Source organism: Fulvivirga maritima, assembly GCF_021389955.1.
Taxonomy (GTDB): Bacteria; Bacteroidota; Bacteroidia; order Cytophagales; family Cyclobacteriaceae; genus Fulvivirga; species Fulvivirga maritima.
Map to the genome: position 1 here is coordinate 5,567,050 of NZ_CP089980.1, position 115,343 is coordinate 5,682,392.

Genomic DNA, 115,343 nt, shown 5'->3' on the forward strand with positions numbered 1-115,343 from the left:
TTCCTTTTTCCATGGTTAATATGCTTGTTAATCCAGTAGGTCTTTAAAGCAAAATTTTGAAGCTGTTTAATCATAGTTTTTTGTTTGAGTTTGTGATGTCAATAAACTGCCTAAGCATTTCATAGCCATCAACAGAATCGATAATATCTATTCCATTTAGAGTTTTTAGTTTTATTATTTCATTCGAATTTTTGATTCTCTTGATCATAGGAACAATGCTTCTAAGAAGACGATTATAGTATCTTACAAGGTCGCTCTTTTTGTTTGGTAATTTATAACCATATTCTCCCTCCATACTAACGATAAGGATACCTTGATCTCTTAAGAATCCAATTCTATGTCTTAACTGTTGTTCTGAATAGTTTGGGTTTATTCTTTTTGCAATGGTCAAGAGATCGTTGGTGCTAACAACCTTATTTTTGTTAGATCTAAAAATCATTAAAAGAAATCGAATGATTTCTTTATCCTCTTCCTTCACGTCACCATTACTGGTTTCAAGAAAATTAAGGGCAACTTCGATGGCAATTTCTGTTACCGCAGCGTTTTCCTCGTCATTTTCATCAATTTCTTTTCCTAAATAGTTCTCTTTGGCGTAAGGGAAGAATTCTAAGAAAATACGACTGCTTAACTTCTCAAATATCGAGGAGCTTCTTTCATCATAATGACTAGTTGAGTAAATCTTACCTAAGCATCCAGCGATAAAGTCTGCGAATTGAATCAAAGGTTCTTCAGATTGATCATCAGCCAGCTTATAAAGTCTATCTGGATTAAATAGGTCTCTCTGAATACTATTCTTGTAAATGTGGTCTGATAAACTTGATTGAAAGTGTGCGTCACCAATTTTATCTGCATATATCTCAAATTGATTGAAGTTATTGGAGAGCTTTTGAGTAAATATTCGCTGGAAGAATTTGTAGAATACTTTCTTTTTCTTTGAGTCCCACACTGTCAATTTTTGACTTATCAACTACAAGTGTGAAAATATAGAAGTTTAATTTGAGTAATTCTTCAATTACTTGTAATCTCTTTTCAAATCCTTTTTTGTTGTTTCCAACACTACTTGATTTAATAGTTCTTCCTTGGAAATATTTTGTGCTGATTAGGTCTCTCATTTCACGTGCATGGTCAATGTTTTCTTCACTTATCCCAATTGCACAATAGACAAAATGAGAGGTGGTTCCTTGTTTTTCAATGTTCAAGGAGTTAGTGCCAAATTCATCAATAAAAAAGTACCCTTTGGTCATCGCATAAAAGTATTTTCCCATAACACCCGTATCAGGGATACAAACATATCCTTTCACTCTATTATAAAATTAAGTTAAGGATAAATATTATTTAACAAATACTATTTTTAAAAAATCGATTTGATTGTCTTCAATTTATTCCTTCAGTAAGTCTTAACTAGACGAATATTATACACTTAATATTCTTTTTAGGAAGTGAAATACGGTCAGTACTAGTTATATAAACAACCACAACCTAAGCAGCGGTAATTCTACTTACGCTAACCACCTATTGCTCCAAAACATATTCAAAACCCTCTTTTTCAGGTACTTGTAACATTTTTCGCTCACTAAGAATGACAGTTGTGTGAAAGTATTATCAAATAGCACGTATATAAAAAAGTCAAAAAGATTGAGATCCAGTTAAATCATAAATCAGTACCGATCGTCTGACACTTCGACACGGCTCAGTGTGACTCGGCTGTGGTTTCATCTTGCTGTACCGTTGTGAGGTGAAAGAGGTTTGAAAAATAGGCTACAGGTCCCGCCATGCCCTACATGGTGACACTGCTCCATATCATTAAACTTAAGACCAACATTCCCTTACCACCAACATAGGCACTAGCCGGAGTTATAAAATAATGATGGAGCTTTTTTTTCCTTTTTTAGGGCATTTTCAAAACCTTGGTTCTGAGTTTGATGATAAGGGCATTACAAATGCCCGTGAAGATATCAATCGCAATATAATTGAGATTGAGCTGATGAGCACGCGTATTGCTTCGCTAAGCGCGCTAGATGAGACCAATCTTCGAGTTTTTGAGATTTCAGTTAAATAAATTACGCTTTAATATTGGCGAGCTCATTATCGAGGCTATAACGGATAGAATCAATTGCTTCTTGCTGTTTCTCATGGCAAGAGAAGACTGCCTGTACAAAATTGAATATGCTTTTTTATTATTCTTTGTATTCAATTTATTACTAAATATAACCGCAAAAGGCGCAATTACAACATCTACTCGCAATTGGAAAGTGCTTATTTTAGTCCAACATCACATTAACCACTGGAGCCTGATTTCTGAGGGAATGAAGAAAGGGAATAAATAAAAAAAGCCACTTACAACTTGATGTTATAAGCGGCTTTTAAGTGATCCCGCAGGGACTCGAACCCCGAACCTACTGCTTAGAAGGCAGTTGCTCTATCCAGTTGAGCTACGGAACCATTATCTTAAAAAAGGGCCTTTTTAAAGCATCCAGGCTGCTTTTAGCCTTTTTGCCTGTCCCTATTGTTTAAGGTGGTGCAAATATAAAACTCAGGATTAAAAACACAAACTATCCTGCAGTAATTTTTAATTTTATTTAATCTTTTTCTATTTCAGGATCTTAATTGTGATGTCATGCGGTGCTGTTTCATCACCTCCAAAATATGGAAAAAGTAAGTAATTGACCGTCTCAGTGCAGTTTCCTCCTCTTACCATTTCTACTTCTGTCTTTCCGTTTACGGTGAAAAAATATTTTTCTCCATCTGAAAGAATTTTGAACTCATTACTTTCATTAAGCTCCACGGCAGTGATGAACTCAGAGTTTTCTCACGCCATCCACATAACAATAAGCAAACACTTGCAGCTCATCATTATACCATCGCCAGCCAAACCTGGCACTATTCTCATGGTGGTGAGCTCCGCAATCAGAAAACCCCATCAACTTATTGATATCGGCCTGATTGGCTTCAGCTTCCGTTTTATAAACCGCCGAACTATCAAACAGGGCAGTAAACACCAGTTCATCATCAGAAAAGCCTTCCGGCATAGGGTTAGAACTATGACTACCGGCCCTTATGGTATACCATTCATTGGCATTTCTTTCTAAAGGATTATCAATCTCCACTTCACAAGCAGCTAATGAAAATACGCACATTAGCCCCCAACACACTCTTTTGATCATAACTATCTCAGGTATCTAAAATTTGTTTTTTTCAAGCCGAAGCGCACTCCGAGGTTAAATGAATACAAGCGTCCTGTTTTGGTGTCAGTAAAGGCAGCGCCATCTACTGATGACATAAAACTCAAATCACCGGTGGCCTCGGCAAAAAAATGTATGAACTCCAGCTCTGATTGCAGCTGATATTCTACGCCAAGGCCAAGAGATAAACTCATACTCTTCAGCTTGCCTAAGTAAGGCTCAGCCCCTTTCCTATCTCCTTCGTCTCCTCTACCCTCTTCATCTACATATGCCCCATAAAACTTGTATCTCTGCCTGCTTACGCCTGAGATTACATAGGGAGCAATACCCAGAGGTTTTATCCCAAATGCTCTTAAAAAATATAGGTGATTTGTAATTCCAAATTCAAATAAGTCTATGGTCTTCTGGCTTTGGTTGGACGCATAATACCAGCCAGCTGCATTAATACTTATTTGATCAAAATCATTACCTAAAACTAAAGAGGCTTTTCCGCCCTCTTGGATAGCATGGTAATCATTCAATTGGTCGATATTACTATTAAAAACAAGGCTCTTAACACCAAAAGACACGCCTATTCCACTGTATTTTAAAAATGATTTGTCAGCCGGATTATATTTTTTCTCCCAATAAATATCCTGCTGGCCGTATCCCTGATAGCAAAACAATAGGTTGAAACCCATGAAAAAAATGATGCATAGAATAGGATATCGAGTGTTTTTAGCCATAATTAGTATTAATATCTGGTACAAAGATGATGATCAGTGTGCCGCTTTCTTTCAGGGTTTACCCCGATTAATAAAAATCAGAAATACAACCAGAAGAACGACTAATTAAAGCCAACAGAGAGTATTTAGATGGTAGAACGACAATAACTAGAAATTCGTTTATTCAAATTGACTTAATACCCTAATCCGTTTAAGGGATAGTCTTTATGCACTAATCGCTTATAGTCATAAAAAAAGCCCTAAGTGGCAGTACTTAGAGCTTTTCTCATGTATTAATGTTAGATCGATTTATTCGTCTTTCAGGCTATTGACAGGGTTTACTACCGCCGCTTTAAATGACTTATACCCCACGGTAACTACCGCTATAAAAAGGGTGGCTAAAAAAGCAACTATAAAGAACAATGGCCCTATTTCTACTCTGTAATTGAAATTCTCAAGCCAGGAATCCATCACATACCAAGCCACCGGCGCAGCGATTATAAAAGAAATACCTATAAGCTTGAAAAAAGACCATGAAAAGATGCCTACAATGTTAGCCACTGAAGCGCCTAACACTTTACGAACCCCTATTTCCTTCACCTTCTGGTTAACCATAAAAGAAGCTAATGCAAACAGCCCCAAGCAGCCAATCAGTATGGCTACACCTGAGAAGAAACTAAAGATTTTAGCCATCTTCTGCTCCTCTTCGTAGAAGCCTGCAATGTAATCATCCACAAAATTATAATCGTAATCAAACTCAGGATAGAGCTTTTGCCATATGGCTTTTATCTGATCATTGGTGTCACTAAAATTAGAAAGGTTCACCTTAACCGTAAGCTGCCTGTAACTATTAATTGAACTCATAAACATGACCGGAGTGACTTTATCATGCAAGTCAACAGAATTAAAATCATCCATCACCCCCACAATAGGCACATGGATACCATGCACTTTAATCATCTCTCCCAAAATCTCATCCTCTTTACCTTTGTAGCCTATGTATTCCAGCAGATTTTTAGTGATTAACACTTCATTTACGGTATCAGATGGATTTACATTTCTACCCTTTAAGAGCTTAATTTGGTAAATATCGAGATAATCATTATCACCATATTTCATTGATGTATAATACTCCTCAGCATCATCAGATACATTAAAGTTACTCACTGACACTGAAGAAGAACTTGGATTAGTGTATACTAAGCTCGCTTGCTCTATGTTCGCTAATTTCTCCACCTCAGCCTTCAATACTTTTTTCTTATCAGGATCTCTCTCCGGTATTCTGATATTTACCAGCGCATCTGTAGTAAAGCCAAGATCCACGCTATTGAGCAAGTTCATTTGGCTAATGATCACTATGGTACCCACAATAAATACCTGAGAGATGAAAAACTGGAAAACTACCAACCCTTGCCTTAAGGAAAAAGCTCCGCTGTGCTTAGTGGTAATCAGGTTTTTCAGCGCAAGCGCAGGTTTAAAATTAGAAAGCACCAAAGCAGGATAAAAACCTGCTAACAAGGTGATAAGCAGCGAACCTGCCAGCACCTGAACTATAAATAGCGGCTCTCCCCACGGGATATCTAATGCTACCTGCATAAAAGGATTTACGTACAGAATCATGAGCTCGGCAAGGCTTAGCCCAATAATTACAGCCACCAATACTACGGCCAGTGATTCGGCTAAAAACTGAAGCACTAACTGCGTTCTGGTACCTCCCAGCACCTTCCTCACCCCTACTTCGCGCGACCGGCGAACAGCTACTGCTGTAGATAGGTTAACAAAATTAATACAAGCCGTTAATAGTAGAAATATAGCGATAAACACCATAACCAGTATCTCATTTTTACTGGTAGTATAAAATCTATAGTTGCTATAATTATCATTAAAATGCAGGTCTGACATAGGCTGGAGGTCATAACGCTCGTTACCATTATCTTCACCGAAATTTTTGATTACAAATTCATCTAAACGAGCACGGTACCTATCCGGATTATCATTTTCTGACAATAAAATATAGCACTGATCATCACTATCTACACTGCCCCACCCGTGAGCTAACACTTCTTTTTTAATAGTAGCATACGAAATGAAAATTTCAAAAGGCATATCACTATGCGGAGAAGGATCGGCCATTATGCCAGTAATCTTCAATTGTGAATCTTTGTTATATACAATGGTTTTACCGAGTGCATCTCCATCAGGAAAAAACTTTTTAGCTACCGATTCTGAAAGAACCACTTTATCAGGCCCTTCCAGGGCTGATGTCATATCTCCTTGCTTCCAAGCTACCGTAAACAAATCGAAATAGCCTGGTTCTGTAAAAGCCAAACGCTCCTGCTTCAGCTCAAAGTAGGTAGGCCTATCAGAATCAGCATTTACAGTAACTAGCTTGGTGCCATACATATTTCTCACAAAGATCACTTTCTCAAATTCTGAAAAATCTTCTTTAATGGCATCGGGTAATGGCCCTGGTACTCCCGGTGTATAGTCACGCTCTCCCCCTGCTCCATCAGAAGAATTGACTAGTCGGTAGATTCTATCCTTGTTAACCTGAAAATCATCAAACGTATTAGAATACTGAGCTAACATTAAGAGCACTACACTACAGGCAATGCCCAACGACAGCCCCAGCACATTCACCACAGTGTACAGCTTATTTCGCGATAGATTCCGGAGTGCGGTTTTAATATAATTTTTGACCATTGAAGTTGTTATTTGAGTTTTACTGTTGTTGTTATTCGTTTTTCAAGATGTCTATAGGGTTGTAAGGAATTATATTTTTAAAGTTAAATAGGTCCTACTCCTCCTTCAAGCTCTTCACAGGATCTACCACTGCTGCTTTTATAGACTGGTAACTTACCGTAAGCCAAGCGATAGATATGGCACAAAAGCCGGAGATAGCATATATTTCCCAGCCAATATCGATTCTGATCACAAACTGCTCTAACCACTTACTCATCAACCACCATACTACTGGTATAGAAATAAAAAGAGAGATTATAATAAGCTTAGAAAAGTTGCTATTCAGCAAAATCACTATTTGTGCTACTGAAGCCCCCAACACTTTTCTAACTCCTATTTCCTTATTTCTCTGAGCTGCCATAAAAGAAGCCAGTCCGAACAACCCTAAACAGGCTATCAATAATGCCAGAGTAGCAAAAACACTGAATAATGAGCCTAGTTTTTGCTCGTTTTGGTACTGTTCCGCAAAGCTTTCATCTAAAAAGACATAATCAAGCGGAACTGATTCGGAAAGCACTTTCCAATTAGTCTCTAACGAAGCTATCACCTCCTGCAGCCTTTGTGGGTCATATTTTACGGCCAGCAGCCTATTGTCATTGAAGAGATTAGCTTCAGTATGAAATATGGCTAAAGGCGGAATTTGAAATTTCACAGAAATCATATTAAAGTCAGACACCACACCGATAACATGAAATTCCACAGACTCAAAGTACTCAACTTTCTGCCCAAGTACATCGTCCAAGCTCCAGCCAAAAGCCTTCATAGCACGTTCATTTATGATTATGGCTGACTTATCCGAAGGGTTAGATTTCACAAAATTTCTCCCTGCCAGCAGTTTCATATCCAGCAAAGGCACATAATCTTCATCGCCTTTTACTGTAGCTAATGATATTTTTTTCTCTGGCTGACCTTCTTTGTAGAAAAGATCCTCAAGGGCGTTTGAAGTATTCCCTCCCATAACACTGCCTAATGCTGCGGCATGAACTCCTGAAACCTTATTCATCTCTTGCTTAAAGGCATTCATTTGATCATGCAGCTTATCTACCTCTTTCACTACTAACACATGATCTTTATTCATGCCCAAATCTGTAGTCTCACAGTATTTAAGTTGCTTATAAATCACAAAAGTACTTGCGACCAAAATAATGGCTATGCTAAACTGAAATACCACCAAAACATTTCTTAAACTGGCGCTTTTAGCTCCACTGGCTACGTTTCCCTTCAAAACCCTGGCAGGCTGAAAAGAGGTGAGATAAAATGCAGGATATAAGCCCGCTAATACGCCTAAAAATAATGGCAATACCATCACTGCACCCAAAATGCGAGCATCCGACATAATACCAGTACTTAAATTAAGATCTAAGTAATCTACCATAGAAAACCTTAGCAGCTCAGCAAAGCCCAGCCCTATTAGCGTGGCTATAGAACTCAGCATAACCGATTCCAATAAAAACTGACGTATAAGGTGCGCCCTGCCTGAACCTAAAACCTTCTTCACGCCTATTTCTTTAGCTCTATTAGCGGCTCTGGCCGTGGTTAAATTCACAAAGTTGATACCTGCCAATAGCATAATGAATATCGCGACTGTGCCAAATATATAGATGTAAGTCATGTCATTAACCGGTTCCAGATTACCTCCTACTGACGCATTAAGATGAATATCTTCTACTGGTTGCAATTCAAAATCCAGTTTTCCTTTCTGGCTTTCAAAATCTACCATAGATATCCCTAATCTTTTAAATGCATCTAAGGCATATTTGTGAGCCAGTCCATGCATGCCTTCTTCTACCTTTTCTACGCCATCTTTCAACCTGACGTAAGTGTACATTTGTGTCCAAATCCAACTCCATTCAAAACGCTTCACATGAGGATTGGTGGGCATAGATAACAGTAAATCGAAGTGGATATGGGCATTAGTAGGCTGCTTTTCTGCTACACCCGTTACCTCCACAGGGGTTTTATCATCTCCTAACAATATGGTTTTACCCAAGGCAGAGTCATCTCCAAAAAATCTGCCTGCCGCTTCTTCTGAAAGCACCACGGCATTCATCTGACTCAAAGCTTTATCAGGGCTACCTTCCTGAAGTTTGAAACCAAAAAAATCGAAGAAATTAGAATCAACTGCCAATATGCTGCTTTCCCTGAAGGAATTATAAGTGCCGCCATGCTCTATATTAACAATGGCAGCATTCGGAGTATTTATTCTTACGGTGGCTTCTACTTCCGGAAACTCTGCCGCCATAGCATCAGCCACTGGCGGCGGTGTACGGCTCATCCAGCCCCCTTCCGGGTCCCAGATATTAGTTTGATTTACCCGGTATATCTCACTTCCATTTACATGAAAATTATCATAACTTAACTCATGCAATAAGTAAACACTAATAAGCAGAGATACTGCCACGCCTACGGATAACCCTAGGATATTCAGTCCAGCATAAAACTTATTCCTCAAGAAATTCCTAATCGCTATTTTGAAGTAATTTTTAATCATGCTATGTAAGTGAAGTTAATTGTAATTACTTATTACTTGCCAAAAGAAATGCCATCCCCTTTAATACGTAAATTGACCACATTTTGCCAGTAAGATGTATCAGATACATGACAACCAACTGTATTAAAATTGATACACTTTTAATCTTCTTTCAAGCTGTGAACAGGGTTGGTAAGTGCTACTTCTTGTATCCTCTGGATAGCTCGGATCGCAGACAAATTAATAAAGTTAACAGCGTTTCATATTAAGATAAAATGCTAATAGAAATGCCACATCAATTTTCTTGTTCTAAACAGTATTTACAGATAATTACTGCATCAAAAGCATGACAAATGAGTGCATTAGAAATAATACAAGTTAATATAAAAAACAAAAGGCTACTTTTTCAAGTAGCCTTTTGTTTTTTATCACCAGATTCTATTAGTATAAGTCGATACTTAAATATTCATCTTCACCTGTTATTAATTGTTCATTTCCCGATATTTTAATATAATTCTCTTCGTTCTCATACCAATAAACTGAGAAATAAACACTTTCGGGCAAATCTATATTAGCTCTACCATTTTCATCTGTAGTAACTGTTATTCCTTGCTCTAGCTTTTCAGGAAAATCATAAATCAATTCATTGACTTCATTATTCTGATAAATCAATATTTTCTGATTAGGAACAGAAGCATTTTCATCACTATTAAGTGTGTAGAATTCCATATTCACGGTAAAATCTTCGGTATCCCAAACTAGATCTTTATTTTGATCAGCAATTACTTGAACTACTCTTTTGAATTCATACTTCAGCCGCTCTTCTTCTAAATAAGTCTCAGCTGAAACCCAGTAATCTCCTTCCTTTAGCTGCTCAAAATCGATGACACCTTTTTCATCAGTAATACCTTCTTTAATGATAAGATCATTTGCCTTCGAAATAACTTTAAAATAAATTCCAGACAAAGGAGTCCCCTTTTGCGTTAATGTTAAAGTCAGATTAGCACTATCTTTAATTGTAACTTTTACTTCATTATCGTCTTTACACCCAAACATAAAAACACTTACAAATAAAAGTATATATAATTTCCTCATTGATTAATTCAGTTAACTGTTATTTCATACTCAACTTCTCTCACATCTCCAGGTGATACATTTTGTCTCCCTAGGTAATTATTACTTTCTCCATCTAAATAATAGATATAGAATCTTTCAGCAGTTGGTAACTTTAAAGAAACTTGTCCCTCTCCATTAGTAGTGGTTTGCATGCCTCTTTTCATAATATCTTCAAAGGGCATATCTAAATCAAACCCAAATGCATCCTGAACTATTAATAACTGAGCTCCATTTACCAGCTCCTCGGTATCAGCGTTAATTATTGTAATTTCTAATGTTCCTAAATGAATATCACTTTCAATATTAATTTGTTTTTCAACTGCTTCTCCGGCCAATACCTGAACTCCAAGATAAGTTCCTGGAGTGTATAATAGACCATTATGATTAACATACCAATCAATTAAATACTCACCTGATCGAAGGGTTCCCAAATCAACATTACCGGCTTCATCAGACTCTAAAACTTCCAATAAGCTTTCAGCTGATCCTGGTAAATGTAACATTAGCTGACCATCTGCAACTGGTGCACCTTCTCCATCGACTAACTTAACCAGTAAATTACCGCTGGAATTAAGAACTACATCATAGTCCTCATCGTCATTACAACCCCATACCAAAATGGCTAAGGTGAATAACATAAAAAATCTCTTCATCATATGTTTTTAAGTTATCTAGTAAAATTGATCGCAATTTTATATTTTTTTACATGAAGACAAAATAATTATTTTCATGTTTTATATAAATCTTTTAACTTACCTCTAAAAACATATGAATACTTATCAAAATACAAACAAGCTAAGAATTAGGATCTTATACTTTATCAATAATTGAATTTTCATCAATTACTTTATCAACATCACAACACTTATTAATAATTAAGTCACACCTGACTAATCATCCTTCAAAGAATCTACCGGATTAGCCATAGCAGCACGAATAGATTGAAAACCTACTGTAGCAATGGCTATTACGATATTGATAAACACCCCTGCTAATAAAAATAACGGAGTAAATGATATTCTGTAAGCAAATGAAGTCAACCACTGCTGCATGGCCCACCAGCTTATAGGGGCCGCTATGATGAAGGCTATGAATACCAGCTTAATATATCCTCTTCCAAAAAGCATAAATATGCTGCCAACCGAAGCTCCCAGCACTTTTCGCACTCCTATTTCTTTCGATTTTTGTGATACCAAAAAGGAAACCAATCCTACTAAGCCTAAACAACCGATAGAAATGGCTATAGCTGACATAATTTTGAACAGACTAAAAACCGTTTGCTCTGACTCGTAATTTTTAGCCAGTTCTTCATCTAAAAACTGATATTCAAACACATAACCTGGAAATAACTCATTCCAAACTGCCTCAATATCAGCAATTGTTTCAGGCATCTGATGTCCATTTATTTTTACTCCTAATTCAAAATAAAAAGGTTTGTACTGAAAAAGAACCAGAGGATCAATTTCAGACTGTAGGCTGGTCATGTGAAAATCCTTAACCACTCCTACAATAGGAGCGTTTATACCTTCTATACCAAACTTAATTCTTTTACCAAGAGCATCTTCAGGGTTACTAAACCCTATCTTACGCACCATGCTTTCATTAACTACCAGTTCATAGTTTTCCAATCCTTTTTGCTCATGAGTGAACCAGTTGCCTGCCAATAATTGTATATCGTAAGTATCTTTATAATCTATATCCACAGCCTTAAGCTGAGTATTCATACTCTCTTTTATTCCTTCTGCAAAAAAGTTAGACTCCAGATTATTATCAGAGGTAGGTGCCCCTAAAGCAAGTGATGCTTCTTGTACATCTTTCTGCGCAGTCACTCTCTTTTTAAATGCTTCTAGTTTGTTAATATCATTGCCTGAAAAGAATGGGATCATAAGCTTATGCTCCTTGCCAAAACCTAGCGGCTTGTTTTTAAAATAATCCATCTGGGTGGCTATTACCAGAGTAGCTATTATTAGCACTTGCGATACCATAAATTGAAAAGTCACTAACCCCTTTCTCAAGAATAGAGAAGTACTGTTAACATCAGTTATTTTAGTCTTTAAGGCTCTGGCAGGGTTATAACTTGACAAAATCAGAGCCGGATATAGGCCAGAAAGTAACATAACCACTATGATTAGCAATGTAAAGAAGATAATAAAGGTAGGATCAATAACCATAGCCATTGACAACTGCACACCCATTAAATAATTAATAAATGGCATTGAACGTTCTACCACGCCTAAAGAGAATAATGCTGACAAAAAAGTGATAATGAAGGCTTCACTCAGGTACTGAATAATTAGCTGTTTTCTATTAGCTCCAAGCACTTTTCTCATCCCCACTTCTTTAGCTCTTTTCACCGCCAAGGCAGTGGATAAATTAATAAAATTAACACAGGCTATGACCATAATAAAAATGCCAATGCAAGCCAAAACATAGATGTATGTCATATCCATGGTATATTCAAAATTACCTTCCGAATAGGCCTGATCAAAATGCACTTCAGAAAGCGGCTGCAGGAAATACCTTTTCTTCTTACCATTTTCAGAATCAGGATCATATTTTTTCTGAATAGTCAATAAATCAGCATCCACACTCTCTCTGGTTACTTGCTCAGGAAGCTTTACATAGTTATGGATACCACCAATAAATTCCCAACTAAAAATATCAAAACCTATGAACTTAGCCGAAAGAGTAGGATAAGAAGCGATCACACTGAATTGAATGTGAGAATTGGCTGGCGGATCTTGCAGTATACCTACCACTTCCACATCTTCCATATGGTTAAGCCGAAAAACCGCTCCAATGGCGTTATCACCAAAATGCTTTTTCGCTACTGACTCCGTTATTAATACCTGGTTAGGCCCCGTTAATGGCTTTACTGCACCTTTCTCTACTAACGGATAATTGAATACTTCCAGAAACATAGAATCAGCAAACATGACATCATCCTGAGTCCATTTTTCACCCTCATAAGCCACCTGATAGTCTGTAGGCTCATACACCCTGGTTACGGCCTCCAGCTGAGGCAAGTCATTACGCAGCACCTCTGCCATAGGTGAAGGCACGGCGCTTTCGTATGACGTACCTGAAGCATTAATTCCCTCTGTAACTACTCTGTAGATTCTATCATAATTAGGATTGAATTTATCAAAGCTGAGTTCATTATTTATAAAAAGAAATATCACCACACAGGTGCTTATTCCTATAGTAAGACCTAGCAGATTGATTATAGTGGATACCCTGTTCTTAATCAGGTTTCTAAAAGTTAGCTTAAGATAATTTTTTATCATTTCCTGTAGATAAATAGTTTGTGACCTTTTTACTCATCAGGAGTTATTCAATCAAAATACCATTATTTTAAATAACTGAAAATCAAATTTTTACAAAAAACACATACTGAAAGTGTATTGTAATCGTTACACTTCATTGTTTGTTTCTGATACACTTTAGTAAGTTTACCTTACCAATACTATATTATGAAGACACAAGGTAACATTTTGATAGTAGATGATGACATTGATATCCTGGAAACTGCTCGAATGTTTCTTAAACAGGAGTGTGCATCAGTAGACATAGAGTCTCAGCCAGAAAAGATCGCGGGTCACTTTGAAAGGAAAGATTATGATGTGGTGCTGCTAGACATGAATTTCAAAAAAGGGATGAATGATGGCGAAGAAGGTTTTTATTGGCTCAATGAGATTTTAAAAATGGATAATGATGCCAGTGTTATACTCATCACCGCTTATGGAGAAGTAGACCTGGCAGTGCAAGCCATGAAGCAAGGAGCTACAGATTTTGTACTTAAACCATGGAAAAACCAGAAGCTGCTCGGCACTATCAATTCCGCTTTAAAACTCCGTGAATCTCGCAAGGAAGTTGAAAGGCTTAAGGCCTCTCAAAAAAGCAGCCCTTCTAATAGTAATTCCTTTAAAAATCTCATTGGAGAATCTGATGCCTTAAAAAGGGTAAAAGACCTAATCAGAAAAGTAGCAGACACAGCGGCAGATGTGTTAATTCTCGGAGAAAACGGCACCGGAAAAGAAGTGGTAGCCCGTAATATTCATCACCTTTCTGCAAGAAAAGAGGAAGTTTTTATTCATGTAGACCTTGGTGCCATTAGCGAAACGCTTTTTGAAAGTGAGCTTTTCGGGCATGTAAAAGGAGCCTTTACTGATGCCAAGCAAGATAAACCCGGAAGGTTTGAAATAGCGCAAAAAGGAACCATTTTTTTAGATGAAATAGGCAATTTATCTCTACCGCTACAAGCCAAACTGCTTACCGTGCTTCAAAGCCGCAAAGTAAGAAGAGTGGGATCTAATAAAGATATAGACTTAGACGTACGGCTCATTTGCGCTACTAACATGCCTATCAATGAAATGGTGGCAGAACAGACCTTTAGGCAAGATTTGCTCTATAGAATAAACACTGTTGAAATTAGATTACCTTCACTCCGAGAGCGAAAAAGAAGACATACCTATACTTACAGATCATTTCTTGAAAATTTTTGCTTACAAGTATCATAAACGTAATATACAAATTGCTGAAAGCACCTTAACCAAGTTAAAAACTTACCCCTGGCCTGGCAATATCAGAGAACTACAGCATGCAGTAGAAAGAGCGGTAATTTTAAGCGAAACCGATACTATTAGCAGTGTGGAATCCTTTGTGTCTACCCCTCACCGACCTACGGCTATTCTTAATGAAGAGAAAACACTGGATGAAATGGAAAGGGACTTTATTCTGCAAACGCTGGAGCGGAACAATGGCAATGTAACCAAAACAGCCAAAGTGTTAGGCCTTACCCGAACCGCTCTCTATCGCAGAATGCACAAACATGGTATTTAAGGCATAAACTTAAGACATACCGGTGTAGGAATCTCCGACTCCACTCCTATATCAATAAGCTCTCCTGTAACATCATCAATTTCGTAAGTAATTACATTATTAGTGTTCTGATTTGCCACTAACAAAAACTTACCAGAAGGATCAATAACAAAGTTTCTTGGGCCATCACCTTTAGTAGTCTGGTGGCCTAAAAGAGCAAGTTCACCACTCTCTTGGTCTACTCTAAACATGGCCAAATTATTGAATTTACCTCGATTGGTCACGTATAAGAACCTGCCATTAGGAGTAATGTGAATATCAGCTGATCCTGCATCTGTTACAGTGGTATCTTCTACCGCAGACAAAGTTTGAAAAGGCCTTAATTCTCCATTATCTAAGATATCCAACGACGTTACTGTTCCTTTAAGCTCATTGACCACATAAGCGATTTTCTTAGAAGGATGAAAAGCTAAATGTCTGGGTCCCGAACCTGGTTGCAGCTCAGTGTCACGACCGGTAGACTCTAGAGTATCTTTGCCTTCATCTAGTCTATACGGAATGATCTTATCTATACCCAAATCTACAGCATAAACATAGCCGCTCTTAGTAGGCCATACACTGTGAGCATGAGCAGACTCTTGCCTGCTGGTAAGACCTCTACCAGTATGCTTCACATGCATCTTTTCTGATAATGCACCTTCATCATCTATAGAAAGTAAAGTAATAACACCATCAGCATAATTGGCCACCAATGCATAGTTTCCTGAAGGGTCTATGGATATAAAACAAGGAGCTCCTCCCTCTGAAGGAACATGGTTAATTTCTCTCAAGGTACTATCAGAAGTAAACTCATAGGCATACACATCTCCTTGAGGCAAGCTATCTGTTCCCATAGTTTCACTTACAGCGTAAACATACTTTCCATTACTATGAACAGTTAGATAAGATGGATTCTTAATACCTCTATTAATTGAAACCTGGCTTAACTTACCAGTACTTTTATCCATAGTATAAACATATATACCTTCTCCTTTTCCATCAACATGGTCTTCTTTCTCTGTATAGGTACCTACAAACAATAATCTTTTATCACTCTCTGGTATCATGGCAGTAGAATCTTCATTACCTGTTTCCTTTACACTTTTTGATTGCTGACACGACAGACTTACTACCCCTAACAAGGATAGTATAATAATTGATCTTAGCATTTTATAATTCATAGTTAAGATTGATGCTTAAATATAACCATTCCTATTAGAAATCCGCCCAATTCTAAAAGTTGAAACAATTATTATCTTTGAAAAGGTATACAAATCAGGAATTTATGTAGTTCTTTTAAAAACTGATATGAAGTTTTATAAAAAATTCAGCTTTAAGGTTATCATTAGGATCGTATTCATCCTGATAGTTATGATTGCTTTTGCCCGGATATTTGGTGATCCGAGGTTATTTTTCAATCATATCATTTTATCGATTGTACTTATTGTGCAAGTATGGGAGCTGCTGCGGTTTATTAACATGACCAATAGAGAGCTGGCCAAATTCCTTCTTTCCATCAAACACAAAGATTTTACGGTCAACTTCAATAAATCTCCTGTAAGTGAGTCTTTTAAAGAACTCAACCAGTCTTTTAACGAAATTATAACCAGTTACAAACAAGCACAAATAGCAAACGAAGGCCAATTTCACTATCTGCAAATGGTAGTGAATCATATAAATGTGGGCATCATGTCCTTAGAAAATGACATAGATATAGTGCTTATGAACCAAACGGCAGAAAACTTACTACAAGCCAAAGGCATTAAAAATTGGAATATTCTTAAAGGAAAACACGCCTCTTTTGTTTATGAAATTAACCAGCTACAGAATAGTGGCAGAAAGCTGGTGAGCATAGAAAGTGGCAGTAACCGAACGCTTTCTGTGGAGGTAAACTCTATGCAGTTACTTGGCAAAACCTATAAACTGATCACTTTTCAGGATATTAAAGATGAAATAGAGCAAACAGAGTTAGAGGCATGGCATAAGCTCATTCGTATACTTACCCATGAAATTATGAATAGTGCCACCCCTATTTCATCCCTTACGGAAACTATGCAGGGCATGCTTAGCAAAAATGGTGAGCAGATACCACTTTCGGACTTAAATGAAGAAATCATAGAAGATCTGCGCTTTTCATTGAAGACCATACAAAAGAGAAGTGATGGCATGCTGGCTTTTATAGATGATTATCGTAAACTAACCAAAATTGCCAACCCTAAGCTGGAGATGGTACAGGTAATGGAGTTATTTGCTGACATCAAACTACTCATGAAAAAGCAGCTAGATGAGCATGACATATCTCTGACTATTGACACCAGCATTTCTGATATTCTTTTAGATAGGCATTTGTTAGAACAAGTCCTTATCAACCTGATTACCAACAGCATTCATGCCTTACATGGCAGACCATCGCCTTTTATAGAGCTACGTGCAGAAAAAAGAGAGCAGCGCGCAGTAATCAGTATTAAAGACAACGGACAAGGTATCCCCAAAAAAGAAATGAGTCAGGTTTTCGTGCCCTTTTACTCCACTAAAAAACAAGGATCAGGCATAGGCCTTAGCCTCACTAAACAAATCATGTATTTACATGGCGGATATATAAAAATCGAATCTGAAGAAGGTGAAGGAACTGAGATTAAACTGGTCTTCAGAAACCAATGAAACGTATGAATCAGCATAAAAAAAGCCGGCGTATTAGGCCAGCTTTTGTATGCTATCTTCAGTTTTTAATTAATAATCACCATCTCCTCCATAATCACCGCCACCACGGTCTTCTTTAGGCCTGCTTCTTTGATTAAGTCGATAAGTAAAGTGAGTAAAAATTGTCTTGATCTCCATTGAAATTCAGATTCCTGATAGAAGTTAGAACCAAAAGTTTCTCCTCTGTATTTACGAGAGTTGAGTAAATCTCTCACATTAAGAGCAAGCGTTCCTTTGCTATCAAGTATCTCTTTACTAAGGCCAGCATCAATAGTATAAAAGGCCTTTCTCCTACCTTGGGTACTCCTCTCCGGAAGCTCTGTACCTGCCGCTCAGCTGAAAATCAAAGGCATCAAACAAGGTCATTTTTGAAGTAACTCTGGCTGACATTGTGTAGGTATCACTAGACAAGTCCTGTCCCTCATAATCTCCATCTGTAGCCTGGTGGTAAAAATTAGCATTACCATTTAACTTCCACCAATCTCCCACATCTTGAGAAACTGTAAACTCCACTCCATACGAATTCCTTTGACTCAGGTTTTGAGGCATAGAAAAGATCACAGTGTCACCGTTTACCTGATCCTGATAGCTAACTCTATCTATAACATCTGTGGTATAACGATAATACACGCTACTATATACCGAGCCTGAGCTCCATGTTTTTAAATATCCTATCTCATAAGCATCAGTATATTCAGGGTCCAGATCCGTATTCCCTGAGCGAATACTCCTTGGGTCAGTATAACTAAAGAATGGGTTAAGATTCCAAAAATTAGGTCTGTCTAACCTTCGGCTATAACTGGCCTGTATGGAGTTTTCATTAGCCAACTCATAAGTAATATGGGCGCTTGGGAAAAATCCAATGTAATCTTTATCAGCACGTTCGCCTGTAGTTACTAACTGAGTAGTGATGTCAGTAAGCTCAGAACGTACACCTACCTGATAAGAGAAGTTGTTTATTTTATTACCGTAGATAAAATAGGCTGCATAAATATTTTCATCATATTTGAAGTTATTACTGAAGTCTGATAATTGCTCAAACTGCCCTTGCTCATTCTGTTCCTCTACCTGATAGCTGTTATCTATGCTTCTGATATTGGCTCTTAAGCCCGCTTCCATCTTACCATTTTCTGAAAATGGATAAACATAATCAGTCTGAAAAAGAATGTTTCTTTCAAACTCTTCATTATACGATCTTTGGAAAAGGTTAGGATTAAAATCTTCACCTGAACTTGGTCTGGCACCTTGACGCTGCTCTGAGTCTTCTACTTCATCACTTTCTCTATATTGTAAATCAGCAGTAAGCTTATGGCCTTTATCATTAAACTCTCTGGTATAATTAAGAGCAAAATCCATATTATCCTCATCTTCCTTCTCATTATCCGTACGCAATGAATCCGCCAAAAGCACTCTATTGCGATCATAATTTCTATAGGTAAGATCCGTAGTATTGTCTTCATCTGAAAAACGGTACAGACCTGATGCTGTTAAGGTACTCTTATCATCCAGATAAAAATCTGCTCCCGCCCTTATGTTATGAGAAAAACCTTCTCTATTTCTGTCTCTGTCTGTAGTTCTATAAGTGCTATAACCATCATTAAAAAACTCCTGTCTATCATAACCAGAGCCTGGGCTGTTTCTGTAATTAGTACCATAATTAAAGAACATGTTTACCCATTTCTTTCTGTAATTAACATTAGCAGAAACTCCAAAATCAGCAGGATAACCTCCATTTACAGTAAATGAACCATTTATTCCCTGATTCTCATCCTTTTTAAGTATTATATTGATGATTCCCGCATTACCTTCTGCCTGGTATCTTGCAGATGGGTTAGTTACCACTTCTATACGCTCTATAAGATTACCTTGCAACTGTCTTAATGCGTCAGTACTGCTAATTCCTATTAATCCGGAAGGCTTACCATTAACCAGAATCTTAACATTAGAGCTACCTCTTAGGCTCACATTACCTTCAATATCTACATTTACAGAAGGCACATTATCTAATACATCTGCTGCACTAGCTCCTATGTTACTTAAATCTTGACCTACATTAAACACACGTTTGTCGAGCTCCATTACCATCTGGCTCTTTTCGCCTTTTACTACTACCTCCTCCAATGTTTCAGCATCCGGATTCAAGGTGATAGACCCTAAATTAGCTACCTTTTTGCCAGCCCCTAACTCCACAGAGTAGTATTTAGGGTTATAGGAGATGAACTCCGCTCTTACTACATATTTGCCTTTATTTTTAATAGGAATGGAAAAATTGCCCTGCCCATCAGTCACTCCACCAGTAACCAGACTGCTGTCAGAAGCTTGCAATACACTCACTGATGCATATTCAAGTGGCTTACCACTGTCGCCATCCATAAGCTTTCCCTCCACTCGAAAGCCCGATTGTGCATAGGCTGAACCTAAAGCTGTAAAAAATAAAATAATAGGTAATAAAATTCTCATACGCATATCTCATCTCAATTTATAGATGCAAATGTAAGACAGTCATCTGATCTAAATCTGAATAAATTTTGAAGAAAATCTGAAGTTTGAAATTGCTGGACTTTCCTTCTATAAAAGGTTAATATTTTGTGTAAGCGCTATGCAAGGAGAACAGTAAAATAGCATACATGTTTACTTAAATTTCACTGAAACAATATGTCGCCCCCCTTCCTGTGTATATTTCACAGAAAAATAATTGATCTCACAGATTTTACTGACAATGGCTAGACCTAATCCAATAGAATCTTTACTTTGATTATTCTTACGAAAGCGCTCAAACATATGCTCAGCAGGCATAGTAAGTGGCTCTCCCGAATTACTTATAACTAGCTCATTATTGGTAAGGTTGACTTTAATAAACCCATTAACATAGTTATGTCTGATAGCATTTTGAAAGAGGTTATTCACCAGAACAGCCGCCAAGGTAGGATCCATATACACTTTCACTCCTTCGGCAAGATCAGCGGATATCTCTATAGACTTTAACTCCATCAATTCTTTAAAATCAAAAATGAGCTGACTTATGAGCACCTGCAGGTTTACCTGCTCTTTATTCTCAAATTCCTTGTTTTCAATTTTAGTAAGTAAAGAAAGTGCTTTATTGAGTTTAGATAATCGCTGCACAGAGCTTTGCGCAGAACTTAGCAGTTCTACTTGCTCATCCGTAAGATTTTCTGATCCTAACAACAACTCTAGCTTACCATTAGCGATGGCCAATGGCGTTTGCATTTCATGAGATGCATTCTCAGAAAATTCCTTCAAGGCTTCATAATCATCTACTACTTTTTGAGTCATCTCACTCACAAATTTATTCAGGTTATCAAACTCGCGCGTGTTAGATTTTTCATAACCTATAGCCTGATGACTTTTTAAGTTAAATCCTCTGATTTTTGATAAGGCAGAATTAAATGGTTTAAAAATGTAATAAGATGCCGCACTCCCCAAAACCAGCACTACTATAGCGAGGATTATAAACACTTTAATTAACGATTCTTGAACACCCTCAGCAATATCATCTTCCTCCACAATGAGATCATAAATTGATATTTTATAGAATCTGCCATCTACTTCACGTACTACATCTAGTTTTATATGAGGCTCCATCCTTAGCAAAGCCACATGCATTACCAGAGTATCAGAATACACTATTTTGGTTTCCTGAGCTTCTCCTTCTATCGGATCTATAATTATTTTATCATGATGAAAGGGCTTGGATAAATGCCTGTGAGCAATCATTTTCTCTGCCCAGCGAAGCCTTTCTCTCAAAAACCTTTGTTGTTCCTTATCTATCTCCCTTTTGATTACCTGAAAAGTAATAGCACCACCTGCCACAAAAACCATCAGCGAAATAGAAAGGTATAAAAGTGTTATTTTTAAAAATAACCTCATGCCACTCTCGTATTGAATTTATAACCTGAACCATACATGGTCTGTATGTAATCATTGCCTCCTGCATTTGTTATTTTCTTCCTAAGATTTTTGATATGCTGATAGACAAAATCAAAAAGAATCAACTGTATCCATATAATCGCCCCACAAGTGCTCTGCAATAGACTGCTTGGTAAGTACTCTGTTTTTATTGACAAGCATATACAGTAACATCTCATACTCCTTCCGGGTAAGCTCCAGTGATTTATTGTTTACCATTACCTCCATAGTATCAGTATTTACCGCTATTTCATTAAAGACTATTTCGTGGGCTCCTGATAGGTTTTTTCGTCTAAAGATGGCCTTTATACGCGCATTAAGTTCAGAAAGGTGAAAAGGTTTAGGCAAATAATCATCTGCTCCCAGGTCAAGACCTTCTATTCTGTCATCTAAAGCATTCTTAGCTGATAAAATCAAAACCCCACTGTCTATTCCCTCTTTCTTAACATATCTTAAAATATCGAGACCATTACCATCTGGCAGCATTAGATCCAGCAAAAGCATATCATAATTATAAGCTGTGAATTTTTCAATGGCCTTTTGGTAGGTAGTGACCCACTCACACACATAGCCTTCCTTATCCATATAGGCCATAATATTTTGAGCCAGCTCTTCCTGATCTTCTACGATAAGAATCTTCATAGAGCTAAGTTATTAATAGTTTTTGAAGATAATCTGAAGCAATATCATAAAGCTTATCTATTTTATTTAAAATTAATCTAAATAGTCTTGTCTTAAAATCCGCATTGCTATAAGTTTGTCACTTATTTTAAATCAGTCTAAATTAACACTAGTATAAAATGACTAAACTTTTACTGACACTTTGTGCCATGGCGCTGGCTTCCGTGTCTGTTTTTGCTCAAACAGGAACCTTAAAAGGAACCATAAACACATCAGACAACAAAGCTGCTGCTTTTGTAAATGTCTATTTGAAAGGGACAAACAAAGGAACTTCTACTGATAAAGGTGGAAATTATACTTTGAGAAATGTAAATCCTGGTGACTACGTACTTGTAGCTTCTTACATTGGCCTTAAGAAAAAGGAAATTGAAGTTTCTGTATCACCCAATGAGATTACTCAAATTCCGGTTATAATGCTGGAAGTAGATTCTGAAGAACTTAATGAAGTAATCATTCAAGGTGACAGAACTACAAACAAGTTTGCAGAACCAGAAAGTGAATTTGTGGCTAAAATGCCTTTGGAAAACATAGAAAACCCTCAGGTTTATAACACCATTGATAGCCGCTTATTAAAAGAACAAGTGATCACTAACTTCAATGATGCACTGAAAAATGCTCCTGGTATTACTCGTCTTTGGGAATCTACCGGACGTGGTGGAGACGGAGCCGGATATTACTCAATGAGAGGATTTTCTGTACAACCCACTATGATGAATGGTCTGCCTGCACTTACTAATGGAGCCCTTGATCCTGTTAATATGGAGAAAATTGAAGTAATAAAAGGACCATCAGGAACCTTATTCGGTAGTAGTTTAATCTCTTACGGAGGTCTTATCAACGTAGTAACTAAGAGACCTTATGAAGAATTTGGTGGTGAGATCAACTATATTACTGGTAGCTATGGGTTAAACAGAATTACTGCTGACATTAATACCCCTCTAAACGAAGATAAAAGTGTGCTTTTCCGAGTAAACACTGCTTATCACTCAGAAAATAGCTTTCAAGATGCTGGCTTTAAAAAATCTTTCTACATAGCTCCTTCATTAACTTACAAGGCTAATGATAAATTAACCTTTTTGGTAAATGCTGAAATATTGAATGCCGAAGCAGCTAATGCTCCTATGATATTCTTAACCAGAACCGAACCTTTAAGAATGCATAATATGGATGACTTCAAAGCTTTGGGATATGATAATGAAAGATCATATACGGGTAATGACCTTACTATGAGAACACCAACCTTCAGCTTACAAGGACAGGCCATTTATAAAATTTCTGAAAACTGGACATCACAAACTGCAGTATCATCAAGCTCTGCTAAGTCTGATGGTTATTACTCTTACTTAGGATCTGTTCCTTCTGATGAAGATGCTATTCAAGGACTTGATGGAGAATTTTTCATCAGACAAATCAGTAGACAAAACTCTACCACTTTAGGTACAGACATACAACAGAATTTCATAGGTGACTTTGAAATTGGATCACTAAGAAACAGATTGGTAGCAGGTATTGATTTCTTAAGTAGACGAGTAACCAATAACAGTACAGGGTACGCAGCTAATGGTATCGTATATTTTGGGCCAGAATCTGTAGCTACTATCAATCAATATATATATGGCATTGCAGACCCTGATGAATATATCACGGATTTTGATAACGGAATTTTATCTCAGCCGGGTGCTGATGCTGTTTTAGCTAACTCCGCTATCAGCAATAATCAAACAGAACAACAAGTACTTAGTGCTTACGTTTCAGACGTACTTAACATCACTCCTAACTTAACTGCTATGGCCAGCTTAAGAGTAGATAGATTTATGGACAAAGATGACAGCGACAATGACCAAACTGCCCTTTCGCCTAAATTTGGATTAGTTTATCAATTAATACCTAATCAGTTATCTGTATTTGGTAACTATATGGATGGTTTCCAAAATACTACACCTAGAATTCAGGGAGACCAAACTATTGAGAATTTTGATCCTGAGCACGCTAACCAGTGGGAAGTAGGAGCAAAAGTGAATATGTTCAACGAAAGACTTTCTGCCACCATCAGTTACTATGATATTCAGGTTTCTGATATAGTAAGAACTGACCTTGACCGTTCTACTGCTGAAGCCAATTTCTATATTCAGGATGGCGAAACTTTCAGTAAGGGAATTGAAGTTAGCATTATAGCGAACCCTATTCAAGGCTTGAACATTGTAACAGGTTACAGCTATAACGAAGCAGAAACCAAAAACACTACTCCTAATACCGATGGAAGAAGATCTACTAATGCAGGACCTGAGTCTTTATTTAACTTCTGGGCTAGTTATTCATTAACTCAAGGATCTTTACAAGGTTTAGGCGCAGGCATTGGTGCTAACTATGCAAGCGAATTTGCTACTACTAACACTCTGGTTACAGGCAAATTCACTTTACCTTCATACACTGTTTTTAATGCTTCACTTTTCTACAACACTGACAAGTATAGATTAGCATTGAAATTAGATAACCTTACTGATGAAGAATATTATACTGGTTGGAGTACTATCAGTCCTCAAAGACCAAGAAGCTTAAGCGCTAGTTTTGCTTATAGGTTCTAAGTATTCAAAAATATAGTGAAAATGAAAAGAGGCCGTCTTGTTCAGACGGCCTCTTTTCATTTTATTTGGTTTCTTCTATTTTCTATTCGTACTTCAAGGTATCAGCAGGGTTAGTAAAAGCGCTCTTGATTCCATGGTAACTGACGGTGATCAAAGCCACTAACAGGCCTGACAGCATACTGAATACAAACATCTGCCAACCTAATTCTATTGAGAATTCAAATTTCTCAAGCCATTGACTCATAATATACCAAGCCACAGGAGCTGCCAATAGAAAAGATATAATAGCCAACCACACGAACTGCCTGTTCAGCAATATAAAAATATTAAACACCTCTGCTCCAAATACTTTTCTTATGCCTATTTCCTTAGTTTTATTCAAAGCATTGATACCAGAAAGGCCGAATAAGCCTAAACAAGAGATAATAATAGCAAAACCTGTAGCTAAGCCCATTATATTCATCCATTTATTAAATGCGTCATATTGCCGCGCTACATCATCATCTAAAAATGAATAACTAAAAGGTTTATCAGGTGACACTTTAGACCATTCATCTTCTATAAGCGCTATAGTTTCTGGTATGTTATCAGGCTCTATTTTTATAAGTAGGTAATTAAGAAAGGCATCTTTCTCTTTTAAGAATAACGGCTCCACATTCCGCTGAAGCGAAAGAAAATTATAATCCTTCATTACGCCAATTACTCTTGCACCCTCTGAGGCTTCGTCTTCCTCCCAGTTCAAATGTTCTGAAAGCGGATCCGTCCAGCCCATATCCTTTACTAAAGCTTCATTAACTATTACGGCATTGGAGTCCGAAGGCATGTCAGGGTCAAAATTTCTTCCTTTTAAGATCTCTATATCCAGCAAAGGGATGTAATAAGGATCTACATCATAGACATAAGACATCTTATTTTTGCCATCTTCAGTATACCCCATCATATTCCATCCTCCGCCGAAAGATGAATTACTACCTGAAACAAGCTTCACATCAGGAACACCCTGAAGCGCCACACGCATTTTTTCCACCAGGCCGTTATTTCTCAAAGCATACCCTCTGTGCGTGTTAACTACTAAAACCAGCTCATTATTATAACCCAAGTCTTTAGTAGTGATAAACTCCATTTGCTTATACATTATCAAAGAGCTAATGATCAGAAAAGATGACAAGGCAAACTGTAAGACTACTAAAGGCTTAGTAAATCCGGCTTTTAATTTAGAAATATTACTACCCTTAAGCACCAAAGACGTTTTAAAAGAAGAAAGAAATAAGGATGGGTAGCTACCCGCTAATACTCCGATAAATAGAGCTAATAGAAAAATCAGGCCTACCAACTCAAAACTATTGCCCCAGGTAATATGAATCTGCTTTGAGGTAAAATCATTAAAATAAGGCAGTAAAACAAAGACCAGGGCAAAGCCAAAAATCATAGAAATAACTGCTAATGCTATTGACTCAATGGTAAATTGACTAATCAGCTGATTTCTATGTGCACCTATAGCTTTCCTTACCCCCACTTCCTTACGTCTTACGCCCGAGGCACTTAATGAAAGAGAGACATAATTAATACAAGCTATAACTAAAATCAATAATGCAATACCCGCCAAAATATATGAATACTGAGGGTCGCTGGAGTTATCCCAGGCCAGTTTAGTATTCATGTGCATCCCCTCAATATTATTAAGATGATAAGACAGCAACTTGATATCTGCCGCTATGTTTAGTTCTTTTCTCTCTTGATCCTGATCGTCCTTTACGAATTTCTCTACGGCCTGCTCCATCTTCTTTGCCACCAAAGCAGTATCTGCGCCATGCTCCAGCTGTATAAAGGTGGGTGTACTAAAACTACGCCAACCATTCTGCATTTGCCATTCATAAGAAGGATGGTTTTCCATAGGTATGAGTATATTGAATTGCAAACTAGAATTAGACGGAGGCACATCCACCAGGCCGGAGATAGTAAAGAGCCGCTTTTCACCCCCAAAGTCAAACTCTACCGCTTTACCCACAGGATCTTCATTTCCAAAATAGCGCTCTGCCACTCGCGTGGTGATCACCATCTCATCAGGATTTTTAAATATACTTTTGATGTCTCCCGACAACAGAGGAAATGAAAACATTTTAAAAAAGGCACTATCCGTAAAACCAAAGCTTTCCTCAAAGCTTTTATTATTGAAATTGAGCACCCCTGTATAACCAGATTTAAATCGTGCTATTCGTTTCACTTCAGGCACTTCTTGCTGCAGCTGGGGGCCTAATACCAGCTGCTGATAAAGAGAATGCTCATAAGTGGGCTCTCCGCCCCAGGCATCATAAGAAGTTCTTGCCACTACAAACAGGTCCGACTTATTTTTGTGGAACTGATCAAAGCTCCTTTCGTCTTTAATAAAAAGATAAATAAGCACACAAAAGGCGATAGCTATACTTAAACCAAAGGCATTGATAAAAGAATACAACTTCCGCTTTCTTATGTTGCGCAAGGCTATTTTGAAATAATTATTAAACATAATGTTGTCGATTATTTTGAGTTTAAAATTGTTTCGAAGTAATATTCCCGGCCTAAAAAATGAAATAACATTCCAAATAAACCTTGCTCTGGCCTTGCGCTCTCCCAACTGTTCTACATCATCATCAAACTCCTCCAGCAAATCACCCAGTACACTTTCAAAAAGCAGGTAAGGACAAAACCATTCTAAAAATCGAACTGCCCATTGTGGTGGTTGAGGTAATGATTTCATACGCCAAATTTCAATTGAGGTAATAGCTCCCACAGCTGCATTCTCTGCTGCTTGAGATCGCGTAATAAACTAAGGCCGGCATTTGAAATCTTAAAAATCCGTTTCCGTCTTCCGCCGCGGGTAGCGGTAGCACCTCCCATATCAGAAGTAACAAGCCCCTTATCTTCCAACCGATATAAAGTAACATGCACAGCGCTTAAGTTCACCTTGCGGTCCAGTCGCTGTTTTATCTCCTCTACTATAGCATTACCATACGCCTCCTCCCCTAATATGCCTACCATGGTAAGTACCAATTCTTCAAATTCTCCTAAATAAGTTTTACCCATTTCTATACATTTTGTAAAACAAATATAGACATCATTTTCATTTCTATATAAATTGTAAAACAAATATTTCATAAAAAAAGTCTTTCCAATAACTCTCGTCACCAAAAAGACTTTAATTTGATAGTTTTCAAACTCAATTATACTATCATAATTGCTAATGAAGGCTGTTGAGTGGTCTTCACCACCCAACAGCATCAATTTAACAATCCAACCTTAAAAGAACCTGCCAAATAATGCCGAAACATCACTCGACAGGCAAATAGCAACCTTACGTTTGCTATAAAAGAAACTACTCATGTATTATCGTTTTTCTCTGAGTACACATAGCTGTATCTCGGAGATTGTCTACGTCTAAAAACAAATTTCACTACAGTTATTCGGTAATAATCATACAGAAGCACTAGTAACAAAAAGCCGCAGGTGATATAAAACACATTATAAGCTACTGTATTATAAATTAAACCTGCTGCCACGCCACCTGTAACATACGCCAGCATGATAGACACCTGTATTTTAGCTTTCTCTACCAGTTGTTTTTTCTTTCTAAACCTCCTTTGGGTAAACATAGAAAGCAACATTCCTAAATCAGTAGTAAGCCCAGTCAGGTGTGTAGTTTTAACCGCTGAGTTAGAAATACTCGCTGTTAATCCATTTTGAAGTCCCATAGCAAAAAGCATGAGGCCCACCAAAAATTCTGTTTCCACTAGCGTTTCGTGGTAATAAAACTGTATGTAACTTCCTGTTATGATCAGGCACACCATTTCTAAAAGTATGGGGATGCCGTGTGTTAGGTATGAATTTCGTCTCCCTAAATTGATAATGATTAGGTTAGAAATAAAGCCACCAAAGCAAAAAAGCATTATCCATACAGCCACTACTCCCGCCTGGTACCAGTTTCCTTTGCTCAGTTCCTCTGCCAGCACGGCATAGTGCCCGGTCACATTAGATGTGAAAGCAAAAAATATGATTACGGAAATTACGTTCACCATTCCAGCACAATAGGCTGTGAGAACCCCTAACTTTATATTATCTTTTAATGATCTACTACTGCTATATTTTCTTAACATCCGTTATTTATTAAACCTTTACAAAGGTCATTTTTACAATACCTCTCACTTGCAGATCAGTATTGAAGTGGATTTCCATTTTATTATCATCTAACTTCTGGATTTGGTAATGCTCTACCTCGGCATCAGTCTTCTCCAGTTTTAGTATATTTCCGTGCCCTTTTATGCGCCATTCCAGTTGTGAAAGCAAGCCTGTCTGATTGTATAGCTCCAGCTCACCAGTAGGAAGAAAGTGCCACGTCTCAGCCTCATGAAAAACCAACCCCTGAGAAATTTCATATTTCTGCTGTTCATTGATATCCCAATTCTCCTCTCCTACTTCTCTTTTCTTATCTATCTTTTCATACTCCCATGAAACCTCTTGCCAGCGCCCTAACACCTTATCTTCAGCACTCTGATCATTTGATAGCATGATGAGCACCAAGGCACAAGGCACCATGAAAATGCCTACATATATCATTAATATCTTTATGCGATCCTTACTCATTCATTATTATGATTTAGTAAAAAATAATGCATTTATCTCATGCCCCTTACCTCTGTCAGGAGCAAACATGAGGTCGTCAAAATGCACTACTGAGCACGGAATCTCACATTTTTCTATGAAAGGCATAAGGCTGAAGCAGTTTTTATCAAAAGCAGCAGAATCATTCTTATCAAAATGATAGATGGCATCTACCTTATTGGCTTCTAAATAATTATTAAATGACCTCTGATTTACCCCGGAGAAAGTATCTATAATTATGCTCTGCAACTGAGACCGAAAAGTATTCTCTATAAACTGCGCAGCATTTCTAAAATCTTCAGAAAGCATTCCTTCCAACCTCTTCTTAGAACTTTCAAAAATAAGATCTGTAAAGGAAGAGGATCGGGTCATTCCGTGAGCCAAAAGAATGTTTAATTCAGTGGGCTTATGATCTCTTAAGGCAGTAATAACCAAATTTAATGATCTTACTGACAGATCTGTGGGTATTAAGACTGTCTTCATCCTACTTAGGGTATTAATCAATTATAAACCCAAATCTATGATCCGCCTATTAAAACGGATTAAGGATGACATTAAGATGAGATTAGAATTCTAATTTATTGAGCAACATTGAGCCTGATATGGGCCGTAGTCCCTTCATTTATCGCAGATTCTATGATCAACTCTCCTTGGTGCATTTTGATAATATTCTGCGTAAGTGGCAAGCCTATGCCAAAACCTTTATGATCATTAGAGTTAGAAGCTCTGAAATATGGCTCAAAAATAAACTGAAGCTCCTCCTCCGGTATGCCAATGCCATTGTCTCTAATCACGATAGAAATTTTCCTATCGGCCACTCCTATGGCTATATAAACGGTATGATCATGAGAGTATTTACAACCATTAAGCACAATATTAGACAGTGCCAGGTGAAGCAACTCTTCATTAGCCTTGGTATTAAGCAAGGAAGGGTCTTCTGGCAGCAAACTAAAATCGAATACTATTTTGTTACTGGCATTCATCTCTTCAGCTGTTTTCTTCACGTCCATCAGCAGCTGATCTACCCGCACCACATTCTCCTTTTGCACCTTACCATTATATCCGGTTCTGGCGAGCAACAATAAGGCCTTAGTCTTTCTTTCCAGCTTACCCGCCTCGGTAAGTACCGTTTCTAAAGCTTTTACATATTCTTCTTTAGGCCGCTCTTTACTTAGCGTTACTTCTGTTCTGCCAATAATGTTAGTTAATGGCGTATTAAGCTCATGCGAGGCATTGCTTACAAAATTCTTTTGCGTTTCAAAAGAGGTCTCCAGGCGGTTGAGCATATCATTAAAAGTATTAGTAAGATCACTAATAGTATCTCCATCTTGCGTTGCTCTGGGCTCTAACCGTAAATGAAGACTCTGCAGACTGATCTCTTTTACTTTACTGATTATTTCGTGAATAGGCTGAATAATTTTCCTTGAAAACAAAAAAGGAAATAAAGAATATAATAATAAAGCCTATCACTAAAGAAGTGATAAGCAAGTTGCGCAAATATATTATATGATGAGAAATGAAGTAGTTTTCTGCAGATGCTACTACCAGATACTTTTCCTGATTAGCCGTTTCATATAATGTACCGTAGTAATACCGTTTGTCATCATAATACTGCCCTATACCCTGTTCTAAAACATTGTCAATAAAAAACTTCTTATACCTTTTATTCAATGAGTCAGTTCTCCAGGCCGCATTATTGGTTATTTTATAGAGATAAATCTCCTCTTCCTGAAGCTTTTCCAGATATTCATGTCTCAAATCTCTGATTACATCTACTTCACTGGCCTCCTCCAATTGATACTTAGCTGTAGTAATAGCTCTGATTTCCAATCGCTTATAAAAATCAGTAAAAGCATAATTAGAAATAGAATAGTAAATGAAGCCACTAAATATCAATGTATAGCTTACAAAAATGACCAGAAGGAGGTATATGATCTTGTTTTGTATCTTCATTACTCGTCTTTTAGTACATAGCCCATACCTATCACGGTATGTATTAATCGGCTTTGTCCATCGTTCTCAAGCTTTTTCCGCAGGTAGTTAACATATACGTCTACCACATTAGTACCCATATCAAAATGTACTCCCCATACTTCTTCCAAAATATCAACTCTGGAAAGCACTCTTCTGGGGTTTTTCATAAACATAAGCATCAGTCTATATTCAGTGGATGTGAGGGTAATCTCTACCCCTGCTCTGGTTACGGTTTTAGTAGTATCATCAAGCACCACGTTGGTAAATGTGTAAACATCATCTGCTGCGGCATTTTGAATGTAACTCTTACGCCTGAGAAGTGTGCGTATGCGAGCCAGTAATTCTATAAATTTAAACGGCTTAGCCAGGTAATCATCTGCGCCGGAATCCAATCCCAAAACTATATTCTCTGTACTTCCTAAAGCAGTAAGAAACAAAATAGGGACTTGCTTTATCTTACGAATGGCTCTACAAATTTCAAGTCCATTAATGCCAGGAAGCATAATATCCAGGATCAATAAATCATAATCATGCTGTTCTGCCAGCTGCAGACCCAGCGTACCATCCATGGCTATGGTTATTTCGTACCCTTCTTCACTGAGTCCTTTATTGATAAAGGAACAGACCTCAGTATCATCTTCTACAAGCAAAATTTTTGTCATTGCCAGTAAAATTATGAAAAAGTAAAAGAAAGATAATCAGGAGTAAAATAATGTTTACACAATAACAGTCAAGACCTACTCTCGTTCTGTAGAGTCATTTACAGCGTATCCTTCAGCAGGCTGCTGCACCTTAAGCCTTATCTGAGCCGTGCCAGACTCCATCATGCCTAGCCTTTTGGCTGCCGCTCTGGATAAATCTAACACTCTGTCATTAGCATAAGGACCACGATCATTCACTTTTACAGTTACCGTGCTATCATTATCCAGGTTTTTAACTTGTATAATAGTACCTAAAGGCAAATGATTATGCGCGGCAGTTAGGCTATCATTATGATATGATTCACCACTGGCTGTGGGGCTACCTTCCAGGCTAGCCGCATAATATGAAGCAGTACCTTCCTGAACGTAAGGCTTAGGACCAGAGGTTGATTTATCAGGATTACTACAAGCTATTACGATAAAAATGAGAGGTAGGAGCTTTTTCATGATTGGAAATTTTAAATTACAAAATCTAAAAAATAACTACAACCTCCTCTTATTCTCCACAGTAATTTGGGAGCCTTTGGCCAGCATAACGGACTTGGGTTGCATCTCGCTAAGCTCTTTAAATTCTTCTCCATACAAGGCTGCGAAATTCACATCTATATTATATTCTTGCACTGGGTACGCTTCCCATCTGGGGTGAGTCACCTCATATTCATAAGTGGTTTTTCCTTTCGCCTGCGTATACCCCCAATAGTGCTCTGTGATAAATTCTGTTTCTGAGTCAGCAGGGATCTGTTCGGGTTGTAAATTTGCTTTTACAGAAAAAACATTGTTCTCCTTTCTATATTTCCAGGCGTAAGTTACCTCTCTATACTCTTGATGCTCTTGCCACTGGTGGCTCATGGGCACAGTTTGGTAATGCTCTTGGTAAACAGTGTTAGCCACAAAGGTAAGTGCAGGTTTTGGCACTAACTCTTTAATAAAAACCACCCCTCTTCTCCACTCTCCTTTGTACTTGGTTTTTACATAAAACCTCAGGTTCACTTCTTCAAAATTAATATGAAAAGGCACCGGCACGCCCAAGAGCTTGGTGTTTAAAAACATGAATCCTACCAGGCTCACATAGCAGGTATTGTTCCATAAATCCAGCTCAGTGCCATGGGGCAAATGCTTTTCCAGAATTTTAGGATCTACAGCATAATTAGCCAGAGCTAACTTTCTCCATTCGGCATTTAAAAAACTCATAATTCAATTCTTATTTCCACTTCCATTTTTGCTGATCTAAATAGGCTGCATTGGCAAAATCAGAAATAAAGGTTAGCTTATTTTTAAGTTGCTCAGGATCATTTACCCGTTCTTTGGGAATTATTAGTGCCACCCCGCTTTTTACTTTAATCAAAAAATGCTTTGGCAGTTCGGTAATATGATCCACCGTTCTATAGGCAAACTTAGACTGAGTATCGTCTTCATCTTTTGAAATCAATTGATCATCATAGAGCTCCAAAGTGATGGTTTTGCCAAATTTATCAGAAAATTTATCCTTTATATATCTTCTATAATGCCGCTGATAAAGCCACTTTAGATATAGCGGATAAAGAATAAGCACGATAACACCTATGATGGCAAAATATATAGTTAACCACATATTGCCTTTTTGGTAGAAGAAAAAAGAAAAAAGAAACATGATTCCTGTCATTAAAAACCACCTCACTTTTCTGCGGTTAGCTGCCGACTTAGACTGCGAAGCCGTGTATAGCTGATGAGTAAGGTAATCATCTTCCTCTAGAGTAAACTGATATTTTTCAACTGACATTAATTACTATTTTCAATTTAAGTACTATTCGAACTATTCATTAAACGGCTAAATATACAGGTTAAGCGAAACAAATGCCTGTAAAGCTCTAATTATTAACAACTCTAAGACGAACGCCAATAACCTTAGCTGTAGCAGCTTGTTATTAGCAAAGTAATAAATGAAGTTGAAAATAAACTTATGAATAATACTAACCACACCATATACCCTAACGTGCTTGCCTCGATTGGCAATACACCCATGGTACAGCTAATGAACCTTTGCCCTGAGTTTAACTTGAATATTTATGGCAAAATGGAAGCATTCAACCCCGGCGGAAGCATTAAAGACCGCACAGCCAAGAACATTCTGATGGATGCTATTAAAAAAGGGCAGATCAACAAAGACACTACTATTGTAGAGTCAAGCTCTGGCAATATGGCCGTAGGACTAGCCCAAACCTGCCTTATGTATGGCTTAAAGCTTATAGTAGTGGTAGACCCACTAATCAATCAGCATACCTTAAAAATATTAAAGGCCTATGGCGCTAAAATAGAAAAGGTTACCACTCAAGAAAATGGAAGCTACCTCAATGCCCGCTTAAACAAAGTGGACCATCTATTAAAAACAGTAGAAAATAGCTTTTGGCCTAACCAATATGCTAACCATGCCAATCCGGAAGCTCATTATAGTACTATGAGGGAAATAACAGAGGCATTAGACAATCAAGTAGATTATTTATTTGCTGCTACCAGCACCTGTGGCACCATTATGGGCTGTGCCGAATATGTGAAACAGCACTCTCTAAACACAAAAATAGTAGCGGTAGATGCCATGGGCAGTGTTATCTTCGATCAGGCGCCAGGTAAAAGACTCATTCCTGGTCATGGAGCAGGCCGACCTTCTCAATTAATTGACAAGAGCTGTATAGATGAGGTGATGCATATTACAGATAAAGAATGCGTAGAGGGCTGTCATCAATTATTACAGAGAGAAGCAATACTGGCTGGAGGCTCATCCGGAGCTGTGGTTTCTGCCTTACAAAAGCTGGCTCCTACCCTGCCAACCAATGCTAACTGCGCACTTATTCTATGTGACAGAGGAGAAAGATACTTGGATACGATTTATTCACCAGAGTGGCTAAATCAGCATTTTCCTGAATCTAGTGAACTAACAAAACCACAAACATTATCATATCAATGGGCCTAGAACTTATTAAAGACACCCAAGAAACCACTGATAAACAATTAGACGGCACCGTCTATATTGCCATTATTGGAGGTGGTCCTAAAGGCATGTATGGTCTGGAGCGTTTAATAGCGGAGCTTAATAGTGAGCCTCCTACTTCGCCAGTAGAAATACATATGTACAACCGCACTCGTCATTTCGGTTCTGGCGATGTTTACCGCACTGACCAGCCTTCATTTTTAAAAATGAATGTACCTAACCGAGCCATAGACATTTGGCTGAGAGAAAACCCTCCCTGCCCTGTTAAGGACACTTCTACTTTTACAGAATGGGCAAACCAAAACCCGAATATCAATGAAGACCTCGCTTCTGACGACTACTCTTCAAGAACTACGGTAGGTCAATACCTGGAAGATGGATTACAAAAAATACTAGCTCGCCTACCTGATCAAGTAATTGTAAAACTTATACAAGGCAGTGTTACAGATCTTAAAAGAATTGGGGAGCAGTATCAGCTTAAAACAGAAAGCACTAACCACAGTGAATGGCAACCTCATAATTACGCACACATACTTCTGGCTACCGGGCATCCGTCCAAATCACTTACTAATGAGGAGCAAGAATGGTCAGAATTTAGCCAGGAGCATAATAACGTAGGTTACATCCCTTTTATTTATCCTGTACAGCAGGTCATGACCAATATTAAGCCTAATTCTACCGTAGGCTTAAAAAGGAATGGGATTAACTTTTGTAGATGCGGTTCTGGCACTTACTGAAGGCAGAGGTGGCAAGTTCATTATTAATGATTCAAAACTGAAATACGTATCATCGGGCAATGAGCCTGCTAAAATATATCCTTTTTCCAGAACAGGAATACCTATGATAGCGCGTGGCCCTGAGATAGATGAAAGCCACAGCTTGAAGTTTTTCATACCAGAAAACATCGAAAAAGATAAAAGGCCTGATTTTGAAAAAGATCTTTTGCCTTTAATCAAGTGGGAAATGAAATACACCTACTACCGCGTTCTTTTTCAACAACATCAATTCGATTTTGATGATACTGAAGTGAGCATCGAAGAACTCAAAAAGGCTATTCAAATATTTCATAAGTTGCATCCTGAAATCTCAGTTTTTGATGTAGACGCATATTTAAATCCCTTGGAAAATGAGGATATCTCATCTGGATCAGACTTTCATCATTTTACATTAGAATACCTAAAAAAAGGCAATTGTGAAGCTGAAAAAGGAACCAGAAAAAGTCCCTTTGCAGCAGTATCACAGGTATGGAGTCTCATTACCCCAGCCTTTATAGATATATTCAAATTTGGAGGCTTGCTACCTCATTCACATGAAACTTTCATTAAAAATTACTCGGGCCTCCTTAATAGAATTACTTATGGCCCACCAGTAGAAAATATGAAGAAAATGGTGGCTTTAGCGGAACATGGGTTGCTGAGTTTTCGTATTGGCCCTTGTAGCTACATAGTACTTAACCAGGAAAAAGTGTCTTTTGAAATACAATCTAAAATAAATAATGAAACCACTGAAGTGAATTATTTAGTAGATGCACGTATTCCTAAAGTAGCTATAGATAAGGCTAATCATGGACTTTATTATAATCTGCTTAAAAGAGGCGAAATCACACTATTTCAAAACGAATGTGAGGAAACTCAGCAGGTTTATAAACCAGGCTGTATGACCATAGAACCGTCAGGTTATATTGTAGATGCTCATAACAGGGTTAATAAAGCTATAGCGGCTACCGGAGCGCCCACAGAAGGTGTTACATATGATAATGACGCTTTATCACCTCACCGTAACAACTTTGTGAGTAAGTGGGCCAGAAATGTGAAAAATGAATTAAAAACTACTGCTCGTTAAATATGGAAACCGAAACATCACTCTATCCACCACTAACCCCAAAAATGCACACATGGATGAATGATTTCATCAGCGATCCTGATCGTGTTAAAAATGTTATTAAACAATTTGGGTCACCGGTAAATTTACATTCTACCACTCCTTTTATTGAAAATTATGAAAGCTATAAAAGGATTCTTGATAAATATGAACTTAACCACCTGATATGCTTTGCCCGAAAGGCCAATAAAAGTAAGACTTTTGTAAAAGCTGCCTCTGACCATGGCTTCGGGGTGGATACTGCCAGCTACCGAGAACTGGTCCAGTGCCTTGAAGAAGGCATGGATAAGGACAAGCTAATTCTTACTGCGGCCATTAAAAATAAAGAATTACTAGAGCTGGCAATCCAAAATCAGGTGCTCATAGTAATTGATAACCTGGATGAACTAAAGCTCACCAAAACACTAGCCGAAGAAATGGGCGTCAAGGCGCAAATTGGCCTTCGTGTAGGCGGATTTCACTATAATGGACGCAAGTTATATACGCGCTTTGGAGTGGATATAGAAGAAGCCAAAGACTTCATTCTGGATCATATTAAATCAGCAAATGAAGTGCATTTCAGAGGATTTCATTTTCACCTGAATGGTTATAGTATAGATGAACGAGCCAAAGCCATAGCAGAGACTATTTCATTGGTAGATGAGATCAGCAAGTATGAAATTTCAACCGAATTTATTGATATGGGGGGCGGTTTTCTCATTAATTACCTGGAAGACCAAGAAGAATGGAATGAGTTTGAAGAGGAATTAAAAATGGCAGTTCAGGGAGTGAGAGAGCCTATAACCTTTCAAAATAATGGTTTAGGTTATTCTATGAATGATGGTGAACTGACTGGCAAATTGGCCACTTACCCATATTACAATGAAGTTCATAAAGAAGATTTTCTAGAAGCCGTACTCACCTACCCTACAGGCAAAGGCGAAATAGCCACGCTCATCAAAGACAGAAACATTACTTTAAGAATGGAACCTGGCCGTTCGTTACTAGATCAGTCAGGAATGACCCTAGCCGAAGTAGTCTTTAGAAAATATGATAGCCAGGGTAATTTACTTATAGGTCTACATATGAATAAAACACAGCTTTTTAGCTCCAGCGCAGATTTTCTGCTTGACCCTGTTGTACTAAACTATGAAAACCATGCTGATGATGAACCTACAAGCGGTTATTTTGTAGGTGCTTACTGCCTGGAACAAGACGTGATACTGAAACAAAAATCAACCTTTCAAAAGTACCTGACATTGGTGACATAGTGTGTTTCCCTAATACGGCTGGTTATATGATGCATTTTTATGAAACCGAAGCACATCTATTCAACCTTTCTACCAATCTATTCCTCAAAGAGAATGGAGAGGTAGAGCAAGATTAGACGTTATGTTTTTTATTAAGATCTACGCCTATATAAAAGGCTAGGTCTTTGTCTTTTAGCATCTTAGTCCAAAATATAATCTGCCCGGTATGGTGTGAGAAGTGCTCTACAGCATGAACTATTATCCCTACACCACTATAATTATATGCCTGAACGTGCTTCAAGTCCGTCAAATCTTTATCTGAGCAATGAGCAATCACGTCTATGGCTTCATTTACCGTTTCATATAGCAAAGACTTTAGGGCTTCTTTATCTAATTCATCGGTTGTTTCAAATTCTGAATCTCGTTGCCTTGCATCTTCCTTTTGCCCCAGCGTGGTAATGATATATTGCCTCAAATTGCCACACAAGTGAAGTACCAAATGCCCCATGCTGTTAGATGAACTATTAGGTTTACGCCATATTTCTTCATGACTAAGTTCATCTAAACATTTGATGTCCCTGTCCAAAAATCCACTCAATCGGTGGATTGCATGCTCTTTGAGCTCATCGCCAATATTTAATGATGCCATAGTATCTAATTCTAATCATTGAAATAATTGAACTTAAGATATACATATTTTCTTAAAAAAATCAAAAATCCTCTATTTATGAAATCAAATTATCAGACACAAAAAAAGGCGATTCAAGATTTTGAATCGCCTTTTAGTATAATTTATATCATTCTTTTACCAGAACATGGCATATAAGAATGTAAGAATAATCAATATAATGAAAGCTGATATATTAAAAGCAGGCGATGTTTTAAACAAGCCTTTTTCTATTACGATACCTTTAGGATCTACCATTCCCTTACCTTCAGAATAACTAACAATAGCCATTATAACCATTGTAAGTAAAAGAGTGATTCCCATTTGGTTCATAAACGGTATTACTACAAACAGCGGTGAATCTATCCAGCCGCTTGGTCCTACTTTGAAGTATAATGCGATAGGAATAGAAGCTAATACACCGATTATAGCAGCGTTATTAGTAGTCTTTCTCCAGAATAACCCTAAAAGGAATACTGCCAAAATACCAGGGCTAACTACACCTGTATATTCTTGTATAAACTGGAAAGCCTGACCTAAGTTACCTAAAGCAGGAGCTATTAAAGCTGCAATAACCAAAGAAACAAAAGCAGTAAGTCTACCAATGTTTACAGTCTGCTTATCATTCGCGTTTTTGTTAATATATGGCTTGTAGATATCCATAGTAAATATGGTAGCAGTAGAGTTAAGCATAGAAGCTAAAGAAGATACAATAGCAGCAGCGAGTGCAGCCAATACTAATCCTTTAATACCAGAAGGCACAAGGTTTTTAATCAACCAAGGGTAAGCGTTATCATTAGCAATACCACCATCAGCAGCCAAGAATCCTGGAGATACCGACTCAGGAGTAAGGTTACCAGCGGCATCAGCGTTAAGCACATAAGCTACAATACCAGGAATAACTACGATCAAAGGAATGATCAGCTTAAGGAATCCTGCAAAAGCAATACCTTTTTGAGATTCTTTCAAGCTTTTTGCAGCTAATGTTCTCTGAATGATATACTGGTTAAAACCCCAGTAATATAAGTTAGCAACCCAAAGACCACCTACTAGTACGGCTATACCGGGTAAATCCCACCAGGCATCTTTTCCGTTAGGAGTTATGACCTCTCCTTTTTCTAAAATCATAGAAAACTTAGCTGGCACTTCATTATACATGTATTTTAAACCGGCAATAATACCGCCATCAGGCACAAGCTGATCTATGGCAATATAAGCAGTAATAAGACCACCTATTACCAGTAGCACTACTTGCAAAACGTCTGTCCAGGCTACAGCAGAAAGCCCTCCCCAAAGAGAGTAAGCAGCAGCAAATACAGCCAGACCAATAATGCTCACCATCATATAGCTACCGTCTCCAGTTCCTATAATGGTATCTAATGCTTTTGCTCCTAGTAAAGAACAGAAGAAAGGTTTACAAACACATATAAGGCCAACCAGAAGATAGCCAAAATGGTTTTTAAGTTAGTACTATACCTTTTCTCTATAAATTCAGGAATAGTATACAGTCCCTTCTCTATGAAAATAGGCAAGAAAAACTTACCTACAATGAGTAGAGTAAGGGCAGCCATCCACTCATAAGAGGCTATGGCCAAACCCACGGCAAAACCGGAACCCGTCATACCTATAAACTGCTCAGCAGAAATGTTAGCAGCAATAAGTGAAGCTCCAATGGCCCACCAAGGCAATGACTTACTCGCGAGGAAATAATCCTCCGCATTTTTTTGGTGTCCCTTTTTGTCGCGAGACACATACAAACCTATTCCGAGAATTAACGCGCAATAGGCCGTAAAAATCACGATGTCTATAGTATCAAAATTCATTGAGGCGAAATGCTTTTATTTAATTGTAAGGGTTTAATAATAATTTATAATTATCACTTATCAATGCAGGTTCTCACATTGACGTGGCTAATTTGGCCCAAATAAGCAGCACTTCAAAGTAATAAACTAACTTTCTTACTAATCTTTTACAATCGGCAAATCGTTTGAAATAGAGACTAATAGCATAAAATAGGGTCAAAAAGCGCCAATTCTGAGAAAATTTAATGCTAAATGATTTTTAGCAGAAGAATTACTGCCTAATGTTAGCTTTAATATGAAAGCCATGGAATATTTTTGTTATTAAGAAAAAAACTTGCCTATCAAGTAATCTTAATGGCCTTATAATCGTTTAAGAACAAAAGCGTGTGCCCATGGAAAAGATCATACTAACGTACTATAGAAGAAAAGAGGAATATTTAAATGTTATTACCCATTTTGTAGGCTTTCTGTTAAGTGTAGCCGCTTTAGCGCTGCTCGTCACCTACTCAGCCTTAGAAGGTACAGTATGGCATATTGTTAGTTTTTCTATTTACGGCAGTAGTATGGCTGTTTTATACCTGGCTTCTACCCTATACCACGCTGCTAAGAAGAAGAAGACCAGGAGGAAGTTAAACATCCTGGATCATGCCGCTATTTATTTACTCATAGCCGGCACCTATACCCCTTTCTGCCTTATAGCTTTAAGAGGGCCACTGGGCTGGACTTTTTTAGGAATCACCTGGGGCATTGCTTTGATAGGTATAGTTTTGAAATTTTTCTTTACAGGAAGGTTCAATAAAGTATCCACCATTAGCTATGTACTATTGGGCTGGATTGCCGTATTCGCCACCAAGCCATTAATAGAAAACATGCCTACCGCCGGACTTATATACTTATTACTAGGAGGCGTTTGCTATACTATCGGAGCCATATTTTATTCCATTCATAAAATACCTTATAACCACGCTATTTTCCACTTTTGGGTGTTGGGCGGCTCAGTAATGCACTTTATTGCTGTTTTCTTTTATCTGCTGTAGCATCAGCCAACATAGGATTATACATCATAATCGCATGATTTTCGGTTATTAGCTCATCAGTTAGGGGTTGGTTATTGTTATCAAAAACCTTTCTTCTTAAGGAGTTATGTCTGGTATACCCACCCCACATTTCCTGCTGAAAAAAGTGATAATCTTCATATACTTTATAGGTAAAAGAAAGCTTGTGCTCTGACAATAATTCTCCATGCAACCTATCTTCTGTAAGCCATAGTTTTAACTGAAATGCATGTTTTGTGTCATTTCTAAATTGAAAGTCGACATAATTATAAGATAAGGTGGCTCCGCTACCAAAGGGTAACTTCCTGTTGACATCAGGAAATACATCATAACTATGACGCCACCTTTCTGTAACAGTCAGTGGCGAATGCAAAATCATCCAATAAAGTAAATTACCTAACTGACACAAGCCACCACCATAATCATAGCCTATAGCACCATTGCTCAGCACTAACCCCTTTAAATACCCTCTGTTTTTTGATGGATTACCAACCAAATACCAAAGAGAAAATGTCTGTCCTGGCTTGATTATTACCGAGTTCAAACAACTTATGGCCAATTTAAGATTAGTAATTTTATTATGCTGATACTGCATATCCACGTCCTTTAACGGACGAAGTAACATACTGCTATGCTTCTTTACTTGATGCTCAAAATAAGCATCTGACTTTTGCTTAGCATAAACAGCATTCCCTGTAAGCCATTTCCACTTTCTTTTTAAGTAAAATACTTTTTACCAAGCTTCTTACGCAGCCTTCCTCTAGTTACAGGTTTTTCTACTCCCTTTTTACCTATCACGTTTCGAATTAATTCAAAAGGTTATAAATTGAGCCGGATTTACAAATACTAATCTTTAATTAATGAATAAAATCGGCCTTCTTCTTTGCTTTTCCTTAGTATTTAACTTACAGCTTCAAGCACAAAATAATGAAGCGACACTTGATGGAATCTATGCCACTTCTACGGCTCTTCCATTTAGCAAATATAGTGTCACAAATATTTTTGACAATAATAACTCCACCTATTGGCGCACTATCTCCGGTGCGGGCCCTGATGAAGGAATAATGATCTATTTCAGCAAACCTACCTACATTAACCGGGTTAACCCTGTTTTTTATAGCGGAGATAACTTAGATGCTGAACCCTCTTTCGAAGTTTACGGTAATGGCACTACGCTTTGGCGTGGTAAGTCGATTGAAAGAGAATTATCATCTTTATACATCAGAATCACATCCTCAAAGCATAGTAAAAACATCTCAGGATCTTATAAAGATGCCAAATACTATCGACACGCATTTGATCAGGATTTCTCTATAGCCATCTCTGAATTAGAGATCTTCGGAAAAGACGATAAGCCTCTAAAAATAATTACCCCTGAATATATCAATGGCGTCATTTCTACCAGCTCTACGCTTAACCCAGACATTGCTTACGGGCCTGATAATTTAATGGATTGCAAAAAAGAGTTTGGCTGGGCCGAAGGAAGTAAAGGAAACGGCATTGGAGACGAAATCAAATTTCATACAAACCATCCCATCACTATTAATAAGTTGAAAATCTGGAATGGGTATCAAAGGTCTCAAAAGCACTTTAAGAGCAATGCTCGACTAAAAACCTTTCAATTTGGTGTAGCAGGATCGTCTCTTGAAACGTATACACTTGCAGATATGGAAGGGGATCAGACAATTCCACTAAAACAAACCCTATCAGGAAGAGATTTTGTTCTTATTATAAATGATGCTTATGCAGGCTCCGCTTACCAAGATCTGGTCATCAGCGAAATTCACTTTCTAAGAAATGATAAAACCACGCTAATTCGCTCTAATAATAGAGAAAAGAATATAGATAAGTTAAAATCAAATGCTCCGGAAATTCTTCGAAATTATCTTGACAAAAACATATCTGTATCTCTTTCAAAAAGGAATGAGTTTGAAAATGAGTCTGAATACTACTACGAAACCAACTCACTCATTATCAGATCAAACCAGTCTTTTGTGCTATACCAAATGCAAACCTCCTCAATAGAAGGGATGGACGAAGAGGATGATTATTATGCATCAGAAGATACCAATGAAATTATTGCTGATGGAAACTGGGAACTGATTGAAACAGGAGAAGGCTTTGTGAAAATTAGGATATTTGGGAAAATCTACTCTCCAACCACTCTGACCGAGTTATATCAAGGTGAAGTAACATCGGATAATGTCAGAATTTTTCAGGATCAACTCACTCTTACAAAAGAACTTATTTCAGGCCAAAAGTTTGTAGAAGATATAGCCATTCAAAATTAATCTGATGATAATTAAACCTGCCTTTTTAGTAATAATGCTAATATCTATCCTGCCATGCTACGCTCAGGAAAACGATGACTTTATCAGAGTTAAAGACCTTAGTGCAGATTTCATCTATGACATGAGATACGCCACTGCTAATAATTTCTTGAAAGAAAAGGTATATGAATGCGCTGATTGTGTACTCCGAAAAGAAGTTGGGGAGGCACTTGTTAAAGCTAATAGTTACTTCTTAAAGAAAGGCTATAAAATCAAATTCTTTGATTGTTACCGACCGCTAGATGTGCAGAAAGCCATGTGGAAAGTTCTGCCTGATGGCAGGTATGTAGCTAACCCAAACTCAGGTTCTATACACAACCGGGGTGGTGCAGTAGATATTACCCTAACCGACCTGCAAGGCAACGAATTAGATATGGGTACTGACTTTGACTATTTTGGAGAAAAGGCTCATTTTGACTACTCAGATTTACCTGAACAAATTATAAGCAATCGAAAACTTCTTAAAACAGGCTTAGAGCTCTTTGGTTTTCAGGGAATAAGAACAGAGTGGTGGCACTACAACTATAGCAAAGCCAGGCAATATTCTTTATCTAACTTCAAAACTAACTGTGATTGATGATTTCAATCTATTCAAAGCGATCAATATTTTGGTTCTCCTCTGCTTTATTCCTGCTTTCTTTTATCATCAGATTTTATCTGTTCAATCTTACTTCCTTCGCTAATGGCTGGGATAGTTATTTCTATATCATCCAAATAAAATCATTTATTGAAGAAGGCAGTATGCACTCTTCCAGACTCTCTTTATTTTACCCTATTCTTCTGATAACTCAATACTTGGTAAATGATTATGAATTAAGCTATAAAATTGTTTCAGCTCTGGCAAGCGCAGCCTTTAGCCTTGCGTTTTTCAGACTGTCAATTACACTTAGCAAAAATTCCGCTATCGCATGGTTATTAGCTACTTATACCCTGGTAAGCACACACCTCACCTACTTTGCTGCTCAATACCCTAAAAATCTACTGGGAATAGTATCTCTTATTTTGCTTATAGACTTTTTAATAAGGAGGAAATATATTTACAGCGGTTTGGCGTTTTCATGCACCATCTTTCTGCATAAAATGACTGCCGGACTGGCTCTTGTAGTAATTATTATTTACTTCATTTTTATAAATACCACAGACAAAAAAAGAGGTATTTGGACTATTATTGGCTTGCTTATCAGCCCAATAATTTTATTTCTCCCTCAATTACTAAAAATCAACTTTATTACTGACAGAGGTTTAGTGCTTGATTTTCATACCCCTTGGCCTACTCTTTCATTTTTAAATACATTTCAAGGTTTATTAACTTATGAGTGGTACTTCAACTTAGCCATTGCCAACATATCAATTGTAGTGGTTATATTCCATTTAATTAGAAGAAAAGGTGTTTCTATAGAATGGTTATTACTTATTCCTATTGTTCTTTTACTCACTTTTCCTTTTTTACAATGGTCTGTTTTAGACATTTCATTTCGTTTTTTTATGGCCTTTGTCTTAGTGGCTCCTCTTCTTTTAAATTGTCTCTCTTTAAAAATAACTTCCAATAGGCTTTGGCTATCATGCTTATTTATTGGTCTTTTAAGTATTCCTTCATTAGCAGCTTATAGCCCTAAAAAATATGATCCTCCCTACAGCATTTACCGGTTAATTTCCAGCAAAATAAATATGGCAAACAACTCTCTGAATTTTGACTTAATAATTGCCCATAAGTCTTTAGCAGAATACATCACATTTCAAACGGGTATTGATGTATTACCATGGATTCCTGAATATAATGTTAATAAAGATGGTCTTTGGAGAATAGCTACCGGGCTCAATAAAAAGAGGATAAATTACTATGCTGGAGACATAAAAAAAGATCAATTAAAGAGGTTAACCCCTAACTATTTTCTAATAAGAGAAGATGTTTGGCAAAAAGCTTTAAAGAATATACAAGAAGATGACCTCACACTCTATGAGGAACTACATAGCTGGAAAAATCCTTCAGAAATAAGACCAGATTATTTATTAAAAAAATAACCACTACTTATCATCTATAACCCTCGTTTTGGGTAGTGAGTCATGCCAGCCGATGGTTTTATGTCCTCCAAAGAAAGAGAAGACTTCGAACGGAATAAACCTGGAGATAGACCTGCCCATGATTTGAAGTAAGGTAGGCCGTGTGCCGTCTATCGCTACAACTTTGGTCTTAGTTAGGTACTTGCCAACTGTTTTACCACAACTAGCCTCCATGGCCACATAGTAGCAAAAGCAAAGTAAGTAAGCTAATAGATTAAAGTTAAATTCACTAAGAGAAATAGATCCGAAGATCCCGATCAATACGCCAAAAAGGAAGGCTAAAATGTAGCATGCCACAAAGTCTATGAGTACATTGGCTAATCTTTTACCTGCACTGGCTATATTTATTTTTACGTAATCTTCACCTCTTGTTTCATTAACAAAATCTAATATTTCTTCCATCTTTATTTACATTAATTAAAACCAAGCTCTAATTAATAATAATTATATTTAATTCCATAGACATTTTATTATTTTTTATATATTTAATAATATTATTCAGCTTAATTAATGTATGCTCACTCACTTCTGTATAAGAGTTTTTCTATCCTTCTTGCTCTTCCACCTCCTGCAAATGGTTGATTTCCTCATCAGTAAACAACCTAGATCTGATGATGAAACGTACCCCTAAAGGAATTTCTAATGAAAAACTAGAGCCTCTGCCCGGAGTTACATCTAAGGTGAGGTGAGTATGTTTCCAATACTCATATTGATCTCTTGACATATAGAAAGGACAGTCTTCCACCTCTCCCAACTTCACATCACTTCCACCAATCTTAAATTCGCCATTTTCAAAACACATGGGAGAAGATCCATCACAGCAGCCTCCACTCTGATGAAACATAAGCGCTCCATACTGAGCTTTTAGCTTTTGAATTACTTCAATGGCCTCCTCGGTTATATCTACTCTACTTACTTTATTTCCACTCATATCAGTAATAATTAAAATACCGGTAAAAAATTCACATATAAAATATGATCTATTCTTTACCGGTATAACCTTAACAAAAGATTACAGGACTCGAACAATCCCGAAAATCAACCTATCTACTAAAAGAAACCTAACCTATTCTTATCATAAGAGATAAGCATGTTCTTCGTATTTCTATAATGATCTAGCATCATTTTATGGTTTTCTCTACCGAAACCAGACTTTTTATATCCGCCAAACGGAGCATGAGCAGGATAAGCATGGTAGCAGTTTACCCAAACTCTACCGGCTTTAATGGCTCGCGGCATTTGGTATATTTCATGAGCATCTCTTGTCCACAGACCTGCCCCCAGACCGTAAAGGGTATCATTAGCGATCTCAAGGGCTTCATCTACATCTTTGAACGTGGTTACGGAAGTAACTGGCCCAAAAATCTCCTCTTGGAAAACTCGCATCTTATTATGCCCTTTGAAAATGGTAGGTTTAATATAATAACCTTTTTCTAAACCGGAGTTTAGGTTAGCAGCATCTCCTCCACATAATACTTCAGCTCCTTCTTCTTTCCTATATCCAGATAAGACAATATTTTCTGAAACTGATCATTAGAAGCCTGAGCTCCCATCATGGTATCTTCTGCCAGCGGGTGTCCCATCTTTATGGCATTAGTTCTATCCACTACCCTTTCCATGAACCTGTCATAAATAGACTCATGCACCAGCACTCTGGAAGGACAAGTACAAACCTCTCCCTGGTTGAGAGCAAACATCACTGCACCTTCTACACATTTATCAAAGAAAGCATCATCAGCTTCAGCTATACTCGGCATAAATATGTTAGGTGATTTACCTCCCAGCTCCATGGTTACAGGAATCAGGTTTTCTGAGGCATATTGCATGATTAGTCTACCTGTGGTGGTTCTCTCCGGTAAATGCCACTTTAGCAATACGAGAAGAAGTAGCCAGCGGCTTACCTGCTTCAGGACCATAACCAGTAACAATGTTTAATACACCTGGCGGCACTACCTCCTGTATCAGCTCCATGAGCACCATAATACTGGTAGGAGTCTGTTCCGCCGGCTTTACCACTGTGCAGCAGCCTGCAGCTAGTGCTGGAGCTATCTTCCATGTGGCCATTAGCAGTGGAAAATTCCATGGAATAATCTGCCCTACCACACCTAGAGGTTCTTGTAAATTGATGCTTACAGTATTGGCATCATGCTCAGACATGGTGCTTTCATCTGCTCTAATAGCACCCGCAAAATATCGGAAATGATCTACACACAAAGGCAAATCAGCGGCCAGAGTCTCTCTTAAGGCTTTACCGTTATCTACAGTTTCTACCCTGGCTAAATAATCTAAGTTTTCTTCAATAATATCAGCGATTTTAAGCAGTACCCTGCTTCGCTCAGCTGCGGCAGTAGTAGACCATTTTGGAAATGCCTTATGTGCTGCTGTAATCGCCTTTTCTATATCTTCCTTATTACCTCTTGCCGCTCTGGTAAAAGGCTGACCGTCTATAGGACTAATATTGTCAAAATATTCACCACTGCTGGGAGCTTCCCACTTACCTCCTATAAAATGATCATAGTGAGGTTTAAACTCAGGCCTTTTTACGGCTTTTTCTTCTTTAGTTAATGTTTCCATAGTAGCGTTTTTTTGTTATGTCTACTAATGTGATAAAAACAGCGACTAAAATCTTTGCAAATGATCTAAATCTATTTGCTTAGCGTATAAAAAATCGCTTTTTTACTCAGAAAACGTTTTAAATATTCAATTTGATAATAAATAAGCCTTTATAAATCGTTATCTTTATTTAAAAACATCACTATGAAGAAATACATGATCAGCTCGTCCCCCACCAGAAAAGAGCGTTCTCTTTTCACTCTGGTAGAAAATAAAAGTGCTTATACTTTTGATCGCGGTGAACTGAATTTCTTTGAAACCCATCAAAATGCAGAAAATGTAAATCTGGTTTTCGATAATTTTGTACTTACCAGCATGCTCAAAGGCAAAAAAGTAATGACCCTACCCCATCAGCCCTCCTTTGATTATTTGCCTGGTGAATCAGTAATTTTACCACCTGGTGAGCTCATGAAAATTGATTTTCCTGAAGCCGATCTAGACAACCCTACCCAGTGTCTGGCACTTTCCATTTCTGATGATTTGATAAAAAAAACAGTAGATAACCTCTGCGAATACTTTCCTAAAGCCGAAACCTGGGGCCAGTGGCAAATAGACTATTCTACCTTCCACCTTACCAATACACAAGAACTTGCAGACACTATTAACAGGATAGTAAGCATCACTAAAAAAGAAAAAAGGTAAAATTAAGGAAATGATGGTGGAGCTCACATTGCAAGAAATGCTGGTAAGGCTCATGCAAACACAGGCTCGCATGCTATTTGAGTACTCTTTTCAGAAGCTCTCTTCCGCCAATTCTTTGGCAGCGGCGGTAGAATATATAAAGCTTAACATCAGAGATAAAATAAAACTAGACAAGGTAGCAGAAAAAGCCTGCATGAGCAGAGCTAGTTTCTTCAAGAAGTTTAAAGAAACTATGGGAGAAACACCCAATCATTTTATTTTAAAAGAAAGGATAAAACTAGCCAAAGCAGCTTTAAAAAACTCCGACAAGAACATCACAGAAATATGCTATGCCAGCGGATTTGAAAACTTATCTCACTTCATTCGCACATTTAAGCAAGAAGTAGGCAGTTCCCCGAAACACTGGCAAACCTCCTATCTAGACGCCAACGCTTAAAAAAATAAAGGCCAAAGTATATACCTCGGCCTTTACTAAAATTACAACATAGGTCTAATCGTTTCTTATTACATCTGCAGGGTTCTTCACTGCGGCATTCACAGTTTGTGTACTAATAGTTAATAATGAGATTACCACTAGCAACAAGCCAGAGAAAAAGAATACTTCCCATGACATGTCAATATGATAAGCGAACTCACTCAACCATTTATCCATCACATACCATGACAATGGAATAGCCACAGCATAAGCTAACAATATCAACTTCACAAAATCAGCAGAAAGCAGGCTTACTATCTGACTAAGTGAAGCTCCCAGCACTTTCCTGATGCCTATTTCTTTCATTCTATGGCTGATAGCCAGCGCAGATAGCCCCAGCAAACCTAAACAGCCAAGAAATATTGCCAGAGAAGTAAAAAACAAGAACAGCTCACCCAACTTCTGCTCGCTGGAATATAAATCATTATATTCATCATCGAGGAAGGTAGGGCTATAAGGAGAATCGGGCAATATTTCATTCCAGCTTTCACTTATTCCTGCTAATGTTTGAGCCATATTATTTCCGCTTACCCTCACCATCATTTCATGATAGCCACCATCCAGAAACAGAATAAGTGGACCTACTTTTTCATGTAATGGTGTAAAGTGAAAGTCATCCATCACTCCTATGATCACTGTATTATCAGATTTATAATCGATCCTTTTACCTACCGCTTCTTCAGGACTCCACCCTAAGGCACTTGCCGTTTCTTTATTAATGATTACGGGCATCTCCATAGTATTTAAAGAGTCATTATTAATAGCTTTCACTCTTTTCTGATCTTGTTCGGTAAAATCTTCTCCCGGCGAGCAGTTTAATTTTTAAGGTACTCAAGTAATTATATTCTACCGGATTAGCCGCGGTCATAACACTCATACCTTCATTATTAATAAAGCTATCGCCCCAATCAATTTTAGTAGGTGTTTCATAAGCCATAGTAATACTTTCTACAGAAGAAAGCTGTTCCAAAGAAGCCTTTATAACATCATATTTTTCAACTGCATCACTATTTACAGGCAAGACTACTATATGATCTCTGGAATAGCCCAAATCCGTCTCTTGTATAAAATTAAGCTGCTTATAAATCACTAATGAGCAAATGATAAGACCTGCAGAAACCATAAACTGAAACACCATTAATCCTTTTCTTAGTCGCACCCCGGCCGTAGATGTTTTTACTGCTCCTTTTAGTGTTTTAGAAGGCAAAAATCTGGTAAGAACAATAGCTGGATACATACCCGCCATGAAAGAGATGAGCACCAATATGGCACCTATTAGAGTTATCGGCGTAATATCAAACAACAAAGCGATTGCGTAATTTTTATCTAAAGTAATATTGAAAAAAGGCATTACTGCCGAAGCCAGCGCAATAGCCAGTAGTGCTGCCACAAAAACACAAATAAAGGCCTCACTGATATACTGCATGAAAAGTTGAGTACGGCTAGCGCCCATCACCTTTCTCACACCCACCTCTGTGCCTCTTTCTACCGCTCTGGCCGTAGATAAATTGATATAATTAATGCAGGCAATTACAAGTATTAGAACTGCTACTATGCTGAAAAGATAAATGTAAGTGATATTAACATTGGGTACTATACCCGATAATTTAGAATGCAGATGAACATCCGTTAAATGTTCTAAATTAAAAGTAAGGTACTCATCATTATTAAGGCCTAATGATGTCCTTTGACTGACCATATAATCTGTAATTTTTTGCTGTAGTGGGGCAAAGTCATCTTTATCCTTCATTAGTAGGTAAGTGAAATAATTAGCCGTAGACCATAATTCGTTTTTATAAGCGGATAGTGATGAGAATGACCCTACAAAGTCATATTTAATTTGTGAATTATCAGGTGCTTCTTCCACCACTCCAGTCACTTCATAATCCTTTTTATTCACTCTGATAGATTTGCCCATAGGGTTTTCATCACCAAAATACTTATGCACCATAGCTGGAGTAAGCACTACTTTATTGGGTGAGTTAAGCGCAGTGGCCGGGTTTCCCTTTAGCAGATGAAAAGAAAACATATCAAAAAAAAGTAGAGTCAGCATGTAGAAAAGCGCTTTCTTCAAAAATCCTATCTTCATGTTTTACCGTTTTGGGGTAATAGTCAAACCGAATGGCAGACTGCACTTCAGGAAACTCTCTATAAAAGGTGGGCGCCACTATAGAACCTGTAACAGCATGATGGCTATGCTCCCCGGCATAGACATACTCCATGGTAACACGGACCAGCCTGTCCTTCTTTTCATGAAACTGATCATATTGTGACTCTTGCCATACAAATAGCATCAAAAGCATGCTACAAGCAAAGCCTGACGGCCAGCCCCACTATATTTAGAAATGTAAAACGTTTATGACGTAGAAAATAACGAACTGCTGAGATGAAGTAATTCCGAATCATAGAGTTAAGTTTAGTTACTACGGCTTTCGCAAAGTAAGTGCCACCGCTCTAAATTACTGATAATGGCTATCTCCACAGTTTTCACCCAAATAATGCCCTATCTTGAACACTAAACCCTCCGATATCGGACGGTATAACAAAAAAAATCCCGCGACCATAATGGCCCGGGATCCTATTCTCCAGCAAAAAATCAGTCATCTAACTTAAACTACTATTCTTCTTCAACCATGGGAATCTTACCGGTTAGTTGATTTGCCTATATGAAAATTTTGATCTCCATCAATATCAGCTATTCGCTCATCTATGGAGAGTACTTTAAATTCTGTTCTTCTGTTTTGTTGATGCTCAAATTCAGAGCACTCGATGCCATCACCACAGTTATTTAACAACTGCGACTCACCATATCCTGTAGCACGCATACGGTATGGAACAATGCCTTTGGTAGTTAAATAATCTACCACTGCCTGCGCCCTCAAAGCAGAAAGCTTCATGTTAAACTCAGCGGTTGCTCTGCTATCAGTATGAGAACGAAGCTCTATTCTCATATCAGGATATTTCTGCATTAATTCAGCTAACTTATCCAACTCCTGAGCTGCCTGAGCCGTAATTTCTGCTTTATTCACCTCGTAGTATATGTTTTGAACCTGTACTATATCACCTGTACACAGAATAGAAAGATCTTGATTAAATTCTTGTGATTTTGTAAAACCTACGGTACTAATAAATATTCTGTTAGTACCACATCCGCTTTTTGACGCAGTGAGCAGATACTCTGTTTCCGCTTCCAATTCAAAATTATATTTATAGTTGTCCGCTGTAGTGGTAAACTCCTTCACCAATGCTCCTTCAGTCTGATTGAGTAGTTCAATCTTTACCCCTTCAAGCGCTTCACCTGTGGCATTACTTAAAATCTTACCATTAACAGAAAAATTGAGTGGAGTCATCATCACACTAATAAATGACTCTTTGCTATTGATATTCTGCGGGGCAAAACCCTTTTTGGAGATATTAAAGAAATTAGAGCCTTCATCTACACATAACCGAACCTTACCTTTATAATCAGTAACGTGCGTTTCAATATCATTGACCGTAACTGTGGCCTGCTCTAACAGGTTATTCTTTCCTTCATTATAGACCGTTAGCTCTACAGAATGACACTGTTTTTCAAAATGATAGAGATCATCATCAGTAAGTCCTCTTTTTCGGTTAGAACTAAAATAACCATGGGTAGAACTCAGAAATACGATGCCAAAATCATCATTAGAAGAGTTGATAGGTGCTCCTATATTTTTGAAATTCGAAATTTCTTCACCTTCTTCAACAGTTACCACAAACACATCTAATCCACCAAGGCCGGGGTGGCCGTCAGAAGAGAAGTACAGATCTCCATTACCTCTCACAAACGGGAAAGACTCATCTCCAGCAGTATTTATGGCCTTCATATTTACTGGCTCTGACCAGACCCCTTCATTATAATCTACGTAATAAATATCGGTACCCCCTTTTCCTCCTGGCATATCAGAAGTAAAATAAAGTCTATTACCATTTGGGCTCATACTGGGGTGACCTATTGAATAATCCTCACTATTAAAAGGCAATTCCTTCTCACCTACAATTGAGTGCTCTTTTACTTTGGCCGTATATAATTTAAGCCTTTTAATCTTAGAATTTCCAGACTCATTGGCTGTAAAAATCAGTTTCCCCAGTTTTTCTGAATAGCAAGCCGGCCCAACGTGTAGTTTATTAAAACTATGATTCAACTTCACCAAGTCAGCTTTTGCCCTCACATTGTAACGTATACTATCATTCAAAAAAGTATCACCATAAGTAGCGATTATATCGGAGTCTACACTATTTTTGGCCGTATACATGGCATTTTTTTCGTTTTCAGGGTCAACTGTGTATTGAGCACTCTGCAGCCCTGCATATATATCATCATGCAGTGCACTGGTGTCTGGCACAAAGTACCAATCTACCAATGGGGTTTGATCATAGCCATATACCTTTCTTATTCCTACTTCTTGCTTGCGCGATGAGCAAAAGGCTAAGCCTTTATTTAACAGGAAGGGACTAAAATCTCCCTGCCATGAGTTTAATCCATGCAAATAGGTTACAGTATATATCACACTATCTTCAAAATACCCATCCACTTTTTCATATGCAGTCGAAAATTTCCTACCTCTATCATCTGTAGGCACCATTTTATAATACCTCTTAAACCAACTATCAGCCGTTTTGTAATCCTTTTCTTCAACTAAAAGCATGGCATATTTCCACACGTTACCTGGATCCGGATCTCCCTGATTTACCAATTCACTATATAAAGCGAGTGCCTTTTTATTCTGATTAGTAGCCTTATAACATTCTGCTAATTTTACTATTACTTCTTGGTCATCAGGTTTACTATCCAGAATATCCTCATATATTTTGGCGGCTTCAGCGTAGCTCTTATCAGCAAACTTTTTGTTGGCTACCTTCTTAGCTATAGACTGCGATTTACCAATGGTCACTATGCACACTAGTAAAATAATTAGCGCCGATTTTAAATAATTTTTCATAACCTTAACTGTTTTGAACCCTGTGCATTAAAAAAACCTTGGTGATACCAAATCCTTCTTAGAGTACCCAAACTCATACCTCAACATAATCTCATGCGTACTATGCCGACCTAACTCTGAAAGAGTAAGGTCATAAGCATAGCCTATTCTTAGCTGTGGTATCAGTTGAAGCTCCAGCATCCCGACTACCACTTCGCTAGATCTGTATGAAACACCCACGGCAGCCAAGTTCATTAGCCACACCGTGGTACCTATATCATAATGCAGAGGCGCTCCATTTACCGCCCTCAACAAGAATGACGGCTTTAGATCTATATCAGGACTTATATCAAACACATAGCCTCCGGTAAGAAACCAGTGATTACTCTGCTCATAAATATTCTGACTGCTTTCCGCTACTTCTACCCTGCCTTGCCCTGTAAGGTGTGGCACTGAAAAGCCTACATAAAAGCGATCTGTATTGTAAAATAGGCCTGCGCCAAAATTCACCCTAAACTCATTTTGATTATCCATAAAAGCAGGGTCATTGTAATCATAAAGCTGCAGCTGATTATAGTTAGCTTTGAACTTAACTGCTCCTGCTTGTATACCGAAGTTAAGCACGCCTTTATTCAGTCTGATTTTATAAGAATACATAGCATAAAAACCAGTATTTCTAATAATCTCCACATTGTCATTAAAGACTTGCAGACCCAGGCCTACCTTTTTATTCTTTAAGCCCACATCAGCGGTAAATAGCTGAGTATTCATTCCTCCTTCAATGTTTCGCCATTGAGACCGGTAAATAGAAGTGACACTAAGCACCTCCCTATTTCCTGCATAAGCCGGGTTAATAGTGAGCATATTAAACATGTATTGTGAATACACAGGATCTTGCTGTGCCTTAGCTTCCATTCTTACAAGAAATAGCGATCCTACTATTATGAATATATATGTGATGTTTTTATACATGATTCTTATCGGTTAATAACTACAAAACTTTTGATCACCTGTCCGTTACTAATCTTAAGCGTATAGTAATAGACGCCATTAGGAAGCGTATCACCTATTAGTGATCCTTTACTTGTTTCTCCTTTCCAATCATTATTATAAGATCCACTATGGTAGACGGTGTCTCCCCATCGGTTAAATACATCTAACTCGGCAGTAAGCCCACACCCTAATGTCAGATCAAAAGTATCCTGAATGCCATCGCCATTCGGTGAGAATCCTTCTGGAATAAACTGTTCAGGAGCTTCAATCATAATTGTAGTTGGAGCCCTTTCTGCTGGTACTCCTTCAAAGTCATCTCCTGCATAATCAAATGATGCGGTAGTAAGCGTTTCTCCTAAATACATAGCTGAGGCATTGATTTGAGTAGTATACTCACCAAAGCTACCTTCAGGTGAAAGTGCTATTATATATTCAATGGTTACTTCGCCACCACTCTCCAGATCAAATTCTCTGGTTAAAAAGGTATTAGTTTCGCCATCAAATTCAGGATTAATGTTCACGCCCTGAGAGGCTTCTATTGATACCACCTCAAAAGTTATAGGAGAAGGAAATATACTGCTTAGATCATATTCTAAAACAATATCCTCAATAGTATCTATTCCAAAATTCTTAATCCTGACTTCACCCTGAAACTCGATATTACAAGGGTTTAACCAATTATAATCACTAGCAGATGTACCAATTCCCAGTATATTATTGGGCTCTACTCTTATGGTAGTAGGATCATTTTCATCAGGTCTTCCATCACCGTTAGGGTCAGCATCAAGACCTTCCTGAGATAAGTCCGAAGTAAAACTTAATGATTGTGCACCTACTCCTGTGGCTTGCACCTGGCTATAATACACTCCTATGCCTCCGCCTTCACTTACCTTTATGCTAAAGGTCACGGTCTCCACTTCACCCACTTCCAGCTGACCATCATCTATTAACTGTGTTTCAGTAACTCCATCAAAAGCGCTGTTTACAACAAGATTAGAAGGTACTGATGGTGCTGTTGTTATTTCTACTTCTGCATTAGCTGAAAAGGCCGTGCGTAAATCTGAAGTTAATCGCACATCAGATAAGGCCTCATTACCAAAATTCTCCACCGTAACAGTAAAATCTACTATATACGAACCGTCACTTTGTAACTCTGGCGTTTCCACATGATTAGCTACACCTATTACTGGTACCAAACTCAAGAATATGGGTGTATGATTATCCTCATCCGGATCATTAGGCAAGCCATTACCATTAGGATCAGGATCTAACCCATTAACAGAAATATCAGTAAAGGTGAGTGACTCATCCTGATTATAAGCAGAAACAATGGCTATATTGTTAAAAGGCCCAATGCGGTCTCCATTATCAACCTCTAGACTTAGCATGATCATAGCAGTAGCACCTATTGCTAATGTACTTTGAGCAGGGTCAATCATATTAATATCCAGATCCCCGTCATAATCTTCATTTACCACTAAGCCATTAGTTGCCGAAAGACTAAGTATTGTATAAGGCATATCAGCCGGGAAAACGAATGACGATAGTACATCTAATACAGAGATTCTATATAGAGGCACGCTGCCCAGGTTTTCTACTACCAATACATAATTTACTTCATAATTACCATTCTCCAGAAGTGTTGGAGTGGCCGCTGACATGGCCAGCCCTACAATAGGCACCCTATCGATGGTGGTTGATGTCCCTCCATCTTCACCAGGATCACCTGGAAACCCGTTTCCATTAGGATCAGGATCTGTTCCCGGAGCTGAATCATCGCTAGTGTTACCTGTACCTCCCACACCTGTAGCGCTACCGGTAGCAGAGTTCATAAATGGCCCTACTGCGCCATTAAGCCTTACGGAAAGTGTAAGACGAATAGTTTCTACCTCTCCCACAGGCAAAGTGCTGCCCGATGCCAGTAGGTTTAAATCACTTACTCCATCAAAATTAGAATTAGAAACCAAAGAACCAGTAGTTACCATTTCCACTACTGAAAACTGGACTGGAGCAGGAAATGTATTTCTCAAATGATCCGTCACCTGTACATTTTGGAGATTCACATTTCCTAGGTTCTCTACGGTAAACAGATAACTTAATGTATAACTTCCATCTTCCTGAAAGATAGATACACCCGCACTTTTAGCTACACCAATCTGAGGTGTAAAATCTAAGTTTACAGGAGTAGGATCATTCTCTCCGGCTTCTGTAGGATCTCCATTTCCATTAGGATCAGGATTGTTTCCATTATGAGAAATATCTGAAAAGAAAGCACCTCCCTGTCCTTCTACCTCCACCGTAGCTGAGTTGGCATAGCTAGTAGCTTCTCCTTGAGAATTAGCCACTACCGTTAGCACAATAGTGCGAGACTCTCCTATATTAAGTATACTTCCTGTTGCCAACAAATTCTTATCAGAATCCCCCGTTATAATTGGGGTTACTCATGAGCATTCCGGTAGTAGCCACAGAAGACACCTCATAAGTAGCTGGTGCAGGGAAAGCAGCCGTCAGATCATCTAGCACTCTTATATTATCAAGCGTGGTGTTTCCAAAGTTTTCTAAAGTAATTGTAAAAACTACTCTAAACTGGCCGCCTGACAAAGGTTGAGGCACACTGGCGAGCTTAGCAATACCTACGGTTATGTTCGTAATTACCGGTTCATCTATCACCAGCGTAATGCTTCCGCTAGAGGTCCCCCCCTGCTCATCAGTAGTTTCAACAGTTACACTGTAAGTTCCTTCTTCAAGCAAGCCGGGATCATCTACCAGCACGGTACCATCTGATTGTAGAATAACTCCCGGAGGCAAATCTCCAGAGGTTACTACGGCACTGACTATGTCTCCATCAGGATCTGACACTTCGGCTAAAACGTCATTCTCACTATAATCGTTAGCAGGTTTTGAGGGAAAAACCGTATAAACAGATTCATTATCTGTATCCGCAATGGGTTTAAATACAATAGTGAAATTGCTAACGCTTACACCTCCATGTACATCAGTGGTAGTAACCTGAACTGGAAATGAACCCACTGTAAGCAGAGCCGAATTAGTAACTGACACCGTACCATTGGCCTCAATAGCTGTACCTGCTGGCAATACACCAGAAGTAACTACTGCATTAACAATAGCTCCATTGGCATCAGTAACAGTAGCTATCACCTCTGCATTAGCATATTGATCTATCTCTTTAGCCGGAGCTAAAGTATATACCGCCTCTATATCGGCAGCATGAATCATTATTAAAAGATTACTTAAAGTAGTTCCATTGATCACATCTTTGGTGAGAACAGTAATGTTATAAACCCCACCAACTAGCTGATCATCAGAAATAACTCTGATTGTTCCATCAGATTCCAGCACTGTTCCTGGCGGCAATGAACCCGTGATTAGATCAGCTGAGACGATAGCTCCATTAGCATCAGTAACAGTAGCTAACAAATCATCATCTTCATAATCATTGGCTGGCTTAGCGGCCATCACATCATACACCGCTTCTATATCTGCGTTATTAAAAGTTAAAGAGATGTTACTGGTAGTCTGCCCACCCCCTACATCAGTAGTTGTGACCTGAAACGAATAACTTCCTACTATCAACCCTGCTGCATTGGAAACTACCAGTGAACCATCTGCTTGCAATGTTACCCCTGCCGGCAAGCTTCCTCCACTCACGGCAGCATTTACAATAGGTCCATTAGCATCAGTAACTGTTGCTATTATTTCTGCATCCACATAGTCGTTTACCGGCTTAGGTGGATCTATATCATATATTGCTTCTACATCAGCTTCATTAAAATCTAAAGTGATTGTAGTAGTAGTAATGCCACCGCCTTCATCTTCCGTCGTCACTTCAAAGCTATATTCACCGGGCACCAGATCACCGGGATTAGTGATGGTCACTGTACCGTCAGAAGCCAAGGCAACACCAGGAGGAAGAGCACCATCTGTAACCGTAGCGGAAACAATGGCTCCGTTAGGATCAGTTACTGACGCGATTACTTCTCCGTTTGTATAGTCATTGACTGGCTTGGCTGGTTCTATAACGTACACTGCCTCCCCGTCTGAAGGATTAAACTCTAAAGTGATGCTCGTTGAGGTTTGCCCCCCGTTAACATCAGTAGTAGTTACTTCAAAAGTATAGCTGCCTACTACAAGAGCTGATGCATCTGGCACCGAGATAGTACCATCAGTAGCCAACACTACACCTGGAGGCAAGGCTCCACTACTCACCACGGCTGACACTATTGGGCCATTGGCATCTGTTACAGTAGCTAAGGCTTCACTATCAGCATAATCATTTATAGGCTTAGCAGGGTTAACCACGTAAACCGCCTCCACATCTGCTTCATTAAATTCTAGCGTAATAGTAGTAGTTGTGATCCCACCACCCTCATCTTCGGTAGTCACTTCAAAGGTATATTCACCGGGCACTAGGTCGCCGGGATTAGTGATGGTCACTGTACCGTCAGAAGCTAAAGCAACACCAGGAGGAAGGGTACCATCTGTAACCGTAGCGGAAACAATAGCTCCGTTAGGATCCGTCACTGACGCGATTACTTCTCCGTTTGTATAGTCATTGACCGGCTTGGCTGGTTCTATAACGTACACTGCCTCCCCGTCTGAAGGATTAAACTCTAAAGTGATGCTCGTTGAGGTTTGGCCCCCGTTAACATCAGTAGTAGTTACTTCAAAAGTATAGCTTCCTACTACAAGTGCTGATGCATCTGGCACCGAGATATTACCATCGGTAGCCAACACTACACCTGGAGGCAAGGCTCCATTACTCACCACGGCTGATACTATTGGGCCATTGGCATCATTTACCGTAGCTAAGGCTTCATTATCAGCATAATCATTTATAGGCTTAGCAGGGTTAACCACGTAAACCGCCTCCACATCTGCTTCATTAAATTCTAGCGTAATGGTAGTAGTTGTTATACCACCGCCTTCATCTTCGGTAGTCACTTCAAAGGTATATTCTCCGGGCACCAGGTCGCCGGGATTAGTGATGGTCACTGTACCGTCAGAAGCTAAAGCAACACCAGAAGGAAGGGCACCATCTGTAACCGTAGCGGAAACAATAGCTCCGTTAGGATCAGTTACTGACGCGATTACTTCTCCGTTTGTATAGTCATTGACTGGCTTGGCCGGTTCTATAACGTACACTGCCTCCCCGTCTGAAGGATTAAACTCTAAAGTGATGCTCGTTGAGGTTTGGCCCCCGTTAACATCAGTAGTAGTTACTTCAAAAGTATAGCTGCCTACTACAAGTGCTGATGTATCTGGCACCGAGATGGTACCATCAGTAGCCAACACTACACCTGGAGGCAAGGCTCCACTACTCACCACGGCTGACACTATTGGGCCATTGGCATCTGTTACGGTAGCTAAGGCTTCATTATCAGCATAATCATTTATAGGTTTGGCAGGGTTAACCACGTAAACCGCCTCCACATCTGCCGGATTGATAACTATGGTAAGCTCAGTAGCTGTAGTTCCTGAAAATTCATCCGTAGTAGTTACTGTGAAAGTATAACTTCCAACTACCAATTGCGTCGTGTTATTTACTGTAATAGTACCATCACTAGCTAGCGCTAAACCCGTTGGTAAACTTCCCGCTGTCACTTGGGCTGAAGCAATTTCGCCATCCGGATCAACAGCCGAAGCTATTACCTCTGCATTAGTATAATCATTAATAGGCTTAGCTGGCTGTACTGTGTATACTGCTTCTTGATCAGTATGCGCTGTGATATCATAGATTCTTAAATCATGGGCTAATAACCCTAGCGAAAGCAAGTCCCCAGAAATAATTCTGATTCGTCGAGTAGCTGGGTTAGTATTTAAGATATGAATTCTAAAACGGTTTGAGGAGGCATCCAGCACCTCCAAATTCAGATTTAGTAAAGCATTGTTATCATAAGTAATTAACACATTACCAGCCGCATCCATTAAATCTATTTGCAACCTTTCAAAAAGATCCAAAGTGATTAATGAAATAGGTGACCCATCAAACTGCATTTCTAAAGTGATAATCTCATTGTCAGGCAATGCATTAGGAAATCCATACGTTACCTGTCCAAATCCTGCAACACCCAATACACCGAAGTGAATTGAAGCGAAGCTGGAAACATTAGCATCCCACGCTCTATCTGGATTGTCCACAGAACAAAACAGACAAATTCCACCTATTCCCGTACTAATTGTAGCGTTTGGCCGAGTCTGACCATTGACAGAATTTAAGCTCAAAATAAACAACACCAAAAAAATTGTGTGTTTAAAAAAATTGTTAATCATTGAAAGTTTGGCTCTCATATTTGAGGTGATTTTAAGTAAATCTATAATCAGAGCTACACCTTTTCAATGCAAAATTGTACGTATTTAAGTTGTACGAATATCTACTTAGCTTTAAGAATAAGTACGTAGTAAAAGTCCTTTTAAATAAAATCAAAGGGGTTTCACTTCGCCCAAATAATTTTGAGCGCGCTACTCTTCAACTCATGCATTTTTAAAGAAAAATAAAAAAGAAATGACCTGTGCGGAAAAAGTAAACCGGAGGTTTACCGCATCTTACTATTGTTTTTACTTTTACGGGAATCTGTTACCATATACTTTCGCTTTTGATTCGGTATTTCCATGGTAATCCAAGAGCCCACTCCTATTTGGGATCCTATATTTAGTTTGCCATCAAGATTATCTAAGGCTTCCTTCACTATAAACAAACCAAGGCCCGAGCCTGATGACACTGCTGATGCTTTGTAGAATAAATTACAAACCAGTTTAATATGCTTATCTTCTATACCCAAACCATTATCAAATACTGTAATGACCACATTATCATTTTGCTCCATGACAGTAATTTCTATTATAGATTGAGCTTTAGTTGAATCTCTAAAGGCAACAGCATTTTTAATGAGCTGATCCAGTATAATTTCAATCTTCTCTTCATCTGAATAAAAGTAAAAGCTCTCATCTACTTCCACTTTCCAATCTATGGCTTTACTTTCAGGATCTCGAGTATATTCACTAATCATATTCCAGATGAGTCTTTGCATATCTATCCTTTCATAGTTAGACTCATAATAATTTATTCTGGTAAGATAGGCTATGTTTTTGATTACCGTATCAAGACCAAAGGCCGTCTGCTCTATAAGATTTACATATTTCTCTACGGTATCATTTTGCACCTCCCCTTTTATGAGATTTACCAGCCCCATAATAGAGGTAAGCGGAGATCGCAAATCATGAGAGGTACTGTATAAAAACTGCTCGAGCTGAAAACTGACCCTTTTTAACTGAGTGTTGGTGGTCTTAAGGTATTTTTCATATTCTGTATACTGTGTAAGATCAAGCACCACCCAGTTATAAATATACTCTCCATGCCTGTTTCTATGTATGCTGATATTGGCCAGACCACGAATAAGACCACCATTGTTTTTCCTGAGCCATACCTGCTCGGTAATCAGATTAGATTCTGAGGCATTAAGCTCATCTTTAATTCGCAAAAAGTCTCCGCTTAGTATCTCATTAACTCCTTTTTTTCGTGCGGCTAGTAATGATGGGTAGTCTAGCGTTTTAGCAAAAAGCTTGTTAAAGTATACCAGCTTACCATCTTCGGTACACATAAAAATAAGCTCAAACGTACTGCTGGCTATAAGTTTTGAAAATGCCAATGACTCCCTTACCAAGTTAGATATGGGGTAGTTATCGGAGACTTGCTCTACCTTAGCTATGAAGTATTTTAACTCATCATACTTAAAACAGCTAAGACTTAGCTTTACATACTCACTTTTAGTAAATATGCTAAAACTACGAGACCGGTTGTGCTCACAGGTGTTTAAAAAACTAAATACCTGTTCTTCCAGATCGTTTTGTCCGGGATAATTCAGAATATCATCTAAGCATCCAACTTCTCCAAAAATCTCTCTAAATAATTCATTGTACTCAAGAATTTTTTTCTCACTATTGATGATAGCCACTCCATTATTCCCCTGCAACAAATGATCAAACACCCCAGTAAGCGTGCTATTTTTAAAATCACTATTGGGTGAAAGTTCCATATAAGAAGGCTTTAATAATATCATGTATAAAGGTAGTTCCATCCTCAGCCATCTTCAATCGCAAATTGATTGTATATTAGTATACGTATAATGAATGATTTGCCTCTACGAGTAACTACTTATACCAGATCCAATTCTGTAGCTTTGTTAATGAGTTCGACCACATTTTTGACTCCTAGCTTTCGCATAATGTTGGTTCTATGCGTTTCCACCGTTCTAATGCTAATAAATAGTTTTTCTGCAATAGCATTGCTGGTTAACCCCTGTGCAATAAGGATGAGTATTTGCAGCTCTCTTTTAGTAATGTGAGGTTGCTCCAGAGGAGTTTGTTTATGGGACCGATACTGTTTTAAACGGCTGAGTACAATATCTTGTGCAAAATGACTAAAGTAGCTGTTACCCTGCAATACCAACTCTATAGTATGCCTAAGCTCCATACCACTCTCACTTTTAATCACGTAGCCTTTTACACCAGCATCAAGACACCTGCCTATATATTCCTCATCATCATGCATTGATAGTATTATTATTTTTGCCTGAGGGTCAATTTTTAAAATCTCCTTGGTAGCTTCAATACCATTGATATCAGGCATAGAAATATCCATGATTACGGCATCAGGCTTCACCTCTTTATAAAGCTTCACTACGTGCTTACCTCTTTTCACCTCTCCGGCTAATATGACGTTATTCATCTTTTTAAGTAGGGTTTTAATGCCCTCTCTAAATAAGTCATGATCATCTGCTACCAGAACTTTATATTTTTGCATATTAGTTTATTTGGGAATTTCTGAAATGATTAAAGTTCCCAACCCCTTGTTGGACTCAATAATCAGAAAGCCATTCATTATTTTAGTTCTTTCTCTCATATTAGCCATACCATGATGAAAAGATCTTGTTTTCATATCTCCTTTTTCCAGATTATCATGATCTATACCACGGCCGTTATCTTCTACAGATAGCCTTATAATTTCATCATCCTCTATTAGAGAAACAGAAATTTGAGATGCTCCTGAATGCTTCAGAGCATTATTTATAGCCTCTTGCGCTATTCTGTATAAATTAATTTTTTTATTATCTACTATTTTATTGTTTATAGAGGAGTAAAAGGAAATTTTAAGATTATAAATAGTATTGAGTTGCTTCACCAGAGCATTAAGTGCCGTAGCCAGGTCAAAGTCTCTAAGCTTAGCAGGAATAAGGTTTTCAGACATTCTGGTGGCTTCTTGAATAGTATCATCAATCAGATGCAATAGTTCATCATCAGAGTGTTGAATGCTCATATAGAGTTTCATTTTAATAAGGTTAAGCATCTGCCCAAGTCCATCATGCAACTCTTTAGCTATGCGACTTCTTTCTCCTTCCTGCCCCTCTATCATAGCCGCCATTCTTCTCACCTCCATGTCTGCCTCCAGCTTTGTTCTGGCTACTCTATCAGATATATCTTTAAAGAATATTACTATTCCTGCATAATTTTCATTAGAATCTAACATTTCTGTTAGGCTGCTTTCTACTGGTATTTTCTTGCCAGACTTTGATAATATATAAATTTCATTTTTCAGCACATCATTATCTTCATCCAATCGGCATTGTAAAGGGTTTATCATTTCATCATCATCAGCGGCGAAAGAAAAATGGAGCACATCATAAAAGAGTTTCCCCTGTACTTCATTTAGCTTATAACCAATCATGCGCTCCGCACTTGGGTTGATATATGATATTTTGAAACTTTTATCTATGGTGGCCACTCCATCATTAATGGACTTAACAGTGGAGAAATATAGCTGCTCTTGCTCTCTAAGGGTTTCTTTAGTTTGCCTCAATTCAGTAAAGTCAATAGAAACCCTACCTACCATAGCCACCTGCCCCACCGAATTTTCCACCGGAAATTTCAAGGTAAGAAAACTCCGCACCTCTCCTCTTATTACTAAATTTTGCTCAAGAACTATTTTCTGATTAGTAGTTAAGACTTTATACTCTACAGGACTGAGTTTTCTGGGCACCAAGGCTTCATTCTCTACATTGCCTTGCATAAAGTCATTAAGAAATGCCTGATTATAAAACATAAAGCGTCCCTGGGCATCTTTCACCGAAACATGAAATGGCACAGTGTCTAGTACGGTTCTTAATATAGCCTTGGCGTTGAGCATCTCGCCGATTACCATCTTCACGTTAGACACATTATTCTGAATAGACATATAGCCAATGACCTTATCAGCTTTATTTTTTAAAGGAATGATATCCACTTCAACCCAATATTCCTTACCACTTTTCGTGTAATTGATTACATCTACCTTAAAGCGTACGGCATCTTTTATATTCTTACTCATAAAAGATATGGTCTCCGTATTAGTAAGTGGACCTTGCAAAACATCACCAGGTTTACGCCCGATCACTTCATTAAGCGAATATTCTGTAGCTCGTTCAAAGGTTTTATTTACCCACATAATCAGCCCATAAGCATCCGTAAACACTATGAAATTTGTAGTGTGATCAGCTATCAGCTTTGCACGCTCCAACTCATCAGTTATATATGAGGCATCCACTAACATATTCTATTGATTATCAATCATTTAAAAACTTAGTGACTTCAAACTACTTAATAACCCCTAAGTAGATCTTATTATAAATTATAAAAATATATTAGCAAAATCCACACAATTAAAATATATATTAAATAACGTATGATTTTAAAAAGCAATTATCATATTATGTTTATATAAAATTAACTAACTTGATTTAAAACCAGTGAACGACTCTAAGCCAAATGAAATTTAGAACAGTATCCTTTTCGGGGTGGCTGGTGCTTATTTTATGCACCTTAGTATTATTAGGCTGGTGGCTACAAATCACATTTTTTGTAAGTATAAGTGATGATTTTCCCGCTACTACGCTTACCACTACTTTTATGCTTTCTTCATTAGGCATAATACTAATCAGAACGACCGGAGGAACAGCTGATAAACTTTCCTTTATCCTCAGCTACACCCTCATCATCATGTCTATATGGATTTTACTGGAATATAAGCTACAATTACCACGACTTGAGACCTTATTCACAAGCGCTACCTCGTATGAAATTGATATTAGCCAACGTCCTTCCCCAAGAACCTTAATTTCAGTATTAATAGCCGCCATAGCCCTATTATTCACTTCTTTTAAAAACAATAAATACTATACCTATGCTAACATTCTAAGCTTTACCGGTATAAGCATACCTTGGGCAGCTATTTACGGGCACCTATCTATTGTAAGTAATTTTTATACCAGCCTGCCTAGTTCAGGCATAGGTATGTCTCCCATTACGGCCATGTGCATGATTATTGTCTTTATCGGCATCTTTAATATAGATCCGAAAATTGGCTTAGCAGGCCTGTTTTTAGGACCATCATTAGGGGGTAAAATCATGCGGATTGTACTGCCAGTAGTGGTTATTTTGCCTCTACTATTTAGCTGGTATATTGGCCATAGTTTCCTTAATAGTAATCTTGATACTGAACTGAGAGTAATCCTTAGTTTGGCATTACTTAGTCTTATAACTACACTTATTGTTATTTATGCGGCTTACATCATCACCCAAAAAGATGAAGAGAAAAACCAACTAGTACGTTCTCTAACAGAATCAGAACAGCGCTACAGACAGGTAGTAAATGAAATATCAGATTACTCTATTATCAGTTTAGACCTGGCCGGAAATGTTGATCTCTGGAATAAAGGAGCTACCAGAATTACGGGGTATAGCAGCCAGGAGATTTTACATAAGCCATTTTCTAACCTATACCCCAAAAGCTATAATGGCAAACCTCACAAACTACTTGAATCAGCCCTAGCTTATGGTAAAGCGTCTGACTCTGGCTGGCGAGAAAGAAAAGACGGTTCTAACTATTGGGTTAACACGGTCATTTCTCCCCTTTACGATGCTGACCATAGCCCTACCGGGTTTGTAGAAGTCACTCAGGATCTTACACAAAGGAAAAAAACAGAAGAAAAGTTAATAGCCTCTGAAAAAAAATTCAAAAATCTACTCCATAGCACGCCAGATGCTATGGTAATAGTAAACCAAAATGGAATAATCACTTACTGCAATCAACTGGCTTCCAAAATGTTTGGATACACTCAGAAGCAATTCTTAGGCGAGCCCATAGAACTCCTCATTCCTCATAGATACCACAAAAGTCATAAGCAATACCGATCAGAATATGTGAAGGATCCTAAAACGCGAATGATGAATAATGACTTAAATTTAACGGGGATTACTAAATCGGGAGAAGAATTTCCCGTAGAAGTGTCGCTCTCTCCCATTTACTCAGAAGAAAATGAAGTACAAATAGCCGCTTCTATACGCGATATCAGCGAAAGAATTAAAAAAGAAAATGAGAGAAAAGAATACCTCAAAAATATGGAGATCTCTCAAAAACTAGGGAAAATGGGCTATTACGAGATAGATCTCAGTACTGAACAAGCCCTATTATCTGATAATTACATTAACCTCTTTGGCTTCACTAATAAGCATACATCAATAGCAGGCATGTCAGCACATGTATATTCTGAAGATTACCTGGCAGTCAATAAACAATTTCATGATTCCATACTTCTTCACGAATTTTTCCAGGCTGATTACAGGGTCAAAAATGCTATTTCAGGCAAGATCCAACACGTGAGAAACAACTGCTACTTCACTTATAACGATGATAAACCCATAAAGGCTATAGGTTTAAAGCAAGACATTACAGAACTGAAACAAAAAGAGGAAAAGATTCAAAAGCTAAACAACGACCTTATAAAAACTAATAAGGAATTAGAAGCCTTTAGCTATTCGGTATCTCATGACTTAAGAGCACCCCTCCGCGCCATAACCGGCTTTAGTAATAAACTACTGAATAAGCAAGGTCACCAACTCAATGCAGAAGGCAAGCGCTTACTAGACGTCATAGTAAAAAACACTGTACAAATGGATAGGCTTATTGATGATATATTGGCCTTTTCAAGAATATCGAGAGAAAATATCTCTTTATCTAAAATAGATGTGGTTTTACTCTTTAACAGAGCTTATGAAGAACTCAAGGCACTGGAAAGCGAAGATCGTAAAATAGATTTTATTGTAAATCCGCTACCAGAAATTGTAGGTGATGCTGTTATGCTACAACAAGTGCTCAATAATCTCATATCAAACGCTATTAAGTATAGCAGACCTAAAGAGGAAACCATCATTGAGGTGGGGCAAAATATTATCAATGGTGAAAACACATTTTGTAAAAGATAACGGAGTAGGTTTTGATATGAGGCATAAAAACAAGCTTTTCGGCGTATTCCAAAGGCTACATAGTGATAAAGATTTTGAAGGTACTGGCGTAGGCCTGGCCATCTCCCAACTGATCATTCATAAGCATGGTGGTGAAATTTGGGGCGAGAGCGAACCTGGCAAAGGAGCTACTTTTTATTTTACCATAAAAACCAAACAAACGTGATAACACAAGAATACATAGAAGTTATATATATAGAAGATAACATGGCCGATGCTGAGCTAGCCATAGATTCTTTTCAGGAGCATCGCATGGCTAATAGAATCCATTTACTGGAAGATGGCCAGGAAGCTCTCGATTTCTTATTTGGAGATCGATTCAAAGAACTTAGTGCACTGCCAAAACTTATCTTATTAGACCTTAAACTGCCTAAAGTAAGCGGCCTGGAGGTGCTTACTGAACTTAAAAAGTCACCCATTTTTAGAGAAATACCCGTGGTCATTCTTACCTCTTCTAATGAAGACAATGACATACGCAAAGCCTATCAGCTAGGAGCCAATAGCTATATTGTTAAACCAGTAAACTTTACAAAATTTACTGACACAATAAAACAGCTGGGCCTCTACTGGCTACTTTTAAATAAACCGAAAAAATGTTGATAAATGAGACTGAACGCATTTGATAAATTCAAAAACATGAGGGTGCTCATCTTAGAAGATTCACCTGAAGACGCTGAACTTATGCTTGATGAGTTGGAAAAAACCGGTTTAACCATCGAAGCTGAAGTTACCATGACCAGAAATGATTTTACCCATAACCTGAGGCATTTTAGCCCAGATATAATATTAGCAGACTACAGCCTACCAGAAATGACGGGCTTAGAAGCGCTTAGTATTACTTCTACTGAGTACCCTGATATTCCATTCATATTTGTGACTGGTACCATTGGCGAAGAAATAGCTGCTGAAACTATTCTTAGTGGTGCATCAGGATTAGTGCTGAAATCTAACTTAAATAAACTTAACGATGTAATAAAAGACGTATTGGATGAAAAGGGCCGATGGTACAGCAAAAGGCTGGAGTGGGTAAGCAAAAGAATACACAAACGAATAGAGAAAAATATTGATGCATTAAACCGAATAGAAGAGTTTATGCATAGTCAGAATCCTCCAATTGACATTTCAATAGAACTGAATAAAACACTGACCGATCTACGTCAATTGCAAGAAGATTTCAGCAAAAATGAAGACGATTCAAACAGCCAAAATTAAAGAATGATGTCTCAGCAAAGTAAAGAAAACTCCCAACCAACTAAAGCCACTGAAAATAATCAAGGGGAAATAAAAGCAAAGAAAAAGCACTCCTAAAAAACCAGCTAAACTTAATGTAGTTTGCATTGGTGCTTCAGCTGGAGGTTTAGAAGCCATCAATGCTTTTTTTGATAAGGTGCCTGATAATCCGGGCTTAAGTTTTGTACTGGTGCAGCACCTATCTCCTGATTATAAATCTATGATGCCTGAACTATTGGCTAAACATACCAAAATAAAAATAGCCAAGGTTACTAATGATATGGCGGTAGAGAAAAACTGCATCTATACCTTACCACCAGATAACAATATATTCATTAATAATGGCAGACTGTATCTGGAGGCTCGGGGAAACCCAAAATCACTCAACCTGCCTATTAACAACTTCCTAAAATCACTTGCTGAAGATCAAAAAGAAAGAGCCATTGGGGTTATACTTTCGGGTACGGGTAGTGATGGCACCCTGGGTATAGAATCAGTCAAAGAAAACGGCGGTATGGTCATGGTACAAGATCCCAATACGGCTGCCTTTGATAACATGCCCAAAAGTGCCATAGCTACAGGCCTGGTAGATTTCATCATGCACCCGAGCCGCATGCCAGATGCTATCATTCAATACGTAAAGCATCCGTATATACAAGAGCTTAAACACTTGAGTATCGATCATGAAAATGAAAAGGGTGACATCCTCAATCAAATACTCACCCTGCTCCATCAAAAAACCAGACTTGATTTCAGACTTTATAAAAAAGCCACTGTCATTCGCCGTGTAGAACGCAGGATGAGCATAAGAAACATCCTAAGCAAAGAACTATACCTTAAATACCTCAATGACTACCCGGAAGAAATTGATTTATTGGGAAATGATATTCTGATTGGCGTTACTGGCTTCTTCAGAGATAATAAAGCCTTTGAAGAGTTAGATAAAAATGTTCTTTACCAATTAGTAAAAGATGTTAAAGATAAGGAGATCAGAATATGGGTAGTTGGCTGCTCCACCGGTCAGGAAGTATACTCCTTAGCTATGCTCATTAAAGAGCAGTTTCATAAGCAGCTCAAAACACCTGCTATAAAAATATTCGCTACTGATATTGATCAAAGAGCGATAGATAAGGCCAGTAAAGGTGTATACCCTGAAACCATTATTGAGGAAATCCCCAAGCATTTACTTCTTAAGTATTTCACTAAGGTAAATGACACTTACCATGTTAAGAAAGAGCTAAGGCAAATGGTTATTTTCGCGCGCCATGATATCTCAAAAGACCCTCCTTTCAATAATATAGACCTGGCTTGCTGTAGAAACCTACTTATTTATATTGAGCCCCCTTTACAGGAAAAAATCCTTACTTACATCCACTTTTCTCTTAATGCCAATAGCTTCCTTTTTCTTGGCAGTAGTGAAACTCCCGGCATGCTTTCTAATGCCTTTGAAGAGGTAAGCAAGAAGTATAAAATTTATAAAAACTGCATGACTACGCGCATTATAGATGTGCATAGGCTCAACCCATTTGAAAAAAGCAAAAAGCCTAATTTGGAGCCTTCTAAGAGTGCTTTACCCAGAACTTTTAATGAAAGTAAAATAGTATCTAATTTCAAAGATGCACTGCTAGAAGATATGGTACCTCCTACTGTTTTCATTAATGAAAACCTGGATGTAGTACATGTGGCGGGTGACATAGATCGTTATATAAAACTACCTAAAAAACAGCTCACTCTTAATGTATTAAAAATGGTAGATGAGCAAATCTATGTAAGCATCAGTAATGCCATTTCTAAAGTGAAATCACAAAAGAAAAAGTTTATCTCTCCACTGATAGAGTTTAATGTTAATGATGAAAAACGGTCAATTAAAATAATAGCTAAGCCCTATATTGAGCCTAATAGTAAAAATACTTATATCATCATTTGCTTTCAGGAGCTGCTTGAAAGTAATGTTGCACCTATACCTACATCAGGACAGCATCTTAAAACAGATCTTTCTAAAGAAAAAGACGCTCACATACGCAGGCTTGAAGAGGAACTAAAAGAGACCAAAGAGTACTTACAATCTACCATAGAAGAGCTAGAAACGTCCAACGAAGAACTACAGGCCACTAATGAAGAGCTCATGGCAGCTAATGAAGAGCTCCAAAGTAGTAATGAGGAACTCCAAAGTGTAAACGAAGAGCTTTATACAGTTAATAATGAGTTTGAGAATAAACTTATTGAAATGACCGAGCTCAACGATGACTTGAAAAACTTTCTACAAAGTACCCAAATCGCCACACTTTTCTTAGATAATGATTTAAATATCAAGCGATTTACTAATGCCATTACCGACTTGGTAAAGCTGAATAATAGTGATATTGGCCGATTTGTTGGCGACTTCAGTAATGATTTTGATGAGTTTAACCTGGTAGGAGCAGCTAATGACATACTTACCAATTTCACCGCTAAAGAAGAGGAAGTAATAACTAAAAGCGGTGAAGTTTACCTGATGCAAGCCCTGCCCTATGTTACTTCTAAAAAGGAAATCAAAGGTGTTGTATTCACTTTTGTAGATGTCAATGAGCTTAAGAAAATCGAAAATCAGCTTAAATACAAAGCCCAGGAGCTTGAAAGAAGTAATATAGAACTAGAACAGTTTGCCTACCTGGCATCGCATGACCTCAAGGCGCCTATTACTAACCTTGACTCACTCATTAACATTCTGGAAGAAGAAGAATGTGTAACTAAAAATGGCGTGGATGTTTTCACAAAGTTAAAAAATGCGGTGAGCCGCATGAAAAAAACCATCTCTACACTTAATGAGGTAATTGCTGTAAAGAAAAACCTTAACCTTCAAAAAGAAGAAGTAGTACTAGAAGATCTACTAAAAGAAGTAACGCAAGATATAGAAGAAGAAATTAAGGCTAATAATGCAAAAGTAAAAATTGATACCCGTGCTTGCAAAACCGTATACTTCCCATCAGTACACTTGCATAATATATGTCAAAATCTGATTACTAATGCCATAAAATATAGTAAACCAGGTGTAGCTCCCAAAATTGAGGTGACCAGTAGCTTAGAAGATAACTATTGCTGTATTACAGTGAGCGATAATGGCCGTGGAATAGACCTTAAAAACTATGGCAACAAATTATTCGGTCTGTTTCAACGCTTCCATTTAGATGTAGAAGGCAAAGGTATAGGACTGCATATCACCAAGTCAATCATAGAAAAATACGGAGGAAAAATAGATGTATCAAGTGAAGAAGGCAAAGGAACTAAATTTAAAATATATTTAAATAAAAAATAAATAAAATACCAGTTATACGTATTAATTCTAAATATAGAATTACGTATTTATGTGTATAGTAAAATATAAAAATTATTGTTTTCTTGTATAGAATTATAAATGTGGAGAACCAATAGGGAGACTATGATGGATTATAATAATATTTTGATTATTGATGACGATGATACCAGTAATTATGTAGCCAGTCAAGCTATAAAAGCACATCGAAAAGATGTTAATATTACTGCTGTGGCCAATGGTATGGAAGCTATTGACTATTTAAAAAAGAATACTAATAAAATGCCTAAGTACGTGCTGCTAGACATTAACATGCCACTAATGAACGGATTTGAATTCCTTAGCTGGTATGATAGCAGCATTTTTAAAGGCACCACTAAAATAATGATGTTTACCACCTCTATTAGAAAAAGGAAAGAGACAGAGCTGGTAAATTTCCTGACGTAATCGCTTATATAGAAAAGCCTCTTTCAAGGCACATCATTTCTGAGTATTTCAACTTTGAAAACTTTGATTGATCGTCTTCAAAACCAGCTTTTAGACTTAATTACCATTACTGATTTACCTTCCAGCCTGAACTATTCTCAGTTCTAGCCTTGGTAGTGGTGTGCCTTATTATAACCGATACTATGGATGAATTTCAATACAGAATAAAGAAATCATTAAGAAGAGATTACAAGTAAAGCAGAAGATACATTAGTCAGAAGATTTATCCCTTACAAGACATTCGTAATCTACTGTTTTCAACTAAGTATTAGCCAATAACTAAACTGATTATAAATTATTACCTTCTTAAAATCAGTATCTTCTGCCATGAAGTTGATGAAAAGAAAACTTCATTTTACCTAAACATGATGCGAAAAAGCAAAGCGCTCAGCCACCCTCTTTATCCTCTTTTGCGTCACTGATCATTACTTAAAACTAAACATTCCTTTGTTCCTATATTAAATAAAGAGAGTGAGCTGATTTGCCTTGTTTCTCAAAACCAATTTAACAACTGTTGCATTCACACAACAAGATCAAACTAAAACATATCTTTACAACTAAGATAGCCCTTTGGAAGCCAATCATTTTTGTTTCCTTGAGCATGGTGTAATGTTACGCTTTCAGAGAATCTGGCAAAAATAAGTAGTGTTAAAAAATGTTATAATTCCTGAAGAAATGTAAATAAAGGTCACTTTGGAGCGATTTATCTTCAAAAATCACAATTTTGATCTAGCAATTGCTGAGCTTCATCTAATCCTAAATCAGCGGCCTTTTTAAAATCCTGGCACGCAGCAAACCGATCATTTTGAAGCTTATAAAGCTTGCCGCGCTCCACATATACTCCCGGAGCTTCAGCATAATATTCTAAACTAGAAGTCAGGCTTCCTATAGCCTCCTGATATTTGTACAAACCAGAATACGCAAAGGCCAGGTTAGAATAATAGCTGGGATTCCTTTTATTAATTTCTATGGCTTTGTTATAACAAGCTACTGCCTGATCATAATCTTCCATATAGTAATAACATAACCCCATATTATTGATCAATTCATCATCCTCAGCATTAAGCTTTTGAGCTATCTTAAACTGTTTTAATCCTTGATCATACTCTCCTTTATAGAAAAATGAATTGGCCAGGTTTTTCTGATATTGAAAATTCTTAGGGTCATCTTGCAGTGCCTGCTCAAAATAATGCCCTGCAGAATCATAGGCATCCATCTGAAAGTAAGCAACTCCCAGTTTATTTTTTAATGCAGCATGATCTTCATATCCTAAGTTTAAGGCCATCATATAATTATTAATAGCTTCTGTGCTTTCATTTTTCTGAAGCATTAAAACAGCCCTGTCATGGTAGTAATTAGGATTTTCCGGATTATACTCTATCGCCTTATTCAAGTTAAACAATGCACTGTCACTCTGCCTTAAAGAGAACTGAGTATAGGCCCTGTTGTAATAAGCTCGAGCAAAGGTGCTGTCTAGTTCGGTGGCGTATTTAAAATCTTCATTAGCCTGATTATAATCTCCAAGTGCGTATTTACACAAGCCACGATAGTTAAGATAATCTGCCTCATCAGGATTAAGCTCTATTGCACGCTCCAGATCACCGATAGCAGGATAATATTTGCCAAGGTTATAACGACACACCCCTCGCTGATAATACAAAAAGTCATCATAAGAATTGAACTCTATGGCTTTACTATATAACTCAATAGCTCTTTCATAATTTCCAGCTTCAAACTCCTGATTTGCTAAATTAGTTGGAGATAGCTCTTCCACTCCTTCTATGATCTTACCGTCAAAATCCTCTGGTATATAAAACAACTCCATGTTAACTTCAGGATCTTTTTCCATAGTTTCTAACACCAATGTTCTGGTATCTTCTATAGCACTGTAATCTATACTATGAGTACACATGGGCACACCGCCAAACACCTTATGCTCAAGATAAACGGTTAAGCCAAAACCTTTCTCCTCTCTTATAAGATAAAAGGTATCCTTATCAAAGTAATAAACCTGCACATCCTTACCATCAGGGCTTACCAACTTAATTCTATATGCCGCCTTCCCATCCAAATCAGCATCTTTTAAAGCACCTGCCTTATATCCATTATCAAGGCAATCTAGAAAAGCATTTTGTATTAAACCCATGTTGTTACTTGCCTCTCCTAACAATACTGTATCTACTGGGTGCTTAATTATTTCCTTATCAGAAGAATCAAATGTCCAGGAATAATCAGGATTTTGAGCATTTATTAATTTCATACCCTGAAAAGTCATCTCCATATAAGAATAGCCCCCTGGCACAAAATAAGATACCATGGGTAAATCTACCTTTCCATAACTGATAGTACCGGTGTATTTAGATGAAAACCCAACCTCAATAGTACTCATAAATTCCTGCTGCTTTTCAACTATTTCAGCTAAAGAGATATCTGCATTATCTCCTATAGTGGCTACGCCATATTTCTCTTTATTAGCCTGGCACCTTCGTTCAAATGAAGCCAGCTGACTGGCACTGAGCGCCGCTGCTCTAATAATCTTAAAAGATGCTATTTCTTCCTCATCATGATATGAAGTGCCTATTATAGTATCTCCTGGCTGTATTTTAAACCTATAAGAATTAGTGCTAATGCTTAGGTACCTACCCTGCTCTATTCTATCTTCTTTTATGATCAAATACCCCTCATCCACAGATCCTGAAAACACCGTTTTGGTATTATAATAGTCTGACCACAAAAATTCACCTTTCACTTCACACCCTTTAGTTTCAGTAATGCTCATGCGCATAAGTAAAGAGGGACCGGTGTAATTACTAAACTCTCCGTACCAATCGCCTTCTAAATATTTTAATTTACATTTTTCCTTGCCTGCATAAGAAAATGAAAAATTAATGCACAGTGCTAAAAAGCTCAGAATGATGATTCGCATGTTGAAAAAAGTTACTATACCAGCTATTATTTAATCTTAGATTAATCTTAAAAGACACAGCTATGTAACCCGCTATTCTCTTCTAAATAATCTAGTTGAGAGCTAGTTAAGCAATTTTAAATTTTAATTAAAGACAAATTCATTTTTCAGCAAAAGAGATAGATGCTGGTGCAAAGGAGATTGCTAAAAAATGTCACCTCACTTTATATTATTATAAGAAGACAGAATAATAATCAAAGAATAGCGCCATAATTCTATTACATTTTCATATTCAACAAAAGTTACCACCTACAACATTTATGGATATATAGCTGATCATAATATTGAAATAACAGATCTAATTGTAAACCAATCATTTATCAAAATTTAGTACATTCAACCTAAAAAACCATGTCAATATATTCTAAAAGAGAGTATAAACTACCAATAATATTTTTGTAACTTAATTTATGTCTTTAACATATGATGTCGATGAAAATGAAAGGCAATTTTTTATTTATCTTATTCTTTGTTCTATTCTCGTCTGTGGCTTTCTCTCAACAAATTAACACTAATTGGAATTCCGATTTAGAAGAGGCACTTACGGCCTTTCGCGATTGTGAAAATCAAAGCAATGACTGCCATCAGTATATAGGCCAGTCATTAACTACCGTATACAAGGTAAATGATTTTTACAGCAAAGCGAACAGTGAGTATATGCCCGTTTCTGAAATCCATGATTTTTTAAGCAATAACAGCTCATGGAGTGAACTGGGACCTGCCTACAGCCAAGATGCCTTGCAAAAGGCACAAGACAAGGCTAATGATAAAAAAGCGGTAGTAGCGGTTTACCTTAGTAGTAATGGCTTAGGACATGTAGCTCTGATTCTTCCTGGTACTCTTCAGCCTTCTGGCTCTTGGGGATTACAGGTTCCGAATTCGGCCTCATTTTTTGCTAATGAGCCATCTCGTTCATTTATTAATAAAGGCTTATCTTATGCTTTCAGCAAGAGCATTATTAAAGATGTAAAACTATACAGTAGGAACTATTGATGAAACAATAATACCTGAAACAAGGAAGCAGGCTCTGAGAAATTCATTTTCCGGAGCCTTTTTTAATGCTCAACATTTAAGCTGCAATATCAATAGTTTAATCACAGCCCTGTTTTGTAATGAAAAACACAACAATACAGCCTTATAATTGCTAATTACTTGACTTTTTTTAAACAAAACTTAAGAATTTATTTAATAATGGATAGCATTGAATGAATAAAGGTTATATTTTTGTTTCAAAAAATTGAATACGTATGAGATTGATGCAGCTCGCACGCCAGCTGGGTAAATCACAGCAGGAGATTGTAGATTTTCTTTTATCGCAAAATATAGAAATGAAGCTTCATGGTAATTCCAAAGTACCTGATGAAGCCTTACCGCTCATCCATGAGCATTGGGCCCCAACTGCTGAAGAAAACTCCGATCAACCTAAAGAAGATTTACCTGCTGTAACTAATACCGAAACCCCAGAAGTAGAAGAGGAAATATTACCCACCACCACTCCTCAAGAAAGTGAAGCATCAGAACCTAATAACATCGAAGAACCTCTAGCAGTAACTCAAGATACACCTACCCCACCTTCTCAGGTTATTGAAGACTCGGAAACAGAAGCTGAGAAGCCCGAAGTAACGGTTATCAGAGCTAAAAAAGTAAAACTAGAAGGCATTAAAGTACTAGGTAAAATAGATCTACCAGAGCCAAAACCTAAAAAAAGAAGAAACCCCAACCGACGAAAAAGAAACTCAGGAAAGAGAAAAAACACATAGAAGACCTTATAAAAGCAATAACAGAAAAGGCAAAAGACGGAAGCAACCAGAAAGCTATGAGCAAAAACAAAAACGGCAGGAACGAGAAGAGCTAAGAAAGAAGAAGTTTAAGGAAAAAAAACTGAAGGAGAAAAAGAAAAAATACTACGAAGAAAATATAAAGAACAAGCTTTCTCAATCTTCCACAAAAAAGAAATCAACCAAAACTAGCTCTGCAGCTTCACGCAAAAAGAAAACAGTGGAAAAACACTCCAATCCTATAAAAAGATTCTGGGCCTGGCTTAATGGTGCATATGACCATTAAGAGATAATATTCCTCATGTATTGAATAAAACACCCCAGTCTTTTAACCAAAAACAAGGTTAAAAACATAATTATAGCCTGAGCCCTTCTTTCATCATTTTTGTGTTTTATAAGTTATGTTAAACTAACCAACTAACTTATGAAACCATATAAATTTATATTAAGCACTCTATTATACATCGGTATTCTTTCCTCTGCATGGGCTCAGACTAATAACCCTATACAAGAGAAGCAAAACAACAGAATGCGTTCATCTATCAACTCCAGATACAGAGGAGTAGATTATGATAACATAGATTGGCAATCTACAACCGATGGATACTATCAAGGTAGTTTTGATTACCAGGGGAAGAGAACTCACCACTCAGTTTGATAATAACGGCCAGTGGGTTCAAACTTCAGAAACTATTACTATGGAGAACATACCCTCTGCATTAAAGAGCAACCTTTCAGACTATAAAAGGTCAAGCGTTAAAAGTGTAAACAGAATAGAGACCGCTGACAATGCCACCTACTATGATGTAGATGTTACAGGAAGAGAACCTATGAGATTCGATAAAGCAGGTAATCCGATCAAAAATGATTAAAATACCTTAAAAACTATGAAAAAGCCTGGATTTACTTCAGGCTTTTTTTGTAATATCTGAATTTATTGGCCGTTAATAGGTCTAATATATTTAGATTCTCCATATTGGCAGTATGAAAAAAATAATCATAGCAATTATTCTGCTCATAGTAGCAGGTTCATTATTCTATTATCTTTATTGGTCTCCCGTTTACAGGCTAAAAGCCATGAATGTTATTCCTTCTAACGCAGCCTTTGTTATGGCTAGCGATCAGCCCGTAAACAGCTGGAATGACATTAGCAGCAGCCAGGTTTGGTCACACCTGAAGACCAACCCAGAATTTGCCCTAATTACAGATTATGCCAATTATATGGACTCATTAGTACAAGAAAACGACTGGCTTGATTATGTGGGCAATAAAGAACTACTCATTGCAGCTCTGCCTGTACAGAATACTTATGATTATGCTTACGTAATGGATCTTTCACGGGTATCACGCCTAAAAAGTGTGCAGTTTTACCTCCAACAGATATTAGATGACAGCTATAAAGTAACCTACAGAAAGTACAAAGGCACAGATGTTACTCAAATTTATGATAGCTATTATAAGCAAACTATTCACATTTGCTTTTTAGAAAACCTTTTGGTGATGAGTATGGGCTCTAACCCTATCGAGCAAATCATCAATCAATATGTAGAGCCACAGCCGGAAGATATATACCTGAGCGAAGTAACCAATGAAGTGGGTTATGGCGGTATGATCAGAGTATACATCAATTATAGAAGCTTTATGGATTATCTGGGGCAGTTTGCTTTAGAAAATGCTGGTATGGACATGCTAAAGCAATCTCTCAGGTACAGCGGTTTTAAAGGCAATGTCAAAAACAATGGTATTTCTTTTAAAGGATATACTAATGTAAATGATACCGTAAACTCATACCTAAAAGCCTTATACACCTCTGGTAATGGCTCACATGATTTTCTTAAAATAGTGCCTACTGCTTCTCCTTATTTTGTATCTCTAGGCTTTAAAGGTTTTCCTGAGTTTGTAGAAAATCTTGAAGGAGCCCTTAACAGCAATCCGGAACAAAAGGAAAGCTACACTGAAAATAAAGACCTGACTGAAAAATTTCTAAAAATCGATCTCAATGAGACTTTTGTTAACTGGGTAGATAATGAGGTGGTCATGCTACAAACAGCACCGAGCAGCAAGATAGGATTTCAGGAATACGCTATGCTCATAAAAACGAAAGATCCTGAAGAAGCCGGTAAAGGTCTTAATACCATCAGAGAACAAATTAAAAAAAGAACACCTATAAAAATAAGAAGCATAAATTATAAAGGATACTCCATAAGGTATATGGCTATGAAAGGATTCTTTAAAGTGTTTCTGGGCAAGCTGTTTGACAAGTTTGATAAACCATATTACAGTATTGTAGATGATTGGGTGATTTTTTCTAACCACCCACAAACAATCAAAAACATTATAGACGCTAAAGAAGAAGAGCATACATTGTATTACGATGATAATTTCAGAGATCACTATGACCAACTCAGCGAAAAAAGCTCTGTTTACGCTTATGTGAATATGGTAGAGATATTTAACGACCTGAAACCTCTCATGGAAATACAAGAGTGGAAAAGCATGAAGAAAAACGAAGAATACATAAAATGCTTCTCTCGTTTAAGCTTGCAACTGACTCCTGAAGATGGTAATGTCTTTAAAACTACATTCAACGCCAGCTTTACAGATCCTTCGCTACTACTGGTAGATGGCAAAACATCTCAACCTAGTCCGCAGCCCTACCAAGCTACAATCCAGCGAATCCCTGAAAAGGAATTACCCTGGGAAAGAAGGTATACCTCCGTGCTTAAAGAAATCGACAGAATAGTGATTCCTGACCTTTCCGGTGATGAATATGTGGAGAAATATGACAATGGAAAGCCCAAATACATCATCAGTATTAAAAACGGCTGGAAGCATGGGCGCTTTGAAAGCTATTTCGAAAATGGCGAAATGCAATTTAAAGGCAGATACAGAGATGACAAAAAAAGACGGCACCTGGCGCGTGTATGACCAAAATGGAGATTTAATAGAAAAGCTCAAATATGATGAAGGCCAACTGGATGAATAATCCGGTTAGCCTTTCATAAAATCGTGCATTAGGCCTGAATTAGGCCTTTTCTCCTTTTCTGCTGATAGATTCAGCTTCTATAAAAATTCTTCTTATTTCCGGGTGCTTGGTTTTAATCTGCTTTTCCAGCTCATCCACACATAATTCTATCCGTTCTGCAGAAAGGTCTTTGCTAAACTGTACATTTACTGCCAGCAACACCTCAGCAGGCCCAAAGTGCATAGTTAAAGGCTCTTCTATACTCACTACTCCCGCATTTTGCTCAAAAATGTTTCTCACACTTTCTATTGTCATGGCACTAGCCGCCTCTCCTACCAGAAGCCCCTTACTTTCTGACACTAAAAATATTGCTACTAGTGATAATATCACACCAATGATAATGGAAGCAATACCATCAAACATAGGATTTTGGTAAGTATGCCCTAAATACACACCTAGAAATGCCACTACAATACCTAATAACGCTGCTGAATCTTCCATTATAATAACAAATATGGAAGGATCTTTACTGTTTCTAAGCCTGGTGAAAAAGTTGAATTTAGACTTCTTTTTCAGGAAATTCTTCATTGCTATTACCCAGGAGGTACCTTCAAACAGAAAAGCCATACCTAATACGGCATAGTTCCAGGTAGGATCTGATTGCTCTGTAGGCTGCCCCAAATGGTGAATACCCTCATATAAAGACATACCACCACCTATCGCAAATAATAAGATAGCTACTATAAGAGACCAAAAGTATAATTCCTTACCATAGCCAAAGGGGTGTTGTTTATCTGCGGGCTTTTTACTATTGCTTAGTCCTAGCAATATTAAAAGTTGATTTCCTGTATCTACTACAGAGTGGATACCTTCAGAAATCATAGCTGAGCTGCCAGTGAAACCAGCCGCTATAAATTTTGTAATTGCAATTAATAAATTGGCAACCAATGCACCATAAATCGGTAACTTTGAGGATTCAGTGTTCATTTACTGTATTTGAGGTAACTTTTTAATCTTACATTATTAATTGTTAACCTCATTTAAAAGATTTTGTTATAAAAAAGAGCAAAACTAATAAAAAAATGGACTGCATTTCTAAGAAAAGATGTTATGATACCCCGGAGCAGGCTGAAGATGCATTACTAGGATCTCATGTTAGATTTAACCATTCTAAAAATAGTGGCCCTGTTAATTTTTATAAGTGTGAACACTGTGACTGCTACCACCTCACCTCTCAAGGAGAAACTCATAGTTCTCTAAAATCTAAAAACAATAAGAGTAAAATAAAGCTCGCTCAGGAAGCCAGTTATTGGGAAGAAAAATTCAGAAGATAAAAGTTAACTCGAGTTAACTAAGTATATAAAAAGGCCCAATACATTAAAATAAGCTGCAATGGAAGCCTTATGATCAGAATCCATCGAGGCAAGTGTTTAAACTTCTCCGATTGCAGCATATATATATGCACAGGCATAAAAGCCAATAACATCAGAATAATTAGCCAGGCAGATATCGCTCTTGTTTCATCCAATAAGAGTCCTGCTCCAAACGCTATTTCTGCCACTCCACTTAAATATACCAGCAAGAGTTTTTTAGGGAAATAAGGTGGAATAATATTTCTATACATCTTTGGTTTTACAAAGTGAAATATGCCCGCACCTATATACACCACCGCCATTACATACATCCCTATCTGCATATCATTATTTTTTTCATCTATTACATTATTAAAACAACCGTATCTTGATTAAAACGATCGTTTCTACTTATGGTTCAGGAGTTTAATAACATTTCATAAGCATCTCTCGTTTTATTAATAAAGCAATTCAAAATTAAACCATTTTAATATGAATACTTTAGCATTTAAAAACGGAGATCAGATGCCGGCATTAGGTTTAGGTACGTGGAAGTCTGAACCAGGCAAAGTAAAAATGGCGGTTTATGAAGCAATAAAGACAGGTTATAGACATATAGACTGCGCTCCTATTTATGGTAACGAGCCTGAAGTAGGAGCAGGAATAAAGCAAGCTATTGAAGAAGGTATTATTTCTAGAAATGAATTATGGGTCACTTCAAAATTATGGAATGATAGTCATAGAAAAGAAGACGTAATTCCTGCTCTGGAAAGCAGCCTGTCTGATTTAAAACTACAGTATGTAGACTTATACCTTATCCACTGGCCGGTAGCTCTGAAAAAAGGCACCGAATACCCTACCTCATCAGATGATTTTTTTTAAGCCTGCAAACAGTTCCCTTAACAGAGACCTGGGAAGGCATGCAAGAAGCCCAAAGAGCGGGATTAGCCACACACATTGGAGTATCTAATTTTAATATTAGCAAAATAAAAAACATAATAAACGATTGTAAAATAGCTCCTGAGCTCAATCAGGTAGAAATGCACCCTTTTCTGCCTCAGCAAGAACTATTTGACTTCTGCATGACTCACCGCATCAATGTAACGGCTTACTCCCCCTTAGGATCTGGTGACAGACCTGACAGAATGAAGAAAGATAATGAGCCTATACTTATGGAGCATAGCATAATAAAAACTATTGCAGAAAATCACCGCTGTACTCCAGCTCAAATATTATTAGCCTGGGCATTAACCAGAGGCACTGGGGTTATTCCAAAATCGACCAATAAAGAACGTATAAAGCAAAATTATGACGCTTCGTTAATTAAACTCTCTCAGGCAGATATGGCAGAAATAGACCAATTAGACTATGAATTTCGATTTGTAAATGGAGAAGCCTGGGAAATGGAAGGAAACAACTATGTAGCGGAAAAATTCTGGGACTAATTTATATTTCTGTTGTTTGTTAATTTAAAACAGATAGATAGGTATATTTACACTACTAATATTGGCTATCTTATCCACTTTCGCATATATTAGCAAACTTATGACAGATAGTACATCACCGAGCCTGGAAAATTGTGAAAAAGAGCCAATTCACATCATAGGAAAGATACAAGATGTAGGCTTTTTCCTTACGGTGAAGAAGGCAGGGTTTAAAATAATACAAGCTAGTAAAAATGTAGATCAGCTTCTCAATATAAGTCACTTAGACCTTATTGGAAAATCTGTTGCTGACACTAAAATAGATGGTCTGCTTGAGGTAATGTCTACCTTACACCTTTCTATTGATAATATTCAGCCACACCCTAATACGCTTATATTACCAAACCAGAAGCGGTATAATCTACTCATTCACTCCTGGAAAGATAACTATATTATGGAGTTTGAGCCTCAAACCATGGAGAATACTGATTATAATATGCAGTATTTTCTGGGAGCGGCTATGAGTAAAATACATAATAGTGCTGATGTTAACAGTCTGTTATGCCAGACTGCGCAGGAAATTAAAAAAACAACTGGCTACGACAGAGTGATGATTTATAAATTTCACCCTGACTGGCATGGTGAGGTGGTAGCAGAATCTAAGGAAAAACATATGGAGGCTTATTATGGCTTGCACTATCCTGCTTCTGACATCCCAGCTCAGGCCAGAAAGCTATTTACAGCCAATCCTGTAAGGTTTATTCATGATGTAAACTCTGAGCCGGTAGAACTCTACCCTGCTATAGCTGAAGATGAAACTGATTATACTGACCTTTCTTTCTCTTCATTACGGAGCTCCTCTCCCATGCATATACAGTACCTTAAAAATATGGGGGTTGGTGCTTCTTTAACTATTAGTTTACTTATAAATGATAAGCTTTGGGGAATGATAGCTTGTCACCACACCTCCCCCAAGTTTGTAGATTTCAAGCTCAGGCAAACCTGTCAGTTTATGGGACAGCTATTTTCATCTGCCCTTCAGTTGCACCTGATGGATAAAGAGAATGAGGAGCTAGAAAAGAGTAGAAAAATCGGTTCATTACTGGCTGGATGGACGCTAAAAGAATACAGCATAGTAGAAGGTCTTACCGCTCATAAAAACAAACTAAATGAGCTCATAGACTGCTCTGGCGCAGCCGTATGTGCAGAGAATAAAATATGCAAATTGGGCAAAACTCCTTCAGAGGAGGAGATCCAAGACTTGGTAGAGTGGCTAAATGAAAATGAAGTAGAAGACATTTTTATAACTGATGAACTTTCAGCAAAATACCCAAAGGCATCAGCATATAAAGAATCTGCTTCGGGGCTTATCGCTGCCCGGTTATCTTCAGGGTTCGGTGAATATTTGCTATGGTTCAAGGGTGAAGCCTTACAAACCATTTATTGGGGTGGAAATCCGGATAAAGCCATTACCATGCAAGGTGAAGGCTCCGCGGCTACTGTTTCTCCCAGACAGTCTTTCGAGAAGTGGGCTCAGATTATGAAACACAAATCAGAGCCTTGGACTAACGCTAATATAAGCGCGGTAGTAAAACTGAGAGAAGATGTACTGCAAGTAATTATTAAAAAGGCCAATGAAATAAGAAAGCTGCATGACCAGCTGGAAGAGGCCTATAAAGAACTTGACGCTTTCAGTTACACCGTATCTCATGACCTTAGAACACCGCTCACTGCGGTAAAAGTATATTCAGAGATTCTGCTTGAAGAAAAAGCCGAACTTTTTGATGATACTGCCAAAGATATGGTAGGAAAAATATTAAAAAATGCCGACCGCATGACGGACCTGATAAAAGCGGTATTAAATTATTCTAAAATTGGTAAAATAGAGACTTCCTTTACAACCGTAAAAGTAGATGAACTATTGCCCCAGGTAATGGATGATTTAAAAACTTCTTATAAGGATCAGATTATTGAATTTAAATTAGGTTCATTACCTGATATATATGGAGATGAAATTATGGTAGGTCAGGTTTTTAGTAATTTACTCTCCAATGCTGTAAAATACTCTAAAAAGAAAAACAAGTCTATTGTAGAAATTTCCGGAGAAGATAAGGCAGAAGAAGTAATTTATGTTATTACGGATAATGGAATAGGTATAGATATGCAACATATCGGAAAGGTATTCCAAATTTTCTAAGACTTACTGATGAGGAAGGCTACGAAGGGAATGGAGTGGGAATGACAATAGTAAAGAGAATTATGGATAAACACCAAGGTAAAATATGGATAGAAAGTTTACCTAATGAAGGATCTACTTTCTATATTTCATTTCCAAAAAAATCAGTTTGATAAACAGTTAGAATATAGAATGAATAAAGAGGAGGAGATACTAAGCATTGCTGTATGCGATGATGATCAAGACACCTGCGATCTCATCAAACTAATAGGTGAACAACAAGGATATAATGTTTACCCATGCTTAACCCCTGGTGAGTTTAAAAACAAGTCTGAGAAGCACGATATACATGTTATATTTATGGATATCAACTGGGGTGTGGCTGATGGTGTAAAAATGGCTAGCGAGCTCAAAGCTGACTATAAAGTATATGCCTTATCTGGCGCGCATAACATCAGCCAGATCGCTGAAGAACAAGAGCTGGATGGTTTTATAGAAAAGCCATTTTCATTAAAAGATCTTAGAGAATTACTTAACAATTTGGCCGAAGATTTATGATTGCCGAACTTCTGAAAAAGGGAACTGCCGAGCTACATACGCTGTCAGAACAGAAAAACTATGTAAGGGAAATATATAATGGCACGCTTACTTTAGAGCAGTATGAGACCATGCTCGTTAGAAACTACTGGCTTAATTTAAATGTAGAACAGGCAGCACAGAACATCAGTGAACTAGAGAGTCTCGCTCCTCTTGACCTGGCTAACAGAAAGAAAGCTCACCTGATAGTAAAAGACCTTAGTAATATGGACAGCCCTTCTATAGATCTGCCTGATGAGCCCTTCCCTGAGCTTAATACCGCAGAAACCATTGGGGCTTTATATGTTACAGAAGGATCAACCCTTGGAGGTAATATTATTTTAAAGAACCTTATGAAAAACAAGGCCTTTGAAGGTAAAAATATTTTCAATTTTCTCTCTTACTACGGAGAAAATACCAGCTCTAACTGGAAAACATTTATAGTGACACTTAGTAATTATTATTCTCAAAATAAGGATAAGGAAGCTGACATTCTTAGTGGAGCAAAAAAAACATTTGAGTACTTTGTTATGCTTTCTAATCAGCTTAATTAAGAATAGAAGATATATGTTCCTTTAATTTTTTAACTGAAAATGGTTTCCTTATTACACCATTAGCCTTGACCTTCTTCGCTATTTTCTCTATTTCATCGTTAGCTGAAAATAGTATGATAGGTATCTCCTGAGTACCATCTTCTTTTTTGAGCAGGTTTACCGCCTGTTCACCACCAATATCCGGTATCCAAAGATCCATTAATATAATGTCTGGCCTAATTTCTCTTACCAGCTCTACAATGTTCATAACATGCGGAGATGTTTTTACAACATAGTCCTTATTTAAAATAAAAGTACATAGTTCCAGTATATCTTTATCATCATCACAGATCAAAACTGTTTTCTTCATCTACTTAACGCTTAATTATTATACAATCGGTAGTTCCACAAAAAATTCACTACCTTCCCCTTCTTTACTTTTTACTCCAATGGTACCGTCATGAGCCTCTATTATCTGTTTAGAGATATAGAGCCCAATACCCAAACCAGAAGCAAAATCACTTTTTTCCTGAACCCGGTAAAACCTTTCAAAAATCTTAGATTGATATTGTGAAGGTATACCGTTTCCAAAATCTTTTACTTTAAATCGTATTTTATCACCTTCTACAGAAGTGCTAATCAACACTTTATTTGCATTAGCTGAGTATTTAATAGCATTGCTAATCAGGTTGACCATAACTTGTTCCAGCTTTTCGGCGTTGCCGTTTACTTTTTTCCCGGTTTTATCCCCTTCAAATAGTATATCATGCTGATTAGAAAGTGGCGTTGATATTTCAATGGCTTCTTCTACAACAGAATCGAAGTCTACCTCACTTTGTTCAAATTGAAGCTTACCTGTTTGTATTCTAGTCACATCCAGCAGGTCTCCTACCAAAGAACTGAGTTTCTTCATGCCTCCCAGCGCTTTATCCGTATAGATTCTCACCGTGCCAAGGTCTATATCATCATCTGCAATAAGCTCTTTTAAAAGCTCCATATACGCCTTAGCAGTAGTAAGTGGAGTTTTTAATTCATGACTAGCTATACCCATGAATTCATCTTTCTTAGCTTCAATAGTTTTTTGCTCATGAATATCTGTGGCGGTACATATCCATACCCTTAAGCTACCATCTCCTTTTAGTAATGGTGTTATTCTTACCAAATGCCAATGGTAGTTCTGCTTACTGTCATATAAGCGATATTGAATAGTATAGGCCGTCTTTTTATCTACAGCCTCTTGCCAGGCAGCTTTAACCTTGTCTAAGTCTTCTGAGTGAATACATTTATCTAAATCTGCATTGCTGTAGTTATCGTCTTTAAGATTTAAATAGGTTTTCAATGTATTGTTCATGTAAACAATATGTCCTTTATCATCTAAAGTCCATATTTTTTGAGGCATAGACTCTGCCAGCGTCTTGAAGAACTTGGCGCTATCTTCTGCCACTTTTCTGTGTTTTACAGGTTCGGTCACATCTACTCCATAAACTACTATATCAGGAGTGGAACTATCCTCAGAAGCAAGTGGTGCAAAGGAAAAATTAAAGTATTTCGATTTTTTACTATTCTTTTTGTTAGTAGGATTAAGGGTATACTCCACCTCCTTCATATGAAATGCTTTACCAGTCTGCTGAACTTCTCGTATAGAACCCAAAAAGCCTAATTTCATAAACTCCTCATTAGCAATACTCATAGAACGGCCTTCCAGCTTCCTGTTAGGAAATAAGCTCTGGTAGCTAGGATTCACATATTCAAAAATAAGATCATCACCCGTAAGCACAGCTATTAAATCTGGAGAGGCCATGGCTATCTGCTCCATCATCTGCTTTTGGCGAGTAAGTTTTTGAGAAGCTACTCTCAAATCTACATAAGCATTCTCCAGTTCTTCATTAGTAGCTTGCAGCTCTTCATTAGAGGTCTCTAACTCTTCATTAGAAGCCTGTAATTCTTCATTAGAAGACTGTAGCTCTTCATTTAAGGCTTGCAGCTCTTCATTGGTTGTCTCAAGCTCCTCCACTAAAGTATTCATGTGTTGCTTGTTACTGATGAGCTCATACTCTAGCTCCTGCACATGCTGAGCATTCATATGGGCATCTTCCAACTCCTCGCTAGTAGATGAGAAGAATGGCTCCACTATATCAAAAGACTCGAATATAACCATAAAATAAGGATGCCCTGGCTTAGAATAAATCAAAGGCTTTACAATGAGTCTGGCCAGGTGCTTTTGATCGCCGATAGTGTACCTGCGCACCTCTCCCCTGGCTATTTTCATAGACTTAACGGCTTCTGTAACCAGAGAGCGCGTAACTATCTGTAAATCTTCAGTAATAAGCCGTAGCAGGTTCATATTAGCCAGTCCCGGCCTAATTTTAAGGAACTCATTTGTATCCCCTGATATCTCTATGATATCCATATTCTCATCTATGATAACATATGGACTCTCAAAAGTATTATAAACGGTCTCTTTCACCATTTCATGGATAGAAAGAGATTCATTCTTCAGGTTTCTGGTAGCTGATATTTTTTTATCTACACTAAGGGGCTTAGTGCTAGGTAGCTTAAGCGGCTTTAAAGAAGTACGCTCCTTACGTGAGAAGATTCGATACTTAGCATTAACTGTACTGAAAATATTTTTATAGTTACCTACCGTCTCAGACTTGCCTAAAAACAACAGCCCGCCAGGCAAAAGTGCGTATTGAAATATCGGAAATATATGGTTTTGAAGCCTCTGGTTAAAGTAAATAAAAAGGTTTCGGCAACTCACCAAGTCAAGTCTTAAAAATGGTGGGTTACTGGTAAGATCATGCTTGGTATAGAGAATAGTCTGTTTTATATCTCGCATGAGTTCATAATTCTCACCAGACTTCTCAAAATACTTATTTAAAAGCTTTTCAGGTAAGTTTTCTAATTTTTCTTTCTTATAAACACCGGCTCTAGCATCTCTAAGTGCGTTAGCATTAATATCGGTAGCAAAAATCTGTAATTTAATATCATAACGATTAGTTTCAACGAGAATCTCATTGATCATAATAGCAAGACTTACACTCTCCTCGCCGGTGGCGCAGCCAGGAACCCATACCCTAAATCGCTCTCGCTTATCTTTAGATTTAATGCGTTTTTCTATCTCACTTTTCAGCACTTTAAATGCCTCTTCATCTCTAAAAAATGAAGTTACACCTATGAGCAGGTACTTAAAAAACTCTTCTAACTCCCCTTCATTATCTCTAATGTAGTTAAGGTATTTCTCTACGCTGACAAATCCTTTATCATGAAGTCTTTTTTCCAGTCTTCTTACAATAGTAGATTCTTTATAATTGCTAAAATCTGTACCCATTTTAGCTTCTAGCAAATGTAGTATGGTACTTATATCATCGCTAGCCTCAAAGTCATCTTCCTGCTCTTCTTCTTTCTGATAAGTTTTAGTAAAAGGTTTATTCTTAATGAGATTAAGTAAATTCCCTCCTATTTCTGAAGGAGGCAGCACTACGTCTATCATGCCGGTAGTCATAGCTGCCTGGGGCATACCTGAGTATTTGGAGCTTTCTAAATCCTGACTGATTGTAAGTCCGCCGGCCTTTTTTAGAGCCACTACTCCTTGGCTTCCGTCTTGCCCTGTACCTGATAAAATAATACCTATAGCCTTTTTGCCATATGACTGAGCCATGGAAGTAAATAATTTATCAATACTTGGCCTTGGTCCATGAGCCGAAACATTAGTAATCTCCAGATGAGTATCCTTAATGATGGCATCACAGTTAGGAGGCGTTACATAAATATGATTGGGCTCCAACTGTACCCCGTCCTCTATGGCCGTAGTATTAAGTATAGTTTTTCTGCTTATAATTTCAGTTAACATACTTTTATACTCTGGGCTCAGGTGCTGAGCCACAATAATGGCCACGTTATCCAACCGCTCTGGTAATGACTCTACAAGTTCTTGCAAGGGAGCTAACCCTCCTGCAGAGGCGCCTATCGCCACCAGGTACTCTACAGTATTTTTCTTATCCAATGATTTTCTCAGTTATAAAGACCCAAACAAAAAAGTTACTTTACAGTTAATAACTTCACTTCATAAATTGTTTAACAAACAAATATGAATATTGTCTTATACTAAAAAAAATTTATGGCATCTATTTGGATAAATGCAGATAGAAAGATTGTAGATGCAGACGAATCTTGGGATGTTTTGGCTAATAAAAACAAAGCAGACGAGCTATCTGGTAATTCTATAAAGGGTAAATACATCACCAGTTTTATTAAGGGAGATCAGATAAGAATGTTTTTAGATGCTATGATAACACGCGTCAACGTTACAGAAAAGCCCTATGTTTTACATTATCGATGTGATGGCCCGCACAAGGCTCAGTTTATGCGTATGATGGTCTCTAAAGAAAATGATGATCTTTTCCACATAGAGCATGACCTGATTAAATCTGAAAAAATACGGCCGAAGTTGCTTTTAAAAGAAGATGCTAACGCTGAACAGAAAAGATGCGCAGTTTGTGGCAGAGTAAATTTTAAAGATGGCTGGTATGATGCCCTTATTAACAGAAAGATATTCGGCACTGTACATGAGTTGAAAACCAAATCCAGCATATGCCCTGACTGCGAAGATAAAATTCCTACCGAGAATTAAATTTCATAGAATAAATTCCCGTCTACGTATAATATAATCCCCAATAAAAATAAAAAAAGTGTATTAAAAGCCTTCTAACCACTGGCATGATATTTCTCTTTGTAGGTATAAATTAATTTATCACCTAAATCAAAAATATTATGTTACGATGGATTGTAATTTTTCTTATAGTGGCTTTAGTGGCTGCGGTACTAGGTTTTGGCGGTATAGCTGCAGGTGCTGCTGCTATAGCTAAGATCATATTTTACATATTTCTAGTACTGCTGGTTATATCATTAATCATGCATTTTGCCAGAAAAGTTTAAAAAAACAGTAAATTAAAGGAAGGCTGTGGACTGTAACTGCTTTCCTATAACCTGCTACTGATATGACTGAAGAGAATAAAAATTTGAAAAAGCTGATACAAGTAAATGTAGAAGCTAATGAAGGCTATAGAACTGCTGCCAGCCATGCAAATGATGGACTACTCAGCACCTTTTTAAATAACAAGGCATTGAAAAGAAAGCAATTTGCTGAGGCTTTAATGAAAGAAAGCAAAATAGAGGACGTAAAAAGTGGCCTATCCTCCGACTTGCATAAGGTATGGATGGATATTAAAAGTGCTCCAAAAAAATTTAATGGTAATATTATTTTGGACGAATGTGAAAAGGGAGAAAAACATGCATTAAATGAATATGAAAAAGTACTGTCAGGAAAAGACTTTCCTCAGGAACTAGCTGATATTCTTAATACACAAAAACGTGAAATAGAGGGCGACTTAAATGAAATTCGTTCATATAAAAAAGAACAACAGAAAGTAGACGATGAAAAAAACAGAGCTACACCTGTTTCTTAATTTTTTTATTAACACCTTAAATTTAATATTCTATGGCAAACACGATGGGACCTGAAGAGATGTTAATAAATCAGATTGATTTGTTAACGGCAGAAGAAGAAAAGCTGGAAAAGCTTTACCAGACTAATTCCAACAAGAACAAGGTGAAGATGCACCTGGATGAGGTAAGGAATAAAAAAAAACCGGCTTTACAAGCTATGTTCTATCATGGGAGTATCTTATTTTAAAACAGTAAATACTACCTTTGACAAAAGTATTGAAACAGGAAGCTATGGAAGTTCGTTAATCAACTAAACTGTGGGTAAATTCATACCCTTTCTACAGTTTGTTGACTAAGTATTTCCACAGGTTTAAAGTATAAATCTGTTCTATACCAGCAAAAAAGAAGTTTATCAATTTGGCACAGAGTTTATATTACTATTAATAATCTTTCGTTACAAAAAGATTAACACTAATAGACCAACAACCACACGAATAAAAGCCCGGCTAATCCCGGGCTTTTGTTTTATCTGAACATGACACTTAGTGCCTTGTTCTTAGTAATATAAACTAACCCTATTGAATAAATGAGCGAGAAAGAACAAGCAGGCCTGCTAGATATGCTGAAAGGTCTGGACCTACAGAAACTTAAAGAGATTAGTAAACATATAGACCTTAAGGAAATATTTACCTCCATTTCTAAAATGGATCAGGTAGAAATGTATAACCTTATGCGTGCCCTTAAAGCCGGCAATAAAGAACACAAAATACCAGAAGTTAACTCTGACTTTTATGAGCTGAACAGTCTGCTTACTGAAGAGGAAAAAGAGATACGCTTAAAGGTGCGTAAGTTTATGGAAGAGGAAGTAGAACCTATAGCCAATGAATATTGGAAAAAGGGCGAATTTCCTCATGAGTTAATTCCTAAAATGGCTGCCCTCAACATCTGTGGTCTTACCTTTGATGGTGTAGGCAACAGCAATCAGTCATACTTATTAGAAGGTCTTATATCCATGGAAATGGCTCGTATTGACACTTCTATAAGCACCTTTTTTGGCGTACAAGCTGGCTTGGCTATGGGGTCTATTTACTTTTGCGGCTCTCAGGAGCAAAAAGACTACTGGCTACCTAAAATGCAACGCATGGAAACCATAGGTGCCTTCGGCCTTACCGAACCCTTAGTTGGCTCTGCCGTAGCTGGTGGGCTCACCACCACTGCCAAGCGAGAAGGTGACACCTGGGTGCTTAACGGACAAAAGAAATGGATAGGTAATGCCACTTTCTCAGACATCACTATTATTTGGGCTCAAGATGTAGATGATAAGCAAGTTAAAGGCTTTATAGTAGAGAAAGACACTCCAGGATTTCACCCTGAAAAAATTGAAGACAAAATGGCTCTGCGTACCGTTCAGAATGCAGTGATTACCCTTAAAAACTGTAAGGTTTCTGAAGCCAATCGTCTGCAAGAGGCTAATTCATTTAAAGATACCGCCAAGGTACTGAAAATGACACGTGCTGGAGTAGCCTGGCAAGCAGTGGGCTGTGCCATTGGTGCGTATGAAAATGCCTTGAAATATGCCACTAACCGTAAACAGTTTGGCAAACCTATAGCCTCTTTTCAGCTGGTGCAAGACCTGCTAGTGAAAATGCTCAGCAACCTTACCAGCATGCAAACTTTAGTTTTCCGACTATCTCAGCTGCAAGATGCCGGCACTATGACTGATGAGCAAGCCTCTTTGGCCAAAGTAACGTGTACCCTACACACCAGGGAGATTGTAAGTCAGGCAAGGGAGATAATGGGTGGAAACGGTATTCTACTGGAATATAACGTGGCTCGTTTTGTAGCAGATGCCGAGGCAGTATATTCTTATGAAGGCACTAAACAAATCAATTCTCTTATAGTGGGAAGAGCTATCACCGGGTTGAGCGCCTTTGTTTAAACTATAGGTATATATGCGTATTTTTTAATAAAAACAGGTTTTTTAACCTCATTTTGCGTAAATTCAAGTATATAGTTATTTATGCAAACGATTGAAAGAAACGTAATATATACAAGCTGTATCGGCTAGCTCTATATTTTATCTTTTTTATTAAAGACCAAAAACAGACTATGGAGTTAAATTATGATAAACTAGCCATGGTGGACAAAGGATGCATTAAAGAACTCGATAAAGACTTAAACTTTGGCAGTAATGCTAAAGCAGGTAAGCTGCTAGCGTTGGTTTTACACACGCTAAGGAACAGTTTCACCTATCATGAGTCTGCTCAGTTCATAACGCAGTTATCTAACCCTTTAAAAGTCATTTATATTCAAAACTGGAAAATATGTCCGCCAGGTAAACCAATAAAAAAAATAGACCATATAACCGAAATAGCCATGTGTAGCAATCGCTACCCTGGCTTATGGCAAGACAAGATCACAGCGAGTGCAGCCATAGTGGCTACGCTAAAAGTACTTAATAAGCATATTGATTTTACTTCTACCGACTTTTTAGAAGACAGTTTAAAACAAGAAATATTAGAGCTATGCACCATTGAACAATAACTTAAACCGCTACTACCATGAATAATTCAAGACTAGCCTATTGTATCAAAAGATGTGGATCTGCCTGGAAAGTAACAGAAAACCACAGCAGAGAGAGTATTTACCGTGATGAAGATTTCAACACTGTGCTTAATACCACCATCGGGATTGCTAAAACCAACCTACCTTCTGAGGTATGGATTTTCTCTGAACATGACGAATTGGTGGAGAAAAGAATTTACCCTAACTTCTCTGATATTTATGTTTAAAAAATGCATGAATATAAGAAAAGGTATTTACTAAGAACCTTTCCATTATTCAAAACAGAAAGGTTCTTATGCTTACTTTTTGCTCCAGAGCATCCAACCGGAAGCCAATGGTAGTGCCTTTATTGACACCCTCACTGTCTATAAAAATATCACCCCAGTGCCTTTGTATAATCTCTTTGCTAATATATAATCCAAGGCCGATTCCTCCAGTGTGGTTAGCTTCATCTACCTGATAGAAACGATCGAATATCTTGTGCATTTTATTCTTATCTATCCCTATTCCCTGGTCCTGAACTTCTACCCATACACTTTGATCATCAGTATTTAGTGCCACTATAATTTCTTTATCAATAGGAGAAAACTTAACAGCGTTAGATAAGAAATTCAATATTACCTGTTCCAATCGAGGTTCATCTCCCGTAACAAACTTGTCCGTTTTCCCTTTTACTACTATGGTATGATCAGTAGTAGGCATAAAATTATCTACCGTGTTTCTTATTAACTGATCAAAATTGAGCTTATGAAAATCAATTCTGACCTTATCTGCCTCCAGCCTACTTACATCTAATAAATCAGAAATCAGCTGATTGAGTTTACCTAGAGATCTGGATGCTTTACTTATATAGTTCTTTACATCACCCTCAACTTTATCTTCTTCAAAACGCTCTTCTATCAGCTGCACATAAGCATTTACCGAAGTCAGCGGCGTTTTTAATTCATGGCTGGCTACATTGAGAAATTCATCCTTTTTCCTTTCTAATACTTTCTGATCATTGATGTCTACCGCAGCACCTATGAAGCCCAGGAAGTTACCATTGGCATCAAAACGAGGTACTCCTTTATCTAATACCCACCTATAATTATCTTCCACAGCATTATAAAGGCAATACTCTACATTAAATCCTTTTTTATTTTTTAAGCGCTGTTCTTAGTGTTGAAGTATATTCTCCTCTATTTTCTTCTTGTATAAACTTGTGCCACCTCAGCCCCTTAAGGTCTTTATCTTCAGCTCCTGTAAACGACCTCCACTCTTGATTAAAGTAATTGAATTTTTCATCCAAATCATAAATCCAAATCAAAGCCGGGGTAAGGTCAGCAATTATTTTAAAACGTTCACTAAACTCCTGCACCTGGTCACTTAAGTTCTTAATCCTAGTTATATCCTGAGAGAGGTACATGATTCTTTCTACCTTACCCCCTTTCTTTAAAGGGATAGCGGTAAGAATATATTCTAAATCATTATACTTAAAGGTAGTTTGCCTCTGTATACCTTTAGAAAAAGTTTCCCTAAAAACTTCCCACAGTCGCGCTTTCGTTTCTTCGTCAGGGTTATAAAACATATGCTTTTTACCCACATAATCTTCACGCTTAAGGTTAGCGAGGCTTAGCCCCTGCCCTCCTACAAACTCTAAGACCAGATCCTTATTCAGCACTCCTATGGTGCCATTAGGCAGGTTATCAGTTACCGCCTGATATAATATCTGATTATGCTCCAGCTCTTCCTTAGTATTTATGAGTTCCTTTTCCTTATCTAAAAGGTTGTCATTAGAAACCCTAAGTTCACTGTTAGCGGCGCTGAGCTCCTCGTTAGCAGACTGCAGCTCTTCGTTAGAAGTTTCAAGCTCCTCATTAGAGGACTTCAGCTCTTCATTGGCTGATTGCAATTCTTCATTTAATGACTGTAACTCTTCATAAGAAGATTCAAGTTCTTCGGTAAGCGTTTGCAAGTGCTCCCTGGCTGAGGCCAGCTCATGCTCTAACTCTTCTATTTTATTTCTACTATAATCCTCTGTAGAAAGGTCACTATCCAGATATTTATAAATACCTTGAGGGTTAATTTTCTCGAAAATAACCATGTAATACCCGGGCACATTCTTTCCTGCTAATGGCAGTATCTTTATCCTTACATAGTGAATCTGTTCAAAAAGGTGAAATTTAATGATGCTACTGGCCTCCGTTACTTTAGACTTCTTCACTTTAGTAAGTAGTGCATTGAGCTCCAGGGCCATCTCCTGATTTACCATCTTAAGCAAATTAGCACTCATGGAGCCTTCGCTCACTTCCAGATAAAGCCTTACACTGCCTCTAATCTGCTTTATCTCAGCATGTTCATTTATTATTACTAAAGGATTTTCATAATATTCAAACAAAGTCTCTTTGGCCACATCCATTAATGACAGGTGGTTAGAAGGCTTATCTTTTGGTCTGGTTTTACCCCTGAGATCTCCTTTAAACTTGCTAAACATTAAAGGGTATAACGGATTACCTACGGCCCTTCTGAATATTTTATGCTTTACTTCCTGGTTATCAAAAAGCTCCTGCATTACACTCACACTTTCTGACTTACCCAGAAAAAGTAAGCCATCATTTTTTAGTGAATAGTGAAATATTTTTAGCGTCTCTCTCTGGAGCTCATTGTTAAAGTAGATTAAAAGGTTTCTACAAACTATGCAGTTTAGCTTTACAAAAGGCGGATCAATGGTAATGTCATGCTTAGAAAACAATACCATCTGCTTCAATATTTTCTTTACTTCATAGCCTTTTTCCGTTTTCACGAAATACTTTTCTATGATTTCAGCCGGCATATTCTCCAGGCTGCTTTCACTATACATTCCTCTTCTGGCTTTGGCTAGTGCCTTCTCATCCAGATCAGAAGCAAAAATCTGTACCTTTCTTTTTTGTATAGCATCTCCTAAAATCTCATGAAGTAAAATAGCTATAGTATAGGGCTCTTCTCCTGTAGCACACCCTACTGACCATATTCTAAAAGCCTCATTAATAGGCGCTTTCAATAATTGGTTTTTGAGCTGGGTATTTAAAGCTTCAAAACATTCTTCGTCTCTAAAAAAGTCAGTTACACCAATTAATACTGTTTGAAAAAGCTCTTCTAGTTCATCTGGTGTTTCTTTCAGGTAATCATAATATTTAGCCAGATTATCTATCTCTAAGCTCTCCACTCGTTTATCCAGCCTTCTCATTATGGTGGTAGACTTATACTTGGTAAAGTCAGTCCCCGTTCTATCTTCCAGAAGAGCAAATATTTTTTCAAGCCTATCACTATAATCAACGTGCTCAGCTGCCAGCTTTTGATTAGCTATAGAAAGGGCAATCTCATCATACATATCAGCAGGAGCAACTATGCTATCATATTCATTGGTACTAATTACTGCTTTTGGCATATCAGGCTGCTGAGCAGTTCGTGGGTGCTGCACTATCACCGTGCCGCTGGCATCTCGTATAGCCTTTGCCCCTTTAGTTCCATCATCACCAAAGCCAGAAAGAACTATTCCAATAGACCTATCTCCATATTCATTAGCCAGGGAAAAAAAGCATTTATCAATAGAGGGAGCTGCTCTTCTTGGTCGTAATAATTTATCGAGATGGATTTTACCCTTTTCAAAGAAAACATCACAATTATGAGGAGTAACATACACCCGCCCTGGTTTAGGCACAGTTCCATTTTTTACTTTTTCTACCTTCCAGGTGCTCTTTTTACTCAGCACACCTGTAAGCTCACTGGGATAATCAGGGTTTACATGCTGAATAACCAAAACAGAAAACTCACACGTACCCTCCTCTTCCGGTAAATGTTCTAAAAACTTAGACAGAGCATCTATACCCCCGGCTGAGGCTCCTACTCCGACTATAAATAACTCCTGATTGTTGGCTTTAGTCATAAATTGTTAAATGCAATTTTGGGCAATACTATAACACAAACTTTACCCTGTAGTTTTATTGTATAAAAAATAGATTTGATTTTCTACACACTTTTTCAATATTAGCCATTCCGAGAGACTTCATGCTTCCCTAACTAACATTATTTCTAAAACTATAATTGATAGCATCATTATTGAATAAGCATATGATTAGAAAAGAGATGAAAGAAAATGAAAAAGAGAGTATTAATTTGCGATAACGACCCAGATATAGTAGAACTTGTTAGTTTAATCCTTAAAAGGAAGGGTTATGATGTTTTTTCTTCTGACAACTGTAATAAAGTAAACCAAAAAATAGAGAAATATCACCCTGATCTGATCATAATGGATTTATGGATTCCTGATTTAGGTGGAGAGAAAGCCACAGAATTGTTGAAAAATTCCACCGACTATAAACATATCCCGGTGGTTATACTTTCTGCAAATAATGAAATTGCCAACATAGCCAAGCGCAGTGGTGCGGAAGATTATTTAGCAAAGCCTTTTCATATAGAAACACTGGTAAAAAAGGTTAATCAATATATAGCCGCTTAGTCGTCTTCCTTCTTATCCTTGTCCTTTTTAGAGAAGAGGTTAAGCAGCCAGCTATCATTGACGGTCTTCATGACTTCATCAAGATCTTCTGTTCCTTTTTTAACATTTATTATAGTTTGCTCCAGATCCTTAGCTACAGTACTATCATTGAGTAATTTGTCAATTGCCCCTTTGCTATTATTAAGCTTAAGCATAAACTCTTTGAGCTCACGGCTAGCTACAGCTATGCTTTCTCCGGCCACATAGACGGAATCAAGCGTATAGTCTATTTGATTTCCCCAAGTACTATCAGAAAGTGCTCTGGCTATTAAACCATTTCCATGATTTACCTGGTAGGCAGCTCTTTCTACCTCACGTGTAATGCCTGCGGCGTGTTTAGAACTTTCCTCTAAAGAAGCTACCATTGAGGTAACTCTTTGAGCCATGGAGGTATCTGAAACCACTTTACCTAACAGACCTTCTGCATTTTTTATTTGATTACTAATAGTGAGCAGGTTAGCCGTTAAATCCTGTGCATTATCAGAGGTTTGCTTAAATGAAGCCACCACATCATCAAGGCTTACTGGTTCTTTACTTTTCAATTCATCATCCTGAGCTATGCTTTTTGACTGTGCTCCACCAGCCGATATACTTACTATTTTATTGCCCATAAGCCCATCAGACACTATGGAAGCAAAGGCATCTTCTTTAATAAACTGAGCTGATTCTTTATTAATGAGTAACACGGCACGAACCGTAGAGTCAGTAGCAATTTCTATATCTTTAACCGTACCCACTTTTATGCCCGAAAAACGCACATTATTTCCTGGTTGCAAACCACTTACATTTTTAAAGGTAGTGGTTATACGCACTTTATCTCCAAAGAGCTGCTGCTGGCTCCCTAAAAAATAAACCATCCCAATAAAAAACGCTATGCCTATTACTATAAATACGCCTAGCCTAATATCCCTTTTTACGTTCTTTTCCATTTTTTCGGGTTCAAATCATTCAAAAAAGTTCTTTAACCATGGGTCATCATCATTGCTCAACTCATCATAAGATCCTTCAAAGGCAAAAATGCCATCTTTAACTACTTTCATTCTGTTAGCTGTAATTTGAGCACACTTCATATCGTGTGTTATTATAACTGATGACATATTATATTTGTCTTGCATCTCTAATATGAGATTACTAATTTCTTTTGCCGTAGCAGGGTCTAAACCTGTAGTGGGTTCATCATAAAGCATGATTTCTGGTTGCAGAATCAAGGTTCTGGCCAGAGCTATTCGTTTATTCATTCCCCCAGACAGCTCAGAAGGCATCTGTTTTCTGGTATCTTCCAAACCTACATTCTCCAGTGCCTCTTCTATTCTATTTTCTATTTCATCCTTATCTGGCTTGTTAGGCAATCTTTCTAATGGAAATCGCATGTTTTCCTCTACAGTCATAGAATCATATAAAGCCCCGCCCTGAAAAAGAAAGCCTACTCTTCTACGATATTCATTGAGTTCATCTTCTTTATGCAAGGCCCGTATGTCAGTTCCTAACACCTGAATATCACCTTCATCCGGTTCTATAAGCTTTACTATACATTTAATAAGTACCGATTTGCCTACACCGCTTTGGCCTAATACCACCAGGTTTTCACCTTTATTAAGATCAAAGTCTATTCCTTTTAAGATAGCATTACCATCAAATGCTTTTTTTAAACCTGATACCGATATTGCTTTTTCTTCCATATCAAATAAACAATTGGGTAAGTTGCACGGCCATCAGATCTATAACAAAAACAAACATAGAAGATACTACTACCGCCCTGTTAGCGGCATTTCCTACTCCAGTGGTACCTTTTGAGGCATTTACTCCTTCATAGCACCCTATAATACCAATAGCAAAACCAAAGAAAAACGTTTTTAGCACTGCAGGTATGATATCGCTAAAAACTAAGGCCTCTAAAGACTGATGATAAAACAACTGCACGCTTACATCACCTTCCAGGTTAACTCCCACGTATGAACCTATCAATGAGACAGCATCAGCATAAAACACCAGTACGGGTAACATGAGTGAGGTAGCTACTACTCTGGACACCACTAAATAATTAAAGGCATTTGCTCCAGACACTGTCATAGCATCTATCTGCTCTGTAACTTTCATAGAGCCCAGCTCTGCACCAATTCCGGAGCCCACTTTACCTGCACACACCAAGGCGGTAAGTACAGGACCTATCTCTCTGATGATAGAAATGGAGACCATAGCCGGCAGCCAGCTCTCTGCACCAAATTGCTCCAGCGTAGGTTTAGTTTGGAGAGTCATTACCATGCCTATTATAAAGCCTGTGGTAGTAACCAAAAATAGAGATTGATAGCCTAGCTTGTAGGCTTGATTAATAGTTTCTCTAATTTCTAGAGGACCCCTAAAAATTTGCCGGAAAAAAAGCGCTGTATAGCGCCCTATTCCGGCAATATTAATGAGGAATTTCTGTAAAGAATCAGGTAATGATCCTGTTATTTTCATTTTTTATAATTACTCGGCATTAATTACACCACAACCGATTCTTGCTCCGGCAGCACCTGAAGGCTGAGAAGTAAAATCATCTGCTCCGGCATGGATAATTACCGCTTTACCTACCACATTAGAGTTTACTTCACCACCAATGCTCCAATCTTTGGCCACAATAGATAAAGATCCTTTGCCATCTTCTCCTACTGTCATGTTGCCTATATCACCTTTATGGAAAGTTTCTGAACCTCTTTTACCATGATCTACGCCTGTAGGATTCCAGTGACCACCAGCAGACTTACCATCAGGAGCACTACAATCTCCTTTTTCATGAATATGCACTGCATGCTCTCCCGGAGTAGCATTTTCTACATTTATTTCAAATTGAATACCTTCTGGAGTTTCAGTAAAGGTGGCTGTTCCGGTAATTTCACTATCAGATTTAGCTTCGATCATAGCTGTGGCCACTTTCATCTCCACTTGCTCTGTAACCGTTTCAGTCATGCCTGTATCTTCGGTCTCTTCCATAGTGTCAATATTACCACTATCTTTATCTTTAGTACCCGGGCTACAAGCTACTACAGAAACGGCAATACCTGTAGCTAAAAAAAAGCTTCTTAATTTTCTCATAATAATTCTCTTTTAGTTGGTTAATTTTTACTCATTACCCATCAGCTCCCTTCATTATCACTATTTATTTTTATGCTCATGAGTAACATCTAAGAAATGCGCTCACCCCCGTTTTTGTTATTACACAGTCCCTTTTTTTTGCTTTATCAGGGTCAGTAAAATTCAGTTAGTAACTAAAGCATTTTCTATTCTCAATAAAAACAGACTACTTTGCGTTTTCTCCTAAAGACATTTGAAAAGACTCATTTACATATCAGTTATTATTTTCATGCTGCTTATAGCATGCAACAGCGCCAAGTACACTACGGTGAAGCATGTGAAGCCAGTAAATAGGCATCGTTTTTTTAATAGAAAAGGTGACAAAGGCAAAAAGAGAGTAAAATATGTTAAAGTGAAGATCTTAAAAAAATCACCTACCGTAAAACCTAAAAAGTCTAAACCTCCCAAAAAGAAAAAAGAGAAAAACACAGAAGAATTAGCACCATCAGATTCTACACAACTTGAGTCTATACCCAATGAACCAGACAGCACAGGACTACATTAATGAGGGAGTAATGCTCTCTAAACAAAATGACTTTGCTACGGCCATAGAAAAATACAGCCATGCCCTAAGCATTAATCCTGGACAGGCCGAAGCTTTATACAACCGAGCCAAATGCTATGTAAAACTACAGCAGGTAGAAAAGGCTCTGCAAGACTTTGATACCCTCATAGAGCATCATAACTCAGTAGCCTTCTATTATAGTGAACGAGCTGTAGTAAGGCACTTGAACAAACAAAATGATAAGGCCATGGAAGATCTGGACAAAGCCGTGGAGCTAGAACCAGATAAACCTTTCCGATACTCCAGTCGTGCTTTTATAAAAGAAAAAATGGGAGATCTACAGGGTGCATTGGCAGATTATGAAAAAACCATTAGCCTAGATCCTGAAGACGCCATTGCTTTTAATAATAAAGGATTAGTAGAAGAGCAACTCGGCTACATGGAACAGTCCAAACAGAGCTTCCATCAGGCTGATTCACTAGAACCTAAAAAAGCCTCTCAAAAGCAAGTATCTATACCTGAACCGCGCAAAGAGCCGGTTAAAAAGGTAAATATTGAGCAAAAGCAAAAAACCACTTCTATTGAAGTAGAAAAAGGTGAAGAGCCTAAACTGACTATAAAAGGATACTTCCAACAGATAAAAAGATTAATCTCTGACTCTGAAGAAAGAAAGCAGTTTAAAAACTTTATAAAGGATACTTTATCAGGCAATAAAGACTAATTCAATCCTCTTAGGACTGTATCAATATTCTTCCTGAAAAAGATCTTCAAAGGTTTTATTTGAGCCATATGTGAGCGTACTATTGAGCCATAAAGAATCGACACAAACAGATTAGCAAGCTCAGTAGTATCACTAATGGTAGTTATTTCCTTATGAAAGATAGCTTCAAGCACAAACTTTTCCATCATCTGAGGTATTGACAAAATCTCTATGCTGCTGAGACTTTCCTCATTAGGGTAAAGCAATGCCCGCTCCACAGGCCTTAAAGGATAAGGTGATGGCGGCCGGTTTAGCCCCATAAAATAGCTGATCAGGCTCAGGATTAATCCCGGATTCTTGTCTATTGTTTCTGCCATTTTATCAAAAACATAATAAACAGCCTCCAGTCCTTCTCTGGGTGAATGGTATAACTCTATGGCTCTGTCAAGACACCATATTCTTAAGTAATATAGTAACACATCGTCTTTCTGTGGAAAATACTTAAAAAATGTTACCTTAGATACTCCTGCTTTTTCACAGATATCATCGACATACAGTTCAGCGAATGAGCCTTTACCGACTAGCTGTTTAGAAGCAATTAAAATATCTAATTTTATTTTGGCGGATTTACGCTCTCTTAGACCTACTTCCATAAAAATTTAATTGCTGAACAATATAAGTGTTATTCTTTACAAATAGCACCTAATTTTATAATTTTCACTATTAAAGGCCTATATTAAGAAAATTTATACCTCAAAATCATATGCATTCTAGAATTTACTGCCTGCTTCTAGTTATTATAGCCTTTAGCTGTAATCCCCCAGAAGCCTCCGAGTCATTACATGTTCAGGGCACGGTAGCAGACAGTGCCATGGTAGTATCGGCGCATCCATTAGCCACTGAAGTTGGCCTTAAAATATTACATGAGGGAGGAAATGCAGTAGATGCGGCTATTGCCGTACAATTTGCGCTGGCAGTAGTGTACCCTGCAGCAGGAAATATTGGTGGTGGTGGCTTTATGATTTATCGTGACAAAGAAGGTAACACCGATGCCCTTGACTTTAGAGAAGCAGCCCCCCTGGCAGCTCGTAGAGACATGTATTTGGATAAAAATGGAAATGTAATAGAAAACCTAAGTACACTGGGACACTTGGCTGCCGGCATACCAGGAACAGTAGATGGCATGGTAGAAGCTCATAAGAAGTATGGCTCCAAACCCTGGGAGCAACTGGTGCAGCCGGCCATTGACTTGGCAGCTAAGGGTTTTACGCTCACCCAACATGAAGCAGAAGGCCTGAACGAAAATTACTCTAACTTCCTGGCCAATAACACCACTACCTATCAAGACTGGATTTCTGATCAATGGAAAGAAGGTGACTCCATAAAATGGCCTGATTTGGCAAAAACTCTTACCTTGATAAGAGACAACCAACGGGAAGGATTCTATGGAGGAGAAACCGCTCAGTTACTGTTAGCAGAAATGCACAGAGGTAATGGCATTATGACTTTTGAAGACCTTGAGAACTATCATGCCAGCTGGAGAACGCCAGTAACCGGAAATTATAAAGGATATAAAGTGATTTCAATGCCTCCACCCTCTAGCGGCGGTATAGCACTCATGCAGCTTTTGTACATGACAGAAGATTACCCATTAAAAAAATGGGGGATTTCACAGCCCCAAGTCCATTCACTATATGGCTGAAGCCGAAAAAAGAGTGTATGCTGACAGAGCTACTCACCTGGGAGACCCGGATTTTCATCTGGTACCACAAAAGGAGTTACTTAATAAGAACTATCTAAAAAACAGAATGAAGTCAGTCAATAGTGACAAGGCTACACCAAGCGATTCTATTAAAGCGGGTATGTTTAGCCCTTACGAAAGTGAAGAGACCACTCACTATTCAATAGTAGATGCTCAGGGCAATGCCGTTTCTATCACTACCACACTCAATGGCAGCTATGGTTCAAAAGTAAGAGTGGCTGGTGCAGGTTTCTTTTTAAACAATGAAATGGATGACTTTAGCATCAAGCCTGGCACCCCTAATATGTACGGACTTGTTGGTGGAGAAGCTAACGCCATCGCTCCTTTCAAGCGCATGCTTAGCTCTATGACTCCCACTATTCTAGAGAAAGACAACCAGCTGTTTATGGTAGTAGGCACTCCGGGAGGCAGCACTATTATCACCTCTGTTTTTCAGACTATTATTAACGTTACAGAATACGACATGAGCATGCAGGGAGCCGTAAATGCTGGCCGTTTCCATGACCAATGGCGCCCTGATAAGTTATTTATGGAAAGGAATGCTATTGATAAACGCACTGTTGACCAACTTAAAACCATGGGCTACGGTATTGATGAAAGAGGAACTATAGGTCGGGTAGACGCCATTTTAGTATTACCCAATGGCCAGCTTGAAGGAGCAGCTGATCCCCGTGGAGATGATGAAGCCATGGGATATTAAAAGCCATTACACTTTCTATTGTTGATACTCCTCTAATTAACTAATAATTGTAATTTAGGGCTTAATTTTATAAAGCATAGATCAAATAATAGATAGCCCCGTTTCAGAGTTTCAAAAAGGTAAAATCTACAAAGACGCCGGTTTAACACTTTGTACTTTCTTGGGAGGACCGATAGTTGCTGGCTACTTACTAGCTGAAAATTTCAAAAAATTAGGCAAAAGTCATTTAGTCAGTCAAACCTGGACTTATACAATATTCTTTACTCTGGCATTATTACTCATTTTAATATTTATTCCGGAAGACATTAATATTCCTAATATAATATTCCCTGTAATAGAAGTAGCCATAGTACGCTACCTGTTTACTTCACTCCAAAAACAAGACGCAGAGGCTTATATAGAGTCTGGTGGTGAATATTATGGATGGGGTAGAGTAATACTCATATCTTTAATAGGTTTGGTAATAACAGTGGCAGCTATTTTAGTATTATCCATTTTCTTTCTTTAGGGTAAAGTAAAGGTAGCATATAATTCTACAGGATAATTTATGAGATGAAAAAAGGCTGGTCATTTGCGAGTGACCAGCTTTTTTGTTTAATATCTCAATCTAGTTTTTCATAATGGTGAACTCCACTCTCCTATTCAGTTTCCGGGTCATAGGATCATCATTATCGGCAATAGGCTTACTTCCTCCATATCCCTTACCTGAAATCCTTTTGGAAGCAATACCATGATCTACCAAATAGTCCTTTACGGCCTCCACCCTAGCCTTAGATAGTTTCACGTTATATTTAGGAATACCTCTATTATCAGTATGTCCTTCCAATCTAATTTTCATATCAGGGTTTTGTTTCATCAAATCTACCACCAAATCCAGCTCTTGATATGAGCTCTCTAGAATGGTGGGTTTAGACTGTTCAAAAAGGACATTCTTAAGATGTACTTTGGTTCCAACAGAAATCGGCTGAAGGTTATAATTGATTTCCACTAGCTTCATTTCTCCCGTGTTCACTTCCAGATTTTCTCTCTGGCTAATGTACCCAGGAGCATCTACCCTCACTTCGTATTTTCCTGAAGCGGGAATACTCAAAGAATAATACCCATTTTCAGCAGCAGTAGTTACCTCCTTTTTAAATTCAGTCTCTGTGCCAGATACGGTTACAATGGCATTAATAGATTGTCTGCTATCCTTGTTCAGCACCTTACCATACATAGTTACCTGATTAGCTCTAGACTCAGGCACATCAGTTACTTCCTTAATCTGCACCACTGGTTCTTCTGGCGCTTCAGGCTCAGCCATCATAATGGAGTCTATTGGCTTTTCAGTATAAAAACGAATATCACTATATCCATCACTATTAATAGTAGATGCATAAAGGGCAAAATCATCATATATTCTATAGCCGGTTTCTCTTCCCTTCGTATTTAAAACCTGTAAGCCTTTGGGCTCAGACCAGTTTTGCCAGGTGTTATCGAGCCTTTCAGAAACAAAAATATCACTACTTCCTTTTCCTCCATGACCGTTAGAAGCAAAATAAAGGGTTTTGTTATCATCAGAAATGTAAGGCGTAAACTCCTGAAATTCCGTATTAATGGTACTTCCCAGGTTTTTAGGATCACCCCAGCTACCATCTGGCTTACGAAGACATACATAAATATCTTCGGCTCCACGGGTACCGTATGATTCTAAGGACATTACTAATACTTGCTCATCTTTAGAAAGGTACCCTCCCGGATTATCAGAAAGGTTTTTAAAATAAGGAATATTAACATCCTGAGGAGCAGACCATCCCTTTCTTGTTTTCTTAGCGGTAGAAATACCCTGAGTTCTCACTATGCCGTTTTCTTCCTTATAATGGTTATGCAAAACGATAGTTTCTCCTCCATCTTCAAAGCCTATTACACCGTTCCAATTACGACTGTTTAATTCTTTAACATTCTGAGGTTCAGACCACTGATGATCATCAGTAAGCGTACTAACCCATATATCTCCCTCATCTCTTATTCCGCCTACATTAGCAGGATGATTTCTACGTGTAAAGTATAGCTTTTGTCCATCGGGAGAAAGTACAGGGTTAATCTCATCATACTGAGAATTAACCGCAGCCAATATATTTTTATCCTGGCTTTGCCCCATTCCTGATGTAGATATAACTAACATCAAAAACAGAACACAAAAGTTTTTAATCATATTTTATAGCACTTATTTTAAAAATGAAAAGGATCTTGCTGTCCTAGGAGAACTTAAGCACAAAAAGAGGCTTATTCATAGAATATGACAAGGTTCTGGTAAGGCTTTTATGCAACATACTTCCTACAAAACCCCTTGATTTTCTAAAAACCATAAGCAAATCGCTGTTCTCTTCCTCCATATATTCTTCAATTCCTAATCCTATCTCATCTTTAAACTCTTTATTAACAAAGTTTATTTTCTCGTATTGGATGAAACTCCTTAGATCACTGACGAACTCCTTATATTCTCTATCATTGTTCTTCACATTGATATGTAACACGCTTATGCGGGCATCAAACATTGTAGCAAATGAGATCACTTCCTGAATGGCCTTTCTGTCCTCACTCATAAAATCTGAGGCATACACTATTTTTCTAAAGCCTTCAAAAGAAGCATCCTTAGGAATACATAAGGTGGGTATTTTAGCCTTTTCAATTACTTCTTCGGTATTACTACCCCAAAATATATCGTTTGACTTACTAATACCCGTGGTACCCATAACACACAGATCATAACCATTTCTAAATTGCTCCAGCAGGTTATCTATCAAATCACCGAGCACCAATTGGTAGTCACAGTTTACGCCATCTTGCTTATAATCTTCATTGATGCGCGATACTATACCTTCCAATTTAACATCAGCCATATTTAAGCGCTCTTTGAAAGTCTTGCCAATGGATTTTTCACCTAGCAGTTTATTGAAGTCCGATTCAGTAAACACATGAATAAGCGTAATATTAGAGTGGAATTTTCTGGCTACTTCCACAGCATATTCCAGTGCGTTCAGAGATGTTTCTGAGAAATCAATGGGGCAGATTATTTTGTTCATTACGACAAATATAGTACATCAATTATTTAATCAAAATTGTAATTATTATCTCCTGAGCTAACCCAGGAGTTATTTTTGATAGAAAACCTCCAAGGTAAAAGAGCATCCTCTTTGGCATATCTTACACCAATCCTGGCACTTCTCTCTATCAACTTATCGCTTACTACTATCCCCTTTTCTAACCATACTGTATCTTCTGTAAGGTCATGTTGGTTATGCTCCAGGCCTATGCCTAAAGCTTGTGTTAGCTTACCTGGTCCAGAAGTAAGTTTCTCATTATTAGAGGATAGCCCTCTGCGCAACATCATGGTATCTATTCCTTCTACTGGTTCTATAGCCCTTACCAGCACCGCCTCTGCCACTCCGCTATGGTTTGTAACCACATTAAACAGCTTGTGAATACCATAACATAAATATACATAGCTGGTGCCACCTTCCATAAATAAAGTCTCTGTTCTTGCTGTTTTTCTTTTATTAAAAGCATGGCAAGCTTTCTCTACTTCTGAGTAGGCTTCGGTTTCTACAATTATTCCTGCAGAATATTTATCGTCAATGCGGGTACACAATTTTTTTCCTATTAAACTTTTTGCTACCTCAGTGACCTCATCATTAGTAAAAAAGGATTTCTTAAGTTTCATATCTAAAGATTAACAAAAAAAAACGTTTTTCGTTAGTCAAAATAATCAACTAAATAACGGACATCCTCTACTTGAATAAGAGTATGTTTGCAGTCAAAATTTAACAACATTACAACAATGAAAAACTTATTACTATCAGCCTTTGTGTTTTTAAGCGCTATATCTGCTTACGCACAGATCAACATCCCACAACCAAGCCCTACTGCTACGCTTAAACAAAACGTAGGCCTTACCGAAGTAGAGATTATATACTCAAGACCAGGCGTGAAAGATCGTGAAATATTTGGCGACCTTATCCCTTACGGTGAAGTTTGGAGAACAGGCGCTAATGCTTCTACCAAAATCACTTTTAAAGAAGAAGTAACACTTGGTGGAGAAGCCATTCCTGCAGGAACTTACGCTTTATACACTATACCCGGAGCTAAAGAGTGGACTGTAATTATTCACAAAAACACTTCTTTATGGGGAGCAGGAAACTACAATGAGGATGAAGATTTAGCCAGATTTACTGTACCTGCTACTGCTACTAAAGATTTCACTGAAACGTTTACTATTGACTTTAGTGATTTCACCTCCACTACTGCTAACATTAATATAAAATGGGAGAAAACTTTAGTGGCTATTCCATTAGAAGTAGAAGTAGATAGTAAAGTAATGGCACAGATTAAAGAGCAAATTCTTGATGCTCAAGGTGAAGTGAACCCTCAGCTTTATTCAGGTGCTGCCACTTATTATTATGAAAGTGGTAAAGATCTAAAGCAAGCGCTTACTTGGATTGATGAAGCTATAAAAGCTAACCCTAAAGCATTTTGGTTAGTACACAGCAAAGCTAAAATTTTAGCTAAACAAGGAAAGAAAAAAGAAGCAATAGCTACCGCGAAAGAGTCTATGAAAATGGCTAAAGAAAGCCCTCAAGGTGACTTCGGTTATGTGAAGAATAACGAAAACCTAATTGCCGAAATTAACAAAAGCAAATAAGGATTGATAGATATAAAGAAGGCCGCTTTAATGATTTAAAGCGGCCTTCTTCTTTTTATAGATAACTTATTCTAGACCTTCAGTAATTGCTCTACCACTTCCTGTGTTTTTTCTTTGTTTAAATAGCCAGAAAACAAATGATGTACTCCTTCCTCATTTTGAAAGAGTAAAGTAGGAAAACCAGAAGCCAATGGAGCCGCCTTTTCAAATTCAGCAGTAGTAGCTTCTATATTTTTTTCTGATAACCATTCTTGATTAAACTTCTCTACATCTATGCCTTCTGCCTGAAGTAATGGATGATATACTTCAGCTGCATCTAATCGTTTACCTTCTGCAAACATAATTTTCTGAACGGCCTTTGTGAAAGCAAAGGTTTTATCCGGGTAATTGTTCTTCACCCACACAATAGCTGCTGCCGGTTCCAAACTGCTAAAAGTATAAGAAGCATCACCTGTAAGGCTATAAAACTTATCAGAAACATATACTCCTGTAGTTGACTCCATTCTTGGTGAATGTGTTTTAATAAAATTTTCAAGCTGAGGTCCACCTGTTGGTGCATTTCTTCCTAACCACATGCCGCCTACCAATAACTCAAAATCCACTTGCTCACCATACTGCTGCTGTACTGCAGTGATATTATCACTATTACCGTAGCACCAGCCACAGTGCGGATCCATGATATAAATAATCTTCTTCATCTTAAATTCATCTAAACTAATGTAGTTGAACGCCTTCTAGCAAAATGAGTTGCAAAAAGCCGCTAAATTAGTGATCAGTAAAGCATTTCAACAGTCATTATAATAGCTTACCAGCCAGGAAAACAGCGGCAATAGAAAAATATATAATAAGGCCTGTCACATCCACAAAGGTAGCTACAAATGGCGCCGATGCTGTAGCAGGATCCAGTCCTACCTTCCTCAATATAAATGGAATAATGGCACCGGCCACGGTACCCCATAACACTATAAAAACGAGTGAAGCAGAAACAGCCCCGGCTACGGCAAACCAAAACTCACCGTAATCATACAACCCTGTTTTTTGCCAAAATAAAATTCTAATAAAACCAGTTGCCCCTAATATGGCACCGAGCAGTAACCCTGACAATAATTCCTTTTTAATTACGTACCACCAGTCGGCTAACTTCACCTCGCGAAGTGCCATAGCTCTAATGATTAAAGAAGCGGCCTGAGAGCCTGAGTTACCTCCACTGGAGATAATGAGCGGCACGAACAGTGCCAGCATTACGGCTTTCTCTATTTCATCTTCATAATAACTCATGGCCGAAGCTGTAAGAATTTCTCCCACAAATAATATGATCAGCCACACGGCCCTTTTCTTAACCAATTCTACCCATGGCGTCTGCGTATATGACATTTCAAGTCCCTCTACACCTCCAAATTTTTGAATATCTTCAGTATCGCGTTCTTTTATTTTATCGAGTATATCATCAAAGGTAACAATGCCCACCAATGTATTTTTATCGGTAACAATGGGTAAAGCAGAGCGGTCATACTTATCAAAAATATGAAATGCATCCTCTACATGAGTGTTGGCACGGATAGCTATAAACTCCTTATCCATGAGCTCTGAAATAGGCTTATTTTTATCTGACAGTAGTAACTCGCCTATTCTCAAATCATCGACAAGGCTATTTTCTTCATCAACTACATAAATGAAATTAAGAGTCTCCGCTTTTCTACCAAACCTCTTAATATGATCCAGCACCTTTTCTACTGTCCAGTTGGGGCGCGCTTGTATGTAATTTGGAGTCATTAACCGGGCAATGCTCTCCTTTTCATAGCCTATTAAGTTCAGAGCAACATCCTTTTCAGAATCGCTGAGCAGGTTGACCAGGCGCTTGATCAGCTCATCAGGAAAATTTTCAAAAAGGCCGGTTCTATCATCAGGATTCATTGAGTTTATTAACTCTTCCAGCTCACTTTCTCCCAGGCTTCTGATAATTTCTTCTTTAAGCTGATCATCGAAGTAACTGAATACCTCGGCCTTTTTTGAAGTAAGGAGTAAGAAAGAAATATCCCTTTCCTTCTTATCTAATGTACTGAGGTGCTCTGCTATATCAGCAGGGTGCTTGCCTTGCATGTTTATCATATTTGCGCTGATTTCACCTTTTACCTTATTATAAAACACGCCAAATCCATGTCAAATGATAATCATTCATGGTGACGGGTTATAAAATGCGCAATAGTAGCAAATCACTCCATCAATGCCATGATGAGTGATTTTTATTTTTGAGAGGATGCTTTTAAGAAAGAATCAATTATCTATCCGAGCATTTGCACACTCATTATTTAGCAAATAATTGATCTATATTCTGAAAAGCTTTAAACTCTAATGAATTACCTGAAGGATCTTTGAAAAACATGGTAGCCTGCTCTCCCGGCTCGCCTTTAAAGCGGATATAAGGTTCAATTATAAACTCAATATTTGCCTCTTTTAGTCTATCAGCCAGCTGGTGCCAATCATCCATAGTGAGCACCACACCAAAGTGGGGCACGGGCACCGAATGACCATCGACCGGATTGTGGTTATCTTCAGTATGCACATCTGCAATATGCAACACCAGCTGATGTCCGTAAAAGTCAAGATCTACCCAGCGATCAGAGGATCGACCTTCTTTACAATTCAAAACAGTATTATAGAATTTTCTGGTTTCATCTAGCTCCTTTACAGGAATAGCCAAATGAAAGGGTTGAATCTTGTCCATTAGTAATGCTTTTCTATTAATTGATATTAAACCCGGATTATTCATTAGAATAATCAAAAGGAGGACTAGTAGACGATATGTTCAAGAATATTCCCTCCATCCAGGGTCTTCTTTTGGAGGGTAATGAGATTTTTAAAACCTTTTTATTAGCATGGTTTGCTGTCCAGGCTCCTAATGCAAAGCAATAGGATCTGAGGGTTGATAGGGTTGCTTTTCGATGATGGTTCAACGCAAAATGCCTGAATAAACTCATCAAATTGTAAGCCACCATGATAAAGCGAAAGGAGGCTTCTGTTGCCCAAAAATCTTGTAAACAAAAATTTTCAAGCCCAAAATCTTGTTTCAATTCCTTAATTCTGTTCTCACAATCGGCGCGGGTGTTGTACATGTTCCAAATCTGATCCAGAGGTAAATCCATATTGGTCACATAGCAACTATATCGATAGCCAGGCTGATCTTCAAAAAGTTCCTTGCCTCCTGCATGTGGCCTGATGTCAACTTGCTTTTTTACAATAATGTATCGTCTTGGCTTACCGTTTTCATGACTGAAAACCATCTCGTTCAGCTCTA

General features: G+C 37.8%; 109 protein-coding genes, 1 tRNA gene and 2 pseudogenes (2 of these 112 only partly in view). 46 read left to right on the forward strand and 66 right to left on the reverse strand.

Annotated elements, in window-relative coordinates; all coding sequences use genetic code 11:
• The 3 genes in view from LVD15_RS23370 to LVD15_RS23380 are tightly spaced (each overlapping or abutting the next) and all read right to left on the reverse strand, a layout consistent with a single transcriptional unit that may run on beyond the window.
• Window positions 1-74: the 5' portion of a hypothetical protein gene (locus LVD15_RS23370; RefSeq protein ID WP_233777601.1), read on the reverse strand. The gene continues 673 nt to the left of window position 1, outside the view; 74 of the gene's 747 nt are visible here — the first part of the coding sequence; the start codon lies at window positions 72-74; its stop codon lies off the left edge, out of view.
• Complete coding sequence (locus LVD15_RS23375; protein ID WP_233777602.1) at window positions 71-946, reverse strand: hypothetical protein; 876 nt, start codon at window positions 944-946, stop codon at window positions 71-73. The genes LVD15_RS23370 and LVD15_RS23375 overlap by 4 nt, the downstream gene beginning before the upstream one ends.
• A complete protein-coding gene (locus LVD15_RS23380) occupies window positions 873-1,301 on the reverse strand; it encodes a DUF3800 domain-containing protein (protein WP_233777603.1) in 429 nt (142 codons plus the stop codon). Before LVD15_RS23380 ends, LVD15_RS23375 begins: the two co-directional genes overlap by 74 nt.
• Window positions 1,302-1,864: 563 nt before the next feature.
• Between LVD15_RS23380 and LVD15_RS23385 the strand changes: the two genes are divergently transcribed.
• Entirely contained in the window at window positions 1,865-2,059 is a 195-nt protein-coding gene (locus LVD15_RS23385; RefSeq protein ID WP_233777604.1) for a hypothetical protein, read from the forward strand.
• A 309-nt stretch (window positions 2,060-2,368) separates the two neighbouring features.
• Here the strand turns inward: LVD15_RS23385 and LVD15_RS23390 are convergent.
• The 9 genes from LVD15_RS23390 to LVD15_RS23430 form a co-directional block, all read right to left on the reverse strand.
• A tRNA-Arg gene (locus tag LVD15_RS23390) sits at window positions 2,369-2,442 on the reverse strand.
• Window positions 2,443-2,590: 148 nt separating this feature from the next.
• Window positions 2,591-2,785 (reverse strand): hypothetical protein, encoded by a 195-nt coding sequence (locus tag LVD15_RS23395; protein ID WP_233777605.1) that lies wholly within the window; start codon window positions 2,783-2,785, stop codon window positions 2,591-2,593.
• Between the two features lie 13 nt (window positions 2,786-2,798).
• Window positions 2,799-3,164 carry a hypothetical protein gene (locus LVD15_RS23400; protein ID WP_233777606.1) on the reverse strand — a complete coding sequence of 122 codons (366 nt, stop codon included), beginning with the start codon at window positions 3,162-3,164 and terminating at the stop codon, window positions 2,799-2,801.
• 2 nt (window positions 3,165-3,166) lie between these two features.
• Window positions 3,167-3,907 (reverse strand): hypothetical protein, encoded by a 741-nt coding sequence (locus LVD15_RS23405; RefSeq protein WP_233777607.1) that lies wholly within the window; start codon window positions 3,905-3,907, stop codon window positions 3,167-3,169.
• Window positions 3,908-4,195: 288 nt separating this feature from the next.
• Window positions 4,196-6,589: an ABC transporter permease gene (locus LVD15_RS23410; protein WP_233777608.1), complete on the reverse strand. Its 2,394-nt coding sequence runs from the start codon at window positions 6,587-6,589 to the stop codon at window positions 4,196-4,198.
• A 94-nt stretch (window positions 6,590-6,683) separates the two neighbouring features.
• Window positions 6,684-9,119: an ABC transporter permease gene (locus tag LVD15_RS23415; RefSeq protein WP_233777609.1), complete on the reverse strand. Its 2,436-nt coding sequence runs from the start codon at window positions 9,117-9,119 to the stop codon at window positions 6,684-6,686.
• A gap of 420 nt (window positions 9,120-9,539) precedes the next feature.
• On the reverse strand, window positions 9,540-10,193 hold the full coding sequence (locus LVD15_RS23420; protein ID WP_233777610.1) for a SpaA isopeptide-forming pilin-related protein: 654 nt from the start codon (window positions 10,191-10,193) through the stop codon (window positions 9,540-9,542).
• A gap of 8 nt (window positions 10,194-10,201) precedes the next feature.
• Window positions 10,202-10,870: a hypothetical protein gene (locus tag LVD15_RS23425; protein WP_233777611.1), complete on the reverse strand. Its 669-nt coding sequence runs from the start codon at window positions 10,868-10,870 to the stop codon at window positions 10,202-10,204.
• A 234-nt stretch (window positions 10,871-11,104) separates the two neighbouring features.
• Window positions 11,105-13,501 (reverse strand): ABC transporter permease, encoded by a 2,397-nt coding sequence (locus LVD15_RS23430; RefSeq protein WP_233777612.1) that lies wholly within the window; start codon window positions 13,499-13,501, stop codon window positions 11,105-11,107.
• A gap of 186 nt (window positions 13,502-13,687) precedes the next feature.
• On the opposite strand from LVD15_RS23430, the pseudogene LVD15_RS23435 reads away from it, so the two are divergent.
• Window positions 13,688-15,056: pseudogene (locus tag LVD15_RS23435) on the forward strand (sigma-54-dependent transcriptional regulator).
• Here LVD15_RS23435 and LVD15_RS23440 read toward each other — a convergent pair.
• Window positions 15,053-16,243: a lactonase family protein gene (locus LVD15_RS23440; protein ID WP_233777613.1), complete on the reverse strand. Its 1,191-nt coding sequence runs from the start codon at window positions 16,241-16,243 to the stop codon at window positions 15,053-15,055. The pseudogene LVD15_RS23435 and the gene LVD15_RS23440 sit on opposite strands and share 4 nt — an antisense overlap.
• 139 nt (window positions 16,244-16,382) lie before the next feature.
• On the opposite strand from LVD15_RS23440, the gene LVD15_RS23445 reads away from it, so the two are divergent.
• Window positions 16,383-17,735, forward strand: a complete 1,353-nt coding sequence (locus tag LVD15_RS23445; RefSeq protein WP_233777614.1) for a sensor histidine kinase — start codon at window positions 16,383-16,385, stop codon at window positions 17,733-17,735.
• Window positions 17,736-17,800: 65 nt separating this feature from the next.
• Here the strand turns inward: LVD15_RS23445 and LVD15_RS23450 are convergent, their stop codons facing one another.
• The 5 genes from LVD15_RS23450 to LVD15_RS23465 form a co-directional block, all read right to left on the reverse strand.
• On the reverse strand, window positions 17,801-18,046 hold the full coding sequence (locus LVD15_RS23450) for an outer membrane beta-barrel protein (protein ID WP_233781002.1): 246 nt from the start codon (window positions 18,044-18,046) through the stop codon (window positions 17,801-17,803).
• A gap of 19 nt (window positions 18,047-18,065) precedes the next feature.
• On the reverse strand, window positions 18,066-20,234 hold the full coding sequence (locus LVD15_RS23455; protein WP_233777615.1) for a TonB-dependent receptor: 2,169 nt from the start codon (window positions 20,232-20,234) through the stop codon (window positions 18,066-18,068).
• Window positions 20,235-20,405: 171 nt separating this feature from the next.
• Complete coding sequence (locus LVD15_RS23460; protein WP_233777616.1) at window positions 20,406-21,662, reverse strand: sensor histidine kinase; 1,257 nt, start codon at window positions 21,660-21,662, stop codon at window positions 20,406-20,408.
• Entirely contained in the window at window positions 21,659-21,880 is a 222-nt protein-coding gene (locus tag LVD15_RS27175) for a helix-turn-helix domain-containing protein (protein WP_306416769.1), read from the reverse strand. The genes LVD15_RS23460 and LVD15_RS27175 overlap by 4 nt, the downstream gene beginning before the upstream one ends.
• Window positions 21,774-22,343: a response regulator transcription factor gene (locus tag LVD15_RS23465; RefSeq protein ID WP_306416770.1), complete on the reverse strand. Its 570-nt coding sequence runs from the start codon at window positions 22,341-22,343 to the stop codon at window positions 21,774-21,776. The genes LVD15_RS27175 and LVD15_RS23465 overlap by 107 nt, the downstream gene beginning before the upstream one ends.
• Window positions 22,344-22,501: 158 nt before the next feature.
• Here LVD15_RS23465 and LVD15_RS23470 point away from each other — a divergent pair, with 158 nt between their 5' ends.
• Window positions 22,502-24,967 (forward strand): TonB-dependent receptor, encoded by a 2,466-nt coding sequence (locus tag LVD15_RS23470; RefSeq protein ID WP_233777617.1) that lies wholly within the window; start codon window positions 22,502-22,504, stop codon window positions 24,965-24,967.
• Window positions 24,968-25,049: 82 nt separating this feature from the next.
• Here the strand turns inward: LVD15_RS23470 and LVD15_RS23475 are convergent, their stop codons facing one another.
• From LVD15_RS23475 to LVD15_RS23525, 11 genes are all read right to left on the reverse strand, one after another.
• Window positions 25,050-27,704: an ABC transporter permease gene (locus LVD15_RS23475; RefSeq protein WP_233777618.1), complete on the reverse strand. Its 2,655-nt coding sequence runs from the start codon at window positions 27,702-27,704 to the stop codon at window positions 25,050-25,052.
• On the reverse strand, window positions 27,701-28,030 hold the full coding sequence (locus tag LVD15_RS23480) for a PadR family transcriptional regulator (RefSeq protein WP_233777619.1): 330 nt from the start codon (window positions 28,028-28,030) through the stop codon (window positions 27,701-27,703). Before LVD15_RS23480 ends, LVD15_RS23475 begins: the two co-directional genes overlap by 4 nt.
• Window positions 28,031-28,323: 293 nt before the next feature.
• The gene (locus LVD15_RS23485; protein ID WP_233777620.1) at window positions 28,324-29,097 is read right to left on the reverse strand and encodes a YoaK family protein; all 774 of its coding nucleotides are present in this window, start codon (window positions 29,095-29,097) and stop codon (window positions 28,324-28,326) included.
• Window positions 29,098-29,107: 10 nt separating this feature from the next.
• On the reverse strand, window positions 29,108-29,584 hold the full coding sequence (locus LVD15_RS23490) for a hypothetical protein (RefSeq protein WP_233777621.1): 477 nt from the start codon (window positions 29,582-29,584) through the stop codon (window positions 29,108-29,110).
• A 6-nt stretch (window positions 29,585-29,590) separates the two neighbouring features.
• Window positions 29,591-30,085, reverse strand: a complete 495-nt coding sequence (locus LVD15_RS23495) for a hypothetical protein (RefSeq protein WP_233777622.1) — start codon at window positions 30,083-30,085, stop codon at window positions 29,591-29,593.
• A 95-nt stretch (window positions 30,086-30,180) separates the two neighbouring features.
• Window positions 30,181-31,035, reverse strand: a complete 855-nt coding sequence (locus LVD15_RS23500) for a sensor histidine kinase (protein ID WP_233777623.1) — start codon at window positions 31,033-31,035, stop codon at window positions 30,181-30,183.
• Window positions 30,989-31,555 carry a hypothetical protein gene (locus LVD15_RS23505; protein ID WP_233777624.1) on the reverse strand — a complete coding sequence of 189 codons (567 nt, stop codon included), beginning with the start codon at window positions 31,553-31,555 and terminating at the stop codon, window positions 30,989-30,991. Before LVD15_RS23505 ends, LVD15_RS23500 begins: the two co-directional genes overlap by 47 nt.
• Window positions 31,555-32,238 (reverse strand): response regulator transcription factor, encoded by a 684-nt coding sequence (locus LVD15_RS23510; RefSeq protein WP_233777625.1) that lies wholly within the window; start codon window positions 32,236-32,238, stop codon window positions 31,555-31,557. The genes LVD15_RS23505 and LVD15_RS23510 overlap by 1 nt, the downstream gene beginning before the upstream one ends.
• 75 nt (window positions 32,239-32,313) lie before the next feature.
• Window positions 32,314-32,724, reverse strand: a complete 411-nt coding sequence (locus tag LVD15_RS23515; protein ID WP_233777626.1) for a septal ring lytic transglycosylase RlpA family protein — start codon at window positions 32,722-32,724, stop codon at window positions 32,314-32,316.
• Between the two features lie 36 nt (window positions 32,725-32,760).
• Window positions 32,761-33,468, reverse strand: a complete 708-nt coding sequence (locus tag LVD15_RS23520; RefSeq protein ID WP_233777627.1) for a YqjF family protein — start codon at window positions 33,466-33,468, stop codon at window positions 32,761-32,763.
• 10 nt (window positions 33,469-33,478) lie between these two features.
• Window positions 33,479-34,036 (reverse strand): YcxB family protein, encoded by a 558-nt coding sequence (locus tag LVD15_RS23525; protein ID WP_233777628.1) that lies wholly within the window; start codon window positions 34,034-34,036, stop codon window positions 33,479-33,481.
• A gap of 180 nt (window positions 34,037-34,216) precedes the next feature.
• Here LVD15_RS23525 and sbnA point away from each other — a divergent pair, with 180 nt between their 5' ends.
• The 4 genes from sbnA to LVD15_RS23545 are packed head-to-tail and all read left to right on the forward strand — an operon-like array spanning window position 34,217 to window position 38,373.
• Entirely contained in the window at window positions 34,217-35,224 is a 1,008-nt protein-coding gene (gene sbnA, locus LVD15_RS23530) for a 2,3-diaminopropionate biosynthesis protein SbnA (RefSeq protein ID WP_233777629.1), read from the forward strand.
• On the forward strand, window positions 35,215-35,979 hold the full coding sequence (locus tag LVD15_RS23535) for an FAD/NAD(P)-binding protein (protein ID WP_233777630.1): 765 nt from the start codon (window positions 35,215-35,217) through the stop codon (window positions 35,977-35,979). Before sbnA ends, LVD15_RS23535 begins: the two co-directional genes overlap by 10 nt.
• Window positions 35,939-37,084: an FAD/NAD(P)-binding protein gene (locus tag LVD15_RS23540; RefSeq protein ID WP_233777631.1), complete on the forward strand. Its 1,146-nt coding sequence runs from the start codon at window positions 35,939-35,941 to the stop codon at window positions 37,082-37,084. Before LVD15_RS23535 ends, LVD15_RS23540 begins: the two co-directional genes overlap by 41 nt.
• A gap of 2 nt (window positions 37,085-37,086) precedes the next feature.
• Window positions 37,087-38,373, forward strand: coding sequence for an alanine racemase (locus LVD15_RS23545; RefSeq protein ID WP_233777632.1), 1,287 nt, complete (start codon window positions 37,087-37,089; stop codon window positions 38,371-38,373).
• Between the two features lie 112 nt (window positions 38,374-38,485).
• Here LVD15_RS23545 and LVD15_RS23550 read toward each other — a convergent pair whose 3' ends face one another.
• From LVD15_RS23550 to LVD15_RS27180, 3 genes are all read right to left on the reverse strand, one after another.
• On the reverse strand, window positions 38,486-39,001 hold the full coding sequence (locus LVD15_RS23550; protein WP_233777633.1) for a DinB family protein: 516 nt from the start codon (window positions 38,999-39,001) through the stop codon (window positions 38,486-38,488).
• Window positions 39,002-39,157: 156 nt separating this feature from the next.
• A complete protein-coding gene (locus LVD15_RS23555; RefSeq protein WP_306416771.1) occupies window positions 39,158-40,363 on the reverse strand; it encodes a sodium:solute symporter family transporter in 1,206 nt (401 codons plus the stop codon).
• A 47-nt stretch (window positions 40,364-40,410) separates the two neighbouring features.
• Complete coding sequence (locus LVD15_RS27180) at window positions 40,411-40,842, reverse strand: sodium:solute symporter family transporter (protein ID WP_306416772.1); 432 nt, start codon at window positions 40,840-40,842, stop codon at window positions 40,411-40,413.
• Window positions 40,843-41,213: 371 nt separating this feature from the next.
• Here LVD15_RS27180 and trhA point away from each other — a divergent pair, with 371 nt between their 5' ends.
• Window positions 41,214-41,858, forward strand: a complete 645-nt coding sequence (gene trhA / locus LVD15_RS23560; RefSeq protein ID WP_233777634.1) for a PAQR family membrane homeostasis protein TrhA — start codon at window positions 41,214-41,216, stop codon at window positions 41,856-41,858.
• Here trhA and LVD15_RS23565 read toward each other — a convergent pair.
• Entirely contained in the window at window positions 41,830-42,471 is a 642-nt protein-coding gene (locus tag LVD15_RS23565; protein WP_233777635.1) for a VanW family protein, read from the reverse strand. The genes trhA and LVD15_RS23565 overlap by 29 nt on opposite strands.
• Window positions 42,472-42,736: 265 nt before the next feature.
• Between LVD15_RS23565 and LVD15_RS23570 the strand changes: the two genes are divergently transcribed.
• Genes LVD15_RS23570 through LVD15_RS23580 form a run of 3 tightly spaced genes read left to right on the forward strand, consistent with a single transcriptional unit; the run spans window position 42,737 to window position 46,228 of the window.
• Complete coding sequence (locus LVD15_RS23570; protein ID WP_233777636.1) at window positions 42,737-44,167, forward strand: NADase-type glycan-binding domain-containing protein; 1,431 nt, start codon at window positions 42,737-42,739, stop codon at window positions 44,165-44,167.
• 4 nt (window positions 44,168-44,171) lie between these two features.
• Entirely contained in the window at window positions 44,172-44,783 is a 612-nt protein-coding gene (locus LVD15_RS23575; RefSeq protein ID WP_233777637.1) for a M15 family metallopeptidase, read from the forward strand.
• A complete protein-coding gene (locus LVD15_RS23580; protein ID WP_233777638.1) occupies window positions 44,783-46,228 on the forward strand; it encodes a hypothetical protein in 1,446 nt (481 codons plus the stop codon). Before LVD15_RS23575 ends, LVD15_RS23580 begins: the two co-directional genes overlap by 1 nt.
• A 3-nt stretch (window positions 46,229-46,231) precedes the next feature.
• Here LVD15_RS23580 and LVD15_RS23585 read toward each other — a convergent pair whose 3' ends face one another.
• From LVD15_RS23585 to LVD15_RS27360, 4 genes and pseudogenes are all read right to left on the reverse strand, one after another.
• Window positions 46,232-46,669, reverse strand: a complete 438-nt coding sequence (locus LVD15_RS23585; RefSeq protein ID WP_233777639.1) for an RDD family protein — start codon at window positions 46,667-46,669, stop codon at window positions 46,232-46,234.
• 142 nt (window positions 46,670-46,811) lie between these two features.
• Window positions 46,812-47,198 (reverse strand): DUF779 domain-containing protein, encoded by a 387-nt coding sequence (locus LVD15_RS23590; RefSeq protein ID WP_233777640.1) that lies wholly within the window; start codon window positions 47,196-47,198, stop codon window positions 46,812-46,814.
• A gap of 119 nt (window positions 47,199-47,317) precedes the next feature.
• A pseudogene (locus LVD15_RS27355) lies at window positions 47,318-48,183 on the reverse strand (aldehyde dehydrogenase family protein).
• The gene (locus tag LVD15_RS27360; RefSeq protein WP_370687380.1) at window positions 48,101-48,841 is read right to left on the reverse strand and encodes an aldehyde dehydrogenase family protein; all 741 of its coding nucleotides are present in this window, start codon (window positions 48,839-48,841) and stop codon (window positions 48,101-48,103) included. Before LVD15_RS27360 ends, LVD15_RS27355 begins: the two are co-directional and overlap by 83 nt.
• Window positions 48,842-49,024: 183 nt before the next feature.
• Here LVD15_RS27360 and LVD15_RS27185 point away from each other — a divergent pair, with 183 nt between their 5' ends.
• Window positions 49,025-49,522 carry an AraC family transcriptional regulator N-terminal domain-containing protein gene (locus LVD15_RS27185; protein ID WP_306416773.1) on the forward strand — a complete coding sequence of 166 codons (498 nt, stop codon included), beginning with the start codon at window positions 49,025-49,027 and terminating at the stop codon, window positions 49,520-49,522.
• Between the two features lie 10 nt (window positions 49,523-49,532).
• Window positions 49,533-49,958 (forward strand): helix-turn-helix transcriptional regulator, encoded by a 426-nt coding sequence (locus LVD15_RS27190; protein ID WP_306416774.1) that lies wholly within the window; start codon window positions 49,533-49,535, stop codon window positions 49,956-49,958.
• Window positions 49,959-50,012: 54 nt separating this feature from the next.
• Here the strand turns inward: LVD15_RS27190 and LVD15_RS23605 are convergent, their stop codons facing one another.
• From LVD15_RS23605 to LVD15_RS23650, 10 genes are all read right to left on the reverse strand, one after another.
• A complete protein-coding gene (locus LVD15_RS23605) occupies window positions 50,013-50,768 on the reverse strand; it encodes an ABC transporter permease (RefSeq protein ID WP_233777641.1) in 756 nt (251 codons plus the stop codon).
• Window positions 50,755-52,086, reverse strand: coding sequence for an ABC transporter permease (locus LVD15_RS23610; RefSeq protein ID WP_233777642.1), 1,332 nt, complete (start codon window positions 52,084-52,086; stop codon window positions 50,755-50,757). The genes LVD15_RS23605 and LVD15_RS23610 overlap by 14 nt, the downstream gene beginning before the upstream one ends.
• Window positions 52,028-52,291, reverse strand: coding sequence for a hypothetical protein (locus LVD15_RS23615; protein ID WP_233777643.1), 264 nt, complete (start codon window positions 52,289-52,291; stop codon window positions 52,028-52,030). The genes LVD15_RS23610 and LVD15_RS23615 overlap by 59 nt, the downstream gene beginning before the upstream one ends.
• 348 nt (window positions 52,292-52,639) lie before the next feature.
• A complete protein-coding gene (locus LVD15_RS23620) occupies window positions 52,640-54,961 on the reverse strand; it encodes an OmpA family protein (RefSeq protein WP_233777644.1) in 2,322 nt (773 codons plus the stop codon).
• A gap of 27 nt (window positions 54,962-54,988) precedes the next feature.
• Complete coding sequence (locus LVD15_RS23625) at window positions 54,989-55,912, reverse strand: PorP/SprF family type IX secretion system membrane protein (RefSeq protein WP_233777645.1); 924 nt, start codon at window positions 55,910-55,912, stop codon at window positions 54,989-54,991.
• A gap of 5 nt (window positions 55,913-55,917) precedes the next feature.
• Entirely contained in the window at window positions 55,918-58,335 is a 2,418-nt protein-coding gene (locus LVD15_RS23630; RefSeq protein ID WP_233777646.1) for a T9SS type B sorting domain-containing protein, read from the reverse strand.
• A 10-nt stretch (window positions 58,336-58,345) separates the two neighbouring features.
• Window positions 58,346-62,092 carry a beta strand repeat-containing protein gene (locus LVD15_RS23635; protein WP_233777647.1) on the reverse strand — a complete coding sequence of 1,249 codons (3,747 nt, stop codon included), beginning with the start codon at window positions 62,090-62,092 and terminating at the stop codon, window positions 58,346-58,348.
• 395 nt (window positions 62,093-62,487) lie between these two features.
• Complete coding sequence (locus tag LVD15_RS23640) at window positions 62,488-63,987, reverse strand: PAS domain-containing sensor histidine kinase (RefSeq protein WP_233777648.1); 1,500 nt, start codon at window positions 63,985-63,987, stop codon at window positions 62,488-62,490.
• Window positions 63,988-64,106: 119 nt separating this feature from the next.
• Window positions 64,107-64,754, reverse strand: coding sequence for a response regulator (locus LVD15_RS23645; RefSeq protein ID WP_233777649.1), 648 nt, complete (start codon window positions 64,752-64,754; stop codon window positions 64,107-64,109).
• A 6-nt stretch (window positions 64,755-64,760) separates the two neighbouring features.
• Window positions 64,761-66,536, reverse strand: a complete 1,776-nt coding sequence (locus LVD15_RS23650; RefSeq protein WP_233777650.1) for a PAS domain S-box protein — start codon at window positions 66,534-66,536, stop codon at window positions 64,761-64,763.
• Between the two features lie 215 nt (window positions 66,537-66,751).
• Here LVD15_RS23650 and LVD15_RS23655 point away from each other — a divergent pair, with 215 nt between their 5' ends.
• The 6 genes from LVD15_RS23655 (at window position 66,752) to LVD15_RS23680 (ending at window position 74,255) form a co-directional block, all read left to right on the forward strand.
• Entirely contained in the window at window positions 66,752-69,247 is a 2,496-nt protein-coding gene (locus tag LVD15_RS23655) for a PAS domain-containing sensor histidine kinase (RefSeq protein WP_233777651.1), read from the forward strand.
• A complete protein-coding gene (locus tag LVD15_RS23660) occupies window positions 69,219-69,452 on the forward strand; it encodes a sensor histidine kinase (RefSeq protein WP_233777652.1) in 234 nt (77 codons plus the stop codon). Before LVD15_RS23655 ends, LVD15_RS23660 begins: the two co-directional genes overlap by 29 nt.
• On the forward strand, window positions 69,449-69,886 hold the full coding sequence (locus LVD15_RS23665) for a response regulator (protein WP_233777653.1): 438 nt from the start codon (window positions 69,449-69,451) through the stop codon (window positions 69,884-69,886). Before LVD15_RS23660 ends, LVD15_RS23665 begins: the two co-directional genes overlap by 4 nt.
• Before the next feature lie 3 nt (window positions 69,887-69,889).
• The gene (locus LVD15_RS23670; RefSeq protein WP_233777654.1) at window positions 69,890-70,498 is read left to right on the forward strand and encodes a response regulator; all 609 of its coding nucleotides are present in this window, start codon (window positions 69,890-69,892) and stop codon (window positions 70,496-70,498) included.
• Between the two features lie 124 nt (window positions 70,499-70,622).
• Window positions 70,623-73,811 (forward strand): CheR family methyltransferase, encoded by a 3,189-nt coding sequence (locus LVD15_RS23675; RefSeq protein ID WP_370687435.1) that lies wholly within the window; start codon window positions 70,623-70,625, stop codon window positions 73,809-73,811.
• 99 nt (window positions 73,812-73,910) lie between these two features.
• A complete protein-coding gene (locus LVD15_RS23680; RefSeq protein WP_233777656.1) occupies window positions 73,911-74,255 on the forward strand; it encodes a response regulator in 345 nt (114 codons plus the stop codon).
• 748 nt (window positions 74,256-75,003) lie between these two features.
• Here LVD15_RS23680 and LVD15_RS23685 read toward each other — a convergent pair.
• A complete protein-coding gene (locus LVD15_RS23685) occupies window positions 75,004-77,220 on the reverse strand; it encodes a tetratricopeptide repeat protein (RefSeq protein WP_233777657.1) in 2,217 nt (738 codons plus the stop codon).
• A gap of 462 nt (window positions 77,221-77,682) precedes the next feature.
• On the opposite strand from LVD15_RS23685, the gene LVD15_RS23690 reads away from it, so the two are divergent.
• The 5 genes from LVD15_RS23690 (at window position 77,683) to LVD15_RS23710 (ending at window position 81,965) form a co-directional block, all read left to right on the forward strand.
• Complete coding sequence (locus tag LVD15_RS23690; protein ID WP_233777658.1) at window positions 77,683-78,252, forward strand: hypothetical protein; 570 nt, start codon at window positions 77,683-77,685, stop codon at window positions 78,250-78,252.
• A gap of 254 nt (window positions 78,253-78,506) precedes the next feature.
• Window positions 78,507-79,019, forward strand: coding sequence for a hypothetical protein (locus LVD15_RS23695; RefSeq protein WP_233777659.1), 513 nt, complete (start codon window positions 78,507-78,509; stop codon window positions 79,017-79,019).
• A gap of 442 nt (window positions 79,020-79,461) precedes the next feature.
• Window positions 79,462-79,695: a hypothetical protein gene (locus LVD15_RS23700; protein ID WP_233777660.1), complete on the forward strand. Its 234-nt coding sequence runs from the start codon at window positions 79,462-79,464 to the stop codon at window positions 79,693-79,695.
• A complete protein-coding gene (locus tag LVD15_RS23705) occupies window positions 79,637-79,909 on the forward strand; it encodes a PepSY-like domain-containing protein (protein ID WP_233777661.1) in 273 nt (90 codons plus the stop codon). Before LVD15_RS23700 ends, LVD15_RS23705 begins: the two co-directional genes overlap by 59 nt.
• Window positions 79,910-80,021: 112 nt before the next feature.
• On the forward strand, window positions 80,022-81,965 hold the full coding sequence (locus tag LVD15_RS23710) for a DUF3352 domain-containing protein (RefSeq protein ID WP_233777662.1): 1,944 nt from the start codon (window positions 80,022-80,024) through the stop codon (window positions 81,963-81,965).
• Window positions 81,966-82,062: 97 nt separating this feature from the next.
• On the opposite strand, the gene LVD15_RS23715 is transcribed toward LVD15_RS23710, so the two are convergent.
• Entirely contained in the window at window positions 82,063-82,989 is a 927-nt protein-coding gene (locus tag LVD15_RS23715) for a cation diffusion facilitator family transporter (RefSeq protein WP_233777663.1), read from the reverse strand.
• Window positions 82,990-83,084: 95 nt separating this feature from the next.
• Between LVD15_RS23715 and LVD15_RS23720 the strand changes: the two genes are divergently transcribed.
• Window positions 83,085-83,336, forward strand: a complete 252-nt coding sequence (locus LVD15_RS23720) for a hypothetical protein (protein WP_233777664.1) — start codon at window positions 83,085-83,087, stop codon at window positions 83,334-83,336.
• Window positions 83,337-83,353: 17 nt separating this feature from the next.
• Here the strand turns inward: LVD15_RS23720 and LVD15_RS23725 are convergent, their stop codons facing one another.
• Window positions 83,354-83,698, reverse strand: a complete 345-nt coding sequence (locus tag LVD15_RS23725) for a DoxX family protein (protein WP_233777665.1) — start codon at window positions 83,696-83,698, stop codon at window positions 83,354-83,356.
• A 148-nt stretch (window positions 83,699-83,846) separates the two neighbouring features.
• Here LVD15_RS23725 and LVD15_RS27195 point away from each other — a divergent pair, with 148 nt between their 5' ends.
• From LVD15_RS27195 to LVD15_RS23745, 6 genes are all read left to right on the forward strand, one after another.
• A complete protein-coding gene (locus LVD15_RS27195; RefSeq protein WP_306416776.1) occupies window positions 83,847-84,236 on the forward strand; it encodes an aldo/keto reductase in 390 nt (129 codons plus the stop codon).
• A 38-nt stretch (window positions 84,237-84,274) separates the two neighbouring features.
• Complete coding sequence (locus tag LVD15_RS27200) at window positions 84,275-84,799, forward strand: aldo/keto reductase (RefSeq protein WP_306416777.1); 525 nt, start codon at window positions 84,275-84,277, stop codon at window positions 84,797-84,799.
• A 100-nt stretch (window positions 84,800-84,899) separates the two neighbouring features.
• Window positions 84,900-86,975: a histidine kinase dimerization/phospho-acceptor domain-containing protein gene (locus LVD15_RS23735; RefSeq protein WP_255763329.1), complete on the forward strand. Its 2,076-nt coding sequence runs from the start codon at window positions 84,900-84,902 to the stop codon at window positions 86,973-86,975.
• 41 nt (window positions 86,976-87,016) lie between these two features.
• Window positions 87,017-87,127 (forward strand): ATP-binding protein, encoded by a 111-nt coding sequence (locus LVD15_RS27365; protein WP_370687381.1) that lies wholly within the window; start codon window positions 87,017-87,019, stop codon window positions 87,125-87,127.
• A complete protein-coding gene (locus tag LVD15_RS23740) occupies window positions 87,081-87,512 on the forward strand; it encodes a response regulator (protein WP_233777666.1) in 432 nt (143 codons plus the stop codon). Before LVD15_RS27365 ends, LVD15_RS23740 begins: the two co-directional genes overlap by 47 nt.
• A complete protein-coding gene (locus LVD15_RS23745; RefSeq protein WP_233777667.1) occupies window positions 87,509-88,084 on the forward strand; it encodes a biliverdin-producing heme oxygenase in 576 nt (191 codons plus the stop codon). Before LVD15_RS23740 ends, LVD15_RS23745 begins: the two co-directional genes overlap by 4 nt.
• On the opposite strand, the gene LVD15_RS23750 is transcribed toward LVD15_RS23745, so the two are convergent.
• Together LVD15_RS23750 and LVD15_RS23755 are read right to left on the reverse strand one after the other, a co-directional pair.
• The gene (locus tag LVD15_RS23750; RefSeq protein ID WP_233777668.1) at window positions 88,077-88,433 is read right to left on the reverse strand and encodes a response regulator; all 357 of its coding nucleotides are present in this window, start codon (window positions 88,431-88,433) and stop codon (window positions 88,077-88,079) included. The two genes, LVD15_RS23745 and LVD15_RS23750, sit on opposite strands and share 8 nt — an antisense overlap.
• 18 nt (window positions 88,434-88,451) lie before the next feature.
• Complete coding sequence (locus LVD15_RS23755; RefSeq protein ID WP_233777669.1) at window positions 88,452-92,069, reverse strand: chemotaxis protein CheB; 3,618 nt, start codon at window positions 92,067-92,069, stop codon at window positions 88,452-88,454.
• Between the two features lie 114 nt (window positions 92,070-92,183).
• Between LVD15_RS23755 and LVD15_RS23760 the strand changes: the two genes are divergently transcribed.
• The 7 genes from LVD15_RS23760 to LVD15_RS23790 all read left to right on the forward strand — a co-directional run bounded on the left by LVD15_RS23760 (window position 92,184) and on the right by LVD15_RS23790 (window position 96,303).
• Entirely contained in the window at window positions 92,184-92,696 is a 513-nt protein-coding gene (locus LVD15_RS23760; RefSeq protein ID WP_233777670.1) for a hypothetical protein, read from the forward strand.
• 140 nt (window positions 92,697-92,836) lie between these two features.
• Complete coding sequence (locus tag LVD15_RS23765; RefSeq protein ID WP_233777671.1) at window positions 92,837-93,001, forward strand: DUF1328 family protein; 165 nt, start codon at window positions 92,837-92,839, stop codon at window positions 92,999-93,001.
• Window positions 93,002-93,063: 62 nt separating this feature from the next.
• Window positions 93,064-93,531: a PA2169 family four-helix-bundle protein gene (locus LVD15_RS23770; protein ID WP_233777672.1), complete on the forward strand. Its 468-nt coding sequence runs from the start codon at window positions 93,064-93,066 to the stop codon at window positions 93,529-93,531.
• Between the two features lie 32 nt (window positions 93,532-93,563).
• On the forward strand, window positions 93,564-93,758 hold the full coding sequence (locus tag LVD15_RS23775; RefSeq protein ID WP_233777673.1) for a hypothetical protein: 195 nt from the start codon (window positions 93,564-93,566) through the stop codon (window positions 93,756-93,758).
• Between the two features lie 339 nt (window positions 93,759-94,097).
• Window positions 94,098-95,450 (forward strand): acyl-CoA dehydrogenase family protein, encoded by a 1,353-nt coding sequence (locus tag LVD15_RS23780; RefSeq protein ID WP_233777674.1) that lies wholly within the window; start codon window positions 94,098-94,100, stop codon window positions 95,448-95,450.
• A 170-nt stretch (window positions 95,451-95,620) separates the two neighbouring features.
• Window positions 95,621-96,055: a DUF2267 domain-containing protein gene (locus LVD15_RS23785; protein WP_233777675.1), complete on the forward strand. Its 435-nt coding sequence runs from the start codon at window positions 95,621-95,623 to the stop codon at window positions 96,053-96,055.
• Between the two features lie 17 nt (window positions 96,056-96,072).
• Window positions 96,073-96,303, forward strand: coding sequence for a hypothetical protein (locus tag LVD15_RS23790; protein WP_233777676.1), 231 nt, complete (start codon window positions 96,073-96,075; stop codon window positions 96,301-96,303).
• A gap of 49 nt (window positions 96,304-96,352) precedes the next feature.
• Here LVD15_RS23790 and LVD15_RS23795 read toward each other — a convergent pair whose 3' ends face one another.
• Both LVD15_RS23795 and LVD15_RS23800 read right to left on the reverse strand, forming a co-directional pair.
• Window positions 96,353-97,174, reverse strand: coding sequence for a sensor histidine kinase (locus LVD15_RS23795; protein ID WP_233777677.1), 822 nt, complete (start codon window positions 97,172-97,174; stop codon window positions 96,353-96,355).
• 37 nt (window positions 97,175-97,211) lie between these two features.
• Complete coding sequence (locus LVD15_RS23800; RefSeq protein ID WP_233777678.1) at window positions 97,212-99,980, reverse strand: CheR family methyltransferase; 2,769 nt, start codon at window positions 99,978-99,980, stop codon at window positions 97,212-97,214.
• A gap of 210 nt (window positions 99,981-100,190) precedes the next feature.
• Between LVD15_RS23800 and LVD15_RS23805 the strand changes: the two genes are divergently transcribed.
• Window positions 100,191-100,553 (forward strand): response regulator, encoded by a 363-nt coding sequence (locus tag LVD15_RS23805; protein WP_233777679.1) that lies wholly within the window; start codon window positions 100,191-100,193, stop codon window positions 100,551-100,553.
• On the opposite strand, the gene LVD15_RS23810 is transcribed toward LVD15_RS23805, so the two are convergent.
• The 4 genes from LVD15_RS23810 to LVD15_RS23825 are packed head-to-tail and all read right to left on the reverse strand — an operon-like array spanning window position 100,550 to window position 103,664.
• Window positions 100,550-101,521 (reverse strand): MlaD family protein, encoded by a 972-nt coding sequence (locus LVD15_RS23810; protein ID WP_233777680.1) that lies wholly within the window; start codon window positions 101,519-101,521, stop codon window positions 100,550-100,552. The two genes, LVD15_RS23805 and LVD15_RS23810, sit on opposite strands and share 4 nt — an antisense overlap.
• A 15-nt stretch (window positions 101,522-101,536) precedes the next feature.
• Complete coding sequence (locus tag LVD15_RS23815) at window positions 101,537-102,271, reverse strand: ABC transporter ATP-binding protein (protein ID WP_233777681.1); 735 nt, start codon at window positions 102,269-102,271, stop codon at window positions 101,537-101,539.
• 1 nt (window position 102,272) lies between these two features.
• Window positions 102,273-103,049, reverse strand: a complete 777-nt coding sequence (locus tag LVD15_RS23820; protein ID WP_233777682.1) for an MlaE family ABC transporter permease — start codon at window positions 103,047-103,049, stop codon at window positions 102,273-102,275.
• Window positions 103,050-103,058: 9 nt separating this feature from the next.
• Window positions 103,059-103,664 (reverse strand): superoxide dismutase family protein, encoded by a 606-nt coding sequence (locus LVD15_RS23825; protein WP_233777683.1) that lies wholly within the window; start codon window positions 103,662-103,664, stop codon window positions 103,059-103,061.
• 232 nt (window positions 103,665-103,896) lie between these two features.
• Here LVD15_RS23825 and LVD15_RS23830 point away from each other — a divergent pair, with 232 nt between their 5' ends.
• Both LVD15_RS23830 and LVD15_RS23835 read left to right on the forward strand, forming a co-directional pair.
• A complete protein-coding gene (locus LVD15_RS23830) occupies window positions 103,897-104,208 on the forward strand; it encodes a hypothetical protein (protein WP_233777684.1) in 312 nt (103 codons plus the stop codon).
• Window positions 104,180-104,929 (forward strand): tetratricopeptide repeat protein, encoded by a 750-nt coding sequence (locus tag LVD15_RS23835; RefSeq protein ID WP_233777685.1) that lies wholly within the window; start codon window positions 104,180-104,182, stop codon window positions 104,927-104,929. Before LVD15_RS23830 ends, LVD15_RS23835 begins: the two co-directional genes overlap by 29 nt.
• Here LVD15_RS23835 and LVD15_RS23840 read toward each other — a convergent pair.
• Window positions 104,926-105,561, reverse strand: a complete 636-nt coding sequence (locus tag LVD15_RS23840) for a TetR/AcrR family transcriptional regulator (RefSeq protein ID WP_233777686.1) — start codon at window positions 105,559-105,561, stop codon at window positions 104,926-104,928. The two genes, LVD15_RS23835 and LVD15_RS23840, sit on opposite strands and share 4 nt — an antisense overlap.
• Window positions 105,562-105,671: 110 nt before the next feature.
• On the opposite strand from LVD15_RS23840, the gene LVD15_RS27205 reads away from it, so the two are divergent.
• From LVD15_RS27205 to LVD15_RS23850, 3 genes are all read left to right on the forward strand, one after another.
• Window positions 105,672-106,610 (forward strand): gamma-glutamyltransferase family protein, encoded by a 939-nt coding sequence (locus tag LVD15_RS27205; protein ID WP_306416778.1) that lies wholly within the window; start codon window positions 105,672-105,674, stop codon window positions 106,608-106,610.
• A complete protein-coding gene (locus LVD15_RS27210; protein ID WP_306416779.1) occupies window positions 106,603-107,370 on the forward strand; it encodes a gamma-glutamyltransferase in 768 nt (255 codons plus the stop codon). The genes LVD15_RS27205 and LVD15_RS27210 overlap by 8 nt, the downstream gene beginning before the upstream one ends.
• Before the next feature lie 160 nt (window positions 107,371-107,530).
• The gene (locus LVD15_RS23850) at window positions 107,531-107,878 is read left to right on the forward strand and encodes a hypothetical protein (protein ID WP_233777687.1); all 348 of its coding nucleotides are present in this window, start codon (window positions 107,531-107,533) and stop codon (window positions 107,876-107,878) included.
• A gap of 99 nt (window positions 107,879-107,977) precedes the next feature.
• Here the strand turns inward: LVD15_RS23850 and LVD15_RS23855 are convergent, their stop codons facing one another.
• The 3 genes from LVD15_RS23855 to LVD15_RS23865 are packed head-to-tail and all read right to left on the reverse strand — an operon-like array spanning window position 107,978 to window position 111,070.
• On the reverse strand, window positions 107,978-109,561 hold the full coding sequence (locus tag LVD15_RS23855) for an OmpA family protein (RefSeq protein ID WP_233777688.1): 1,584 nt from the start codon (window positions 109,559-109,561) through the stop codon (window positions 107,978-107,980).
• A 43-nt stretch (window positions 109,562-109,604) separates the two neighbouring features.
• On the reverse strand, window positions 109,605-110,432 hold the full coding sequence (locus tag LVD15_RS23860) for a universal stress protein (RefSeq protein ID WP_233777689.1): 828 nt from the start codon (window positions 110,430-110,432) through the stop codon (window positions 109,605-109,607).
• A gap of 26 nt (window positions 110,433-110,458) precedes the next feature.
• A complete protein-coding gene (locus LVD15_RS23865) occupies window positions 110,459-111,070 on the reverse strand; it encodes a DNA-3-methyladenine glycosylase (RefSeq protein ID WP_233777690.1) in 612 nt (203 codons plus the stop codon).
• A gap of 117 nt (window positions 111,071-111,187) precedes the next feature.
• Here LVD15_RS23865 and LVD15_RS23870 point away from each other — a divergent pair, with 117 nt between their 5' ends.
• On the forward strand, window positions 111,188-112,048 hold the full coding sequence (locus LVD15_RS23870) for a DUF2911 domain-containing protein (protein ID WP_233777691.1): 861 nt from the start codon (window positions 111,188-111,190) through the stop codon (window positions 112,046-112,048).
• 71 nt (window positions 112,049-112,119) lie between these two features.
• Here LVD15_RS23870 and LVD15_RS23875 read toward each other — a convergent pair whose 3' ends face one another.
• From LVD15_RS23875 to LVD15_RS23890, 4 genes are all read right to left on the reverse strand, one after another.
• Complete coding sequence (locus tag LVD15_RS23875) at window positions 112,120-112,746, reverse strand: DsbA family protein (RefSeq protein ID WP_233777692.1); 627 nt, start codon at window positions 112,744-112,746, stop codon at window positions 112,120-112,122.
• Between the two features lie 97 nt (window positions 112,747-112,843).
• Window positions 112,844-114,157: a magnesium transporter gene (gene mgtE, locus LVD15_RS23880; protein WP_233777693.1), complete on the reverse strand. Its 1,314-nt coding sequence runs from the start codon at window positions 114,155-114,157 to the stop codon at window positions 112,844-112,846.
• Window positions 114,158-114,353: 196 nt separating this feature from the next.
• Complete coding sequence (locus tag LVD15_RS23885) at window positions 114,354-114,773, reverse strand: VOC family protein (protein WP_233777694.1); 420 nt, start codon at window positions 114,771-114,773, stop codon at window positions 114,354-114,356.
• 37 nt (window positions 114,774-114,810) lie between these two features.
• Window positions 114,811-115,343 carry the end of an IS1380 family transposase gene (locus LVD15_RS23890; RefSeq protein WP_233776077.1) on the reverse strand. 787 nt of this gene lie beyond the right edge of the window, so the window shows 533 of its 1,320 coding nt (coding positions 788-1,320); the start codon falls outside the window, past its right edge — the gene reads right to left on this strand; the stop codon is at window positions 114,811-114,813.

Bases quoted from the DNA above. Each gene is read 5' to 3' on its own strand.
- LVD15_RS23385 (WP_233777604.1), top strand. From the start codon at position 1,865: ATGATGGAGCTTTTTTTTCCTTTTTTAGGGCATTTTCAAAACCTTGGT.
- LVD15_RS23400 (WP_233777606.1), bottom strand. From the start codon at position 3,164: ATGATCAAAAGAGTGTGTTGGGGGCTAATGTGCGTATTTTCATTAGCT.
- LVD15_RS23405 (WP_233777607.1), bottom strand. From the start codon at position 3,907: ATGGCTAAAAACACTCGATATCCTATTCTATGCATCATTTTTTTCATG.
- LVD15_RS23410 (WP_233777608.1), bottom strand. From the start codon at position 6,589: ATGGTCAAAAATTATATTAAAACCGCACTCCGGAATCTATCGCGAAAT.
- LVD15_RS23415 (WP_233777609.1), bottom strand. From the start codon at position 9,119: ATGATTAAAAATTACTTCAAAATAGCGATTAGGAATTTCTTGAGGAAT.
- LVD15_RS23420 (WP_233777610.1), bottom strand. From the start codon at position 10,193: ATGAGGAAATTATATATACTTTTATTTGTAAGTGTTTTTATGTTTGGG.
- LVD15_RS23425 (WP_233777611.1), bottom strand. From the start codon at position 10,870: ATGATGAAGAGATTTTTTATGTTATTCACCTTAGCCATTTTGGTATGG.
- LVD15_RS23430 (WP_233777612.1), bottom strand. From the start codon at position 13,501: ATGATAAAAAATTATCTTAAGCTAACTTTTAGAAACCTGATTAAGAAC.
- LVD15_RS23440 (WP_233777613.1), bottom strand. From the start codon at position 16,243: ATGCTAAGATCAATTATTATACTATCCTTGTTAGGGGTAGTAAGTCTG.
- LVD15_RS23445 (WP_233777614.1), top strand. From the start codon at position 16,383: ATGAAGTTTTATAAAAAATTCAGCTTTAAGGTTATCATTAGGATCGTA.
- LVD15_RS23455 (WP_233777615.1), bottom strand. From the start codon at position 20,234: ATGAGAATTTTATTACCTATTATTTTATTTTTTACAGCTTTAGGTTCA.
- LVD15_RS23460 (WP_233777616.1), bottom strand. From the start codon at position 21,662: ATGAGGTTATTTTTAAAAATAACACTTTTATACCTTTCTATTTCGCTG.
- LVD15_RS27175 (WP_306416769.1), bottom strand. From the start codon at position 21,880: ATGAGATGTTACTGTATATGCTTGTCAATAAAAACAGAGTACTTACCA.
- LVD15_RS23465 (WP_306416770.1), bottom strand. From the start codon at position 22,343: ATGAAGATTCTTATCGTAGAAGATCAGGAAGAGCTGGCTCAAAATATT.
- LVD15_RS23470 (WP_233777617.1), top strand. From the start codon at position 22,502: ATGACTAAACTTTTACTGACACTTTGTGCCATGGCGCTGGCTTCCGTG.
- LVD15_RS23475 (WP_233777618.1), bottom strand. From the start codon at position 27,704: ATGAAATCATTACCTCAACCACCACAATGGGCAGTTCGATTTTTAGAA.
- LVD15_RS23480 (WP_233777619.1), bottom strand. From the start codon at position 28,030: ATGGGTAAAACTTATTTAGGAGAATTTGAAGAATTGGTACTTACCATG.
- LVD15_RS23485 (WP_233777620.1), bottom strand. From the start codon at position 29,097: ATGTTAAGAAAATATAGCAGTAGTAGATCATTAAAAGATAATATAAAG.
- LVD15_RS23490 (WP_233777621.1), bottom strand. From the start codon at position 29,584: ATGAGTAAGGATCGCATAAAGATATTAATGATATATGTAGGCATTTTC.
- LVD15_RS23495 (WP_233777622.1), bottom strand. From the start codon at position 30,085: ATGAAGACAGTCTTAATACCCACAGATCTGTCAGTAAGATCATTAAAT.
- LVD15_RS23505 (WP_233777624.1), bottom strand. From the start codon at position 31,555: ATGAAGATACAAAACAAGATCATATACCTCCTTCTGGTCATTTTTGTA.
- LVD15_RS23510 (WP_233777625.1), bottom strand. From the start codon at position 32,238: ATGACAAAAATTTTGCTTGTAGAAGATGATACTGAGGTCTGTTCCTTT.
- LVD15_RS23515 (WP_233777626.1), bottom strand. From the start codon at position 32,724: ATGAAAAAGCTCCTACCTCTCATTTTTATCGTAATAGCTTGTAGTAAT.
- LVD15_RS23520 (WP_233777627.1), bottom strand. From the start codon at position 33,468: ATGAGTTTTTTAAATGCCGAATGGAGAAAGTTAGCTCTGGCTAATTAT.
- LVD15_RS23525 (WP_233777628.1), bottom strand. From the start codon at position 34,036: ATGTCAGTTGAAAAATATCAGTTTACTCTAGAGGAAGATGATTACCTT.
- sbnA (WP_233777629.1), top strand. From the start codon at position 34,217: ATGAATAATACTAACCACACCATATACCCTAACGTGCTTGCCTCGATT.
- LVD15_RS23535 (WP_233777630.1), top strand. From the start codon at position 35,215: ATGGGCCTAGAACTTATTAAAGACACCCAAGAAACCACTGATAAACAA.
- LVD15_RS23540 (WP_233777631.1), top strand. From the start codon at position 35,939: ATGGGATTAACTTTTGTAGATGCGGTTCTGGCACTTACTGAAGGCAGA.
- LVD15_RS23545 (WP_233777632.1), top strand. From the start codon at position 37,087: ATGGAAACCGAAACATCACTCTATCCACCACTAACCCCAAAAATGCAC.
- LVD15_RS23550 (WP_233777633.1), bottom strand. From the start codon at position 39,001: ATGGCATCATTAAATATTGGCGATGAGCTCAAAGAGCATGCAATCCAC.
- LVD15_RS23555 (WP_306416771.1), bottom strand. From the start codon at position 40,363: ATGATGGTGAGCATTATTGGTCTGGCTGTATTTGCTGCTGCTTACTCT.
- LVD15_RS27180 (WP_306416772.1), bottom strand. From the start codon at position 40,842: ATGAATTTTGATACTATAGACATCGTGATTTTTACGGCCTATTGCGCG.
- trhA (WP_233777634.1), top strand. From the start codon at position 41,214: ATGGAAAAGATCATACTAACGTACTATAGAAGAAAAGAGGAATATTTA.
- LVD15_RS23565 (WP_233777635.1), bottom strand. From the start codon at position 42,471: ATGCAGTATCAGCATAATAAAATTACTAATCTTAAATTGGCCATAAGT.
- LVD15_RS23570 (WP_233777636.1), top strand. From the start codon at position 42,737: ATGAATAAAATCGGCCTTCTTCTTTGCTTTTCCTTAGTATTTAACTTA.
- LVD15_RS23575 (WP_233777637.1), top strand. From the start codon at position 44,172: ATGATAATTAAACCTGCCTTTTTAGTAATAATGCTAATATCTATCCTG.
- LVD15_RS23580 (WP_233777638.1), top strand. From the start codon at position 44,783: ATGATTTCAATCTATTCAAAGCGATCAATATTTTGGTTCTCCTCTGCT.
- LVD15_RS23585 (WP_233777639.1), bottom strand. From the start codon at position 46,669: ATGGAAGAAATATTAGATTTTGTTAATGAAACAAGAGGTGAAGATTAC.
- LVD15_RS23590 (WP_233777640.1), bottom strand. From the start codon at position 47,198: ATGAGTGGAAATAAAGTAAGTAGAGTAGATATAACCGAGGAGGCCATT.
- LVD15_RS27360 (WP_370687380.1), bottom strand. From the start codon at position 48,841: ATGGAAACATTAACTAAAGAAGAAAAAGCCGTAAAAAGGCCTGAGTTT.
- LVD15_RS27185 (WP_306416773.1), top strand. From the start codon at position 49,025: ATGAAGAAATACATGATCAGCTCGTCCCCCACCAGAAAAGAGCGTTCT.
- LVD15_RS27190 (WP_306416774.1), top strand. From the start codon at position 49,533: ATGATGGTGGAGCTCACATTGCAAGAAATGCTGGTAAGGCTCATGCAA.
- LVD15_RS23610 (WP_233777642.1), bottom strand. From the start codon at position 52,086: ATGAAGATAGGATTTTTGAAGAAAGCGCTTTTCTACATGCTGACTCTA.
- LVD15_RS23615 (WP_233777643.1), bottom strand. From the start codon at position 52,291: ATGCTATTTGTATGGCAAGAGTCACAATATGATCAGTTTCATGAAAAG.
- LVD15_RS23620 (WP_233777644.1), bottom strand. From the start codon at position 54,961: ATGAAAAATTATTTAAAATCGGCGCTAATTATTTTACTAGTGTGCATA.
- LVD15_RS23625 (WP_233777645.1), bottom strand. From the start codon at position 55,912: ATGTATAAAAACATCACATATATATTCATAATAGTAGGATCGCTATTT.
- LVD15_RS23640 (WP_233777648.1), bottom strand. From the start codon at position 63,987: ATGGAACTTTCACCCAATAGTGATTTTAAAAATAGCACGCTTACTGGG.
- LVD15_RS23645 (WP_233777649.1), bottom strand. From the start codon at position 64,754: ATGCAAAAATATAAAGTTCTGGTAGCAGATGATCATGACTTATTTAGA.
- LVD15_RS23650 (WP_233777650.1), bottom strand. From the start codon at position 66,536: ATGTTAGTGGATGCCTCATATATAACTGATGAGTTGGAGCGTGCAAAG.
- LVD15_RS23655 (WP_233777651.1), top strand. From the start codon at position 66,752: ATGAAATTTAGAACAGTATCCTTTTCGGGGTGGCTGGTGCTTATTTTA.
- LVD15_RS23660 (WP_233777652.1), top strand. From the start codon at position 69,219: ATGGTGAAAACACATTTTGTAAAAGATAACGGAGTAGGTTTTGATATG.
- LVD15_RS23670 (WP_233777654.1), top strand. From the start codon at position 69,890: ATGAGACTGAACGCATTTGATAAATTCAAAAACATGAGGGTGCTCATC.
- LVD15_RS23680 (WP_233777656.1), top strand. From the start codon at position 73,911: ATGTGGAGAACCAATAGGGAGACTATGATGGATTATAATAATATTTTG.
- LVD15_RS23685 (WP_233777657.1), bottom strand. From the start codon at position 77,220: ATGCGAATCATCATTCTGAGCTTTTTAGCACTGTGCATTAATTTTTCA.
- LVD15_RS23690 (WP_233777658.1), top strand. From the start codon at position 77,683: ATGATGTCGATGAAAATGAAAGGCAATTTTTTATTTATCTTATTCTTT.
- LVD15_RS23695 (WP_233777659.1), top strand. From the start codon at position 78,507: ATGAGATTGATGCAGCTCGCACGCCAGCTGGGTAAATCACAGCAGGAG.
- LVD15_RS23700 (WP_233777660.1), top strand. From the start codon at position 79,462: ATGAAACCATATAAATTTATATTAAGCACTCTATTATACATCGGTATT.
- LVD15_RS23705 (WP_233777661.1), top strand. From the start codon at position 79,637: ATGGATACTATCAAGGTAGTTTTGATTACCAGGGGAAGAGAACTCACC.
- LVD15_RS23710 (WP_233777662.1), top strand. From the start codon at position 80,022: ATGAAAAAAATAATCATAGCAATTATTCTGCTCATAGTAGCAGGTTCA.
- LVD15_RS23715 (WP_233777663.1), bottom strand. From the start codon at position 82,989: ATGAACACTGAATCCTCAAAGTTACCGATTTATGGTGCATTGGTTGCC.
- LVD15_RS23720 (WP_233777664.1), top strand. From the start codon at position 83,085: ATGGACTGCATTTCTAAGAAAAGATGTTATGATACCCCGGAGCAGGCT.
- LVD15_RS23725 (WP_233777665.1), bottom strand. From the start codon at position 83,698: ATGCAGATAGGGATGTATGTAATGGCGGTGGTGTATATAGGTGCGGGC.
- LVD15_RS27195 (WP_306416776.1), top strand. From the start codon at position 83,847: ATGAATACTTTAGCATTTAAAAACGGAGATCAGATGCCGGCATTAGGT.
- LVD15_RS27200 (WP_306416777.1), top strand. From the start codon at position 84,275: ATGCAAGAAGCCCAAAGAGCGGGATTAGCCACACACATTGGAGTATCT.
- LVD15_RS23735 (WP_255763329.1), top strand. From the start codon at position 84,900: ATGACAGATAGTACATCACCGAGCCTGGAAAATTGTGAAAAAGAGCCA.
- LVD15_RS27365 (WP_370687381.1), top strand. From the start codon at position 87,017: ATGACAATAGTAAAGAGAATTATGGATAAACACCAAGGTAAAATATGG.
- LVD15_RS23740 (WP_233777666.1), top strand. From the start codon at position 87,081: ATGAAGGATCTACTTTCTATATTTCATTTCCAAAAAAATCAGTTTGAT.
- LVD15_RS23745 (WP_233777667.1), top strand. From the start codon at position 87,509: ATGATTGCCGAACTTCTGAAAAAGGGAACTGCCGAGCTACATACGCTG.
- LVD15_RS23750 (WP_233777668.1), bottom strand. From the start codon at position 88,433: ATGAAGAAAACAGTTTTGATCTGTGATGATGATAAAGATATACTGGAA.
- LVD15_RS23760 (WP_233777670.1), top strand. From the start codon at position 92,184: ATGGCATCTATTTGGATAAATGCAGATAGAAAGATTGTAGATGCAGAC.
- LVD15_RS23765 (WP_233777671.1), top strand. From the start codon at position 92,837: ATGTTACGATGGATTGTAATTTTTCTTATAGTGGCTTTAGTGGCTGCG.
- LVD15_RS23770 (WP_233777672.1), top strand. From the start codon at position 93,064: ATGACTGAAGAGAATAAAAATTTGAAAAAGCTGATACAAGTAAATGTA.
- LVD15_RS23775 (WP_233777673.1), top strand. From the start codon at position 93,564: ATGGCAAACACGATGGGACCTGAAGAGATGTTAATAAATCAGATTGAT.
- LVD15_RS23780 (WP_233777674.1), top strand. From the start codon at position 94,098: ATGAGCGAGAAAGAACAAGCAGGCCTGCTAGATATGCTGAAAGGTCTG.
- LVD15_RS23785 (WP_233777675.1), top strand. From the start codon at position 95,621: ATGGAGTTAAATTATGATAAACTAGCCATGGTGGACAAAGGATGCATT.
- LVD15_RS23790 (WP_233777676.1), top strand. From the start codon at position 96,073: ATGAATAATTCAAGACTAGCCTATTGTATCAAAAGATGTGGATCTGCC.
- LVD15_RS23800 (WP_233777678.1), bottom strand. From the start codon at position 99,980: ATGACTAAAGCCAACAATCAGGAGTTATTTATAGTCGGAGTAGGAGCC.
- LVD15_RS23805 (WP_233777679.1), top strand. From the start codon at position 100,191: ATGAAAAAGAGAGTATTAATTTGCGATAACGACCCAGATATAGTAGAA.
- LVD15_RS23810 (WP_233777680.1), bottom strand. From the start codon at position 101,521: ATGGAAAAGAACGTAAAAAGGGATATTAGGCTAGGCGTATTTATAGTA.
- LVD15_RS23815 (WP_233777681.1), bottom strand. From the start codon at position 102,271: ATGGAAGAAAAAGCAATATCGGTATCAGGTTTAAAAAAAGCATTTGAT.
- LVD15_RS23820 (WP_233777682.1), bottom strand. From the start codon at position 103,049: ATGAAAATAACAGGATCATTACCTGATTCTTTACAGAAATTCCTCATT.
- LVD15_RS23825 (WP_233777683.1), bottom strand. From the start codon at position 103,664: ATGAGAAAATTAAGAAGCTTTTTTTTAGCTACAGGTATTGCCGTTTCT.
- LVD15_RS23835 (WP_233777685.1), top strand. From the start codon at position 104,180: ATGAACCAGACAGCACAGGACTACATTAATGAGGGAGTAATGCTCTCT.
- LVD15_RS23840 (WP_233777686.1), bottom strand. From the start codon at position 105,561: ATGGAAGTAGGTCTAAGAGAGCGTAAATCCGCCAAAATAAAATTAGAT.
- LVD15_RS27205 (WP_306416778.1), top strand. From the start codon at position 105,672: ATGCATTCTAGAATTTACTGCCTGCTTCTAGTTATTATAGCCTTTAGC.
- LVD15_RS27210 (WP_306416779.1), top strand. From the start codon at position 106,603: ATGGCTGAAGCCGAAAAAAGAGTGTATGCTGACAGAGCTACTCACCTG.
- LVD15_RS23855 (WP_233777688.1), bottom strand. From the start codon at position 109,561: ATGATTAAAAACTTTTGTGTTCTGTTTTTGATGTTAGTTATATCTACA.
- LVD15_RS23860 (WP_233777689.1), bottom strand. From the start codon at position 110,432: ATGAACAAAATAATCTGCCCCATTGATTTCTCAGAAACATCTCTGAAC.
- LVD15_RS23865 (WP_233777690.1), bottom strand. From the start codon at position 111,070: ATGAAACTTAAGAAATCCTTTTTTACTAATGATGAGGTCACTGAGGTA.
- LVD15_RS23870 (WP_233777691.1), top strand. From the start codon at position 111,188: ATGAAAAACTTATTACTATCAGCCTTTGTGTTTTTAAGCGCTATATCT.
- LVD15_RS23875 (WP_233777692.1), bottom strand. From the start codon at position 112,746: ATGAAGAAGATTATTTATATCATGGATCCGCACTGTGGCTGGTGCTAC.
- mgtE (WP_233777693.1), bottom strand. From the start codon at position 114,157: ATGATAAACATGCAAGGCAAGCACCCTGCTGATATAGCAGAGCACCTC.
- LVD15_RS23885 (WP_233777694.1), bottom strand. From the start codon at position 114,773: ATGGACAAGATTCAACCCTTTCATTTGGCTATTCCTGTAAAGGAGCTA.